Source organism: Parabacteroides sp. CH2-D42-20, assembly GCF_003670185.1.
In the GTDB taxonomy this organism is placed as follows: Bacteria; Bacteroidota; Bacteroidia; order Bacteroidales; family Tannerellaceae; genus Parabacteroides; species Parabacteroides distasonis.
Genome location: NZ_RAYG01000020.1, coordinates 1 through 115,343 on the forward strand (window position 1 = coordinate 1; position 115,343 = coordinate 115,343).

90 protein-coding genes, 1 tRNA gene, 2 rRNA genes and 1 other RNA gene (1 of these 94 running past the window's edge) are annotated in these 115,343 nt (G+C 44.7%); 64 read left to right on the plus strand and 30 right to left on the minus strand.

Translation table 11 applies throughout. The features are described from left to right. From D7V92_RS12350 to ssrA, 5 genes are all read left to right on the plus strand, one after another. Window positions 1-115 (plus strand): 23S ribosomal RNA (locus D7V92_RS12350); the annotation flags it as partial. Between the two features lie 83 nt (window positions 116-198). Beyond that, window positions 199-309, plus strand: a 5S ribosomal RNA gene (gene rrf / locus D7V92_RS12355). 138 nt (window positions 310-447) lie between these two features. Then, complete coding sequence (locus tag D7V92_RS12360; protein WP_005865072.1) at window positions 448-1,329, plus strand: alpha/beta hydrolase; 882 nt, start codon at window positions 448-450, stop codon at window positions 1,327-1,329. A gap of 206 nt (window positions 1,330-1,535) precedes the next feature. Beyond that, on the plus strand, window positions 1,536-3,848 hold the full coding sequence (gene bglX, locus D7V92_RS12365) for a beta-glucosidase BglX (protein ID WP_121772987.1): 2,313 nt from the start codon (window positions 1,536-1,538) through the stop codon (window positions 3,846-3,848). 84 nt (window positions 3,849-3,932) lie between these two features. Further along, window positions 3,933-4,332, plus strand: a transfer-messenger RNA (tmRNA) gene (gene ssrA / locus D7V92_RS12370). Between the two features lie 40 nt (window positions 4,333-4,372). On the opposite strand, the gene D7V92_RS12375 is transcribed toward ssrA, so the two are convergent. Next, entirely contained in the window at window positions 4,373-5,194 is an 822-nt protein-coding gene (locus tag D7V92_RS12375; protein ID WP_121772988.1) for a M23 family metallopeptidase, read from the minus strand. A gap of 423 nt (window positions 5,195-5,617) precedes the next feature. On the opposite strand from D7V92_RS12375, the gene D7V92_RS12380 reads away from it, so the two are divergent. The 4 genes from D7V92_RS12380 (at window position 5,618) to D7V92_RS12395 (ending at window position 8,930) form a co-directional block, all read left to right on the plus strand. After that, window positions 5,618-5,920, plus strand: a complete 303-nt coding sequence (locus tag D7V92_RS12380) for a helix-turn-helix domain-containing protein (protein WP_005865121.1) — start codon at window positions 5,618-5,620, stop codon at window positions 5,918-5,920. A gap of 249 nt (window positions 5,921-6,169) precedes the next feature. Next, window positions 6,170-7,165 carry a TRAP transporter substrate-binding protein gene (locus D7V92_RS12385; protein WP_005855377.1) on the plus strand — a complete coding sequence of 332 codons (996 nt, stop codon included), beginning with the start codon at window positions 6,170-6,172 and terminating at the stop codon, window positions 7,163-7,165. Further along, window positions 7,149-7,619: a TRAP transporter small permease gene (locus tag D7V92_RS12390; RefSeq protein WP_121772989.1), complete on the plus strand. Its 471-nt coding sequence runs from the start codon at window positions 7,149-7,151 to the stop codon at window positions 7,617-7,619. The genes D7V92_RS12385 and D7V92_RS12390 overlap by 17 nt, the downstream gene beginning before the upstream one ends. A 12-nt stretch (window positions 7,620-7,631) precedes the next feature. Further along, window positions 7,632-8,930, plus strand: a complete 1,299-nt coding sequence (locus D7V92_RS12395; protein WP_121772990.1) for a TRAP transporter large permease — start codon at window positions 7,632-7,634, stop codon at window positions 8,928-8,930. Window positions 8,931-9,108: 178 nt separating this feature from the next. Here the strand turns inward: D7V92_RS12395 and uxuA are convergent, their stop codons facing one another. From uxuA to D7V92_RS12415, 4 genes are all read right to left on the minus strand, one after another. Further along, window positions 9,109-10,287, minus strand: coding sequence for a mannonate dehydratase (uxuA, locus tag D7V92_RS12400; protein ID WP_005865129.1), 1,179 nt, complete (start codon window positions 10,285-10,287; stop codon window positions 9,109-9,111). 74 nt (window positions 10,288-10,361) lie between these two features. Continuing rightward, window positions 10,362-11,174, minus strand: a complete 813-nt coding sequence (locus tag D7V92_RS12405; protein WP_005855387.1) for an SDR family oxidoreductase — start codon at window positions 11,172-11,174, stop codon at window positions 10,362-10,364. Further along, a complete protein-coding gene (locus tag D7V92_RS12410; protein WP_121772991.1) occupies window positions 11,174-12,235 on the minus strand; it encodes a LacI family DNA-binding transcriptional regulator in 1,062 nt (353 codons plus the stop codon). Before D7V92_RS12410 ends, D7V92_RS12405 begins: the two co-directional genes overlap by 1 nt. A 34-nt stretch (window positions 12,236-12,269) precedes the next feature. After that, complete coding sequence (locus D7V92_RS12415) at window positions 12,270-12,896, minus strand: hypothetical protein (protein ID WP_008780866.1); 627 nt, start codon at window positions 12,894-12,896, stop codon at window positions 12,270-12,272. A gap of 301 nt (window positions 12,897-13,197) precedes the next feature. Here D7V92_RS12415 and D7V92_RS12420 point away from each other — a divergent pair, with 301 nt between their 5' ends. From D7V92_RS12420 to D7V92_RS12440, 5 genes are all read left to right on the plus strand, one after another. Next, entirely contained in the window at window positions 13,198-14,409 is a 1,212-nt protein-coding gene (locus D7V92_RS12420) for an efflux RND transporter periplasmic adaptor subunit (protein ID WP_008771622.1), read from the plus strand. Window positions 14,410-14,462: 53 nt separating this feature from the next. Next, the gene (locus D7V92_RS12425) at window positions 14,463-17,684 is read left to right on the plus strand and encodes an efflux RND transporter permease subunit (RefSeq protein WP_005865138.1); all 3,222 of its coding nucleotides are present in this window, start codon (window positions 14,463-14,465) and stop codon (window positions 17,682-17,684) included. Window positions 17,685-17,687: 3 nt separating this feature from the next. Next, the gene (locus tag D7V92_RS12430) at window positions 17,688-19,079 is read left to right on the plus strand and encodes a TolC family protein (protein WP_005865140.1); all 1,392 of its coding nucleotides are present in this window, start codon (window positions 17,688-17,690) and stop codon (window positions 19,077-19,079) included. A gap of 23 nt (window positions 19,080-19,102) precedes the next feature. After that, complete coding sequence (gene lpxA / locus D7V92_RS12435) at window positions 19,103-19,870, plus strand: acyl-ACP--UDP-N-acetylglucosamine O-acyltransferase (protein ID WP_008771625.1); 768 nt, start codon at window positions 19,103-19,105, stop codon at window positions 19,868-19,870. Window positions 19,871-20,054: 184 nt separating this feature from the next. Further along, on the plus strand, window positions 20,055-20,519 hold the full coding sequence (locus D7V92_RS12440; RefSeq protein WP_008771626.1) for a hypothetical protein: 465 nt from the start codon (window positions 20,055-20,057) through the stop codon (window positions 20,517-20,519). Between the two features lie 267 nt (window positions 20,520-20,786). On the opposite strand, the gene mdh is transcribed toward D7V92_RS12440, so the two are convergent. Next, entirely contained in the window at window positions 20,787-21,728 is a 942-nt protein-coding gene (mdh, locus tag D7V92_RS12445) for a malate dehydrogenase (protein WP_005855409.1), read from the minus strand. Window positions 21,729-22,000: 272 nt separating this feature from the next. On the opposite strand from mdh, the gene D7V92_RS12450 reads away from it, so the two are divergent. Beyond that, on the plus strand, window positions 22,001-24,778 hold the full coding sequence (locus D7V92_RS12450) for a SusC/RagA family TonB-linked outer membrane protein (RefSeq protein WP_121772992.1): 2,778 nt from the start codon (window positions 22,001-22,003) through the stop codon (window positions 24,776-24,778). A 12-nt stretch (window positions 24,779-24,790) separates the two neighbouring features. Continuing rightward, window positions 24,791-26,416 (plus strand): RagB/SusD family nutrient uptake outer membrane protein, encoded by a 1,626-nt coding sequence (locus D7V92_RS12455; RefSeq protein ID WP_121772993.1) that lies wholly within the window; start codon window positions 24,791-24,793, stop codon window positions 26,414-26,416. 51 nt (window positions 26,417-26,467) lie between these two features. Here D7V92_RS12455 and D7V92_RS12460 read toward each other — a convergent pair whose 3' ends face one another. Genes D7V92_RS12460 through D7V92_RS12470 form a run of 3 tightly spaced genes read right to left on the minus strand, consistent with a single transcriptional unit; the run spans window position 26,468 to window position 28,779 of the window. Further along, a complete protein-coding gene (locus D7V92_RS12460; RefSeq protein WP_036651518.1) occupies window positions 26,468-27,652 on the minus strand; it encodes a class I SAM-dependent rRNA methyltransferase in 1,185 nt (394 codons plus the stop codon). Continuing rightward, the gene (locus D7V92_RS12465) at window positions 27,653-28,234 is read right to left on the minus strand and encodes a 3'-5' exonuclease (protein WP_005855416.1); all 582 of its coding nucleotides are present in this window, start codon (window positions 28,232-28,234) and stop codon (window positions 27,653-27,655) included. It lies immediately after the preceding gene. Then, window positions 28,231-28,779: a DUF5063 domain-containing protein gene (locus tag D7V92_RS12470; protein ID WP_005865156.1), complete on the minus strand. Its 549-nt coding sequence runs from the start codon at window positions 28,777-28,779 to the stop codon at window positions 28,231-28,233. The genes D7V92_RS12465 and D7V92_RS12470 overlap by 4 nt, the downstream gene beginning before the upstream one ends. A 211-nt stretch (window positions 28,780-28,990) precedes the next feature. Between D7V92_RS12470 and D7V92_RS12475 the strand changes: the two genes are divergently transcribed. The 19 genes from D7V92_RS12475 (at window position 28,991) to metH (ending at window position 52,159) form a co-directional block, all read left to right on the plus strand. Then, a complete protein-coding gene (locus D7V92_RS12475) occupies window positions 28,991-30,376 on the plus strand; it encodes an aldo/keto reductase (protein ID WP_005865158.1) in 1,386 nt (461 codons plus the stop codon). Window positions 30,377-30,397: 21 nt separating this feature from the next. Then, entirely contained in the window at window positions 30,398-31,918 is a 1,521-nt protein-coding gene (locus D7V92_RS12480) for a 4Fe-4S binding protein (RefSeq protein WP_121772994.1), read from the plus strand. 156 nt (window positions 31,919-32,074) lie between these two features. Beyond that, complete coding sequence (locus D7V92_RS12485; RefSeq protein WP_008771632.1) at window positions 32,075-34,594, plus strand: DNA translocase FtsK; 2,520 nt, start codon at window positions 32,075-32,077, stop codon at window positions 34,592-34,594. Window positions 34,595-34,596: 2 nt separating this feature from the next. Then, the gene (locus D7V92_RS12490; protein WP_121772995.1) at window positions 34,597-35,271 is read left to right on the plus strand and encodes a LolA-like putative outer membrane lipoprotein chaperone; all 675 of its coding nucleotides are present in this window, start codon (window positions 34,597-34,599) and stop codon (window positions 35,269-35,271) included. A gap of 37 nt (window positions 35,272-35,308) precedes the next feature. Further along, window positions 35,309-36,262 carry a thioredoxin-disulfide reductase gene (gene trxB / locus D7V92_RS12495; RefSeq protein WP_005865171.1) on the plus strand — a complete coding sequence of 318 codons (954 nt, stop codon included), beginning with the start codon at window positions 35,309-35,311 and terminating at the stop codon, window positions 36,260-36,262. 111 nt (window positions 36,263-36,373) lie between these two features. Next, window positions 36,374-37,150: a glycerophosphodiester phosphodiesterase family protein gene (locus tag D7V92_RS12505; protein WP_121772996.1), complete on the plus strand. Its 777-nt coding sequence runs from the start codon at window positions 36,374-36,376 to the stop codon at window positions 37,148-37,150. Window positions 37,151-37,162: 12 nt separating this feature from the next. Next, on the plus strand, window positions 37,163-38,650 hold the full coding sequence (locus tag D7V92_RS12510; RefSeq protein ID WP_057329385.1) for a glycoside hydrolase family 10 protein: 1,488 nt from the start codon (window positions 37,163-37,165) through the stop codon (window positions 38,648-38,650). A 45-nt stretch (window positions 38,651-38,695) separates the two neighbouring features. After that, window positions 38,696-39,124 carry a hypothetical protein gene (locus D7V92_RS12515; protein ID WP_009276262.1) on the plus strand — a complete coding sequence of 143 codons (429 nt, stop codon included), beginning with the start codon at window positions 38,696-38,698 and terminating at the stop codon, window positions 39,122-39,124. Between the two features lie 112 nt (window positions 39,125-39,236). After that, on the plus strand, window positions 39,237-41,474 hold the full coding sequence (locus tag D7V92_RS12520; protein ID WP_057329386.1) for a TonB-dependent siderophore receptor: 2,238 nt from the start codon (window positions 39,237-39,239) through the stop codon (window positions 41,472-41,474). A gap of 162 nt (window positions 41,475-41,636) precedes the next feature. After that, a complete protein-coding gene (locus D7V92_RS12525; RefSeq protein ID WP_121772997.1) occupies window positions 41,637-41,987 on the plus strand; it encodes a cation transporter in 351 nt (116 codons plus the stop codon). Window positions 41,988-42,155: 168 nt separating this feature from the next. Then, window positions 42,156-42,683, plus strand: a complete 528-nt coding sequence (locus D7V92_RS12530) for an RNA polymerase sigma factor (protein WP_005865183.1) — start codon at window positions 42,156-42,158, stop codon at window positions 42,681-42,683. Between the two features lie 6 nt (window positions 42,684-42,689). Beyond that, a complete protein-coding gene (locus D7V92_RS12535; RefSeq protein ID WP_121772998.1) occupies window positions 42,690-43,958 on the plus strand; it encodes a porin family protein in 1,269 nt (422 codons plus the stop codon). Between the two features lie 55 nt (window positions 43,959-44,013). Further along, entirely contained in the window at window positions 44,014-44,787 is a 774-nt protein-coding gene (locus D7V92_RS12540) for a hypothetical protein (RefSeq protein ID WP_005865187.1), read from the plus strand. 128 nt (window positions 44,788-44,915) lie between these two features. Then, window positions 44,916-45,677 carry a hypothetical protein gene (locus tag D7V92_RS12545; protein ID WP_005865189.1) on the plus strand — a complete coding sequence of 254 codons (762 nt, stop codon included), beginning with the start codon at window positions 44,916-44,918 and terminating at the stop codon, window positions 45,675-45,677. A gap of 5 nt (window positions 45,678-45,682) precedes the next feature. Then, window positions 45,683-46,432 (plus strand): hypothetical protein, encoded by a 750-nt coding sequence (locus D7V92_RS12550; RefSeq protein WP_087346674.1) that lies wholly within the window; start codon window positions 45,683-45,685, stop codon window positions 46,430-46,432. A gap of 33 nt (window positions 46,433-46,465) precedes the next feature. Continuing rightward, complete coding sequence (locus tag D7V92_RS12555; protein WP_087346671.1) at window positions 46,466-47,032, plus strand: YIP1 family protein; 567 nt, start codon at window positions 46,466-46,468, stop codon at window positions 47,030-47,032. 14 nt (window positions 47,033-47,046) lie between these two features. Continuing rightward, window positions 47,047-47,508, plus strand: a complete 462-nt coding sequence (gene smpB / locus D7V92_RS12560; protein ID WP_005855460.1) for an SsrA-binding protein SmpB — start codon at window positions 47,047-47,049, stop codon at window positions 47,506-47,508. 6 nt (window positions 47,509-47,514) lie between these two features. After that, window positions 47,515-48,474, plus strand: coding sequence for a nucleoside recognition domain-containing protein (locus tag D7V92_RS12565; RefSeq protein WP_011965997.1), 960 nt, complete (start codon window positions 47,515-47,517; stop codon window positions 48,472-48,474). After that, a complete protein-coding gene (metH, locus tag D7V92_RS12570) occupies window positions 48,467-52,159 on the plus strand; it encodes a methionine synthase (RefSeq protein WP_121772999.1) in 3,693 nt (1,230 codons plus the stop codon). The genes D7V92_RS12565 and metH overlap by 8 nt, the downstream gene beginning before the upstream one ends. Before the next feature lie 118 nt (window positions 52,160-52,277). Here the strand turns inward: metH and D7V92_RS12575 are convergent, their stop codons facing one another. Genes D7V92_RS12575 through D7V92_RS12585 form a run of 3 tightly spaced genes read right to left on the minus strand, consistent with a single transcriptional unit; the run spans window position 52,278 to window position 58,588 of the window. Further along, a complete protein-coding gene (locus D7V92_RS12575) occupies window positions 52,278-53,834 on the minus strand; it encodes a M81 family metallopeptidase (RefSeq protein ID WP_011965998.1) in 1,557 nt (518 codons plus the stop codon). Between the two features lie 34 nt (window positions 53,835-53,868). Continuing rightward, window positions 53,869-55,380 carry a RagB/SusD family nutrient uptake outer membrane protein gene (locus D7V92_RS12580; protein WP_008771643.1) on the minus strand — a complete coding sequence of 504 codons (1,512 nt, stop codon included), beginning with the start codon at window positions 55,378-55,380 and terminating at the stop codon, window positions 53,869-53,871. 13 nt (window positions 55,381-55,393) lie between these two features. After that, entirely contained in the window at window positions 55,394-58,588 is a 3,195-nt protein-coding gene (locus D7V92_RS12585) for a TonB-dependent receptor (RefSeq protein WP_199718908.1), read from the minus strand. A gap of 906 nt (window positions 58,589-59,494) precedes the next feature. On the opposite strand from D7V92_RS12585, the gene D7V92_RS12595 reads away from it, so the two are divergent. From D7V92_RS12595 to D7V92_RS12675, 16 genes are all read left to right on the plus strand, one after another. Further along, complete coding sequence (locus D7V92_RS12595) at window positions 59,495-60,427, plus strand: site-specific integrase (RefSeq protein WP_005855471.1); 933 nt, start codon at window positions 59,495-59,497, stop codon at window positions 60,425-60,427. A 419-nt stretch (window positions 60,428-60,846) separates the two neighbouring features. Beyond that, the gene (locus D7V92_RS12605) at window positions 60,847-61,509 is read left to right on the plus strand and encodes a transcription termination/antitermination NusG family protein (protein ID WP_005865210.1); all 663 of its coding nucleotides are present in this window, start codon (window positions 60,847-60,849) and stop codon (window positions 61,507-61,509) included. Between the two features lie 9 nt (window positions 61,510-61,518). Continuing rightward, window positions 61,519-61,956, plus strand: a complete 438-nt coding sequence (locus tag D7V92_RS12610; protein ID WP_008771646.1) for a hypothetical protein — start codon at window positions 61,519-61,521, stop codon at window positions 61,954-61,956. Window positions 61,957-62,194: 238 nt separating this feature from the next. Beyond that, window positions 62,195-64,144 carry a nucleoside-diphosphate sugar epimerase/dehydratase gene (locus D7V92_RS12615; protein WP_121773000.1) on the plus strand — a complete coding sequence of 650 codons (1,950 nt, stop codon included), beginning with the start codon at window positions 62,195-62,197 and terminating at the stop codon, window positions 64,142-64,144. A gap of 34 nt (window positions 64,145-64,178) precedes the next feature. Then, window positions 64,179-64,607, plus strand: a complete 429-nt coding sequence (locus D7V92_RS12620; protein ID WP_005865215.1) for a BT0820 family HAD-type phosphatase — start codon at window positions 64,179-64,181, stop codon at window positions 64,605-64,607. A gap of 49 nt (window positions 64,608-64,656) precedes the next feature. Next, a complete protein-coding gene (locus D7V92_RS12625) occupies window positions 64,657-65,454 on the plus strand; it encodes a polysaccharide biosynthesis/export family protein (protein ID WP_005855491.1) in 798 nt (265 codons plus the stop codon). A 30-nt stretch (window positions 65,455-65,484) separates the two neighbouring features. Continuing rightward, entirely contained in the window at window positions 65,485-67,932 is a 2,448-nt protein-coding gene (locus D7V92_RS12630) for a polysaccharide biosynthesis tyrosine autokinase (RefSeq protein WP_121773001.1), read from the plus strand. 51 nt (window positions 67,933-67,983) lie between these two features. Further along, window positions 67,984-68,961 (plus strand): glycosyltransferase family 2 protein, encoded by a 978-nt coding sequence (locus D7V92_RS12635; protein ID WP_009276273.1) that lies wholly within the window; start codon window positions 67,984-67,986, stop codon window positions 68,959-68,961. A 47-nt stretch (window positions 68,962-69,008) separates the two neighbouring features. Further along, a complete protein-coding gene (locus D7V92_RS12640; RefSeq protein WP_121773002.1) occupies window positions 69,009-70,442 on the plus strand; it encodes an O-antigen polysaccharide polymerase Wzy family protein in 1,434 nt (477 codons plus the stop codon). 29 nt (window positions 70,443-70,471) lie between these two features. After that, a complete protein-coding gene (locus D7V92_RS12645; RefSeq protein ID WP_121773003.1) occupies window positions 70,472-71,986 on the plus strand; it encodes an oligosaccharide flippase family protein in 1,515 nt (504 codons plus the stop codon). A gap of 67 nt (window positions 71,987-72,053) precedes the next feature. Continuing rightward, entirely contained in the window at window positions 72,054-73,301 is a 1,248-nt protein-coding gene (locus D7V92_RS12650) for a glycosyltransferase (RefSeq protein ID WP_009276276.1), read from the plus strand. An 86-nt stretch (window positions 73,302-73,387) separates the two neighbouring features. Continuing rightward, complete coding sequence (locus D7V92_RS12655) at window positions 73,388-74,581, plus strand: ATP-grasp domain-containing protein (RefSeq protein WP_226766751.1); 1,194 nt, start codon at window positions 73,388-73,390, stop codon at window positions 74,579-74,581. A gap of 3 nt (window positions 74,582-74,584) precedes the next feature. Continuing rightward, on the plus strand, window positions 74,585-75,184 hold the full coding sequence (locus tag D7V92_RS12660; RefSeq protein ID WP_009276278.1) for a sugar transferase: 600 nt from the start codon (window positions 74,585-74,587) through the stop codon (window positions 75,182-75,184). Further along, entirely contained in the window at window positions 75,184-76,389 is a 1,206-nt protein-coding gene (locus tag D7V92_RS12665) for an acetyl-CoA carboxylase biotin carboxylase subunit family protein (protein ID WP_009276279.1), read from the plus strand. Before D7V92_RS12660 ends, D7V92_RS12665 begins: the two co-directional genes overlap by 1 nt. A gap of 48 nt (window positions 76,390-76,437) precedes the next feature. Beyond that, window positions 76,438-77,637: a DegT/DnrJ/EryC1/StrS aminotransferase family protein gene (locus D7V92_RS12670; protein WP_121773004.1), complete on the plus strand. Its 1,200-nt coding sequence runs from the start codon at window positions 76,438-76,440 to the stop codon at window positions 77,635-77,637. A 587-nt stretch (window positions 77,638-78,224) separates the two neighbouring features. Then, window positions 78,225-79,274, plus strand: a complete 1,050-nt coding sequence (locus tag D7V92_RS12675; RefSeq protein WP_121773005.1) for a DUF3810 domain-containing protein — start codon at window positions 78,225-78,227, stop codon at window positions 79,272-79,274. An 8-nt stretch (window positions 79,275-79,282) separates the two neighbouring features. Here D7V92_RS12675 and D7V92_RS12680 read toward each other — a convergent pair whose 3' ends face one another. Continuing rightward, on the minus strand, window positions 79,283-81,490 hold the full coding sequence (locus D7V92_RS12680) for an alpha-galactosidase (RefSeq protein WP_121773006.1): 2,208 nt from the start codon (window positions 81,488-81,490) through the stop codon (window positions 79,283-79,285). A 225-nt stretch (window positions 81,491-81,715) separates the two neighbouring features. Here D7V92_RS12680 and ileS point away from each other — a divergent pair, with 225 nt between their 5' ends. The 5 genes from ileS (at window position 81,716) to D7V92_RS12705 (ending at window position 87,444) form a co-directional block, all read left to right on the plus strand. After that, window positions 81,716-85,138 (plus strand): isoleucine--tRNA ligase, encoded by a 3,423-nt coding sequence (gene ileS, locus D7V92_RS12685; RefSeq protein ID WP_121773007.1) that lies wholly within the window; start codon window positions 81,716-81,718, stop codon window positions 85,136-85,138. Between the two features lie 167 nt (window positions 85,139-85,305). Then, window positions 85,306-85,686, plus strand: a complete 381-nt coding sequence (locus D7V92_RS12690) for a TraR/DksA C4-type zinc finger protein (RefSeq protein ID WP_005855535.1) — start codon at window positions 85,306-85,308, stop codon at window positions 85,684-85,686. Then, window positions 85,687-86,304: a lipoprotein signal peptidase gene (locus D7V92_RS12695; protein WP_005865261.1), complete on the plus strand. Its 618-nt coding sequence runs from the start codon at window positions 85,687-85,689 to the stop codon at window positions 86,302-86,304. It abuts the gene before it with no gap. Further along, the gene (locus D7V92_RS12700; protein WP_008771662.1) at window positions 86,305-87,090 is read left to right on the plus strand and encodes a DUF4296 domain-containing protein; all 786 of its coding nucleotides are present in this window, start codon (window positions 86,305-86,307) and stop codon (window positions 87,088-87,090) included. Between the two features lie 24 nt (window positions 87,091-87,114). Beyond that, complete coding sequence (locus D7V92_RS12705; protein WP_229033074.1) at window positions 87,115-87,444, plus strand: hypothetical protein; 330 nt, start codon at window positions 87,115-87,117, stop codon at window positions 87,442-87,444. Here D7V92_RS12705 and D7V92_RS12710 read toward each other — a convergent pair. Further along, window positions 87,367-88,134 carry an RNA methyltransferase gene (locus D7V92_RS12710; protein ID WP_005855539.1) on the minus strand — a complete coding sequence of 256 codons (768 nt, stop codon included), beginning with the start codon at window positions 88,132-88,134 and terminating at the stop codon, window positions 87,367-87,369. The genes D7V92_RS12705 and D7V92_RS12710 overlap by 78 nt on opposite strands. 76 nt (window positions 88,135-88,210) lie before the next feature. Between D7V92_RS12710 and D7V92_RS12715 the strand changes: the two genes are divergently transcribed. The 3 genes from D7V92_RS12715 to trxA all read left to right on the plus strand — a co-directional run bounded on the left by D7V92_RS12715 (window position 88,211) and on the right by trxA (window position 91,266). Beyond that, on the plus strand, window positions 88,211-90,571 hold the full coding sequence (locus tag D7V92_RS12715) for a BamA/TamA family outer membrane protein (RefSeq protein WP_081032016.1): 2,361 nt from the start codon (window positions 88,211-88,213) through the stop codon (window positions 90,569-90,571). Window positions 90,572-90,649: 78 nt separating this feature from the next. After that, a tRNA-Arg gene (locus D7V92_RS12720) sits at window positions 90,650-90,723 on the plus strand. Window positions 90,724-90,966: 243 nt separating this feature from the next. Next, the gene (gene trxA / locus D7V92_RS12725; protein WP_008771664.1) at window positions 90,967-91,266 is read left to right on the plus strand and encodes a thioredoxin; all 300 of its coding nucleotides are present in this window, start codon (window positions 90,967-90,969) and stop codon (window positions 91,264-91,266) included. On the opposite strand, the gene D7V92_RS12730 is transcribed toward trxA, so the two are convergent. Beyond that, window positions 91,263-92,846 carry a YfcC family protein gene (locus tag D7V92_RS12730; protein ID WP_036613427.1) on the minus strand — a complete coding sequence of 528 codons (1,584 nt, stop codon included), beginning with the start codon at window positions 92,844-92,846 and terminating at the stop codon, window positions 91,263-91,265. The two genes, trxA and D7V92_RS12730, sit on opposite strands and share 4 nt — an antisense overlap. Beyond that, complete coding sequence (locus D7V92_RS12735) at window positions 92,843-94,114, minus strand: DNA recombination protein RmuC (RefSeq protein ID WP_057319752.1); 1,272 nt, start codon at window positions 94,112-94,114, stop codon at window positions 92,843-92,845. The genes D7V92_RS12730 and D7V92_RS12735 overlap by 4 nt, the downstream gene beginning before the upstream one ends. A gap of 164 nt (window positions 94,115-94,278) precedes the next feature. On the opposite strand from D7V92_RS12735, the gene tpx reads away from it, so the two are divergent. Then, window positions 94,279-94,779 (plus strand): thiol peroxidase, encoded by a 501-nt coding sequence (gene tpx, locus D7V92_RS12740; RefSeq protein ID WP_005865275.1) that lies wholly within the window; start codon window positions 94,279-94,281, stop codon window positions 94,777-94,779. Window positions 94,780-94,876: 97 nt separating this feature from the next. Here tpx and D7V92_RS12745 read toward each other — a convergent pair whose 3' ends face one another. Continuing rightward, window positions 94,877-95,557, minus strand: a complete 681-nt coding sequence (locus D7V92_RS12745) for an ABC transporter ATP-binding protein (protein ID WP_005865277.1) — start codon at window positions 95,555-95,557, stop codon at window positions 94,877-94,879. 49 nt (window positions 95,558-95,606) lie between these two features. Next, window positions 95,607-97,949: an FtsX-like permease family protein gene (locus D7V92_RS12750; protein ID WP_121773009.1), complete on the minus strand. Its 2,343-nt coding sequence runs from the start codon at window positions 97,947-97,949 to the stop codon at window positions 95,607-95,609. A 176-nt stretch (window positions 97,950-98,125) separates the two neighbouring features. Here D7V92_RS12750 and D7V92_RS12755 point away from each other — a divergent pair, with 176 nt between their 5' ends. From D7V92_RS12755 to D7V92_RS12765, 3 genes are read left to right on the plus strand one after another with little or no spacing between them, the layout of a single operon-like run. Continuing rightward, window positions 98,126-98,650: a response regulator gene (locus D7V92_RS12755; protein WP_008771669.1), complete on the plus strand. Its 525-nt coding sequence runs from the start codon at window positions 98,126-98,128 to the stop codon at window positions 98,648-98,650. Then, window positions 98,647-99,489, plus strand: coding sequence for a PAS domain-containing sensor histidine kinase (locus D7V92_RS12760; RefSeq protein WP_087346089.1), 843 nt, complete (start codon window positions 98,647-98,649; stop codon window positions 99,487-99,489). The genes D7V92_RS12755 and D7V92_RS12760 overlap by 4 nt, the downstream gene beginning before the upstream one ends. A gap of 14 nt (window positions 99,490-99,503) precedes the next feature. Further along, complete coding sequence (locus tag D7V92_RS12765) at window positions 99,504-100,811, plus strand: MATE family efflux transporter (protein WP_121773010.1); 1,308 nt, start codon at window positions 99,504-99,506, stop codon at window positions 100,809-100,811. Window positions 100,812-100,947: 136 nt separating this feature from the next. On the opposite strand, the gene D7V92_RS12770 is transcribed toward D7V92_RS12765, so the two are convergent. The 12 genes from D7V92_RS12770 to D7V92_RS12825 all read right to left on the minus strand — a co-directional run bounded on the left by D7V92_RS12770 (window position 100,948) and on the right by D7V92_RS12825 (window position 114,770). Then, window positions 100,948-102,657, minus strand: coding sequence for an acyl-CoA dehydrogenase family protein (locus D7V92_RS12770; RefSeq protein WP_005865287.1), 1,710 nt, complete (start codon window positions 102,655-102,657; stop codon window positions 100,948-100,950). A gap of 2 nt (window positions 102,658-102,659) precedes the next feature. Further along, window positions 102,660-103,679: an electron transfer flavoprotein subunit alpha/FixB family protein gene (locus tag D7V92_RS12775; RefSeq protein WP_008771673.1), complete on the minus strand. Its 1,020-nt coding sequence runs from the start codon at window positions 103,677-103,679 to the stop codon at window positions 102,660-102,662. Window positions 103,680-103,683: 4 nt separating this feature from the next. Continuing rightward, the gene (locus D7V92_RS12780) at window positions 103,684-104,589 is read right to left on the minus strand and encodes an electron transfer flavoprotein subunit beta/FixA family protein (RefSeq protein ID WP_121773011.1); all 906 of its coding nucleotides are present in this window, start codon (window positions 104,587-104,589) and stop codon (window positions 103,684-103,686) included. A gap of 155 nt (window positions 104,590-104,744) precedes the next feature. After that, window positions 104,745-106,130 (minus strand): MFS transporter, encoded by a 1,386-nt coding sequence (locus D7V92_RS12785; RefSeq protein ID WP_008771675.1) that lies wholly within the window; start codon window positions 106,128-106,130, stop codon window positions 104,745-104,747. Window positions 106,131-106,242: 112 nt separating this feature from the next. Next, entirely contained in the window at window positions 106,243-107,352 is a 1,110-nt protein-coding gene (locus tag D7V92_RS12790) for a hypothetical protein (RefSeq protein WP_121773012.1), read from the minus strand. Window positions 107,353-107,548: 196 nt separating this feature from the next. Further along, window positions 107,549-107,731: a DUF6722 family protein gene (locus D7V92_RS12795; RefSeq protein WP_057329199.1), complete on the minus strand. Its 183-nt coding sequence runs from the start codon at window positions 107,729-107,731 to the stop codon at window positions 107,549-107,551. 24 nt (window positions 107,732-107,755) lie between these two features. Beyond that, complete coding sequence (gene gcvP, locus D7V92_RS12800; RefSeq protein WP_057319757.1) at window positions 107,756-110,608, minus strand: aminomethyl-transferring glycine dehydrogenase; 2,853 nt, start codon at window positions 110,606-110,608, stop codon at window positions 107,756-107,758. A 12-nt stretch (window positions 110,609-110,620) separates the two neighbouring features. Then, window positions 110,621-111,259, minus strand: a complete 639-nt coding sequence (locus D7V92_RS12805; RefSeq protein ID WP_044545423.1) for an MBL fold metallo-hydrolase — start codon at window positions 111,257-111,259, stop codon at window positions 110,621-110,623. Further along, window positions 111,256-111,948 carry a 16S rRNA (guanine(527)-N(7))-methyltransferase RsmG gene (rsmG, locus tag D7V92_RS12810; RefSeq protein ID WP_011966023.1) on the minus strand — a complete coding sequence of 231 codons (693 nt, stop codon included), beginning with the start codon at window positions 111,946-111,948 and terminating at the stop codon, window positions 111,256-111,258. The genes D7V92_RS12805 and rsmG overlap by 4 nt, the downstream gene beginning before the upstream one ends. 20 nt (window positions 111,949-111,968) lie before the next feature. Next, window positions 111,969-112,820, minus strand: coding sequence for a DUF3298 and DUF4163 domain-containing protein (locus D7V92_RS12815; protein ID WP_121773013.1), 852 nt, complete (start codon window positions 112,818-112,820; stop codon window positions 111,969-111,971). A gap of 73 nt (window positions 112,821-112,893) precedes the next feature. Then, the gene (locus tag D7V92_RS12820) at window positions 112,894-113,646 is read right to left on the minus strand and encodes a LytTR family DNA-binding domain-containing protein (RefSeq protein WP_005855569.1); all 753 of its coding nucleotides are present in this window, start codon (window positions 113,644-113,646) and stop codon (window positions 112,894-112,896) included. Between the two features lie 17 nt (window positions 113,647-113,663). Continuing rightward, on the minus strand, window positions 113,664-114,770 hold the full coding sequence (locus tag D7V92_RS12825; protein ID WP_121773014.1) for a sensor histidine kinase: 1,107 nt from the start codon (window positions 114,768-114,770) through the stop codon (window positions 113,664-113,666). A 177-nt stretch (window positions 114,771-114,947) separates the two neighbouring features. Between D7V92_RS12825 and D7V92_RS12830 the strand changes: the two genes are divergently transcribed. Next, window positions 114,948-115,343 carry the beginning of an outer membrane beta-barrel family protein gene (locus D7V92_RS12830; protein ID WP_121773015.1) on the plus strand. Its footprint extends 2,073 nt past the window's final position, so 396 of the gene's 2,469 nt are visible here — the first part of the coding sequence; it begins with the start codon at window positions 114,948-114,950; the stop codon falls past the right edge of the window.

Consider the following 115,343-nt stretch of genomic DNA (forward strand, 5'->3'; position numbering starts at 1 on the left):
CCTCAAGATTAGATCTCCCTGAAGGGTGGTTATAGACGATGACCTTGATAGGCCACAGGTGTAAGGGCGGCGACGTCGAAGCCGAGTGGTACTAATTGCCCGGGACTTTCCTCACAGTGAAGGTTGATATATTTTAAGACGATAAGGCGAAGCTGGTCTCTTCGGATTGATGTCTGGTCAAAATCTTGATAATGAAATTAAGGTGGCTATAGCACGAGGGATCCACCTCTTCCCATTCCGAACAGAGAAGTTAAGCCTCGTCACGCCGATGGTACTGCGTAACAGTGGAAGAGTAGGTAGCCGCCGTCTTGAAGCAAGGCGATAGCCGATGGAGAGGAGTCAGTCCGTAAGGGGTGACTCCTTTTTCTGTTTTTATTTATTCGATTCTGATTGGATAAATAAAATAAGATGTATATATTCGCTCCCTATAACTTAATAATGTGTTGTATGGTTAAGAAGTGGATATTCCCTTTATTGATTGGGGTTTGTTTAATCAATACGTCTATGGCACAAGAAAATCCGATTTTATTATTCCCAAAAGGGGCGCCGGGAGAAACTATTAAATTAATAGAGAAAGCTGATACGGATGGTGGAAAAACCGGTGGTGAGAGTGTTTTGCGTATTACGAATGTGAGTGAGCCAACGATTACTATATATCATGCTCCGGATGAAGTGGCCTCGGGTGCCGCTATGATTGTCTGTCCCGGTGGTGGTTACAATATTTTAGCTTATGATTTGGAAGGTGATGAAGTCTGTGAATGGCTTAATAATCTTGGAATAACTGCGGTCTTACTTAAATACCGGGTTCCAAGACGGGAAGGACTGGAAAAACACGAAGCTCCTTTGCAAGATGTACAGCGTGCGATTGGTTATGTTCGAGCGAACGCTGAGAACTTGAATATAGATCCAAAGCGAATCGGTGTGATGGGATTCTCGGCTGGTGGCCATTTAGCTGCCATGGTTAGCAATAATTTTTTGAAACGTACTTATCCGGCTATTGATGCTACGGATAAAGTAAGTTGTCGTCCGGACTATTGTTTATTGGTTTATCCTGCTTATTTAGATGGAGAGAATTTCCAATTGGCACCAGAGTTAAAGGTTTCATCTGCCACACCTCCAACCATGTTAATTCAAGCGGAAGATGATAAATCTTATATCAACAGTAGTATTTTCTATTATTATGCCTTAAAGGAAGCTGGTGTTCCGGCATGGATGCATTTATATAGTCAAGGTGGCCATGGATATGGGTTACGAGATACGGGAGCGTCTGTAAATGAATGGCCGGATCGGGCTGAAGATTGGTTTCGTGAGATCGGTCTGATCGAATAGAACTCCAGATATCTTTTCTGGAGACTTGCGGAGTAGATTCTTAAATCGATTGCGCAATTTATTTATTACTAGTTTATTATTGATGGTAAACGTAGTAAAAGCGTAGTCCGGGAAAGCGTGTTCTATAGCATATCGTATCTTTGAAGTAGTGAGTTTATTGCTGTTCTCTGTTATTCGGGCTTTTTTTGAAGTAAAAAAGCTAAGTTATGAAATTCCTTAAAAGTTCAGTTTTATTTATTTCAATGGCATGTATAGTGCCTGTTTGTTCGATAGCGCGAGAAAAAAGTGAGAGAATCACAAGAGCTGAGATTGAACAGAAAAGTGCGGATGAATTTATAAATGGTCTAATGAGTCGAATGACCGTTGATGAGAAAATCGGCCAATTGAATCTTCCTAGTTATGGAAACGTAATGCCAAATCCTAAAAAGAGTGAGATAGCCAGTCGTATTGTACGAGGAGAGGTTGGTGGTATATTTAATATATTCGGTGTCGATGCGATCCGGCAGTTACAAGAAGTCGCAGTTAAAGAAAGTCGATTGGGGATTCCTATAATTGTTGGCGCTGATATTTGTAATGGTTATAAAACCGTTTTTCCCATTCCTCTAGGTCTTTCGTGTAGTTGGAAACCGGAGAATATAGAAGAGGTCGCTCGAATTTCCGCAAAGGAAGTTGGTGCTGATGGTATCTGTTGGACATATAGCCCGATGGTCGATATATCTCATGATGCCCGGTGGGGACGAGTAAAGGAAGGAGCGGGCGAGGATCCGTTTCTTGGAGGTATAATGGCTCAAGCATGGGTGCGTGGTTATCAAGGCAATGATTTATCGGCTGATACGACTCTTATGGCATGTGTAAAGCATTATGCGCTTTATGGAGCGGCCGAGGCTGGTCGGGATTATAATACGGTAGATATGAGCCGTGTGACTGCCATGAATTATTACATGCGTCCTTATCAGGCTGCTGTAGAAGCAGGAGTAGGAAGTATCATGACTTCATTCAACGAATTTGAAAGTATCCCTGCGACCGGAAATACTTGGCTTCTTAATGACGTGTTGCGTAAACAATGGGGATTTAACGGCTTTGTCGTGTCTGATTTTACGGCAATAGCGGAGATGGTAAACCATGGAATAGGTAATAGTCAGGAAGTCGGAGTCAAGGCGCTAAAGGCGGGTGTCGATATGGATATGATAGCGGACTGTTATCATGCCGTATTAAAGAAATCATTGGAAGATGGGAAAATAACAGAGGCTGAGATTGACTCTGCTTGCCGGAGAATACTAATCGCAAAATACCAATTGGGATTGTTCCATGATCCATATAAATATTGTAATCCGAAAAGAGCCGCCAAAGAGTTCTTGTCGGTAAATAATGTATCTGCGGCCCGTCGTATTGCGGCGGAGTCTTTCGTGTTACTTAAAAATGATAATAATTTGCTTCCACTTAAAGGATGTCGTAAGGTCGCTGTAGTCGGTCCTTTAGCGGATAGCAAGGCGAATATGGCTGGATCGTGGAAATATGATGAGCAGACTAAATCTTATCATGGATTGGTAGAGGATTTACAGGAATCTTTGGGAAATGGAGTAGAGGTTGTTTTTGCAAAAGGCAGCAATCTAGTCGATGATCCCGTTTATGAAGCGAACTTTACGGATCAAAATCGTTCAACCCGGGATGATAGAAGCGATGAACAATTAATCGCCGAGGCCCTAAAAGTGGTGGAAGGCGCTGATGTGATTATCGCTGCTTTGGGTGAATCGATAGATATGAGTGGAGAAGGCGCTAGTAGAGCCATCCTTGAAATGCCGCAAACGCAGAAAAAATTACTGGATGCTATCCAGAAGACAGGAAAGCCGATCGTAATGGTACTTTTTACCGGAAGACCTTTGGCATTACAATCCGAGGAAAAGCAGGTGAATGCGATCTTGAACGTATGGTTCGGTGGTACGGAAGCAGGAGCGGCTATTGCCGATGTCTTGACCGGAAAGGTTTCTCCGACAGGGAAGTTAACCATGTCTTTTCCTCGTGTAACAGGCCAATGTCCGATCTATTATAATCATAAGATGACAGGACGCCCTATGTCTCCCGATGCTTGGTACACTCGTTATGTCTCCAATTATATAGATGTGTTGAATGAGCCTCTTTATCCATTTGGTTACGGCTTGAGTTATACGACTTATACGTATGGCGATGTATCTTTGAATATGAATTCTATGGATGCAAATGGAAAAATTCAAGCATCCGTGATTGTTACCAATACTGGGGCTCAGGATGGAGAGGAAATCGTACAGCTTTATTTACGTGATATCGTACGCAGCATAACCCCTCCGGTCCAAGAATTGAAAGGATTCAAGCGAGTTGCGTTAAAAGCGGGAGAAAGCAAGAAAGTAACCTTTGATATTGATGTGGATATGTTGAAATTCTACGATTCAACCTTAGATTATGTCGCTGAGCCGGGTGAGTTTCAGGTAATGATCGGTGGAAATAGTAAAGAGGTGAAAACTGCTTCGTTTACATTAAAATAATCCTAATCGGAAGGAATCAGTTATGGGGCTTTGCTAAATTCGAAATTATATGTATCTTTGCCAAAAGAAATATTACAAAACCATGGGGATGACCGGTTTTGACAGCGGGTAGAAGTGGTTTGTAAGCATGTAGTGCGTGGTTGGCTTGCACTTAAATCTCAGACAACGAACAATTAACTGGCGAAAATAATTACGCTCTCGCTGCTTAATCGAAGTATAGTAGATTCAAGCTTAATCCCTGCAAAAGTTGCGGGGACGTGACATCACCCGGATGCTGTGGCTCCGAAGCGTTCCGATCAGGTGGTGCAGCAATATCGGAGATAGTTTGAGATAAGCCTCGGGTCTCAGGCGAAACTTTAGAGGATAAGGGATGAGTGGGTGGCTTCGGTCTTGCTCTTCCCCGACAATGAAGGCGAAGATAAACATGTAGAAAGCAAATTAATTCCTCGTTTGGACGAGAGTTCGAATCTCTCCATCTCCACGGAATGAAAAAAGGTCTTACGGATTGCCCGTAAGGCCTTTTTTCATTCATTGTAAACCCATTTATAAGGAGGTGGCGGTACGTATGGACCAGCCTTTTGATGGGGTAATATATCAACCGATTTGACGATTACGTTATTACCTTTCTGGGTACAAACCAGACATTTTGAACGTAATTTCCTTTTAGCCATGTTGAAGACGATATTCGGATTGAAATGAACTCCGTTTATACGAGTCTCAAAATGTAAATGCTCGGTAGTAGCCCTGCCGGTACGTCCGGTTAAGGCGATCGGTTGTCCGGCGAGAACACGATCTCCGGGTTTAACCAAGTTCTTGGAGTTGTGGCTATAGATCGTTTCCAGTCCATTATAATGGCGAACAACGATAACGTTGCCATAGGCGGCGAATGGTTTCGCCATCCTGACAATACCATCGAAAGCAGACACGATCGTATCGTTGGCACAAGTTTTGATATCTACTCCGGAATGATGTCTTCTCCTTCCCCCGTAAGGAGAGATCACGTTTCCATTAGGAAGGGGAAATGCGTATTCCCCGGCGGGGATCAAGGATAAATCAATAATTTCCGTGTTATTCTCATCGAATAGCTTGGGGTCCTTGATCGCTATCTGGCTTTTATCACGGGGCGTAAAGGCTTCCGTGATATCTTTTCTAGGAGAATGACAAACCGCTAGCTCCGGAGCTTCCGGCAACATGAAATTGAAATCCACGACGGGAAGAGGAATATTTGCCGTAGGGAAATCCACAGTCTCGGGAGGGGCCGGGCGTGGAGCAGGCCTTTGCGTACGGCAAGACGCAAATAAAATTAGCGTAAGAATGAGTATTCCGTTGTGTATTTTAGATGCCATTAGATATTGTTTTACCACAAAAGTATAAAAAAGCCTCTTTCAATGGCCTATATTTCCGATATGTTTATACTTCTTTTTATTCTTTGTGTTTTTTCTGATAGTTGAATTTGCCTACCTTTGTAAAGGTAAAATGGAGATATTATACGATGATTGAGGGGACTAGTTTGTCTCTTTGGTCAGGGAGGATGACGATATTGTATTTGCTGGCATTTCTCTAAACTGAAAACGACCAATTTAAAGTACACAGAGAAATAGACAATGCGAATACACCTGTATTTGGTGTGTTCCTTTGCCTTATTTCTGTTGTGTACAAGGCATTTGGTCGTGCCGCAGTTTGACGGGTTTAAGGTAAAGTGTAACACACCTTTTCTCAGATGTGGGTTTATTTATGAGATAGGATTACCTTAAAAACGGCTTTTGTATATGAAAGAACAAAAGGAGATACATATCGGTTCGTTAATAAAAGAGAAAATGGAAGAGCGGGGACTTTCGGTTTCCGATTTTGCCCATGCGTTGCATTATGAACGTACCAATATTTATAAGATATTTAAGCGAAGCAGTATTGATGTTGATTTGTTACTGCGTATATCGGAAGTCTTAGCCTATGATTTCTTGCGGGAGGTGTATTTAGCGGACGAACCCCGGCGATATTCAATCACTATAGAAGCGGACAAGGAAGATATAGAGGAGATCCGTAAATGGCTGTTAGAGAAAAGGCGTGAATAAGTTTCACGCTTTCGTGAAATAAGATCACGGTCGGTATAAGACCGGTCGCTTTGATTGTTTCTACATTTGACCGTCTCAATGTTTCATCATAACATTAGAGAAATAGGTTAAATCAAGGCCGTACTCTTCTTGTTCCGTATGTGAATATAGGCAGGAAGAAAGCGGCCACTTTTTTCTTCTGTGTACGTGCACAATTCGATTATTTCCTTTATATTTGTCGATAAACAACGAATTGTTAACATTTCTAATATGAAAGTTCTAAAGACTGCCCTGCTATTCCTGATGTGCGTATCTTTCTCCTTCTCCTGTAAGGAAGGGGTAAAGGAAGTAAGGGTGCTGAAACTGGCACACGGATTGCCCCCCAGCCATTCCGTCCATTTAGGATTGCTCTATATGAACGAGCGTCTGAAAGAGTTGTCCGGAGGAAAGATGAGCATGGATATTTATTCTTCCGCTCAATTGGGGTCTGAAAATCAATGTATAGAGTTGCTTCAAATAGGAAGTCTCGATATCACGAAAGTTTCCTCCGCCGCATTGGAAGGATTTGCCGATCCGTTTAAGGTATTTGGCATACCTTATCTATTCCGTTCCCGTGAGCAGTTTTTCGAGGTGTTGGATGGTTCGGTAGGTAAACAGATATTGGGATCAACGGAACCTTATTGGTTTAGGGGACTCGCTTATTTTGACTCGGGGGCCCGTAGCTTTTATACGGTAAACAAGCAGATTCGTACTCCCGAGGATCTGAAAGGACTGAAGATCCGTGTGCAAAAGAGCCCGATAGCCGTGGAGATGATGAAGACATTCGGTGGTTCGGCTACTCCCGTGGATTGGGGTGAATTGTATACGGCCTTACAAAGTAATGTCGTGGATGGAGCCGAGAATAATACGCCTTCCGTGACGACGGCGTTCCATCATGAGGTGGTAAAATACTATTCTGTCAATGAGCACACGATGTGTCCGGACGTGATCATCATTAGCTTGGCTACTTGGCAGAAGCTGACGGAACAAGAACGTAATTGGCTGCGACAGGCCGCTGACGCAGCCGCTATTTATCAACGGAAACTTTGGGCGGAGCAAGAGAAGCAATCGCTAGAGGAGATGGAAGCACACGGAGTGGAAATTATTTACCCGGATAAGCAGCCGTTTATGGATGCCGCCGCCCCGATGATCGAGCGGTTTAAGAATGATCCGGTTTTTCATGATTTAATAGATCAAATACAGAATACCCATGAGAAAGATAATTGATAAAGGATTGGAGCTATCGTTGATTTTCTTGATGGCTTTCTTGGTCGTGGATGTGCTATGGCAGGTATTAAGCCGGTATATTCTGGTTTCCCCGAGTTCCGTGACGGATGAATTGGCCGGATATTTATTGATCTGGGTGGGATTGCTGGGGGCCGCTTATGTATCCGGTAAAAATGAGCATCTCGCGATCGATTTATTACTTCAACATATACGTCCTTCCCGCAGGAAGCTCTTGCGATTGTTTATCTTCTTGATCGTATTTTTATTCGCTGTATTTGTATTGATCGTAGGAGGGGCTTGGCTGGTATACACTCGTTTTCATTTGGGAGTTACTTCGGCTTCCTTAGAGATTAATTTAGGATATGTGTATTTGGCATTGCCGCTAGGGGGATTGCTTACCGCTTATTATGCGATAGATAACGCGATCACCTTATTTCGTTCCTCTAATTCTTAAAAGACTGATGATATGGATATTATAGGTATACTCGTATTAGTGATAAGTTTCTTTTTCCTGCTGGTGGTCGGGGTTCCGGTAGCGTATAGCATCGGTGTGGCGGGTATATTGACGATGCTCGTGAATATAGACTCGCTTCCCGCCCTTACGACTTATGCGATGCGTATGGCTTCGGGTCTGGACAGTTTCGCTCTGCTGGCGATCCCGTTTTTTATATTGGCGGGGAATATCATGAATAGCGGAGGTATCGCTTTGCGCTTGATCGATTTCGCTAAAGTGCTGGTCGGACGGTTACCCGGAGGACTGGCGGTGGTCAATGTCGTGGCGAATATGTTATTCGGGGCGATCAGTGGCTCTGCCGCCGCCGCTGCCTCTGCTATCGGGAGTATTATGACACCGGAGATGAAAAAGGCCGGTTACGATCCGAATTTCAGTGCCGCCGTAAATATCTCTTCCGCCACTACCGGCATGACGATACCTCCGAGTAATGTCTTGATCGTTTACTCCTTGGCGAGTGGTGGAGTCTCTGTATCCGCCTTGTTTATGGCTGGTTATCTACCGGGAATTCTTACGGGAGTGGCGATCATGATCGTAGCCGCTATGTTTGCCGCACGAAAGGGGTATCCGGTTGGCGTACGTGTTCCGTTCTCGGAGGCGACAAAGGTATTTTTCAGGGCGATCCCTAGTTTGATGCTATTGGTGATCGTGATCGGAGGAATCTTGGCGGGACTGTTTACGGCTACCGAGGCTTCGGCGATCGCTGTACTGTATGCGTTAATCCTCTCTTTTATCTATAAAGAACTTACTTGGGCTAAATTGCCGCAAGTGTTATTGCGATCGGCCAAGACTACGGCTATCGTCCTTCTTTTGGTGGCGACTTGTACGGGCTTATCTTGGATCATGAGCTATGAGAATATTCCTCAAACGGTAAGTGCCGCTCTGCTGAGCATAAGCGACAATCCGGTGGTCATCTTGATACTTATCAACGTGATTCTATTGATTGTCGGGATCTTTATGGACATGACGCCCGCTGTCTTGATCTTTACCCCAATCTTCCTGCCGATAGCGACGGGGCAATTGGGGATGGACCCGGTACATTTCGGGATCATGATGGTATTGAACCTTTGTGTGGGATTATGTACGCCACCGGTGGGTTCGGTATTGTTTATCGGATGTAGCGTGGCGGGGACAAAGATCGATCAGGTGATCCGTCCGTTGCTGCCGATGTTCGCGGCGATGGTTATTGTCTTGTTCTTGGTGGCCTTCTTGCCGGATTTAAGTTTATTGATTCCCCGGTTGTTCGGTTTGTGATGTTCCCCCATAGAGTCGAGGTAGCCTTGTGCTATAAATAGGGCAGTACTCTGTACGAAGTATTCCAGTACTTACGTACTGAGTACCGCAATACTTCGTACAGAGTACTGTAATACTTTAGCCACAGTACTGCGGTACTTCGTACACAGTACTGTGCTAACTGTAAGACGCTGTCTTTTTAATGTCCTTTGAACAGGGATAAGGCGATACCCATCTCCAATCCCCGTAGCTCGGCCAGACCCCGTAAACGTCCGATGCAGGAGTAGCCCGGGTTGGTTTTCTTCTTTAGGTCGTCTATCATTTGATGTCCATGATCCGGTCGCATGGCGATGGAGCATTGGCGGCGTTGCTGTAGTTCAAGGAAGGCTTTCATGACACCGTACATATCCACATCGCCTTCCAGATGGTTCGCCTCGAAGAAATTACCCTCGGAATCTCGTTGCGTGCTGCGGAAATGAACAAAATCGATCCGATCCCCGTAACGTTCCATGATCCCGGCCAAGTCGTTATCACTTCTAACACCGAAAGAACCTGTGCATAGGCAAAGCCCGTTGCTTGGATTCGGCACGGCCTCTATTAACTTCCGGAAATCGTCTTCCGTGCTCAAGATGCGGGGAAGCCCGAGAATGGAATAGGGGGGATCATCCGGATGGATAACGAGCTTGACACCGGCCTCGTCCGCCACGGGAGCTATTTCCCGTAAGAAATAGATCAGGTTCGAGCGAAGTCTCTCCGCGTCGATATCTTTATAACGGTCTAACGCTTCCCTAAACTGCTCGATCGTAAAAGTCTCTTCCGAGCCGGGTAGTCCGGCGATCATATTGCGAACCAACAGCTGGCGGTCTTCCTCGCTCATAGCGTCATAGCGTGCCTTGGCTTTCGCCTTGTCCGCCTCCGTATATTCGGCTTCCGCCGCCGGTCGTTTCAATATAAATAAGTCGAACGCCATAAAAGCCGCGCGTTCAAAGCGCAAGGCTTTGGAACCATCCGGCATCGTATAAGCCAAATCGGTACGAGTCCAGTCCAATACCGGCATGAAGTTGTAAGTAACTACCCGGATATCGCAAGCTCCCAGATTACGGATACTTTGTTTGTAGTTCTCTATATAGGTTTGAAAATCCCCGGTTTGCGTCTTGATATGCTCGTGTACGGGCACACTCTCAACCACACTCCACCGTAATCCGGCGGATTCGATCAAGGCTTTCCGCTTTTGAATCTCTTCCGTAGTCCAAACTTCCCCATTCGGGATATGGTGCAACGCATTTACGATACCGGTGGCACCCGCCTGACGGATGTCCCAAAGGCTGACAGGATCATTCGGTCCGTACCAACGCCAAGTTTGCTCACATAGATACATAATGAATAATTTTTAAATTTATCAATGTGCCAATATGCCAATGCGGTTTGATGCATGGCTGGTTGGCACATTATTTAGATGGAGAAAGCGTCGAAACCTCCGTCTATGGGGATCACGGTACCGGTTACGAATGCGGAGGCGTCGCTCGCCAGCCATTGTAAAGTACCGAGTAACTCCTCCGGTTTTCCTAAGCGGCGGAACGGCGTGTGTGCGACGATCGTGTTGCAACGATCACTAGGTGATCCATCCGGATTGCTCATCAATGCCCGGTTCTGCTCGGTAAGGAAGAATCCCGGTGCCATGGCGTTCACTCGCAGGCCCTCTCCGAATTTAATCGCCAGCTCCCCGGCCATGTATTGCGTGAAATTGTTGATAGCGGCTTTTGCGCATCCATAGCCAACCACACGAGTCAATGGGCGTAGGGATGATTCGGACGAGATGTTAATAATGCTTCCTTTCCCTTGTCCCACCATGACCTCGGCGAAGACCATTGTCGGCAGTACGGTCCCGAATAAGTTCAGGTCTACGACTGTCCGGAAAGCATCGATATCCAGATCAAAGATCGTCTTGTCGGGAGGAATCGTCGCTCCGGCTTGGTTACCACCCGCCAAATTGACTAAAACATCAATCTTCCCATATGCTTTCAATATCTCTTGTTTGTTTTGCTCCAGCAAGGCTTTATCCAATACGTTTGAAACCAAGAATAAGGCCTCGCCCCCTTCCGCTTTAATCTCATTGACCAAGGCAGATCCTTTTTGCTCGTTTCGTCCGAGGATTACGACGTACGCGCCTTCTCTCGCCAAGTGCTTGGCCATGCAGGCTCCTAATATACCATAGCCTCCGGTCAACAAAATCACTTTCTCTTTTACGCTAAATAAGGAGTTCATCAGATATAATTATTGTAGTATTGTATATTTTCCTTTACCAAGATATCGATCGGCATATAATTGACAGGCTCAATTTTCTCCTTAAGGATCAAATGCCTGAAAAGTGCCTTGATACAATGATATCCTTGTACCTCCGGTCGCTGGGCGATCAAATGCGTGATCAAGCCGTTTTCCAGATAACGGACATTCGGTTCTATCACGTCGTAGCCAAGAAGTTTGAAAGGATAGTCCGGCCGTTCGCTACTTAGATAATCTCCAAGGAAATGGGCCCTCGAATTAAAGATGATACCGATTCTTACTTGAGGATATTTGTCGAAGAAAGTATTCAGTAGTCTCGTATTCTCTTCTCGGTCATCCGCGTGCACATGCAGCAAATGAATCTTTCCCTTGAATGAGGTATTGGCGAGATAATCCCGGAATCCTTCCTCTCGCTTCTGCACTTGCGTAGAACATGAATCCCCCTTACGGGTGAAACGGAAAATCACTAGATCGTCCTCTTCACGGATTTGCTCGAATAAAAGGCGTCCCGCTATATACCCCGAATCATATGAATGCGTTCCGTAGTAAGAGATACAATTCGTGTGGTCGATAAAAGAATCGATTAATATATAAGGAATACCTTTCTGGTCTAGCCGCTGGGTCAAGGTCAAGACACTTTGCTTGAATAATGTAGCGATGATAACCCCTTGACAATCCGCGGTCTCAATCTTCGGGATTAATTCGTCGAAACTGTTGCTATCGTATTGGTCAAAATAGATTTGCTCGACATCTATATTATAGCTAAACAATTCCCGTTCCGCTTTCTCGATCCCTTGGCTTAGTTTCGCCCAGTATTCCCCTTCAAGAAAAGAAGGGATCAAAGCGATGAAATGATATTTTTTCTTCAACGCTAAAGAACGGGCTATCAGATTTGGTTGATAGTCAATTTCTTTTAAGACTTTCTCCACCTTTTTCCGTGCGTCCTCCGATACCTTTCCCCGCTCATGTAAAATGCGGTCTACCGTACCGGTTGATACGCCGGATAATTCGGCGATATCTTTTATCCTGTAATTTTTATTCATGGTATAGATTGTAGTGTGTATTCGTCCTCTCTGTTTATTCGAGTATTTGAAGAGGAGTGTTCAATTTACGGAAAACGTAGCCATACATCATATAGATAAGAGGAACGGCGACGAAAATTCCGATACCGAACAAAATACATCCTAATATCAGGATCCCGATCATAACCAACGCCAGAATGAACAGAGGCAATACTTGTCCTTTCGTTATCTCCCAGCTTTTATGCAAAGACTCGATAATCCCGGCGTTTTCCTCGATAATAAAGGCTTGGAAGAACTGAAGGCGCAATGCCAGATAAATACCGGGGATGATAAAAAATAAGAAACCCGCCAATACGACAAATCCCGTGATAAGACTCGCTAGAAAGTAGGTGATGATATTCTTTGTCTGTTGTCCATATGCGGAAAACTGAGGTTCTTCCCCATCCAACGCCTGAAATATATTTTTCATATATCCTAAGGAGAAAATAATGGAGAATAACGCGCTGATCACGTTTACGATGATTTTACCGATAATAGAACTTTGCATGGGCATAGCGAACGCTGTCAGCGTGAAAGACAAGATACAATATCCGATTAATAATCCGGCTAATATCCATAGCTGCGACTTCGTTCCCTTCCATGCGGTACTGAATACTTCTGATATTATAAATTTAGGCTCCATAATATATAATATTTGTTTATTGTGTGTGGACACAAATGTAAAATATATTGTTGAAAAAAACAATTTTATTTTCGTTTGAAACCAAAAGAGATGTATTTCAACAGGCGCTTCCTTTTAAGTGCTATTAATTTAGGTGAAAAAGATAAGTAGGAAACAGAAAATCGTGTAAAAAGTTTCTACATTTGTAGGATGAAACAGCGAGTAAAGACCCTATTGTGTGAATAGATGTAAAAGATCTCCACTTGGGTTAGAAAGAGAAGGTAACTGAAAAACAGCCTTGAATATATAATTATATACAAATATGGATAAACGAATGCTGAAAATTACGATTACTCAGTTAAGGCAGATCGCATTGTTTGCGGTTGGTATGTCTTTATTAACTGCCTGTGGAAACAGTCAGAGTGGTATGAAATTAGGGGATGCTGAGTTCGCTGTGATGGCGGTCAATTCAACGACTAGCGACCAAACAACATCCTATCCGGCTACCATCAAAGGTACGCAGGATATCGAAGTCCGTCCTCAAGTTTCTGGATTTATCGTGAAATTATGTGTGGATGAGGGAGCTACGGTTCGTAAAGGACAGGCGTTGTTCCAAATTGATCCTACGCAGTACGCTGCCGCGGTAGGTCAGGCTAAGGCCGCGGTAGAGATGGCGAAGGCAAACGTAAGCACTTTAACATTGACCGAGAAGAATAAGAAAACTTTGTTTGATCAGAAAATCATCAGTGATTTCGAGTATCAGACTGCCGTGAACCAGCTGATGTCGGCAAAAGCGAGCTTGGCGCAGGCGGAGGCTCAATTGGTTAGCGCTAACCAGAACTTGTCTTTCTGTACGGTTACAAGTCCCTCGAACGGTGTTGTCGGTACATTCCCGTATCGTGTAGGTAGCTTGGTAAGCGCTTCGATCGCTCAACCGCTGACTACCGTATCTGAGATCGGTGATATGTATGTGTATTTCTCTATGACGGAAAAGGAGCTATTGGCATTGACGAAAGCCGGTGGTACCTTGAAAGAGCAATTAGAGAAGATGCCGGCCGTAAGACTGCAATTGGCGGATGGCTCTACGTACCATCATGAGGGTAAGATTGATGCCGTGAGCGGTGTTATCGATCAATCTACCGGTTCTGTAAGCATGCGTGCTATTTTCTCTAACGAGGGAAATGTCTTACGAAGCGGTGGTACTGGTAATATCATCTTCCCATATACGATGAACGATATCATTACGATCCCTCAATCGGCTACCGTGGAGATCCAGGATAAGAAATTCGTATTTGTATTGCAGCCTGATAATACCGTGAAGAATACCGAGATCAAGGTTTCCAATTTGAATGATGGCAAAAATTATTTAGTGACGGGAGGCTTGAAGTCCGGTGATAAGATTGTCGTGGAAGGCGTACAGATCTTGAAAGACGGCCAGGAAATCCAGCCGATTACTCGTGAGCAGCAAAAGGCAAAGTACGATCAGGCCTTGAAAGACCAGCATGACGGTAATTTGCAGACTGCTTTTAATTAATAGGTATATAGAATAAGACAAATATTCGCTTTTGTCGAGTAAAAACGAAAGATATGAAATTAGATAGATTTATAAACCGCCCGGTGCTCTCCACGGTGATTTCCATCTTGATTGTCATCTTGGGTTTCCTAGGCTTGATTTCCTTGCCGGTTACCCAATATCCGGATATCGCCCCTCCAACCGTTTCGGTAAGGGCAACTTATACGGGTGCCAATGCGCAAACGGTATTGAATAGTGTGATCGCGCCTTTGGAAGACCAGATCAATGGTGTTGAGAACATGATGTATATGAGTTCCAATGCCTCTAATAATGGTTCTGCGGATATCTCCATTTATTTTAAGCAAGGAACGGATCCGGATATGGCGGCTGTCAATGTGCAGAACCGTGTATCTATGGCACAAGGTTTGTTGCCTGCCGAGGTAACGCAGATTGGTGTGACGACCCAGAAACGTCAGAACTCAATGTTGTTGGTTTTCTCCGTATATGCGGAAGATGATCGTTATGACTCAGAGTTTCTTGAGAATTACGCGAAGATTAACTTGATCCCGGAAGTCCAGCGTGTGCCGGGTGTCGGTGATGCCAACGTGTTGGGTACAGACTACTCCATGCGTATTTGGTTGAAGCCGGATGTGATGGCCCAATATAAATTAAGTCCGAGCGACGTAACCGTTGCCTTGTCTGAACAGAACGTAGAGGCCGCTCCGGGTTCGTTCGGCGAACAAGGAAATCAGTCTTTCCAATATACGATCCGCTATAAAGGACGTTTGCAAGAGGCTAATGAGTTTGAGCAGATTGTTGTAAAGGCTTTGCCGGATGGTGAGGTCTTGCGTTTGAAAGATATCGCCGATATCGAGTTGGGGCGTTTGACTTACAACTTTATCAACCGTGTAAATGGTCACGACGCCGTTACCTGTATCGTTTACCAGATGCCGGGAACCAACGCTACGGAAACAATTAGTAACATTGAAACCTTGCTGGAGGAAACTCAGTTGACAATGCCTCCCGGAATGAAGGTGAATATTTCCATGAATGCCAATGACTTCTTGTTCGCTTCTATTCATGAGGTAATCAAGACTTTGTTGGAGGCGTTCGTATTGGTGTTTATCGTGGTATATGTGTTCTTGCAGGATTTGCGTTCTACGTTGATTCCGGCTATCGCTATCCCGGTTGCCTTGATCGGTACCTTCTTTATGTTATCCTTGATCGGATTTAGTATCAACTTGTTGACTCTTTGTGCTATGGTGCTTGCCATCGCTATTGTGGTCGATGATGCGATCGTCGTCGTCGAGGGTGTCCATGCCAAGTTGGACCAAGGATACAAGTCGGCGAAACTAGCTTCTATCGATGCCATGAGCGAGTTGGGTGGCGCTATTGTTTCCATTACGTTGGTCATGATGTCCGTGTTTATTCCCGTAAGTTTCATGGGAGGTACGGCCGGTACGTTCTATCGCCAGTTCGGTCTGACGATGGCGATCGCTATCGGTTTGTCCGCTTTGAACGCCTTGACATTGAGTCCCGCCTTGTGTGCGATATTCCTGAAACCGCATGATGAGGAGCATAAAGAAAAGAAAACGACATTTATTTCCCGTTTCCATACCTCATTCAATGCGGCTTACGATTCTTTGCTAGCTAAGTATAAGAAGCAGGTCGTGTTTTTTATCCAGAAGAAATGGCTTTCATTCGGTATTGTCGCCGGTTGTATCGCCGTATTGGTATTCTTGATGCAGGTTACGCCTACCGGTATGGTGCCGAACGAGGATACGGGTACGATCATGGGTGCCGTTACGTTACCACCGGGAACTTCCCAGGAGCGTACCTATGAGGTGATGAATAAGGTCGATAGTTTGATCGCTGCGGATCCGGCGGTAGAGTCGCGTACGGCGGTTGTTGGTTTCAGTTTTATCGGTGGTCAAGGACCTTCTTACGGCTCATTTATCATCAAGTTGAAAGACTGGGAAGACCGTTCTATGATGCAGAACTCGGATATCGTATATGGTAGTTTGTTCATGCGTGCCCAAAAGATCGTGAAAGACGCTCAGGTATTGTTCTTTACGCCGCCTATGATCCCGGGTTACTCTGCGTCCAGTGATATTGAGTTGAATATGCAGGATAAGACCGGAGGTAATTTGGATCGTTTCTTTGATATCTCCAAGGAATATATGGCTGCTTTGACGGCACGTCCGGAGATCAAGTCCGCTCAAACTACGTTTAACCCGAACTTCCCGCAATATGAGATCGATATCGACGCTGCCGCTTGTAAGAAAGCCGGTATCAGTCCGAAGGACATCTTGTCTACCTTGCAGGGATATTATGGTGGTTTATATGCCTCTAACTTCAACCGTTTCGGTAAGATGTACCGTGTAATGGTGCAAGCGGATCCCGATTTGCGTAAGAATATGGAGTCCATGAAGAACATCAAGGTAAAGAGTGGTAACGATATGGCTCCGATTTCCCAGTTCATTACGATGAAGAAGGTATATGGCCCGGATATCATCAGCCGTTTCAATATGTATACCGCCATCAAGGTCATGGTTGCCCCGGCGGATGGTTATACCAGTGGTCAGGCGTTGAAAGCGATTGACGAGGTGGCTAAGACAACGCTTCCGGCAGGTTTCGACTATGAGTTAGGTGGTATGGCACGTGAGGAGGCAAGTACGAGTGGCAGCACGACGGCTTTGATCTTCTTGCTGTGTTTCGTATTCGTTTACTTGCTGTTGAGCGCACAGTATGAGAGTTACATCCTTCCTTTGTCCGTATTGCTCTCCGTGCCGTTCGGTTTGATGGGTAGCTTCTTGTTCGTCCAAGGTTGGGCCGCTTTGGGAAATATCCCGGCGTTGAAGATGATCGTAGGAACCATGTCTAATAATATCTATATGCAGATCGCCTTGATCATGTTGGTAGGTTTGTTGGCGAAGAACGCTATCTTGATCGTAGAGTTCGCTTTGGAACGTCGTCGTATGGGTATGAGTATCACATGGGCTGCCGTATTAGGAGCCGCCGCCCGTTTGCGTCCGATCTTGATGACCTCATTGGCGATGGTGGTCGGATTGTTGCCTATGATGTTCGCATTCGGAGTAGGAGCGCACGGTAACCGTACATTGGGTACAGCGGCTATCGGCGGTATGTTCATCGGTATGATCTTTCAGATCTTTATTGTTCCGGTTTTGTTCGTGGTATTCCAGTACTTACAGGAGAAATTCAAGCCGATCGAATGGGAAGATTTGGATAACAGCGATATGAGTACGGAAATAGAACAGTACGCTAAAATAAAATAAGAGATGACAATGAAGAAACAAATTATATATATGGTATGTGCGACTGCTTTGTTAAGCAGTTGCCATATCTATAAGGCATACGAGCGTCCGGATTCCATCGATGCGACGGGAATTTATCGTGATCCGGTTTCCGAGACTGATACATTAGCCTCCGCGGATACGACCAATATGGGAAACCTTCCTTGGAAGGAAGTTTTTCGTGATCCGAAGTTACAGGCGTTAATTGAGGAGGGATTAGCCAATAATGTAGATATGCAGGCAGCCGTTCTTCGGGTAGAGGAAGCGAAAGTATTGTTGACTTCCGCCCGTCTGTCTTTCTTGCCTTCTATTAATTTCGCTCCCCAAGGGACGATTACATCGATTGGAAATAGCGAATACGTAAAGGCTTACTCAACGCCTTTGGCCGCTAGCTGGGAGGTTGACCTATTCGGAAAGCTCTTGAATGCGAGCCGTGGCCAAAAAGCCTCCTACTTACAGAGCCAGTATTCAAGACAGGCCGTGCGCTCTCAATTGATCGGTGGTATAGCGAATACGTATTATACCTTGTTGATGCTTGATCGGCAGGTAGAAATTACCGCTAAGACGGTTGATATCTATAAAGAGAATGTTCGTGTCATGGAGGCTATGAAGATAGCGGGTATGGCTACCGAGGCTGCCGTGACGCAAATGCGTGCCGCTTACCATCAGGTTTCCGGCTCGTTGATCGAGTTGGAAAGTCAGGTGCGTAGCGTGGAAAACTCATTGTCCGTGTTATTGGCTAAGGCTCCTCAACAGATTGATCGGGGTACTTTGGAGGAACAAGTAATGCCGGAGGATATCATGGTGGGTGTGCCTTTGCAATTGTTGGAGAATCGTCCGGACGTGAAGATCGCGGAGATGACACTTGCCAGTGCCTATTATACGACGAACAAAGCCCGTGCCGCTTTTTATCCGGGATTGAATATCACGGCGACAGCAGGTTGGACGAATGGTTCAGGTATCTCTGTCGCCAATCCGGGTCAATTTATGTTTCAAGCTTTGGCTTCGTTGGCCCAACCGATCTTCAACAATGGTAAGTTGGTCGCTAACTTGAAGGTATCGAAGGCAGAAGAGAAGATCGCTCAAATGAATTATCAGCAGACAATTCTGGAAGCTGGTAAAGAGGTGAGTGATGCTTTACATCAGTATGATGCCACGAGCAAGAAGCTTGTCCAAGATAGAGCGCAGATCGAGCAGCTAGAGAAAGCGGTGGCTTATACCAGCGCCTTGTTCCAGTCGGCTCAATCTACTTATTTGGAAATCCTTTCCGCACAGCAGAGCCTTTTGAGTGCTCAGTTGACGGAAGTGTCCGACAATGTGCAACGTATGCAAGCGGTTGTCAGTTTATACAGTGCCATCGGTGGTGGTAGAGAATAATAACCTTTAAATGTAGTAAAGTTATGATTAGTCCATTAGCATATGTAGATTCAAGCGCAAAGATCGGGAAGAACGTTACGATTCATCCTTTTGCGTACATTGATAAGAACGTGGAGATCGGGGATGATTGCGAGATCATGCCTCATGCCAGCTTGATGAGCGGTACACGCATGGGAAATCGCAACCGTGTATTTAACGGGGCTGTTATCGCTGCTGAGCCTCAGGATTTCTTTTATAAGGGAGGTGATACGATCGCCGTAATCGGAGATGACAACGTGATCCGTGAGAATGTGGTGATTAACCGTTCCTCGACAGCGGAAGGACGTACTAGTATCGGTAATGGTAATTTCTTGCATGAGGGGGTACATGTTTCTCATGATACGCAGATCGGAAACCGTAGTGTATTCGGCTATGGTAGTAAGATTTCCGGAAATTGTATCTTGGAAGATTATGTGATTTTCGGAGGCAATGTATTGATGAGCCAAGGATCCCGGGTTGGGGCTTGGGCGATGATTCAAACCGGCTGTCGTTTCCGTAAGGATATACCTCCTTTTATCGTAGCGGCTCAAGAGCCTACCACGTATTATGGCGTGAACTCTTTCATCATGTCTCATGAGGGATTCAGTGAAAAGGTTATCAAGCACATCAGTCATGCGTACCGGATCATCTTCCAAGGAAACAGCAGCCTTACGGATGCCTTGTTAATGATCAAGGATCAGGTTCCGATGAGTAAGGAGATCCAACATATTATAGATTTCGTTGGTGAGTCTAAATTAGGTATTGTCAAATAAATACCAATAACAAACGATAGGTAAAAGCCGAAGGAAATCATTTCCTCCGGCTTTTTTTATATAATGGAAGGACGGTTTGGTTAATAATGTTTGTTAAATAATGGTAAACGTGCAGCATTTGTCTCTTTTTAAGTGTCTTACTAATAAGACAACACGCAATGAAATCCAATAAAGGAGGTTTAATATGAAAAAGTCATTTTTATTATATCTTATCATGTCTGTATTTCTCATCGGTTATTGCGCTTGCGATAATGATGAGGAAAATTTTGATACGGCTACTACCGGACAAGTGATCAAAGTCCCGGATGATATCAAATCTTTTAATTCAGTTACAAAAGAAATCGTTTTCGAGAAGAATATTTCTATCAAGCAAGACGTGCTAGGCAATGAGAAGGTTGAATTCCGGATAGCTGGAAACGGTCACTTCACGGTAGGCAGTATCTCTTCGATAAGTTCCGTTATCTATAATGCCCCAGTCTTATTAGGGGATTATCAGAGATATTATTTATATGATGGATATCCTGTTGTAGATGTTCTACAAAATGAGGTAAGGAACCAAGAGGAAAGGGACGAAAACATGCAAAAGATAGAGAAAGCTTGGAGCAACTTCCTGAAAGTATTGAATGAGGCTGGAAAGTTGAAGCAGTAATTACCGGTTTGGGATGAAACGAATAAATTTAGTGAAGCTCGTATTGAACTAGTGAAGGCTTTTCATATTCAAACAAAAACTGTACTTTTGTCATAAATGCTTTACCGTGATCTTTTGAAATAAATCAATGGAGATACGTATGTATCTTCAGAGATTGAAAAACACGAATATTATCTTCGTTCCGTCGTAACTGTCCGTATCCACATAAAAAGAAAGAGGCCAACCCCGAAGGACCAGCCTCTTTTATCGCTTTAATAGAAATTCAAATTAAAGTGCACCCACTTCTTTCAAAGCCTCGTTAGTCTTATGAACAGCGGCAGCGCTCTTAGCGAACAACTCTTTCTCCTCAGCTGTCAATTCCAACTCAACGATCTTCTCGATACCGTTCTTGCCAAGGATAACAGGAACACCGATGCAAAGATCAGATTCACCGTACTCACCTTCCAAGTAAACAGAGCAAGGAACCATCTTACCTTGGTTGTGAATGATAGACTCAACAACAAATGCTCCAGCAGCACCCGGTGCATACCAAGCAGAAGTACCTAACAATTTAGTTAATGTAGCGCCACCAACCATTGTGGAAGCAACAACCTCTTGCAATTTCTCTGCGCTTAACAATTTGCTAACAGGGATACCTTTGTAAGTAGCCAAGCGAGCCAACGGAATCATTGTAGTGTCACCGTGACCACCGATTACCATACCCTCAACCTCGTTAGCGTTACAGCCTAGAGCCTGAGATAAGAAATATTTGAAACGAGAGCTATCCAAAGCACCACCCATACCGATGATACGGTTCTTCGGCAAGCCTAAAGACTTCAATGACAAATAAGTCATTGTATCCATCGGGTTAGAGATAACTACCAAGATTGCGTTCGGAGAGTATTTCAAGATGTTTTGAGCTACGCTCTTAACGATACCAGCGTTAACACCGATCAGTTCTTCGCGAGTCATACCCGGTTTACGAGGAATACCAGAAGTGATAACTACAACGTCAGAGTTAGCTGTCTTCTCATAATCGTTTGTGCAACCTACAACCTTAGTATCGAAACCTAGCAATTGAGCGGTCTGCATCATATCCATCGCTTTACCTTCGGATACGCCTTCCTTTACGTCTAGCATTACAACTTCGTCTGCCACTTCATTGAAGGCAAGAACATTTGCGCAAGTAGCGCCTACATTTCCGGCACCAACAACTGTTACTTTTGACATAATAAATAAGTTTTAGTATGTTATTACTTAATAATACGCTATGTTTTTTAACGATGGCAAAGGTACAATCTATTACGGAATAAAGAAATATTTCCGTATATATTTTTGAGGGACATTATTAAATATCGCTAAAGCCTTGTCGAGGCTTCTTGACAACTTGGTACGCTTTTATTTTTAAGATCTTGAGGAAATGTTGTATCTTGGGTGCGAACAAAACTTAACCGAGGGAAGTTTTATTTATATGGGTTATTAATCTTAAATCCAACGTACTTATGAAAGTTTTTATATATATCCGAAAAGTCCTGTTTTTGTTTCTCTGCGGGGCCTTGTCTTTCTTTTACGGCTACGGTCAGGAGCTGCCGCTTCTGCCGGATACGATCAAGCCTCTCTTGTCGGATTCCAATTTGATAGATGAGTTGATCACTGTCGGATATGCTACGGGCAATCGTAGTACTTTATCCGGTTCCGTAAACCGGGTGAATGAAGGGGGGATGAATGAGGGACTGATCTCTACACCCTTGGACGCTCTTCGGGGAAGGGTGTCCGGCGTTAGTATCCCGGTTGGAGGAAATAGCGCCGCTGCCTTGGCTGCCGTCCAGGTCCGGGGTACAACTTCCTTAACGGGAGGTAATGATCCGTTGGTGATTATTGATGGGGTTTTTGCCTATCTTAATTTGCTTAGCTCGATCTATCCGGCAGATATCGAGAACTTCACGATCTTGAAAGATGCCTCTGAGACTGCTCAATATGGTTCTCGTGGCGCTTCCGGTGTTATCGAGGTAACGACAAAGAAAGGGCGGCAGGGAGCTTTTAGTATCAGTTATGATGGGAGTTTCGGTGTGGAGGCGGCTTATAAAAGTTTGGATATGTTATCGGCGAATGGTTTCCGGAAACTGGCGGAGGAACGTAATATCGGTATTTTAGATTTAGGGAATAATACGGACTTTCAGGATGAGATTACCCGGTTGGGGTTGGTGCAGAATCATCATATCGCTTTTGGGGGTGGTTCGGAGACTTCCAGTTATCGTGCCTCCTTGGGATTTGTGGAAAGGGAAGGGGTTATCCGAAATACGAACTCACGTAATTTTACGACCAAGTTGAATATTACGCAGCATGCGTTCAATGATCTTCTGGTCTTTGATTTAGGCATATTTGGTTCCTTGCTAAAAAATGCTTATTTAAATGATGTACAGAAGATGTTCTATTCCGCCGCTACTTTCAACCCGACATTTCCGAATCATAAGAATATGGAGACGGGTAGCTGGGATCAAATAACTAACGCTAGCCAGATCACGAATCCTTTGGCTTGGTGGGAGGTGAAGGATGATGATTCGAATGCTCATATAAATACGCACTTAAAACTGGTTTTTAACTTGAGTAAGCATTTAATGTTTACGGCTTTCGGTTCGTATACCTATAATGTAATAGATAACGCCCAATACCTCCCTACTTCGGTTTGGGCACATGGGCAGGCTTATCGGGGGGAGCGGAAAACAGAATCTTTATTGGGAGATTTCATGTTGGCCTATAGAAAAGACTTTGGTTTGCATCAGCTAAATGTATTGGGATTGGCGGAAGCTCAGAAAATGATAACGAGAGGTTTTTATACGACTGCGACGAATTTCAGTAGCGATCGTTTTGGTTATGATAATTTACAGGCAGGTGCGGTACGTTTATGGGAGGGGACCGGTTCTTACTATGAGGCTCCTCATCTGGCTTCTTTCCTTGGACGTGTGAATTATATTTATGATGGAAAGTATATCGCTACCGTGAATGCCCGAGCGGATGCCTCTTCGAAAGTGGGGGCAAATAATAAATGGGGATTTTTCCCTTCGGCTTCTGTCGCTTGGGTGTTGACCGAAGAGGAGTTTATGGAAGGTATCTCGTGGGTAAGGAATTTAAAGATTCGTTCGGGATATGGCCTTTCCGGTAATCAAGACGCGATCGATTCTTACAATTCTTTGCGATTGATGAAGCCTAATGGGGTTGTTTCCGTAAATGGTGCGCCCACCGTTACCTTGGGTACGATCCGTAATGCGAATCCGGACTTGAAATGGGAGGTAAAACGTACGTTCAATGCCGGTATCGATGCCGGGTTTTTCGACAATCGTTTTATTCTTGCCGTAGATTATTATAATTCCAAGACGGATGATATGTTGTATTTATACGATGTAAGCGTTCCGCCTTTCGCTTATAATAAAATGTTGGCGAATCTGGGGTCGATGCGGAATAGTGGCGTGGAATTGGGTATTGGCGTCACGCCCTTGCGTACGAAAGATATGGAATTGAATATAAACGTAAACGTAACTTTCCAACGGAATAAATTGCTCTCCTTGAGCGGTTACTATAAAGGGGAATATATGTCCGCCCCGGAATATACTAGCATCTCGGATTTAAATGGGGCTGGTTTCCATGGAGGGTATAATCATATCGTTTATCAAATGGTCGGACAGCCTTTGGGTGTTTTTTATTTACCGAAATGTACAGGTTTGGTTTCCGATGGGAACGGCGGCTATAAGTATGAGATTGAGGACTTGAATGGAAACGGGGTGAGTTTGGAGGATGGTGAGGATCGTTATATTGCGGGACAAGCTATGCCGAAAACACTTTTAGGCTCTAATATCAGTTTCCGGTATAAACAATTCGATCTATCAGTACAGATTAACGGAGCCTTTGGGCATAAGATTTATAATGGAACATCGCTAACTTATATGAATATGGATATATTCCCGGATTATAACGTGTTGCGAGAAGCCCCATCCCGGAATATCCAAGATCAGACGGCTACGGATTATTGGTTGGAGAAAGGGGATTATATCAATTTTGATTATTTGACGTTGGGTTGGAACGTGTCTCTTGGTAATTTAAGGAAATATGTAAGAAACGTACGGCTTTCGGTTTCCGTAAATAATTTGGCGACAATTACAGGTTATTCGGGATTGACTCCGATGATAAATAGCTCTATCGTAAATAATACCTTAGGTATAGACGATAAGCGATCTTATCCGGTGGTTCGTTCCTATACGATGGGGTTGAGTTTTAATTTTTAAAAAGGTGTTCGTATGAGAAAGCTTTCTATTTTATCCTATATATTTGCGGGTTTGATGTTATCGTCGTGCGATGGCTATCTGAAAGAGGACCCTCGTGATCAGCTTTATCCGGAGGATGCGTACGATACCCCTCAGAATGTCTATCTGAATACGGTTGCTTCCTTATATAATTATATCGGAGGTTATAGCGATAGCCAAGGATTGCAGGGAACGTACCGGGGTGTCTACGACTTGAATACCTTTACGACTGACGAGGCCATGCTCCCGACTCGTGGCGGCGACTGGTATGACGGCGGTTTCTGGCAAGGTCTCTTCTTGCATAAGTGGGGAACGAATAGTGACGCTATCCAAGCTACTTGGGAATATCTGTATAAAGTAATCGTATTAAGCAATCAATCTTTAGAGATATTAGGCGAGTTGCGGCAAAAAACGGATTATAACGATTTAGATCGGTATGAGGCGGAGGTTCGTGCTTTTCGTGCGATGTATTATTATTATTTAGTCGATATGTTTGGCCGTGTCCCTCTTATCGTTTCTTCTTCCATTCCGGTGAAAGACGTGCGGCAGAGTGACCGGAAAGAGGTCTTTGATTTTGTTGTAAAAGAATTACAAGAATCCCTTTTGTTATTGAGTACGGCGCATAGTAATTCGCCCGGCGATTATTATGGAAGAATTACGAGACCGGTTGTTTATTTCTTATTGGCGAAGTTGGCCTTAAACGCAGAAGTGTTTACGGATAACGACTGGACGGATGGTCTGCGTCCGAATGGACGGGAAATCTATTTTAGGGTAGGCGAGAGGAAGTTGAACGCTTGGCAAACGGTTGTGGCGTACTGTGATTCAATAACGGACTTAAACTATAGCTTATCTCCCAACTATGCGGATAATTTTTCTGTATTTAATGAATCGTCCGGAGAGAATATTTTCACGATTCCGATGGATAAGAACTTATATACGAACCAAATGCAATATCTTTTCCGCTCCCGTCACTATAATCATGCCAAAGCATATGGATTGGGGGGAGAGAACGGCTCTTGCGCTACGATAGAGGCCCTTCGGGTATTTGCGTATGGGACGGACTCGGTCGATACCCGGTTTTATGAGAATTATTACGCCGATACGATGTTTGACCTCAATGGTGATACGATTCGGTTAGATAATGGGACTCCTTTGGTGTATTTACCTCTAGAAGTTAGGTTGGATTTGTCTAGGTTGCCTGCCGAGAAAACGGCGGGTGCCCGCATGAAGAAATACGAGATCGATAAGATGGGGACGAAAGATGGAAAGCTATCGGATAATGATATCGTATTATTCCGTTATGCGGATGTCTTGTTAATGAGATCGGAAGCGAAAGTGCGTAATGGAGAGAATGGGGATGAAGAGTTGAATGCCGTTCGTTTCCGTGTGGGAATGTTACCTCGTAAGGCGACATTAGAAAATATTTTGGCTGAGCGTCAACTGGAATTGGCTTGGGAAGGCTGGAGGAGGCAGGATTTGGTACGTTTTGGAAAGTTTACCCGCCCTTATACGGATCGCCCTCAATTGCCCCATGAATCGAATGGCTATACCACTGTTTTCCCCATTCCCGATAAAGTCCGTTCCTTGAATCCGAACTTGACACAGAATCCGGGGTATTAACTTGGATTTTGGGTGAAAACTAATTCTTTGTTTTCACCCAAAGAGCATATCTTATTCTACATACAATACTAAACCTTTCAGATATTCCCCTTCCGGATGGTAGATATTCACCGGATGGTCTGCGGGTTGGGTTAATTGATGTAAGATTCGGACACTACGGCCGGATTGGGCGGCAGCGCTAAATACGGCTAAACGGAAATTCTCTTTACTAACTACTTGAGAACAAGAGAAAGTAAACAAGATTCCTCCCGGCTTGATCTTCTCGAAAGCGATCGCGTTTAATTTGCGATACCCTTGTAAGGCGTTACGTAGTACATTCTTATGTTTAGCAAACGCAGGAGGGTCCAATATGATTAAATCATAATTACTTCCCATTTTTTCCAAATACTTAAACGCGTCTTCCGCATATGCCTCATGACGGGGATCTCCCGGGAAATTCAACTCGACATTCTTTTTCGTCAAAGAAATCGCTTTCGCCGAACTATCTACGGAATGAACCACCTTAGCGCCTCCTCTCATCGCATAGAAAGAGAAACCGCCCGTATAACAGAACATATTCAATACGGAGCGATCTTTTGCGTAATGCTCCAACAAAGAGCGATTCTCCCGTTGATCCACGAAGAAACCTGTCTTTTGGCCTTTCTGCCAGTCTACACAGAATTTCAGTCCGTTTTCTATAGCGATATCTTCCACTTCGCCTCCGAATAAGTAACCATCTTCGCTACCTAAATTCGCTTTATAAGGTAAAGTCGCTTCCGATTTATAGTAGATGTTTTGTAAAGTATCGCCCAATACCGCTTTCAAAGCCTCCGCGATCTGATGACGGGCATAATGCATTCCTACCGAATGTGCTTGCATAACCGCCGTATGCGCATACATATCGATCACCAATCCCGGTAAGTTATCGCCTTCGCCGTGAATCAGGCGGAACGTATTATTATTTTCTACCCCAGCCAGCCGCAAGGTCTTTCTGAGTTCGTAAGCGATACGGATACGTTCAACCCAAAAAGCATCGTCGATGGCGATTGGGGTGAAAGATAACACACGTACGGCGATACTGCCGATTTGGTAATGGCCGATCGCCAAAAAACGCTGGTTCGCTCCGTATACCTCTACCAAGTCACCCTCTTCCGGGTCGCCTTCAACAGATTGGATCGCTCCGGAAAATACCCATGGATGGAAACGCAATAGCGATTCTTCTTTCTTAGGCTTGAGAAAAACTTTACAATACTCCATTTATGCTTGATTCAATAAATTATATATTCTTAGGCAAGCCCAAGCATCGAGGGCCGCATATTTCTTTTGTGAGTCTGTCAATACATCCGCCTCCCAATTCGTGAGGCGTTGTCCTTTTGATATCTTTTTTTGGAAAAGTATCGCATATATCTTTTGCAGGCTGGCATCCTCGATGCCGAACTGGCCTACGTAATTCTGTAAATCAAGGAAATTGGCGGGTTCTATATCCGAACGCTTCCGTATCGCCCCGAAATCATCCCGTAAAGATAACCCGATCTTTAAGGTCGAACTGCTTTTCAGGAATTTCTCCAGAGATTCCGGTATACCGATATGATTCAAGCGGAACAAGAAACAAGTATCATCCGTTGATATCTGCATCAATGAGATCTTGTAACGCTGTCCCTTCTTAAAGCTGGGACGGGTCTCCGTGTCAAAACCGACGATCGGAAAACGCAGCAAGTACTCTACGGCCTTGTCTGCCTCCTCTTTACTAAGGATCGTAATGATACGTCCCTTGAATTCCTCTACGGTAAGTTTCGCTATTTCCTCTTTAGCAATTGTATGTATAAATTGTTGTATCATTCTTCCTCTTCATTCTTTTCCAAATCCTCATCACCACTGTAACGCACAGCGTGCAACGCTTTCAAGGCATTCAATAATTGCTGTCCCCAGTATTCTTGGAAGTTCGTGCGGCACAAAGCGATAGCCTCTTGCATAACTTCCTCGTTTCCTTGACGGAATAAAGATACGAAATTTCCTGTATCTTGATAGACATCAGCCAAGTTCTCGGAAATAAATGCTGCGATAGGAGTATCGCTATACCGCATATCCGCATGAAATGTTTCCAGATAGGAATCTCGTTCGCCAAGCAAACCGGCTATCCGTGAACGAACCGACTCGTACATGTCTTCTGAAACGGAAAGCTCGAGTTCGGTTTCCTCTTCAGATTCCACTTCGGGCAACAGGCTGGCCTTTAAGTATAATAGAGGCAGGAGTTTTGTCGCCTTATCTACGAAGTCGAAAAGCCCGGTATTTCCGGCGGTCTCAACAAAGGTACAATATTCCAGTGCTACCGTAACAAATTCTAGCGTGTTGCGCTCGTATATCGGATTTTCTTCTTTTTCCATGTGCCTGTTCGTCTAATCATTCTTGATAACAATTCGCAAAAATACAACAAAAATCCGTTTTTTTCGTGATAAAGTCCCGAATATTCTTTTTAGTCGGGGATTGCTCTCCTATATATTTCCTGTTTTATTATTTTTGTGCAATTAATAGAAGGAATGTTAATGATAGACTAATGTTGGATATACTAATTAGGATAAAAAAACCGATCGAGTTATGAGTTCATGTGGAAAGAATGAGAACCCTCAAGAGATGAATCGCCGTAAATTCTTGAAGGTATTTGGGGGTGGGGCTGTCGCCTCTTCGGCGGCGCTTTACGGTTGCGCTCCCAAGAATGAGCCGGGGGCGGCTGTGGCGTTAGGTGAGGTTCCTACCGATAAAATGACCTATCGCCAACATCCTACGAATGGCGATAAGGTTTCTATTTTAGGATATGGTTGTATGCGTTGGCCCTTGAAACAAGGATCGGACGGTAAAGACCAGATTGATCAAGAAGCCGTGAATCGTTTAGTGGATTATGCGATAGAACATGGGGTGAATTACTTTGATACTTCTCCTGTTTATGTACAAGGTATGTCCGAGAAAGCGACCGGTATCGCATTGGCACGCCATCCTAGGAACTCCTATTATTTGGCCACTAAACTGTCAAACTTCCAGAACTATACGAGAGAAAACTCGTTGGCGATGTATCGGCAGTCGTTCCGTGATTTGCAAACCGATTATCTGGATTATTATTTGCTTCACTCTATCGGTGGGGGGAATGGTATCGAGCTTTTCAATGACCGCTATATAAATAATGGAATGCTTGATTTCTTGGTGAAAGAACGGGAAGCGGGACGTATCCGTAACCTAGGTTGGTCTTTTCATGGGGATGTAAAAGTGTTTGATTATGTGTTGGATATGGGCGTGAAATGGGATTTCGTTCAGATCCAGCTGAATTATCTGGACTGGAAACATGCCTCGGGACGTAACGTAAACGCTGATTATCTGTATGGCGAATTAGAGAAGCGAGGTATTCCGGCGGTTATCATGGAACCGCTATTAGGAGGTCGCTTATCGAATGTTCCGGATCATATCGTTGCTCGTTTGAAGCAGCAACGGCCTGAGAATAGCGTGGCTTCATGGGCTTTTCGTTTCGCCGGCTCTCCGGATGGGGTCTTGACGGTGTTAAGCGGCATGACGTATATGGAGCATTTGCAAGATAATATCCGTACCTATTCCCCGCTTATTCCGGTAACGGACGAGGAGAAAGACTTTTTGGAAGAGACGGCCCAGCTTATGATGAAATATCCGACAATACCTTGCAATGATTGCAAATATTGTATGCCTTGTCCATATGCGTTGGATATTCCGGGCATTCTTTTACATTATAATAAATGTGTAAACGAAGGAAATGTTCCGAAAAGCGCGCAAGACGAAAATTACGCGAAAGCTCGTCGTGCCTTCTTAGTCGGTTATGACCGGAGTGTCCCAAAGTTGCGTCAAGCGAACCATTGTACAGGGTGTGAGCAATGTAATCCTCATTGTCCGCAGGGTATCGATATCCCCAAAGAGATGCAGCGTATCGATAAATTCGTGGAAGAGTTGAAAGTGAATGGTTAACCTTTAAACAAACGGAAAATTATGTTACGAAAAATAAGAATATTCGCCGCCACCTTTTGCTTTGTGCTGATAACCCTGTTATTTCTTGATTTCACGGGTACGATTCACGCTTGGTTCGGATGGTTGGCAAAGATACAGTTTTGGCCTGCGTTGTTGGCTTTGAATGTCGGTGTTGTGGTAGGGTTGATAATCTTGACTCTTTTATTGGGGCGTGTATATTGCTCCGTTATCTGCCCTTTAGGGGTATTGCAAGATATCATTTCGTGGTTTGCTAGTAAACGGAAGAAATACCGCTTTTCCTATTCTCCCGCATTGAAGTGGGTGCGTTATGGAACCTTGGTTATTTTTATATTGGCTTGTATCGCTGGTATCGGTTCCTTGGTAGCGTTGATTTCGCCTTATAGCGCTTATGGGCGTATCGCTTCTAATTTATTTGCGCCAATCTATCAAGAGGGCAACAATCTATTGGCCTATTTCGCAGAACGTATGGATAGTTACGCATTCTATTCGGTGGACGTATGGGTGCGTAGTCTGGCTACGATGGGAATCGCTATTCTGAGCTTTATCATATTAGCGATTTTAGCTTGGAGAAATGGACGTACGTATTGTAATACGATCTGTCCGGTAGGTACGGTTCTCGGTTTTTTGTCGAAGTATGCTTTACTTAAACCTCGCATTGATACAGATAAATGTAATGGTTGCGGATTATGCGCACGTAAATGCAAGGCTTCCTGTATCGATTCTAAGAATCATGCGATCGATTATAGCCGTTGCGTGACTTGTATGGACTGTTTGGATAATTGCCGTCAAGGTGCGATTTCGTATACGAGGGCACGCAAGGCTGATAAAGCTACTTCGGTAAAAGAATCCTTAACGAAGGACACTACGGATGTTTCCCGCCGTCGAGCCTTGTCAGCTACGGCATTGGTAGCCATGTCTTCTGTTTTGCATGCTCAGCAGAAAAAGCTGGAGGATTATGTGGAGATGAAGAAAGACGGAGGCTTTGCGCCGATTAAAGAACGTAAAGAGCCGAATCGTTTGGCGTCATTGGTTCCTCCCGGAGCCTTGAGTATTGGGAATCTGGCCCAACATTGCACGGGGTGTCAGCTTTGTGTATCTGTCTGCGAGAATCATGTCCTGCGTCCGTCTACGGATCTGATGAAACTGATGCAGCCGGAGATGGCATTCGATAGAGGGTATTGCCGTCCGGAATGTGTGAAATGTTCGGAGGTTTGCCCGACGGGAGCGATCAAACCGATTACGAAAGAAGACAAATCTGCTATACAGATCGGTCATGCCGTATGGGTAAAAGATCTTTGTATTGTCAATACGGACGGTATGAGTTGTGGTAATTGTGAACGCCATTGCCCGACAAAATCGATCCAGATGGTGGCGAAAGATCCTGCAGATCCGAAGTCGTTAAAGATCCCGGTGATCAATACGGAAACTTGTATTGGTTGTGGTGCTTGCGAGTACCTTTGTCCATCTCGTCCTTATAGTGCGATCTATGTGGAAGGGCATGAGATGCACAGATCTATTTAATGCCGTTAAAATCTATCCCTAAAAACATGTACGTGTTTCCGAGAAAACATGTACATGTTTTTTAGAAAACACGTACGTCTTTTTTTCAAAGGTTCGTCAGACTCGATTTTTCTATGTACATTTGCGTGTTATAAAAGAATTATTGAGAAACTATTTATGGCAAAGAAGACAACAACAACGAAGCAAAATCATACAGAACCGAGCTGGTTCGCTGCCTTGAAGACTTTTTTTACAAATGAACGGACCCGTTTCATTACAGGTTTGATTATCTCTATACTAACCATTTATGTAGGGCTTGCCTTGATTTCGTTTTTCTTTACAGGAGCTGCCGATCAAAGCAAAATAGAGAATGTTCCTTTAGGTGATTTATTGATCAATCGAGGATCGGTAGAGAATTGGACGGGTGTACGCGGGGCGTATTTGTCTGATCTGTTGATGAATCGTTGGTTCGGTATCTCTTCTTTTATGATCCTCTTTTTCTTGGGATCGGTTGGGGCGAAACTCATGAACTTAAATAAAGTATCCTTGTTGAGGCGTTTTTTGTTTAGCGCTTCGGCGTTGATCTGGGGATCTGTGTTTTTTGCTTTTATATTTATCAAGGGATATGAGGATACGTTTATTTATCTAGGCGGTCAACACGGATATTACATCTCGGAGATGTTTATTACCAATATCGGAATCCCCGGTACGATCTTGCTTTTATTAGGCTCATTCTTAATCATCGCTATTTTTACCAGTAAGAAGACAATCCCGTTCTTACAGCGCGTATTTTCTTTAGGTTGGGTGAAAGATCGTTTGAAACGTGAAGGCGAGGTAGATGTCGATCAGACGGAAAAGGAGGATAATGTAATTCCTCGCTCTAAGCCTGTCGTAGAGCAACCGGATGAACAACCGGAAATGGATGAGTATGAGGAGTTCGATACGGAGGCTGAATTGTTGAAAGCCGAAGGGAAAGAAAACCGTAAAACAGTACCGGAATATAAGAACGAAGAGGTCGCTGTTGCTGATGATTTAGTAGTTACGATCGCTCAAGGTGACGACGATCCGATAAACGAAAAAACAGATGAGATAAATACCCCGGAGTCAGAGGATGAGGAGGATGCCGGATTTACGGTGGAAGTTGCCGCCGGTAATGATGAGACCTACGATGCCTCGGCCTTGGGTACGTATGATCCCCGTTTGGATCTTTCCCGTTATGTATTCCCTACCTTGGACTTGCTGAAAGCGTATGATAGTGGGAGCATGGAGATCAATCGGGACGAATTGGCGGAAAACCAACGCTTGATCAAGCAAGCCTTGGAAGATTTCAATATAAAGATCGCTTCGATCAAAGCGACAGTCGGACCTACGGTTACGCTTTATGAGATTGTACCCGAGGCGGGTGTCCGTATTTCTAAGATCAAGAACTTGGAGGATGATATCGCCTTGAGTTTATCCGCTTTGCAGATCCGTATTATCGCCCCGATGCCCGGAAAGGGAACGATCGGTATCGAGGTGCCGAATAAGAATCCTCAGACGGTATCGATGCAATCTGTTATCGCTTCACGCCGATTCATTGAGGGTAAGTATGAGTTGCCTGTGGCGATGGGTAAGACGATTACGAACGAGGTGTTCATGTTCGATCTTTGTAAGACACCGCATCTATTGGTAGCCGGTGCTACGGGACAAGGTAAGTCTGTCGGTCTAAATGCGATCATCACTTCCTTATTATATAAGAAGCATCCATCGGAGTTGAAATTCGTGATGGTAGACCCGAAAATGGTTGAGTTTAGTATCTATTCCAAGATAGAACGTCATTATCTGGCGAAACTTCCGAATGCGGAGAAGCCGATCGTTACGGAGCCAGCTGACGCTGTCGCTACATTGAACTCGTTGGTGATCGAGATGGAAGACCGGTACCGTTTACTGGTGAACGCGAATGTTCGTAATATAAAGGAATACAACGCTAAGTTTATCGAACGGCGGTTGAACCCGCAGAAGGGACATCGCTTCTTACCCTATATCGTGGCGGTAGTGGATGAGTTTGCCGACTTGATCGCAGTGGCCGGACGTGAGATCGAGTTGCCTATCTCTCGTATTGCGGCGAAGGCCCGTGCGGTAGGTATCCATATGATCTTGGCTACGCAACGCCCGGATACAAAGGTGATTACCGGTACGATCAAGAGTAACTTTCCGAGCCGTATTGCCTTTAAGGTTGCTTCTATGATCGATTCACGTACGATTCTGGATGCTCCGGGCGCTAACCGTTTGATCGGACGGGGCGATATGTTGATTGTCGTGGCGGGACAAGAGCCGGTTCGTGTGCAGTGCGCTTTCGTAGATACGCCCGAGGTGGAGGATATCGTGGATTATATCGGTGAGCAGACTGGTTTCCAAACCGCTTATTTGCTTCCGGACTATGTGCCGGAAGGTGGGGAGGCATCAACTTCGGGAGCAGTCGATTTATCAGATCGAGATCCCTTATTTGACGAGGCGGCTCGTTTGATCGTGATTCAGCAACAAGGTTCTACTTCTTTGATCCAGCGTAAATTCGCTATCGGTTATAATCGTGCCGGACGTTTGATGGATCAATTGGAGGCTGCCGGTATTGTTGGCCCGTTTGAGGGAAGTAAGGCCCGTCAAGTATTGGTGCAAGATGAGTATTCGTTGGAGCAAGTATTAAATGCTTTGAAATAAATATGAGAAGAGAACATAAAATAAGAGTGTGGCGGTGTATCGCGTTTGTCGGATTATTCTTGTGTTTCCTGTTGGGACTAGGAGTGGGGGCGCATGCCCAGAATGCGAATGATATCTTGGGGAAGGCGGCCGCTGCTTATGAGAATTCGAACGGGATAAGCGCTTCTTTTACGATGTTTACCCGTTCTGCCGGTCAGAATGCGGGAGAGAGTTTTGAGGGAACCATCCAGATGAAAGGTGATAAGTTTACATTAGTCACGCCGGATGCGCTTACTTGGTTTAATGGTACGACGCAATGGACGTATGTGGAACGGAACGAAGAGGTGAACGTGACGAATCCTACGGGAGAGGAGTTACAATTCACGAATCCTGCTCTTTTATTAAATAGTTATAAGAAAGGATTCACGGCAACATATAAAGGCGAGAGTACGGCACCGAACGGAAAAGCCGCTTACGATGTGGAATTGACACCGAAGAAAAAAGGGGATATCGTGAAAGTGGAGTTGCAAATCGAGAAATATTCAAATTTCCCGGCTCGTATCACGGTTACTTCTAAAAACGGCGTTAGCAGTACGATCCAGATCAGCCAATTGAAAACAGGTATAAACCAACCGGATCGTTTTTTTGTTTTTAACGAAGGGGATTATCCGGACGTAGAGGTGATAGACCTTCGATAATAGAGAATTGAAAATTGATAATTAATACTTAGATACTATGAGCGATTCAGTGAATGAGAAAGTACGTTGCCTTATTATAGGCTCGGGTCCAGCAGGTTATACGGCAGCGATTTATGCTTCCCGTGCAAATTTATCTCCGGTGCTTTATGAAGGAATACAGCCGGGGGGACAATTAACAACAACTACGGAGGTGGAGAATTTCCCGGGATATCCGGACGGTATAACCGGTCCTGAGTTAATGGAAGATTTAAAAAAACAAGCCGTCCGTTTTGGTGCGGATATCCGTTTCGGCATCGCTACAGCCGCTGATTTGGGCGAGGCCCCTTATAAAATTACGATTGATGGTGAGAAAGTGATCGAGACGGAGACTTTGATTATCGCTACGGGTGCTTCCGCGAAGTATCTGGGTCTTCCGGATGAGCATAAATATGCGGGTATGGGTGTATCCGCTTGCGCTACTTGCGATGGTTTTTTCTATCGTAAAAAGACGGTAGCGGTAGTAGGTGGTGGGGATACGGCCTGTGAGGAAGCGATTTACTTGGCAGGTTTGGCGAAGCAGGTTTACTTGATCGTGCGTAAACCCTATTTGCGTGCTTCAAAAGTAATGCAAGAACGTGTCTTCAAGACTCCGAATATCACGGTGCTTTTCGAACATAACACCCTGGGTTTATTTGGAGAGAATGGCGTGGAAGGTGCTCATTTGGTAAAACGTATGGGAGAGCCGGATGAGGAGAAAGTGGATATCGCTATCGATGGTTTCTTCTTGGCGATTGGCCATAAACCTAATTCGGATATCTTCAAGCCATGGATAGATACGGACGAGATCGGTTATATCGAGACAGTTCCGGGAACTCCCCGAACGAAAGTTCCGGGTGTGTTTGCTGCTGGAGATGTCGCTGATCCCCATTATCGTCAAGCTATTACCGCTGCGGGAAGTGGTTGTAAGGCTGCTATCGAGGCTGAACGTTATTTATCAGAGATCGGAAAATAGTTGGCAGTTGACAATTGATAGTTGACAGTTGCGACAAGCGGTATTTAACTGTCAACTGTCACTTGTCAACTATCAACTGTCACTTGTCATTTGTCAACTAATTTAATTTCCATGAATTTAAAATCTACTCTTCTTTTGCTACTTTGCCTGATGATGGCAGGAATGGTAGCGGCAAAGGATAACACGAAAGTGATCGCCCATCGGGGGTATTGGAAAACGGAGGGCTCTGCTCAGAACTCTATCCGTTCTTTGGAACGTGCCAGCGAGATTGGTGCCTATGGCTCGGAATTCGACGTACATCTTACGGCGGACAATGTGCTGGTAATATTCCATGATAATGATATCCAAGGAAAACATATTCAATCCTGTACTTATGATGAATTGAAAGATTTGCAATTGAGCAACGGCGAAAAGCTCCCTACTTTAGAGCAATATTTGAAACGTGCGAAGAAATTGAAGAATGTCCGGTTAATTTTAGAACTGAAAGCTCATGAGACCCCGGAACGCAACCGTGAGGCTGTTAAAGCTGTTGTAGATATGGTGAAGCGTATGAAATTAGCGAAACGTACGGATTATATATCTTTTAATATGGATGCTTGTAAAGAATTCATCCGTCTATGTCCGAAATCTGAGGTTTCTTATCTGAATGGAGAATTATCCCCGATGGAATTGAAAGAGCTTGGTTTTACAGGATTAGACTACCATTATAAAGTCTTGCAATCTCATCCGGATTGGGTGAAGGATTGTAAAGTCCTAGGCATGACTTCGAATGTCTGGACCGTAGATGACCCTAAATTAATGGAAGAGATGATCGATCTGGGAGTCGATTTTATTACGACTGATTTACCGGAAGAGACTCAAAAAATACTACATTCGAGGGCTCAATAAGGCATTATAAAGATGAGAAAGTTTTGTCTGTTGCTTATCCTGTCGCTGGCTTTACCCGTTTTTTGTCTGTTACAAGCGGTAGAGCCTCCCAAAAAGGAAATTCGTGCGGTTTGGTTGACTACGGTTTATGGTCTGGATTGGCCTCATAAACCGGCTACTACCGAGGCGGGACGAAAAGCCCAGCAACAGGCATTGCTTGATATCTTGGACCGGCTTCAAGAAGCGAATTTTAATATGGTCTTCATTCAGGCTCGCTTGAGGGGAGACGTGATGTATCGTTCGGCTATCGAACCAGTCAGTAAGACATTCTCCGGTAAGTATGGAGAATTACCGGGATATGATCCGCTCGCTTTTGTCGTTGATGAATGCCATAAACGGGGAATGGAATGTCATGCGTGGTTCGTGACTTTCCCGTTAGGAACGGAAAAAAGCGTGAAGGAGCAAGGAAAGCTTTCCGTGGTTAAAAAGAAACCAAAACTTTGCAAACGGCATAATGGAGAGTGGTATTTGGACCCCGGCGTACCGGAGACCGCTGATTATATCTTATCCTTAGTCAAGGAGATCGTGAATGGCTACGATATAGATGGCATCCATTTTGATTATATCCGCTATCCCGAAGAGGCGAAAACATTCCCGGATAAAGCGCTGTATAATAGATCCGGTAAAAAAAAGTCTCTGGCAGACTGGCGTAGGGAGAATATCAACCGGATGGTTTACCGTATTTACGATTGGGTAAAGCAAACGAAACCTTGGGTACAGGTGAGCAGTTCGCCACTCGGGAAATATAATCGTATTGAACGGGTACCTAATGCGGGTTGGACCGCTTACGAAAGTGTCTTCCAAGACCCGAAGATATGGATGCAACAAGGTAAACAAGATATGATTGTTCCGATGATGTATTACCTGCATAAGAATTTCTTTCCTTTCGTGGATAATTGGGTGGATAATTGTAACGGGCGTTTGGTCGTACCCGGCTTGGGAGCTTATCGGATGGACAAGAGTGAGGCGGACTGGGCCGTGAATGATATAACGGACCAGATCGATTATAGCCGTTATTACGGAGGAGCCGGCTGTGCGTTCTTTCGTTGTGGAAATGTCCTGTATAATGACAAGGGACTTTATAAAGAGTTGAGAGACAATTACTATAAATATCCGGCCCAATTGCCTCCATTGACTTGGCTGAATGATTCGGTACCTGCCGCACCGGAGGGGATCAAAGTGGAACGTTTGGACGATGAGTTGCACTTAACTTGGGAGAAACCTGTGTCGGAAAAGCAGGACTTAACTTATACCGTTTATTATTCATTGACGGATTCGATCGACACGGCTTCGGCAAAATCCATATTAGCTACAAATATTTATGGCAACGAGCTTTTTCTTCCTATCGATGTAGAGTCTGAACGTGGGTATACATTTTCTGTAACGGCTTCCACCCGTTACCGGATAGAGAGTGAACCTTCTCCGGATACCTATTATTACCTGTCTAAATTTATCAAGTAAAGGGGGCATTTTGATTTCGAGTTTTTTTGCTTATTTTTGCGGCATATGAGACGATTTGCCACATCCTTGTTTCTTGTAATTCTTGCTTCCTTGATCTTTTATGGGGGAGCGGGGGTTAATTTCGTATCTTATTGTTGTGGCGTTTGCGAGAAAGAGGGAGTGGAGGCTTTATTGGAAGCTAAGTGCTGTGAGATTCATGGACATGATCATAGTCGTGATAAGCTTGCGAATAATACGGTGGAGTGTTGTGGCATGAACGGCTGTGGCATTGAACGGGTTGATTTTGATTGGAATTCTGTAAATATACAAGTACCGGATCTGCAACCAGTCGTACATGATTTGCTCTTCTCCTCTATTTTCGAGAGTTTACAAATCGCTTCCTTATTTGCTGATTCTTATGAGATTAGGGTGACGGGTCCTCCCGTAGCCTGTCCTCGTGTGTACCTTTCTTTATTGACTACGCTTTTGATTTGATTGTATTCGTGAGGGTGGAAGCTGCTCGCTGAATACCCTTTGGTTTTTAAGGTAGGGGATGCTCTATCCCTGCGGAAACTGTATTTAACGATTCAATCAAATAACAACTATCATGTTAAGACAATTATATCTGATATTTTTACTGTCCTGTTTGACTTTTACTTTGACTTGGGCCGAGGATTCCGGCAAGAAAGTGAAAGGACGTGTATGTGATGAAAACAAACAACCTATTATCGGGGCAAATGTATATTGGGAAGGAACCCAAAATGGAACCACGTCCGATGTGGATGGAAATTTCGAGTTAGAACGAAAAGGTGACTCCAAGAATCTGGTGGTTAGCTATATCGGTTATATGACTGAGGTCACCCCTGTGGATGAGAAGGACGATGCTATGCAGATTATCTTAAAAGGTGAGATCGCCTTGGATGAGGTCGTGGTTAGTGAGCGCAAGATGGGAACCATCGCTTCCCGTACGAGCGTATTGCAAACTCAGAAAATTACGTACGATGAGATTTGCCGTGCGGCCTGCTGTAATCTGGCGGAGAGCTTTGAGACAAATCCGTCTGTCGATGTATCGTACTCGGACGCGGCTACAGGTGCCCGGCAAATTAAGCTGTTGGGATTGGCGGGAACCTACGTACAAATGTTGACCGAGAATTACCCGAATTTCCGGGGGGCCGCTTCCTTATATGGGCTGGATTATGTTCCGGGAGCTTGGATGGAAAGTATTCAGGTGTCTAAAGGAACCTCTTCGGTTAAGAATGGGTATGAGGCGTTGGCCGGACAAATCAACGTGGAATTCAAGAAGCCCCCTACGGCGGATATTTTCTCTGCTAATGTGTTCGCTAGTGATGCCGGACGTTATGAAGGGAATGCGGATGCTTCTTGGCATATCAACGACAAGCTCTCTACTGGTTTATTGGTACACTACTCGAATGATAAAATGCAACATGACGGTAATGACGATGGTTTTCTCGATACGCCGCTAAGGGAACAGGTGAACGTAATGAACCGTTGGTATCATAAATTGGATAAATACGTGGCTCAATACGGAGTTCGCTATCTGCATGAGAGCCGTACCGGTGGGCAGGATACGAAACACCATGATTTCACCGACCCGTATCGGATTCATTTAAATACGAACCGGGCCGAATTATTTACGAAGCAGGCCTATATTATCGATAAGGAAAAGGTAGAGAGCGTGGCATTGATACTTTCCGGTTCTTACCATGAGCAAAAATCAAGATATGACCGTACGCCCTATAATGTATATCAGAATAATGTATATGCCAGTTTGCTGTATGAAAAGGAGTTTACGCCGATGCATAGCTTGAGTACCGGATTAAGTATGAACTATGATGGTTTCGACGAGAATCTGGTTCAATATGCGGGAGGAGAGTCGGTCCGTCATGCCTATGACCGTACGGAAGTCGTGCCGGGAGCTTATGCCCAATATACGTTCAATCTGAATGATAAACTGATCTTATTGGCGGGTGTACGTGCGGATTATAGTACGTTGTATGATTTCTTTGTAACCCCTCGTGTACATATTAAATATAATCCTTTTGACTGGTTCCATATCCGGGCTTCGGCAGGTAAAGGATTCCGGACAGCGAATGTGCTGGCAGAGAACAACTTTTTGTTATCCAGTAGTCGAAAAATGTATATCGCCGACAATCTGGATCAAGAAGAAGCGTGGAATACCGGTCTGAATCTGTCATTTTATATACCTTTGTTCGGGAAGGAACTGAGTTTGAGCGGGGAATGGTATTATACCGATTTCTTGAAGCAAATCGTGGTGGATATGGATAGTGATCCTCATGCGGTTCGTTTCTACAATCTGGATGGGCGTTCCTATTCGAATAGTTTCCAAGTGGAGGCTTCCTATCCTTTTTTCCGGGGATTTACGTTAACGGCCGCTTATCGTTATACGGATGCGAAGACCGATTACCGGAATGAGGAGGGTGTAGCGCATCGATTGAAAAAGCCGTTGGTTAGTGATTATAAAGGTTTATTGACCGCTTCTTATCAAACCCCGTTGAAAAAATGGCAGTTTGATTTGACCGGCCAGTTTAATGGAGGCGGTCGTATGCCGACACCGGATGCGTCTAATCCGTTATGGGAGCCGAATTTTAAGGCTTATACGGTTGTGAATGCGCAGATTACGAAATATTTCCGTCAATGGTCTATTTACGTGGGAGCGGAGAACCTGTTTAATTACAAACAACCGAATCCGATTATCGATGCCAGCAATCCCAGAGGGGATAACTTCGATGGATCTATGGTGTGGGGACCGGTGCATGGACGGAAAATTTATGCGGGTATCCGCTTTAATATAAGCAGGGATTGACACGTATATACGTATAAGCCCGCACGTATATACGTGTAGGCCTATGCGTATACTGGTGTGGCCCTACGCCTATATACGTGTAGCCCGATGCCTATAGTGGTGCTTTTCTTTTGGTAGATATGAATGGATAATTAGAATTGTTAATATTAAAAATGATTGATTATGAAACGATTAATTATGTTGCTGTTTTGTGCTGTATGTATGGTATCGATGACATTCGCCCAAGACGCGAAAAAGAAGAAGGACTCTGTGACATTCTTTATCGAGGCGATGGATTGTGATCACTGTATCAAGAAGATCGAGAAAAATATCGCTTTCGAGAAAGGAGTGACCGACTTGAAATGTGATCTGAGCACCCGTACGGCCATTGTGACTTACAAGACGGATAAGACTTCGAAGACCCGCTTGGCCGCGGCCTTCAAAAAGATCGGTATGGAAGCGGTTCCGGTAGATAATGGCGCCGGCTGTCCGGTACCTCCGGCGAAAAAAAGTGAGCATACTCACGCTCATTAACATGGAAATTCATAAGAACATCTTATCTTTGCAGATGTTCCGTGAGGGCGGGCCGGAGTGTCCGCCCTGTTTATGAAATAATTTTTCTACGGAATGCAGCGTTTGTTTAATTATTTACATCCTAATATTGTACAGTCTCCAGAAGGGAGACGTTCAAGGCACGACTGAATGAATGAGCTACAACTGATAGAGGGTTGTCGGAAGGGGGAGAGACGAGCTCAAAAAGAGCTTTATGATGCGTATTCCCGAAAAATGATGGGAGTTTGCCTTCGTTATGTGAACGACAGGGAAACGGCTCGTGATTTGTTGCAGGATGGCTTCGTGAAAATCTTTACCAGTATGGATTCCTATACAGGGAGTGGTTCATTTGAGGGGTGGATGCGGAAGATCTTTGTTAATTGTGCGTTGGAATATCTGCGAAAGTCGGATGTGTTGCGTGAAGCGACCGATCTTGACAATACGGCGGAACTGATTCAACCCGATAGTTCGGCTATCTCGGACATGTCGGCGGCTGAGTTGATGAATCTAGTGAAGGAGTTGCCGGTTGGCTTCCGTACCGTATTCAATATGTTCGCAATAGAGGGATATTCTCATAAGGAGATCAGTGAGATGTTGAACATAACAGAGAGTACTTCCCGTTCCCAATATACCCGTGCCAAGCAGTTATTACAACGTAGAATTAACGCATTGTATTGAGATAAGATGAGTAAAAAGGAAAGAGATATATGGGATGACGCGATCCGATCGAAGCTAGAGGATTTCGAGATGGATACGCTACCCGGCGACTGGGAGGCTATAGCCGATCGATTGCCCGGAAAGGCTCCGGTTCCTTTGCGTCGTACGCTTCGCTACTGGGTTGCCGCCGCCGTGATCTCCTTATTGGTCGTATCGGGTGGTATCTATTTATATGACAGGGAGATGGGAGATCTACCTATAGCCCAAGAAATACAGTCTTCACAAGAGTCGACATCCGTGGATACCCCGGTTGTTCCGATAGAGAAAACGATGGAGCAAGCGCCCGTATTAGCGACTATTCCTGCTGCTGCGGTCGTGAAGGCAAAAGCGGCATCTGGAGCGGTTAAAGTGGGAGCTAAGGCTAGGATGGCAGCGTTCCGGCAAAATGTAGAGAGCGCAGAGGATCGGCCTATTTCTGAGTCGGAGGTAATGTCTGCTGATAGATCGGCGAATGAGAAAGATACCGTTGAACCGGAGGTTGAGAGGAATAATGATGAGATAGTTGTTCTCAAGAATGATGTACTTGTCGCGGATGCTACTCCTGTTGCTAAAAAGAAGCCGGAGAAGACCGCGTCCCGGAAATGGGGGGTTGGTATGGGAGGTGGAGGTCTTTCCATGGGCGCTGATAATCTGGTCCCTCAGTATGTGACGAATAGCAGCGTGCTTAAGAGCGAGAATCTGATGAGTTTAAATTCGTTCGATGCGGAGAAGAAAGATCCTGCTAAGACGGATATTCATCATAAGACGCCTATTGGGGTGGGGATCTCAATTAGTCGTTATTTGAATAATCGTTTTTCTTTGCAGACTGGATTAACTTATTCTTACTTAAGATCGGAGTGGAGTACGAATAATACGTATCATATAGAGAATGATCAGCGATTGCATTTTATAGGAATTCCATTATCATTGACTTATAAGATCGCGGAATGGAATCGTTTTATGTTTTACGCCTCAGCCGGAGGTATGGCGGAAGTGAATGTCGCTGGCAAACGTAGAATGAAATTATTCTCGGATGAGGTAGAGATCGCAAAGCAAAGCGAACATATTCGAATGAAAGAATGGCTATGGTCTGTAAATGCCCGTGCGGGTGTAAGTTATCCGATTATCCGTTTTGTAAGCGCTTTCGCTGAGGTGGGAGCCAGCTATTATTTTGATAATGGTAGCGAGATCGAAACCATCCATTCGGAGAAGCCGTTTAACATGAGCCTTCAGCTCGGATTTCGTTTTGGTTTTTAATACTCGATAGATTAACAGTGTAAATACAAATACTTAAAAATAGAAAAATTGAATTATGAAAGCATTTAAATTAATTGGAGCGGCTGCGGCTGCGTCACTATTGTTGTTGACCTCTTGTCTTGGAGAATCGAATAATACGGTGACTCGTGCCGGCTTTGGTGTCGCAGGTCTTTCTGAAAAGACATATAAAACGGTACTGAATACAAATATGGGAGCATTATACTCTCCGTCTTTATCGGCACAAGTAGTTGACGGAGCTTGTTACTTGATCAACTATGAATTAGACCTAAATTCTCCGGAGAATGCGAATGCGGCGACAAATGGTTATTTAACAGCGACAATCTCTGTGGCAGATGAGATAACAAAAGGACAGCCAGTCTTTTATAATGTGCCAGATTCGGCCAGCTTACTTCAGAATGAGATACCTGTAAAAAACCTATTTAGCAATGGCGACTATGGGGTGTATGTAGACGGTTATTTATTCTTCTTTATAACAATGGATATGTTTAAGGATCAGAAAAATTCTTATACTTTATATTGGGATCGTTCAAAGGAGCCTACTATGGTGGATAATGTCCCGACATATGACTTGTTCTTGCGTGTCGCTAAAGTAGCGGACGGAACAGGTTCTGCTGCATCATCCATAGGAGAAGTCCGTGCGTTTAATGTTAAGTCTGTATTGGAGTCTGTGAATAGCGCTGAGGCTAATAAAGATTCAAAGTCTTTTAATCTTAAGGTCAATTATCTAAATACGATTAATGAAAAAGATAGTACGGATTTGAAATGGGCTTCTTATACCGTTCTATTCCAAGTCGTGAAAAACTCATAAAGAAATTAGTATAGAAGTTGAGGGCGTACCGATAAGAAGATTATCGATACGCCCTATTTTTTTGCCGTTTTTTTTATGTATATGGGTAAAGATCGTATCTTTGCGTACTTTAAGAGGAGTATTGTGAAATGAGATACAAGAATTTAATAGGTTTTGTCTGGGTGGCGGTTATCATGGGTCTGTTTACCTCTTGCCTAAAAGACATAAATAACGTCTATAATCCGGGAACGACCGCCGCTGTGGTTCGTCAACATGGAGATAGCGCGTTGATGATGGCTAATACCCGGTTCGGTTGGATCTATTCGACGAAGCTGAGCTCATACTCAGAGGGTAAATGCTTGTTGGTGAGTTTTGATTATGATCCTAGCTTGCCGGAAAATACGGGTGCGGAACAAAAAGGGTATTATACGGTGACGATACAAGGGGAAACCGCCGTTAACCAGCAAAACGCTGAGAGTCCTCTTACGGATACGCATAAACTATTGACAAATGAGCAACCGATACTTGCGGTTAATCCGAACGACTCTGTTCTGTACGTCAAATTGGAAGATTATTTGTTTTTGCCTTCCGCCTGTTGGACAACAAAAGACCGGGCTTTAAATTGGCAACTGACTTATGATCCGACTCAACAACCAGTTGTTGAAAATCGGAAATCAATTTATTCCTTATATTTACGGGCTGCCGCTACGACCGGAAAGCCGGAGGACAAGGCAGAGGAGGCTATCGCGGTTATCAATGCCTTTAATCTGGGGAACTTTATCAAAGATATGCGAGAACAAGGTGGACGTGATGCGGATATGTATGTTCGGATTCATTATATCGATCAAATTAATCCGAAAGATAGTACCCAGTTTACATGGGGAGTAACGGATCCTTTACTTATAAACTAAAGAAGATGAGAAAGCGAATTTTATACGGCTTATTTTTATCCTTGTTTTTCTTAATGACCTCTTGTATGGGGGATGGAAGTAATTCCATCAATTATCATCGAGTAGGAGTGATACGTGAGAATCCTATGCGATGTATCTATACGGCAGATGATCAAGGGGAGATCTTTATCGTCTCTTCCTCTGTGTTTGAGAATCGGACGGATTTGAAAGAGGGTGACTGTTGCGTGGTTGATTTCAAGACGAATTTTAGCGAGGAATTGGGCAATGGTGTTTACAACGCTGAGATTTATAAGTATGATTCGGTCGCTGTATGGCCTTTGCATGAGACATTGACTGATACTACGGTTGTATTGGACAAGGAGCGTCTGGTTACGCTGGACTTTAAGAAAAGTATTTATTTGGAAGGACGTTTCTTTTTGCAAACCCAACATGTAAATCATCAGGTAGACCAAAAGGATATTTTCAATTTATCCTATAACCCTGATCAGGAGGTGGAAAAAGATGATGACGGACAACGGATCTATAACCTATATCTCCGGGTAACCCAAGAGGGGGGTACCGGCGATTCCACTAAATGGATCAATACGACCGCTTTTACAATCGATAAGTTTTTGGACCAAGCCAAAGCGATAGAGAGTAGTGAGGGGCAAAATGTGATAAATTTTAAAATAAATTATGCCGAACGCTATAATGCGGATACAACCGCATGTGTTTGGGGGGCTACCGACGTATTTACGTTGCGTTTTACGAATTAAATATATACTTTTGCTATTTAAAAGTAAACAGAGATGTATAAGGAGATATTTAGGTGGGTAATCGCTATCATCTCACAGCCGGCGAAGGCGTGGGTCTTGTTAGCGAAAAAAGGAGAGAAGCAGGAGGAGTTCTTATCCCGATTCGTGTATCCTTTGATCGGCTTCGTTACTGTCGCGGCTTTTCTGGGCGTATTGTTTACGCGGAAGGAGTTTGATTTAGAGCTGGCCTTGAAGTCGTCTATCCGGACATTGGTGTCCTCGTTCGGTGGTTTTTACCTCGGGGCTTATCTGATGAACGAGATATGGCAAGGTATATTTAAACGGGAGAAGGATTTGAAACTGTGGTTGCGCTTCGTCGGGTATTCCTCGTCGTTGATGTTCGCTTTGAATATCGTATTGATGTTGCTTCCCGAGTTTTTCTTCTTGCGGATATTTATCCTTTATACATTCTATATTGTTTGGGAAGGCGCTGGTCCGTATATGGGAGTCGAGGAGAAGATCCGCTTGAAGTTCGTAGGATTTACAACCGCCATAATATTACTGACTCCGGTAGTTATCGAGATTTTGTTATCGATGCTGATGCCCGGTTTGAGTTTTTGACAGAATAACACAAGATGAAAGAGAAGATTAGTAATAACATACAGATAAAGAATAAGCGGGCGACATTCGATTACGAGTTGCTTGATACATTTACGGCCGGGATCGTACTGACCGGAACGGAGATTAAATCGATCCGTTTAGGGAAGGCGAGTTTGGTAGATACGTTTTGTATCGTGGAAAAAGGGGAACTGTGGGTGAAGAATATGTACATCGCCGAATATTTTTACGGTACGTACAATAATCACAACGCACGGCGGGACCGGAAATTACTTCTTACCAAAAAGGAATTACGAAAGATCGAGGGCGCGGTTCGTGCCAGTGGTTTTACGATCGTTCCCACTCGTTTGTTTATCAATGAGAAAGGATTGGCGAAAGTAGTCGTCGCGATCGCACGAGGTAAAAAGGAATATGATAAGCGAGACTCCATCCGGGAACGTGACGACCGACGGGAGATGGATCGGGCTTTCAAACGATAAGTCGAGATGGAAACAGGGCAAGGCGTGATCGGTAGGGTTTGGGGATGTATCCTGAAAGCTCTGCCTAAAGCAGGCAAGACGTGTTTATGGCTGCTAAAGATTATTTTGCCTATTTCTTTATTGGTCCGTATATTGCAATATTCCGGAATATTAGGTCAGATCTCGGATTGGTTAGTGCCCGTGTTCTCGTTGGTGGGTCTGCCGGGGGAGACAGCCATTGTTTTTATAACCAGTATATTCTCCCCATTATATGCTCCGATCGCTTTGATCACCTCGATGTCTTTAGGAGTCCGTGAAGCTACGATATTGGCATTGATGTGCCTTACTTCCCATAATCTAATGGTAGAATCCTCCGTACAGGCAAAGACCGGGTCTTCTTTCTGGGAGATGACGCTGCTCCGTTTGATCATGAGTTTCGTGATCGCCTTTTTTTTGAATTGGGTAATGCCCCATGAAGGATGGGGACAGGTCGGGATCGCTCAAAGCGCAGCTGTATGCGATAATTGGTTGGAAGTATTCGTACTTTGGTTTACCAGCTCGATGAAGGTGGTGATTTCTATTTTGATAATTGTTACGGCTTTAATGATCCTTCATTATATATTGGAAGAGTTTAATCTAATGAAAGGATTGTCCTCGGTCTTTTCTCCGCTGATGCGATTATTTGGCTTGCCTCAAGATGCCGCTTTTTTGTGGTTGGTAGGTAATGTGGTCGGACTGGCTTATGGCGGGGCTATTATGGTAGAGCAAATGGAGCAGAGGAAGTTGTCTTACGGTGACGGCAACTTGCTAAACCATCATTTGGCCGTGTGCCATTCCCTGTTGGAAGATACGATCATCTTTGCCGCGATAGGGGTACCCGTTCTTTGGGTGGTGCCTACCCGTCTGTTTTTCGCCATCGCTGTGGTATGGATCCTCCGGGGATATAGTTATATGTACGCAAGAAAGGTAAAACATATTTATGAATAAGGAACGATTTCTGCGACTCTTGAATGAGCGCATTTTGATCTTGGATGGTGGTATGGGTACCATGATCCAAAGTTTCAAACTAAACGAACAAGATTACCGAGGCGAACGTTTCGCCGATTTTCCGGGACAGTTGAAGGGGAACAATGATTTATTGTGTATCACCCGCCCGGATGTAATCCAGTCTATTCATCGTCAGTATTTGGATGCGGGAGCAGATATCTTCGCTACGAATACGTTTAACGCGAATGCTATTTCCATGGCAGATTATGCGATGGAGGCCTATGTACGTGAGATAAATCTGGCCGCCGGACGATTGTCGAGGGAAGTGGCGGATACCTATATGGCAGAGCATCCGGATCGTACGATCTTCGTGGCCGGATCGATCGGTCCTACCAATAAGACAGCTTCCATGAGTCCGGATGTAAGCGATCCCGCTTATCGTGCCGTAACTTATAAAGATTTGTATAATGCCTACAAGGAGCAAGTCGAGGGACTTGTTGACGGCGGGGTGGATATCATCCTTTTCGAGACTACTTTCGATACGTTGAACGTAAAAGCGGGATTGGAAGCGGCTGAGGTCGTGTTGAAAGAGAAAGAAAAAGACCTGCCGATTATGTTGTCTTTGACTTTATCCGCGCAAGGTGGACGAACATTTTCCGGACAGACTTTATTGGCCTTCTTAGCTTCCATACAGCATACACATATTGTTTCGGTTGGCTTAAACTGCTCTTTCGGAGCGGCGGATATGAAGCCCTATTTACAAGAGTTGGCGAAGTATGCCCCCTATTATATCAGCGCTTATCCGAACGCCGGATTGCCGAATAGTTTTGGTACCTATGACGAGACGCCGGATAAAATGGCCCAACATGTGAAGCCTTTTGTGGAAGAGGGATTAGTGAACATTATCGGAGGCTGTTGCGGAACGACTCCAGCGCATATCTCCCGGTATCCGGAGTTGGTGAAAGGAGCTAAACCGCATATCCCGGCTTTGAAACCGGATTGCCTGTGGCTGTCGGGCTTGGAACTGCTGGAGGTGAAACCGGAGAATAATTTCGTGAACGTGGGAGAGCGTTGTAATGTGGCCGGTTCTCGGAAATTCTTACGCTTGATAAAAGAAGGCAGTTATGAGGAAGCGTTGACGATCGCTCGTAAGCAAGTGGAGGATGGCGCCCAAGTGATCGATATCAATATGGACGATGGTATGTTGGATGCCGTGAAAGAAATGAAGACATTCTTAAACTTGATCGCCTCCGAACCGGATATTGCCCGTGTACCCGTCATGATCGATTCTTCTAAATGGGAAGTGATCGAGGAAGGCTTGATGTGCGTGCAAGGAAAGAGCATCGTGAATTCCATCTCCTTGAAAGAAGGAGAGGAGGTCTTCCTTAAACATGCCGCCCGTATTAAGCAACTGGGTGCGGCTGCGGTCGTGATGGCTTTCGACGAGAAGGGGCAGGCGGATACCTATGAAAGAAAGATTGAGATTTGTGAACGGGCCTATCGCCTATTGATCGAGAAGATCGATTTCAATCCCCAAGATATTATTTTTGACCCGAACGTATTGGCGATCGCTACCGGTATGGAGGAACATAATGGCTATGGTCTGGCGTTTATCCGTGCCGTTGAATGGATCAAGAAGAACTTGCCGGGTGCGAAGGTGAGTGGTGGTGTAAGTAATTTATCTTTCTCTTTCCGGGGGAACAATCATGTACGCGAGGCTATGCATTCCGTATTTCTATATCATGCGATCGGGAAGGGGATGGATATGGGTATCGTGAATCCGTCTACCTCCGTACTTTATGAGGATATAGAGCCGGAGTTCCGTACCTTGTTGGAAGACGTGATCTTGGCACGCCGTCCGGAAGCTGCCGAGGAATTAATTACTTATGCTCAAAATTTACATGTTCAAGCTTCCGGAGAAACTCCGGAGAAGCATGAGGCTTGGCGTGAGCTTTCATTGAAGGAGCGTTTGGAGCATGCCTTAATCAAAGGGATCGGAGACTATTTGGAGGATGATTTACAAGAAGCCTTGCGGACTTATTCGCATGCCGTGGATATAATTGACGGTCCGTTAATGAGCGGAATGAATAAGGTCGGCGAGTTATTCGGTGCCGGAAAGATGTTTCTCCCTCAAGTCGTGAAGACCGCACGTACGATGAAAAAGGCCGTGGCTATTTTACAACCGGCCATTGAATCTGAAAAGAAAGCTTCCGGCTCCGCGAAGGCCGGTAAAGTGATTTTCGCTACGGTAAAAGGGGATGTACATGATATCGGTAAGAATATCGTCTCTATCGTATTGTCTTGTAATAACTACGAGGTGATTGATTTAGGGGTAATGGTTCCCGCAGATGTGATCATAAAGAAAGCGATCGAGGAGAAACCGGATCTGGTTTGCTTATCCGGCCTGATAACCCCTTCTTTAGAAGAGATGGCGCATGTTGCGGACGAGATGCAGAAAGCGGGACTTACGATTCCTATGATGGTGGGTGGCGCTACGACCTCCAAATTGCATACGGCGGTGAAGATCGCTCCGCATTATGATTATCCGGTGATTCATGTGCTGGATGCCTCACAGAATCCGTTGATCGCCGCCAAACTATTGAATCCAGATACCCGTGACGCTTATATCAGGGAGTTGGAACAAGAACAAGAAGCCTTGCGTGCCTCTTTAGGGCAGAAGAAAGAGACCTTGGCTTCTCTTTCAGAGGCTCGTAAGCATCCGATAGAAATAGATTGGACCGGGTATACACCGGTTGTTCCGGCCCGGATGGGGGTACATGTTATCCCTTATATCCCCTTGGAAGAAGTGATTCCTTATATCCACTGGACCTTCTTTTTTAGCGCATGGAAATTGAATGGCCGTTTCTCGGAAATCTCCCAGATACATGGTTGCGATTCTTGTCGTGCCTCTTGGTTGGCCGGATTCCCGGAAAAAGATCGTGCGAAGGCTACCGAGGCGATGCAATTATACAAGGATGCTGTTAGGTTATTGGATCGGCTGGTCAATATGAAGGTTGAATATTGTAAAGCGATTTACGGATTTTTCTCAGCGAATAGTGAAGGGGATACGATCCGAATGGGTGATATAGCGCTGCCTTTATTACGTCAGCAAGTAAAAAAAGAGGAAAATATTTATAAATGTCTTTCCGATTATGTAATACCGGTTTCCGAGGAGCGAACTGATTATGTAGGGGCGTTTGTCGTTACCGCTGGAGCTGGCGCTGATTGTTTGAAGGATAAATTTGAGGAAGAAGGCGATACCTATAATTCAATGTTGCTGCAAACCTTGACCGATCGCCTAGCGGAAGCTACAGCCGAATATCTTCATGAGAAAGTACGTAAAGAATATTGGGGATATGCTAAAGACGAATCCTTGTCTATCCCGGATCTTTACAAGGTGAAATACCAAGGAATCCGTCCGGCTATCGGTTACCCTTCTCTACCGGATCAATTATTGAATTTCACATTGGATGGATTGCTCGATATGTCGCAAATTGGTGTTTCGTTAACCGAGAATGGTGCCATGTATCCTACGGCTTCGGTTAGTGGGATTTATATTGCCCATCCCTCTTCTCAATATTTCATGATCGGTTCTATCGATGAGGAGCAGATGAGAGATTATGCGAGCCGCCGGAATTTAACGGAGGAACAAGCCCGAAAGTTGTTGAGTAAGAATATAGGATAATTTATTAACATCACTGCAACCCGGGTTGCAGTGATGCTGCAATGCCTGTGCAGTAATACTGCAACACCTATTGCAGTAACACTGCATAGGTATTGCAGTAAAAAACAATCAATACGATCTATCTGCCATAGTAATGCTTGGCGGAAGGAACCATGATAACGTTCAATTCCGGATCAGCCATGTCTGGATCGATCGGGAACATCGGTCTCACGATATTCTTATAGGGAAGTTTCTTGAAGTCCTGATCCACGCCTCCCCTTGTAAAAGCCATCACCCAATCCGCTTGTATATTGTACCATTGGGTTACAAGGTAACCTTGTTTAACCATTACGATATCCATTTCCTTCGGATCGATACCTGAACCCTCTAGGTTTGGAGTGGGAGACGATGTGCCTACTACCACATAAACGCTTCCGGTCTTTACGATAGCGATATCCCTTTTCCGTCTCCATGATTCCGCGTTCTTGTCTTCTTCCGGGCTGACATAAACCACGGTACCCGACAATTTCACGGGACCTTCGTAGGAATTATCGACCATGGCACCTACCATGCCTTCTACGTGTCCGCCTACGCCGACCTTACGTGCCTGCTTAACCACTTCTTCTCCCGGGATGGAGCAATAAAGAACGCTCTTTCCCTTATCGGTCTGGAATTCCGGGCGTTTCAAGAGCCTCGCCAAAGTCCAAGTGACCTCACCTGAACCACCTCCACCGGGATTATCTCCCATATCACTGATAAAGAAAGGCTTCTTTTTACTTGCTACTGCCAGATCGATACATTTCTCGAGCGAATATCCCGGAGCTTCCAGCGAGAACTGCTTACGGACATCCCAGAATTTCTGGGCGAGTTTCTTCGCACCGGCTTTAACCTGCTCCTCATCGTCACCGTAAACCATCACGGTTCCTTGGTTCCGTGGGTTGTCTCCCCAAACATAACCGATCCAGATCCCTGCGTCTATCACTCCGGGCATGGCTTCAACCTCGGGAACCAATGCGTACAGCGATTTCGCAGGCTCGACGCGAGTACTCGACCATTCGCCGGATACTAGGACAGGAACAGCAACCCATGCCTTGTATGCCGGACGTCCTTTCCCCGACTCAAGACGTTCCAACAAATTGACGACCCCTCGCCGATGCGATTCGCGAGAATCCGCATGCGGTGCTTGACGATAAGTCGTAATCAAATCGGAGTTGAGAGCTACCAACCAAGACGTATTTCCGTGAAGGTCCATCGTGGTGGTAGTCAAGACATCGTTTCCGATCAAGCTACGCACCTTCTCCATGAATTCACCCTCGGGATCGGCTACGCCTTCCACGCTACAAGCTCCGTGGTTATAAAACCAGAAGGCGTCATATGGCATATTGGCCTTGATCATCTCCAATGTTTTTTCCACAAACGCATCGTACGATTCTTTTGTCACGGGGCCTCTTCCACCGCCATAGCCAATCTGCGTGGGAAGCCAAGTGGCCGCCTGTCCCATTGCGGAGTCTGGGCTGAGATAGTCCGGCATTCTTACGGGGTGTCCTACGAGCGGTTGCCTATTCGGGACGAACACGCTGTTTTCTATCTGTATACCGGCAATACCGATACGAGGTTTTTTCTTCTGTCCAAAGGTCTCTCCAACGAACGATACGGCCAAGAGACAGATTCCGAGCAATACTAAATTCCTATTCATACTATTATGATTTTTGCGAATTGTTATTTCCTTATTAATTAGTTATTAAACCGTCACTAATATCAATCTCGGTTTGAGGTATAGGCAATACTTCCGCACCGGCGCTGAAAGGAGTCTTAGCTCCAAATTCCGCCTTCTTGGTTCCGTTAAATACTTTCTCGCCCCATCCTACACGTACCACGTCAAAGAACCGGAAACCTTCCATTCCGAACTCCAGATGACGCTCATTCATGATGTCTTCAAACAATTGGCTTCCTGTATGGTTCTTAGGAGCCAAGTTGACATGACTTCTTACCTCATTCAGATACTTTTGCGCATTAGCGATATCGCCGCTGAAATAACAAGCCTCGGCATAGTTCAAATATACCTCCGCGAGGCGGATAAGCCTGAGGTTCGTGGGTTGATTATTTCCCCGATTCTCCTCTCTTTGCCCGGGCGCGAGATATAGTTTGCGATTGTACCAACCGGTTCGGTCGTCCGTAACGGGTGCCACATCGCCTTTGGCTGCGGTCTCGATCTCTATGGCCTCTTCCGTGGAAAGGAGAGTGGTCTTCTTTCGTATGACATCCCCCTCAGCATCATAAGCGTCCGCCAAGGCCTGTGTAGGTTGCGCGCAACCGAAGCCGATCGTCATGTTTCGGGGCATAGACATCAGCACGTGACGGTTACCGTTATTTACATTATACGAACTTTGGGTGGAAGAGACATACATATTCACTTCTAGAATAGAAGAGGAGCAGTGCTCGCCGTCCAGTGAGAACTGCCAAGCGTAATCCTCCGGAGCGACCAAGCTATACTCACCCCCGCACTCATTCTGGAATTTCTCGAATGCCTTTTTTACCTCATCGTATTTTTTCTCATACAGATAAATACGTGTTTGCATGGCGATGGCCGCGCCTTTGGTAATCCTTCCCGCATAGCTTGACTCGTAGTTAGCCACCTCACTTTTCTTAGGTAATACGCTAACCGCATCGTTTAGGTCTTGCTCGATAACCGAGTATATCTCTTCGACAGACGCACGTCCGAGTCTCTCATGATCGAGATCCAAGACTCCCGTATAGCAAGGAACACCACCAAAGGTTTTCACAAGCTCGAAATAAGTATAGGCGCGAATAAACTTGGCCTCACCGATCATCTGTTCCCTGTTATATTTCGAGAATAGGGCATCGTCTGCCATTTCCATATCCCGTATAAACAAATTGGCCTTATTAATACATTGGTAAGAATACCGATATTTGTTCAAGATCTCGGTATGATCCGCTTGATACTGATAATTCTCCAGCAACGTGAAGGTTTGTGCGTCGTTCGAAGAACCGCTGTAGGTCGCGTCATTCGACAACACGTCGCCGAAACATTGCATTGACCATGTGTAACGGAAGTCCTTCATGACGGAATAGACAGCGGTCAGACGCAAGAAAGCTTGTCTTTCCTCTGATATCTCTCCAGCCTCCGGACTTCCTAACGGAGCTAAATCCAAATCTGCACAACTGCTGAATCCTGTTAAAATCGCTAGTACGATTCCTATGATATATTTGTTTTTAAACATGACATTATAAATTTTAAAAAGTAACATTAATACCTCCGGTGAATGAAATGTTCTGAGGATAGATACCGTAATCTATGCCTCTAGACAAAGAGCTGGACTGACCCACTTCCGGATCCATACCCGAGTAACTGGATATCGTAAACAAGTTCTGGCCGCTTACATAAAAACGTACTTTTTGTAGTTTTATCCTCTGCGTGAGAGAAGCGGGCAGGGTATAACCTAGCAGGGCGTTTCTCAAGCGGAAATAAGTCCCGTTTTCTACGTACATGTCCGAGAAGCGGTCATTGTCGTTTACGTCCGTAGCCGTCAGGCGAGGGATGTCCGTATTTGTATTATTTGGCGTCCAATAGTTCATTAACGCTCTATCCTTGTTCGTTATATCGTTCGGGAAGTAGGTGTAATAACGCATCGCGTTGAATATCTGATTACCGATTGTTCCACCAAACTGCAAATTGAGGTCGAAGCCTTTCCACGCCATACCCATGTTGATACCGTATATGATATCCGGAATAGGATTACCGATCATGCATCTATCACTTGAGTCTAACTTGCCATCGCCATTCGTATCTACGAACAATACATCGCCCAATTCGGCATTAGGTTGGAAATCCGCCCGCTTAACGGCATTCAACTGTTCCTGTGTTTGGATAAGCCCGTCTGTCTTATAGCCCCAGAACGCGCCGATAGGCATACCTTCATTCGTATAGGTGAGGTACATGCTTCCGTTTCGGAATGGTCCATCGGAGATTGGTGTGCCACCATTCAATTTCGTCATGCGGTTACGGATGGTCGACATATTTACTCCCACGTTGTATTCGAAACCGCTTTCGGTCTTGTCTCTCCACTCGAGATTCATCTCGATACCGCGGTTGTTCGCCTCGCCGATATTAGTGTAGGTGTTGCTGGCATATCCCATATAGATAGGCATAGGAGCGGCCAGCAGCATGTCCTTCGTTGTCTTGTAATAATACTCGAAGCTGAAGACCATGCGGGTGTTAAAGAAGCTTGCGTCAAGACCGATATTCAGAGATTCCGTGGTCTCCCATTTAATATCCGGATTGCCCAATCTGCTCACGGCAATACCTTGATACAAGGTCTCATTCTCTCTCGCTCCGAATAAAGCGCCGTATTGCGTACTCAATGACAGCAAACTACGATCCACATAATTGGTGATATTCTGATTTCCGATCTGTCCCCAGCCCCCGCGGAGTTTCAAGGAGGAAACCCATTCGGCGTTCAATTTCTGGAAGAACGGTTCGTTGTCGATTCTCCAACCTAGAGCGAACGAGGGGAAGTTACCCCAGCGATTCTTGGAAGAGAATTTAGAGGAGCCGTCTCGCCGGAAAGTGGCCGTAATAAGGTATTTGTTATTGTAATCGTAGTGTAGGCGGCCCAGATAAGACATCAAACCATATTCCGTAGCGCTATTGCTGGCCGTGGTCTTGTTCTTGTCCAGCGTAGCGTCTATATAATGCAGGTTATCCGACTCTCCGATAAGATCTCTCGCATTTACGCTCAAGGTTTCCTGCTTACCCCATTCGTTGGTATAACCTACGAGAGCGGATATGGAGTGCTTCTCGGCAAACGTTTTCTCATACGAAAGGGTATTCTCGAACGTATAGTAGTGCCCTTTGGTCTGCGACTTCGATAAACTACTCTCTAAATTTCTTTGGCTTGAGGATACCTCATAGACAGGCGAGAAGGTTTTATTGTCTACCCTTCTGATTTCCGCTCCGAAGCTACTCTTGAACTTCAATCCTTTTATAATCTGCCATTCCCCATACATATTGCCGATGAAAGCAAGTTTCTCCCGTTGATTATCCCGATACATGATACTTGCCAATGGGTTATAGTAGTCAATATAAGGAGAGTAACCATATGAACCGTCTGCGTTTTGGGCGGGAGTTACCGGATCCAAACGGATCGCGTTACTTACGACACCATAGTCGGAGTCGTACACATTACTACTGTTGCGCTCACTAATACTTGCGTCGGTAGATCTTGCGATCGATGCGTTGGTACCCACTACCAAATGATCTTTGAGCACCGTTTTTTCCGTGCTTTGACGGACACTGAACCGTTCGTAGTTGGATTTCTTGATCGTTCCATCTTGGTTTATATAGTTCAAGCCCAGATTGAATTTATAGTCGTTCTCTTTACCACCGCTTATGCCGACACTGTAATTATGCATAAAGGCCGTATGCGTAATCTCGTCCATCCAATTGGTGGAAACATTACGATTAACAAGGGCCAAATTGATGGGAACGCTCCTCACTGTGTTCAACTGCTCCTGATAGTCGTACCATTCCGGACCTGACATCAAATCGAGATTATTCAATATTTTGTTCATACCCCAATATGCGTCGAGCGTAACGGTGGTTTTTCCAGCGGCGCCTTTTTTCGTAGTGATAAGGATTACGCCGTTCGCACCACGGGAACCGTAGATAGCGGAAGCGGAAGCGTCTTTAAGCACCTCCATAGACTGTATATCCGATGTGTTCAGGTAGTTTATATCCGTCACGGGCATCCCATCCACGACGAATAATGGTTCCGCGTCGTTTACCGTACCGACACCTCTGATACGGATCGTGGCGGCGGAACCCGGAGATCCGGAACTGGAAGTGACGGATACACCGGTAGCCAAGCCTTGCAATGCGGTAGAAACATTGGCCACTGCTTGGCGAGCGATTTTCTCCTCGCTCACGGACGAGATAGCCCCCGTGATATCACTTTTCTTCATCGTACCGTAGCCAATCACTACCACCTCATCCAACTTTTGTGTGTCCTCTTGCAAGGAGATGCTTAAAACCGATTTATTGCCTACCGAAATCTCCTGGTTCATATAACCGATATAGGACACTTGCAAAATAGCGTCTTTGGCTACTTCCAACGTGAATTTTCCATCTATATCCGTTATTGTCCCGTTTGTTGTCCCTTTTACCATCACATTGGCGCCAATTATCGGCATACCGGCAGCATCAATCACGGTTCCGGTGATCTGACGGATGTTTTGTTGCGGGGTGGATACGATTGATGGTTTCTCTATAATCTTGATGTCGCTTTTAATGCGCATGTTTGGGGAGTGTACGGAAGCGTATACACCTGTGGTAAAAATAAATAGCGGGATTGAGGTTAACTTCATGACTCTGCCCAATTTAGTTTTTGTGTTTAATCGGGGGTTAGGATTCCCCTTACAAATTTCATTCATACATTTGTAATGTTTTAGTGTTAGTATTAATTGATTTAAAGGCGTTTAGAAACTTGTTTGGCTGAATTATGTTGCCATATCTTCCAGCCAGTTTCCCTGCTAGATATGGTTCATGATGGTTCCTGTTTCATAGGCTCTCCTTTCTTTAAGATTAACTTTAGTAAACTGAATATGTTTATTTGGTTGTTTGATTTGCAATATTCGTGAAAAAAAACGACACCTGCAAGCAAGTCTCTGCTAATTTAATATTGTGTATTCAATCGATAGAAGTCATTAATACGGCTTAATTATGTCAATTTGTCATTTCTCTCTCCTTCTGCTTCTCGTATTTGAGATAGGATAGTGTGTGTGTTTATTATATGCGATTCTCCGGTTGTTAAGCTCTGACGAATAGAGTGTGTATGAAGGAAAATACTTGCAGTTTGCTTTCTTTTTATCAATATCCGCCGAATTATTATATCTCTTGTTTCTGAAAACTAATAAATGCCTCCTGAATGATATTTGAAAATCAGTCGACTTTTTTGCCGTTCTAGAGCGCAAAGGCTCTATATAGTCTCGTTTTTCAGTGTACAAAAGATTGAGATTAGGAGTAGACCCCAGCTAAATTAGAGCAAGTGCCGGATAATCCGAACTAGATGCCGGGTAGATGTCGGTTATCTGCCGGGAAATAGAAATTATAAGCCGACTAAATACATACAAGTTCAGGATATATCCTAAAAAATGTGCTATTTTGGGTACTAAAGTTCCATAATATTGGTTTAAACATAACTGTTTTGAAAAAGTATGTGTTTAAAATATGTTTAGAAAGTAAACATTATGATAGTGTTTCGGTAATTCTTTTTGCATTCAGATAGTATGAGTTACATTTGTCAATTCATTTCAAATATTATTTAAAAACAGAGAGATATGGATGAGAAAGGATTCGTGGAAGGGGTGAGAAGGTATATGTCCCAGTTACGAGAGGAAAAGCGTTATTCCTCCGCCAAAAGTTATCAGGATGCGTTGAACTCCTTTATAAAGTATAGTGGAACAGAGAACATTTCCTATTCGGATATCAATAAGGCCAATCTTCACCGATATGAGGCTTATTTGCTGGAGAAAGGCTGCATGTGCAACACGGTTTCCACTTATATGCGTCGTATCCGTTGCGTCTATAACAAGGCGATCGAAGATGGTGATGCGGAATATATCCCTGGTTTGTTCCAAGGAGTTTTTACGGGAGTGGAGAGTAAGCGCAAGAAATCCCTATCCTTAGAGAACCAACATAAGTTGATGACGGTGAAGGTAGAGAGTGAGGTGCTAAGGGAGACACAACTGGTCGTTTGTCTGTTGTTTCAGTATGCAGGAATGTCGTTCGTGGACTTCGCCCACCTAAAAGAAAGGAATATCAAAAACGGGATATTGGACTATAATCGGCAGAAGACAGGCACACCGATGAGACTGGAAATTTTGGATACGGCAGAATTGATGCGCAAGGAATTAATGGGTGACAAGAGGCCGGCCTCAGGCTATTTATTCCCTTTTTTGAGTGGAACGAAGACGGGCTATGAGGCATATCTCGAATACAATGCGGCCCTATCCCGGTTCAATCGAAATTTGAAGGCGTTGAAAAAGGCCGCTGGAATAGCATCGGATGTTACCTCTTATACGATCCGCCATTCCTTCGCCATGGCATTGAAAGAGCAAAATGTCCCTATAGAAATGATCAGTGAATTATTGGGGCATAAGTCCATCAAGACCACCCAGATTTATCTGAGAAGTTTCTCTTTGGAAAAAATGACAGAGGTGAATAGCACTTGCTTTGGTTGTGTCTATAATTATGTGTCGAAAGTGGGATGAGGCTACTTAGTGAGTAGCGTTTGTTTCACGCCGCAAATGTAGTAAAAAATAACAAAAAACAAGCAATCATTAGGGTTTGTTTGTGTTTCCAGTTGGATTCTCGTTAAATATTCGTTCTTATTTCTGATGTATAGACATGGCAATAGAGACGAAATGGCCTCGTATTTCCGAAATCATCACGTCCCCCCCTAAAATCGAACATACATTCTTGTAGAGATGGGTATACCCCGTCTCATCCCCTCTAAAAGATGTTTTAGATTACTGTCAGACGGTGGGAGATGGAGCATGCTCCGTCTCTACAACTGGGTAATAACCATTCTCCCACCTTTTGCGCTACTCACTAAGTAGCCTAATTTCTCACATGGCGAAAAAGGGTTATGGTGTATATATCAAACTATCTCTTTTAAGCAATCAACGAGATGCGAGCGAATGTTGTAAAAACGGTTGTAAATTCGGTACCTCATGAGGGTATCGACGCCGTAGGCGTTGAAAGAACCATTCCTGAAAACCCGTTACGGCGAAAATCTGATCAGAAACATTGGTACATCGCTATCGTCAACAACAAGTCCGAGAAACTATGCCGTGACAAGCTGGAAAAGCGCATAGCCAGTCAGCCGGAAGGCGAGAAGGACTATGAGGTTTATATAGCCTCCCAAAAAGAGATGTGTCTTCTGCCAAGCGGCAAGCGTAAGCAAGTAGACCGGATCGTCTTCCGTTCCATTGTATTCATCCGTTGCACCGATGTCTTGCGTAGGAAGGAGATCGTGCATCTTCCTTATATCAAACGTTTCATGGTAAACATAGCTGGCGAACGGTCTGGAGGCATACGCCCCGTAGCCTTCATTCCGGATGAGCAGATGGTGAAACTCCGTAGGATGCTGGACGATTCCGAAGAGCCTGTCATTATCGATCCCCGTCCGCTGCCTCTTGGAGCGAGGGTACGCATTAACGGCGGTAAGTTGCATGGTCTAGAAGGTAACGTGCTGGAAGTGGAGGATGGCAATCTTAACTTTGTGATCCGTGTAGATCTACTGGGATGTGCCAAAGTAAATATCACCCGTGACCTGCTAGAGCTATTATGATACACATAGATGGATACGCACTACGGTAAAAAAGAGGATAGATCCGGAGTACGCCTTATCTCGTTGTTAGGAAACCATTTGAAAGAGATTCTTAAGCGAGAGTCGGATAATCGTGCCTTCATCCATCTTTACTGTACGGGTCCGTATTGGGTGGCGTTCGAGAAATCAGCTTACCTGTTACGCCAAATATCTTCCCGTACCTTAGTGACCCCGTTAAGCCTCACCACGTACCCGTTTCCAATCGTGATGGTCTCTTGGACAGATGGCGAGTTACGTTCCTATACACGTAACCATCTTTTCCATCGCGAAGGCAATGACTACGGTCGGTTATCCGTCCCTACTCGTACGCTTGACGGTTACAAGGAGTGGCATAAGGAAGAGGTGAGGTATTTTCCGATGCAGGAAGTAAAAAACACGTCCATGGATCGTGACATGGAGATTGATTAAAGATACTTCTGAGGTTCAAGAGAGCCTCCAATCAAGAATATATTATCGCTAGGTCGCAATTAGAAAATGAGAATTAGGCGGCCGATATCGATCAAGAGGTCAGCTATCTCTAGTAGCGAGGAGAGTCCCTTTTTCTTTAACCGATAGACTAGACTCTTGCTTTAGCTTATACCACTCCAACCACTTGAGAGGTTCGGTCGCTTATTATTATAGTTAGATAGATATGAATAAAACAAATATGGAAAAGGTGAAATATCGTTATAATCGCTGGCGTTTAGCGCTGGGGCGTCTGGTAAATTTGCGGTATATCAACCGCTGGATCATTTTTTGTGCGGATCTTTTCATTTCCCTATGTGTATCTTTGATAGGAGTGCTGGGATTATTGTCCATCATGCATGTATACATAAGCGGGATCAGTGTATTAAAGGTAGGAATAGCTTCCTTTGTGGCCAGTATCCTTTCTTTTCTTACGTTCAAGGTTTATCACGGGGTGATCCGTCATTCCACGCTACGTGGACTATGGAGGATTGGTGGTGTCGCCATCACAAAATCCATCCTCATGTTCATACTGCTTCATCTTTTGAGGGCGGATTTCAATTCCTCTATATATTGGGTGGGAGGGATAACCGATTGTATGTTGACGATTGTTCTGCTGATCACCTTACGTGTATTCGTGATTAATGTATATAATAGCGTGTTGTCCCAACTTGGAAAAAAGCGCAAGCGTGTACTGGTGTTCGGTATGGATGAGGATAGCGTGATGATAGCCACATCACCCAACCGGCAAGTATTCATGCAAAATTATAGCATCATCGGCTTCTTGACGTTTGGTAGCGCTAAAAAGAACCTTCGCATAGCGGAACTTCCCGTTTACCAGATCGAGGACATTGATGACTTGTTGCGTCTGATCCCCAGAAATAACTTGGATGGTATCCTTTTCCCGAATATAAAGACCGTCCGACGAGAACGTGATCGTTTGATTCATTATTGCGAGCAGGCCTCCTTGAAGCCTCTCGTGGTTCCTGATATGGAGGAGGTCCATGAGGGCGGAATGAAGCGTTCAGTCCGTGAGATCCGTATTGAGGACTTGCTGGGTCGTGAGGAGATCAGTATAAATCTGGGCGAAATCGGTCTCTTATTGAAAGATAAGATGATCCTTGTTACGGGAGCGGCCGGTAGCATTGGTAGCGAGATCTGCCGCCAGCTGGCGCATTTCCCGATCAAGAAACTGATCTGCCTTGATGCCGCCGAGACTCCGATGCATGACTTACGCCTGGAATTGGAGGAGAAGTATAAGGAACTGGATTTTGTACCTATCATAGGCGATGTCCGGAATCCGGACCGTGTAGATTACGTATTCCGCAATTGGCATCCCCAGGTAGTATTCCATGCGGCAGCTTATAAGCACGTCCCCTTGATGGAAGAGAACCCTTGCGAGGCTGTTCGTACCAACGTGTTTGGTACCCGAGTGATAGCGGATGCCGCCGTAAGCTATGGTGTAGAGAAATTCGTGATGATCAGTACGGATAAGGCCGTTAATCCAACGAATATCATGGGATGTAGCAAGCGCCTCGCTGAGATATATGTGCAGAGCTTGAGTGTGGCGATCAGTAAGGGGGCTCTAGCGGGAAACACTAAGTTTATCACGACCCGTTTCGGTAATGTATTAGGAAGTAATGGCTCCGTGATACCTCGTTTTCGCGATCAGATCGCCAAAGGAGGCCCAGTTACGGTAACCCATCCCGATATCATCCGCTACTTCATGACAATCCCCGAAGCCTGCCGTTTGGTGTTGGAAGCCGGTACGATGGGCAAGGGCGGCGAGATATTCATCTTTGATATGGGTGAGCCGGTCAAGATCGCTGACTTAGCGAAGCGTATGATCGAGCTTTCTGGTTTGCAGGTGGATAAAGACATAGAGATTAAATACACAGGTCTTCGTCCCGGTGAGAAATTATATGAGGAACTATTGAGCAACAAGGAGAATACGAAGGAAACCCCTCATGAGAAGATTCGTGTGGCAGCAGTCCGGGAGTATGCCTACAAGGATGTGGTAGAGCACATTGATCTATTAGCTGAATTATCCCTTCATGTACATATTCTTCCTATGGTGAGAGAGATGAAATCCTTCGTCCCCGAGTTCAAGAGCCAAAACTCTCAATTCACGAGATTGGACGGAGTGAATTAGCAATTTAGTTGGTAGTTATAAATCTGAATTATAAATGATTATCGCAGTAGATTTTGACGGAACAATCGTTGAGCATAAATATCCGGCGATAGGGAAGGAGATCCCTTTCGCTTTCGAGACATTGAGAAAGTTACAAATAGAACACCACAAGCTGATCTTATGGAGTGTGCGAGAGGGTAAGCTTTTGGATGAGGCTGTCACCTTTTGCCGAGAGCGGGGCTTGGAGTTTTACGCCGTGAACCGAGATTACCCGGAGGAAGAGAAAAGCCTGAATAACCATTTCTCCCGTAAGCTGAAGGCCGACATTTTTATTGATGACCGTAATCTTGGTGGTCTCCCGGACTGGGGTATGATTTATGAGATGGTGAGTAAAAGACTTTCCTATGAGGATTTAATGCGGAAATACGAGTCGGAATACGAACCGGAGAAACCGAAAGGCCTTTTCTCTCGTTTGTTTCGCTAAATCCATATCATTCTGTGTTCAATGAAATAAAAAAAGATAACAAAATAATATGAAAATCAAAAGATTACTACTTTTATTAGCTTTACCTCTATTGGTAGCGAGTTGTACTTCTTACAAGAACGTACCATACCTCCAAAACCCAGAGGCAGTGAACGATTTTGAGGAGACCCTTCCATTGTATGACGCAAAGATCATGCCAAAAGACTTGTTGAGCATCACGGTCAATACGACAGACCCGAAGGCTGCGACCCCATTCAACTTGACGGTACAGACTCCAATCAATGCGGCTTTGACAAATATCAGTACGACCACGCAACCGACCATGCAGCAATACTTGGTGAATAATAAAGGAGAGATCGATTTCCCTGTTATCGGTCGCTTGGAAGTGGGTGGTCTCACCAAGAACGAGGCGGAGGACTTGATTCGTGAGCGTTTGAAACCTTATTTGAAGGAATCCCCGATCGTTACGGTCCGTATGGCTAATTACAAGATCTCCGTGTTGGGTGAGGTGGCCCGTCCGGGTAGCTTCACGATCGGCAACGAGAAGGTGAACGTTCTGGAGGCTTTGGCGATGGCAGGTGATATGACGATTTACGGTGTCCGTGATAACGTCAAGCTGATCCGTGAGGACGTGAACGGTAAGCGTGAGATCATTAACTTGAATTTGAATAATGCCGAAGTCGTGACTTCCCCGTATTATTACCTGAAGCAAAACGATATTATTTACGTGACCCCGAACAAGACGAAGGCTAAGAACTCCGATATCGGTAACAGCACGACCCTTTGGGTAAGCTCACTCTCGATTCTGGTATCTATTGCCGGCCTGTTGGTAAACATACTTAAGTAATTGAAAATTGAGAATTGAAAATTAAGAGAGATGATAGACGAACGGATAAATAATAACACTGGGATAGAGAACGAGGAACAAGAGATTGATTTGGTCGCTCTTTTATTTAAATACCTTTTTTATTGGCGTTGGTTTGTGGCTAGTATATTGATATGTTGCATCGCCACTTACCTGTTTCTTCGTTATCAAACGCCTGTATATAACATTTCCAGTTCCGTGTTGATAAAGGAGGAGGATAAGCGAAGCGGTTCGGGCAACAATCCGTTGGCGGCCATTCAAGACTTGGGAATGTTTTCCATGACAAATAATTTTGATAACGAGGTGGAGATATTGAAATCCCGTACATTGATAAAAAAAGTCGTGAACGACCTGAATTTATATGTTCGTGTAGCGGAAAAGCGAGCGTTCGGTTATGCGATGCCTCTTTATAAGAATAGTCCGGTGCGGATTTATATGACACCAGAAGAGGCCGATAAATTGGAGGAGCCGATTAAGCTGGATCTTACATTTACAAAAACAGGAAAATTGTCTGTTAAGGCTGAATATGTGCAAGATAAGGAAGAGCAAGAGATAGAACAGGCATTTGATCAATTGCCGGCGGTGTTACCAACACCTGTGGGTGTTTTAAGCTTTACGCGAGGCGATACCTTGTATATGGAAGAAGAGGAAATCGCTTTACGTGTTACCATAAATACGCCGACGGAGACCGCCGAGGATTATATGAAAGACTTGAGCGTGACCGCCTCTTCCCAGACCACGACGATAGCGAAGATCAGCGTGAACAATACAGTAAAGGAGCGAGGCGTGGATTTCGTGAATCGTTTGGTTGCGTTCTATAATCAAGACGCGAACGATGAGAAGAATGAGGTAGCTCAGAAAACCGCCGAGTTCATAGAGGAGCGTATCGGTATAATTAACCATGAGTTGGGTACGGCGGAGAGCGAGTTGGCGGATTTCAAGCAACGATCCGGTCTGACGGATTTGACAAGTGATGCCCGTCTAGCCTTACAAGAGAGTTCCAAGTATGAGCAGCAACGTACGGAGAACGCTACACAGATCAGCTTGGTTCAATTTCTGCGTACCTATATCAACGATCCGGTCAACAAGGAAGAGGTAATTCCTGCAAACGTAGGGTTACAGGATCAAAACCTCACTAGGGTGATTGAACAATATAACACGATGATCATCGAGCGTAAACGTTTATTACGTACCTCTTCGGAAAATAACCCGGCGGTGATAAACATGAACACCGGCGTTGAGGCGATGAGACGCAATGTCGAGACAACCGTGAATAGTGTCTTGCGAGGACTACAAATCGCCCAGAAAGATATTGAGCGTCAGGCTAGTAAATTTGAGAGCCGGATTAGTGATGCTCCAAAGCAAGAGAAAGAGTTCATGACTATTTCTCGCCAGCAAGAAATCAAGGCGACTTTATATATCATGCTGTTGCAGAAGCGGGAGGAAAATGCGATCACATTGGCAGCCACGGCTAATAATGGTCGTATTGTAGAGGAACCATTACCCGGGAAGGATCCTGTGGCTCCCAAGAAGCTCGTGTTTTTATTGGCTGCGTTTGTGGTGGGCCTGTTTATTCCGGTGGGAATCATCTTTGTCGTGGAATTATTGAAATATAAGATCGAGAATCGTGGCGATGTGGAGCAATTGACGAATGTTCCGATTTTGGGCGAATTGCCCTTGTGTGGTCATAAATCCTCCGATAAGGGAGCGATCGTGGTGCGTGAGAATAAGAACGACATGATGGAGGAGACCTTCCGAGGTTTGCGGACCAATCTGCTCTTTATGCTCCGGAAAGATCAAAAGGTCATACTTTTTTCTTCTACGCAGCCCGGAGAAGGTAAGTCTTTCGTGACCGGAAATCTCGCTGTCAGCTTGGCTTATTTGGGAAAGAAGGTGGTAGTGGTTGGTATGGATATCCGTAAGCTGGGCTTGAATAAGGTCTTCGATTTATCGAAAAGGCAGGAAGGAATATCTAATTATCTGATGGATCCGGAGGATAAGGATCTTTTTGATCTTGTGCAGCCTTCCGGCATCAGTCCGAACCTGGATATCCTTTTAGGAGGAACGATTCCCCCGAACCCGACGGAACTGGTAGCCCGTGATACCTTGGAGAAGGCGATAGAGCAATTGAAATCCCGTTATGACTACGTGTTGCTGGATACAGCCCCGATCGGTATGGTAACTGATACGGCCATAATAAGCCGTGTGGCCGACATGTGTGTTTATGTCTGCCGTGCGGACGTGACCCCGAAAGCCGCTTTCTGCTACATTAATGTTCTTAGGGACGAGCATAAATTTGACAAGTTGGCGGTAGTGATCAATGGAATCGACCTGAGCAAACGTAAGAACACCTATGGTTACGGTTATGGTAAGAAATACGGTTATGGCTATGGTAAACATTATGGTTATGGATACGGCTATGGGTATGGTTTTGAGGCAGAGAATAAGAAAAAGGGGTGAGTCTCTATCGAATTATTAAATTATAATCTTTTTTAATCGCAATTAAATAATATGAATATACCCAAAATCGATATAATTGTACCAGTGTATAAGGTCGAGCCATATTTGAGAAAATGTGTTGATTCTTTATTGAATCAAACTTATGATGATTATATAATCTCTTTGGTAGATGATGGTTCTCCAGATGAGTGTCCTGCCATCTGTGATGAATATGCAATCAACTATCCGGAAAAAATCAGGGTTTATCATAAGCAGAATGGGGGATTATCAGATGCGAGGAATTATGCGGTAGAAAGATCAAAATCAGAGTTTGTGATTTTTGTGGATTCCGATGATTGGGTATCGGAGCATTTTATTCAGAATCTAGTTGAAGGACTCGCCTCTAGTGAAATTGATATGGTGGTTTCTCCGTATTACAGGGCAACAGAAACATCGGAAGGAGTTTCTATACGATTGAGTATGCCAACAAAGGCTCCTTGTTGTATGGGAGTGGAAGAAGCTCTAATAGAGTTATGTAGAGAGGAATATTATGGGAATCATGCTTGTTCTAAACTTATCAAACGAAGCTTGATCCTAGCTTATTTATATCCGATAGGTAAATATTTTGAGGATTCTTATACTACATATAAGCATATTGCTCATTCAAGAAAGGTGTCATATATACCTAATCCCGGGTATTATTATCTCCAACGTGAAGGTAGTATCGTACGCTCTGAATTTCAGAGAAGGCATTTAGATCTCATTTATGCAACTCAAGAAATGGTTGAGTATATGATTGACAATGATTTTTCTCGAAGAACTATATCGTTTGGGGTATATAAATTATTCAGAAGTGCTCATGCGACATTTATCCATGCTAGGAAAGAGTCAGATTTTAATGTAATCTATGATGAGGTGCTTATGATTTTAAATCGATATAAGGAATATTTTTCTGTTATTGATCAATCATTAAAGGAGACGATAATTCATAACATAATGATCTTGAATCGTCCATTGTATCATTTTATGATTCTTGGTAAGAAAAAATGAGTAGTTTTTATTATGATATATATTGATAATGTTTTATATATGATTACATGATAATGGTAAGACGATATATAGGGTTTTGGTTGTTTTTGATCTTAAATGTGATTTTTGTGTTGTTTTTCTTGGTTAATCAGTCTGAATTTATAATAAGTGCTCTTTTTTTAGTGTGGGTAAATATGACTATATATTCTGTAAGAGACTTGAAATCAAAAGGTATGCTATTTGCTTTTTGTGTGGCTTTTTTTTCATTTCTTATGGGTAGGCATTTACTATCTTATTATTTTGATTATGAGGTGGAAGCCTTTTCAGAAGACGTTAATACACATGCGGAATTGTGTATGTTGCTGAGTTTGGTGACCGTTTTTTTTTCTTATATGTTCTTTTATGTGCGTAATAAGAGGAAAAATAAACAGAGTCATGGTGGATATGTTTTACCTGATAAATATATAAAATTTATACGCAAATATTCTCTTGGAATATTTTGGTTCGCTTTAGTCTTCTCTGTAATCTATGCAATATTCATTGTAGTTCTGGTACATACGATAGGCTATTTGGCCAGCTATACGATCGAAGGAAAGGAGATGATGAGAGGCAATTATTTATTGTTGACACTCAACAGAATAGAGCAGGCTCTTCCTGTTGCTCTCTGTTGTTATCTAGCAACATTGCCAGATCGGAAGTCTTGTAACAAAATCTGTGGGTCTTATTTTCTATACTTGATTTTTACACTGCTAGGAGGGCAAAGAGGACCGTTTATCCTAGGGGCTTTATTTTTGATGATATATTATTTCTATCGAAATAAAAGAGATGGTGAAGTATGGGTAAAGAAAAGCTGGGTAAGAATAGGACTGATATCTTTTCCTTTTTTACTTGTCGGGTTGGGGCTTTTTTCTAAAATACGAACTGGAGATCAGATAGAATTTAAAAATATAGGTGACTCTCTTGTGAAATTTGTATATAATAATGGAGTAAGTGTTAATGTGATAAAAAGATCTTATGAGTTAGACTATAAATTAAGATCTGATCGATTTTATTCGATGCATTTTCTTCATGATGGTATCTTTGGATTAGTTTTTGGTTCTGATGGTACAGGTAATAATGCTGATAAGGCTACCGAAGGTTATCATCTAGCTCATGCGCTTCCATATTTAATGTTCCGTGATAAATATCTTGAAGGAGCAGGGACAGGTACAAGTTATATAGCTGAATTGTATCATGATTTTGGTTATATTGGAATAGTATTTGGAAATATAATTTATGGATTTATGTTGGCGTTATTAGCTAAATTTGATAAAAATAAACCATTTAACACATCGATGAAGCTTTTGATTATAACTCGACTTCTTTGGGCGCCACGTGGAGGATTTACTGAATTTATTACAATGTTATCGCTTCCTGCTACAATCTTTATATATGTTGTTGTTTTTGTTAGTGTATTTTTTGTGTTTGGTGTTCCACGGAAACGCTGTGCTAAATTAGTATAGACTAAAAATAATTTTTAATTTTAATAGTTGTGAGTGTTTCTGAAAACAATAGGCGTATTGCTCGTAATACGTTACTGCTTTATGGAAGGAAAGCTGTAACCATGTTGATTGCGCTATATTCATCAAGAGTATTACTGCAATATTTGGGAATTGATGATTTTGGATTATATGGACTTGTTGGTAGTATAATTCTTGTTTTTACGTCACTTAAATCAACATTTGCTGCATCTGTTCAGAGATTTCTAAATGTAAATAAGGAAGAGAGTATTGCAAGGGAAAATGAAATTTTCTGCATGGGGATGATAATTCATGTGCTGATTGCTGTTGTCTTTATTCTATTAGCAGAGATTGGAGGTGCGATATTACTCCCAAATCTTAATTTGAATTCTGAAAAACTAATTGTTGCAGGATGTATACTTCATTTTACTATATTTTCGGCAGCAGTCTCTATAATTACAGTTCCTTTTGATGCTCTTGCTATGGCGAATGAGAAATTTGATGCGTTGGCTGTTATTTCTATTATAGATTCTGTTTTACGACTTTGTGTAATATTTATTCTGTCATTTAGTCCGATTCAAAGAGTTGTATTTTATGCGATATTACTTTTGTGTGTAACTATTGTACATATTCTTATGATAGGAGGGTATTGTTATAAAACTTTTAAAACTACAGTGAAATTTCATTTTGTAAAAGATAAAGTTTTATTTAAACGTATGACAGCTTTTGCAGGATGGAATTTCTTTGGTAATTTGGGGTACTATCTCACGAGTGAAGGTGTGAATTTTATTCTTAATATATTTGGTGGAATAGTAGCTAATGCTTCACGTGCAATCTCTTATCAAGTGAAAAATGCGTTACAGACTTTAGTGAATGATATAACTGTTGCTTTTCAACCTCAGAGCATGATGGTTTTTTCAACAGATAAACAACGTTTTTATAATCTTCAATTTTTAGCGACTAAAGCGAGATTTGCTATATGCGTAGTTTTGGGCTTCCCTCTATTTTTATTCATTCCTGAGATTTTGCAAGTTTGGTTGGGAAAACAACCGGAAGGAGCTGCGACCTTTATAAGATGTATTCTATTGTTTGTGGCCATACGTTGTTGGCATGATGCTATTGACACGACTTTTAAATCGGCTGCATGCATGCGAAATTATCAAATATGTGAAATGTTTATTATGCTATTTAACTTACCTGTATCTTGGCTTATGCTTCATTTGAAATTACCTCTGTATAGTGTGTTTATAGTAATGTCTGTTATTGAATTTGTGAATCTGATAGCAATAATGATGTTAGCATATAAGGAGTTAGATTTTATAATAGGGGATTATATTAAGGAAGTAATTATACCTTCGGTATTTATAATTTGTATCATGGGTATAATATATCTAAGTTGTTCTTTTTTTGATATACGTCCTTTTGGATGGATTGAAATGTTCTTTTTCTTAATAGGTGCATTTAGTATTGCGATTGGATTGATTTTTATGGTCTTGTTCTCTCGGATTGAAAGAGAAAAATTAGTGTCCATGATGAAATATAAATAATATTATTGTTGAATAATACTGTTTTATTGATAGATGGTAAATGTTTTTTTGATATAATAATTTGAAAATGAGAAATCTAATCCTTCTTGCAAACTTTTTTCCTTATGGTAATGGTGAACCATATTTGGAAACTGAGGTGAAATATTATGAACAGTATTTTGATCGTATTTATATTTGTTCATTGCAGTTAAGAAAAAGAGATCTACAATCTCGACGAGAATTACCTTCAGATAAATTTGAAGTATTCCCAGTTGAAAAAGCACCTAACTATGTTTATCTATTTAACTCACTTAGAGTTTTAGGAAATGCTAATCTTTATAAGGAATTGTGGAAGCTAGGTAAAGAGAAAAGAATGTCTTTTCAGCGTGTGGTGCGTCTGTTTGTTTATCTTAGTCGTTCGTATTATGAGGCTGGAAAAATAAAGAAATGGTTCAAAAGAAAAGTGACTTTTGATAATCTTGATTGTGGGGTTTTGTATTCATACCGTTTTGAATATCAACCTTATGTTGGATTACTGATTAAACAGGTATTACCCAATTTTAAAATTGTAGCTAGAGGGCATGGATTCGATTTGTATGAAGAAAGACATCAGGAACATTATATTCCTTTGCGTGAGTATTTATTGGAAAATCTTGATAAAACGATTATGATTGCACAAGATGGGGTTAATTATCTTGTGGAAAAATATCCTGTCTATAAGGAAAAAGTAATACTTTCTCGTCTTGGAACTATGGATCAAGGTCTGGCAATTCTTCCACAATCAATGGATGAATTTCGACTTGTCAGTTGTTCTACGGTCTCTCCTATAAAACGAATACATCTTATTGTGGAGGCATTAGCCCAAATTAAGAATATTCGAGTTCGATGGGATCATTATGGTGATGGCCTTTTATTGTCTGATATTAAGTGTCTTGCCGTAAAATTGTTGCATGGAAATATTCACTGGCATTTTCATGGGTATGTAGATAATCAAACTTTGATGTCTATTTATCAAAAGAAACCATACCATTTGTTTCTCAACGTTAGTTCATCAGAAGGAGTTCCTGTTTCTATCATGGAAGCCATGTCTTTTGGAATTCCTTGCGTAGCAACAGATGTTGGAGGAACTAAAGAGGTTATTGAAAATTATAAAAATGGGATCTTATTGTCTTCGGATTTTAAGCCCAAAGAACTTGCAGGTTGGATTATGCTTTTTTTTAAAATGGATGAAAAAGAATATCTGCTGTATAGAAATAACGCTCGGACAGGTTGGGAAGAATTTTATAATGCGGATAAAAATTATCGTATATTTTTGAACTTTCTGAATAATATGTGATTAGATGTGATTTGCTGTAATAAGAAAAATACATATACCCTAAAAATCTTCATATAAGTTTAATACTATATTTATTACTCTAATAGATGAAAAGAATAATGATTTTGGGAGCAAGTCTCCTCCAGCTTCCTGCTATAAAGAAGGCTAAAGAAATGGGTCTGGATGTAATTGCTGTAGACATGGATCCGGATGCTGTAGGGTTTAAAGAAGAGGGGATAACGAAATTGCAGATTAGCACGATAGATACACCCCGAATCGTAGAGGCTGCTCGTACTTATCAAATAGATGGGATAATGACGCTTGCTTCCGATATGCCTATGCAAGCGGTCGCTGCGGTGTGTGAAGAGTTGGGATTAATAGGTATTACCCCTCAAACGGCTCTTAATGCGACAAATAAGGCCGAAATGCGTAGATGTTTTAAGGCGCATGATGTTCCTATTCCTGAGTTTTATATAGTTAGTGAGCTTGATGAATTTATGGAGGCGACCAAACATTTTACGACTAAATTTATAATAAAGCCTGCTGATAATTCGGGGAATCGTGGGGTGAAACTTATAACAGATATAGCGGAAGAACAGGTTTTGATCCAAGCTTTTGATTATAGCAAAAAGTACAGTAGGGATGGGCGAGTTCTACTTGAAGAGTATATGGAAGGCGATGAGTTTAGTGTAGAGACAATGAGTGTTGATGGAGTATGCCATGTGATTCAAGTTACGGATAAACTAACTTCTGGTGCGCCCTATTTTGTAGAAATGGGACATACGCAGCCTTCCATGTTTGCGGAAGATATTAAAATGAGGATATCGGAAGTTGCAAAAGCAGGGATTAAAGCATTAGGTATCAATCATGGTCCTTCGCATACGGAAATAAAACTTACGTCTACTGGGCCTAAAATAGTGGAGATAGGCGCAAGATTGGGTGGAGGATGTATTACAACACATCTTGTTCCGCTATCAACAGGGGTAAATATGGTAGAGGCCAATATACGTATAGCTTTAGGAGAAACTCCTGATCTATGTAAGAAATATGATAAAGGTGCGGCTATTCGCTTCCTGCAACCTCTTCCAGGTATTTTTAAGTCGGTAGAAGGTGTAGATGAAGCCAGAGGTATCTCAGGCGTTATTGAGGTTGGATTTATGAAGAAAATAGGTGAAGTTATTCCGGAGCTATCTAATGGACTTGATCGAGTAGGCTATGTTATAACGCAAGGTAATACCCGTGAAGAAGCTGTAAGATTATGTGGGCAAGCTGTCAAAAAGATTAAATTTGAAATGGTGTAAATTATGTATAAAAGTTTTTTTAAGCGTTTATTTGATATTTGTGGTTCACTTTTAGCTATTCCTTTTGTTGTTATTATCGGCTTATTTGTAGGTTTGGCAATTTATTGGGAGGATAAAGGGGATGTATTCTATCTTGCTTCTCGACGTGGTCGTTATGGAAAGATATTTAAGATGTTTAAATTTCGTTCGATGAAAATGAATGCTCCAGATATTCGTAATTCGGATAATTCAACTTATAATTCTCCGGATGATCCAAGAGTTACTAAAGTGGGTAAGTTTATACGTAGAACTTCTATTGATGAATTACCTCAATTTTTCAATGTGTTGATTGGGGATATGAGTTTTATCGGGCCGAGACCTGTAACAATAGATCGCTCTTTTGAGGAATATGATGAAAAACGTAAGATACGTTTGGATGTACGTCCTGGAATTACTGGATATTCACAAGCTTATTTTCGAAATTCTATTTCAAATGAAAAGAAATTAGAGAAGGATGCTTTCTATGCTCGGAATGTCTCTTTTTGGGGTGATCTAAAAATTATTTTAGCAACAATTAATACAGTTATATTTCGCAGAAATATCTATAATAAAAAGAATCAATAATGAATGCTCAAAGGAAACGTTTACTCATATTAGGGGCCGGGCGTGGTCAAATAGGTTTGTATAAAGCAGCTCGTGAGATGGGAGTGATAAGCATTGCAGGGACAATGCCTAACAATAACCCTCCTTGTATACCATTGGCTGATGAGGTATGTTATATGGATATTCTTGATCCGGATGAGGTAGAGAGTAAGACTGCCGATTTACGATTTGATGGTGTGGCAACTTGCTGTCTAGATCGTGGGTTGAAAGCTCTTGGACGATTATGTGATAAACGCTCATTGCCGGGATATTCAGAGGAAGTCGCAGAGCTTTGTAATGATAAGTCAAAAATGAAACTTCGATTTAGTAAATATGGTGTAAATACGGCTGCATTTAAGCAAATATCTTCGGATGAAGATTTATTAGATGCTATAGATAAAATAGGAGGGTATCCTGTGATTATCAAAGCTACAGATCTAGCTGGTAGCCGAGGTATTTATAAAGCTAATAATGAGGAAGAAGCTTTTGAGGGATTTTATAAAGCAAAGAATGTCACTAAGGTTGATTATGTGCTTATAGAGAAATTCTTACAAGGGCGTGAATTTGGGGCACAGGCTTTTATCTCTAATGGTGAAATTCTTTTCGTCATGCCCCATGGTGATATACTTTACCAAGCAGATACGGCTGTTCCTGTAGGACATTATGTTCCTTATGAATGTTCAGATGTTCTTCGAGAAAAAATGACAGAAGAGGCTCGAAAAGCCATAAAGGCTATAGGGCTTGATGATTGCGCTGTTAATATTGATTTTATCGAAGAAGATGGTGTAATATATGTATTAGAGTTAACAGGACGAATCGGTGCTAATTGCTTACCTGAACTTGTAAGTATTAATTATGGACTAAATTATTACAAGATGGTGATTGCGGCAGCTTTAGGTATTGATCCGGTAGAAATATGGAATCAACGTCAAGTTGGTCAAGCTGGTTTGTCGAAAATGATAATTTCGCCAGAGCAGGAAGGAGTCTTGGAAGACATACGATATGTAGGTGAAAGAGACTCCTATATTTATGATTTGACATTCTTTGTACGTCCAGGTTCAGAGGTGAAGAGATTTGCCAATTCAAGTCATTGCTTGGCCCAAATAGTAGTAGAGGGGCAAAATCTTGAAGAGTGTGAGAGAAAAGTTGATTTAGTCACATCTAAAATAGAGATGAGACTAAAATGAGAATTATAAAGAAACGGGATATTTGATCGAGAAATAATTTTAATAAAGATGAAAAAAATACCTTTTTCACCTCCTGATATAACAGTGAGTGAGGTTGATTTAGTATCGGGTGCCCTTTATTCCGGTTGGATTACAATTGGTCCGAAAACAAAAGAGTTTGAGCGTAAGATCGCTGAATACTGCCATACTGATAAAGCTGTATGTTTAAATTCCGCTACAGCTTGTATGGAGTCTATATTGAGAGTATTAGGTGTTGGTCCCGGTGATGAGGTGATTACCAGTGCTTATACGTATACCGCTACCGCTAGTGTGACTTGTCATGTAGGTGCTAAGGTGGTTATGGTGGATACGGCTCCTGATTCTTTCGAGATGGATTATGATAAATTGGTGGAAGCTATAACCCCTAATACAAAAGTGGTGATCCCTGTGGATCTAGGAGGGGTTATATGCGACTATGATCGGATATATGCGTCGCTGGAAAGTAAACGACATTTATTCAATCCTGCGAATGAGATTCAGAAATTGTTTGGCCGAGTAATTGTTTTGGCAGATGCGGCACATGCTTTTGGTGCTCAATGGCATGGGAGGATGTGTGGCGAGGTGGCTGACTTTACATCTTTCTCTTTTCATGCGGTAAAGAATTTAACGACTGCTGAGGGAGGAGCGTTGACGTGGCGTACTATCCCGGGTTTGGATAATGAGGCTTTATATAAGCAATTCCAGCTTCTTTCGTTGCATGGGCAGAATAAAGACGCTCTTGCAAAAACACAGCTAGGGACTTGGGAGTATGATATCGTGGCACCTTATTATAAATGTAATATGACTGATATCATGGCTGCTATCGGTTTGGCTCAATTTGAACGTTATGACGGGATGCTTGCTAGACGCCAAGAGATTATCCGTCGTTATAACGAGTCTCTGAGATCTTATCATGTGCAAACTCTTAATCATTTAGATGGTGATCATATCTCCAGCGGACATTTATATTTGGTAAGATTGTTGGATAAATCCTTGGAACAACGAAATGATATTGTTATCAAAATGGCTGAACGTGGGATAGCGTGCAATGTACATTATAAACCTTTACCTATGATGACGGCCTATAAGAACTTAGGCTTTGATATCGCGGATTATCCAAATGCTTACAATCAATACCATAACGAGATTACTCTTCCTTTACATACCTTACTTTCTGATGAGGATATTGAGTATGTGATCTCTAATTTTATCGATATAATCTCCCAATAAACACATATAATAGCCCGGGATGATAAATGAGAGCAGTCCGTCGGAAAGATCTGGGAATCGACGACAACAAGCTGCGGTAGTTTTTCATAATTTATTTGGACGTAATAAGGTACTTAAGTATTTTGGCTGAGAAACAATTGTAGAGTAAACTTGTTTCATCAATAAAAAACAAAAGGGACAACCTTTTTTATTACTAAGTACAAACCGGGTCATATTAGACTGAAAGTAGTCAACAAAATTCATTAAACTTTTGTTTTCTCTAAGAGAAACTCTTATTCGCTTCGCTTCCTACATCTATTACCTGCGGAATCGACATGCGCTAGATGCACGACACCAGCGAACCATAATTATGATTCTTTTTTTTGAGATTCTCCTTAAAATATGGTAGATGCATACTGATAATTGTAGATGCTTTTTATCTACAACCAATATGCAATCTGTTTATTTATAGAGTTTTGATAGGGAGTGGTAGATGTTGTAGATGTTTTTATAAAATCAATTCCTTACGTAAACTTAGGGAATATCGGATAATTTATTTTATCCTAAAACAATGTGGGCTAAAAAGTATATGATATCTTTGCCTTCCTATGGTAAAGCTTGAATATCTAAAAAAGATATGTGTTCGTTGGATTATATTGGCGATTTTTCTTGTCGCTATATGGATCGTGATGGGAAATCCCAGATTAGGCGAATGGTATTCCCGTTCGATTTATCCATGGGTATCGGGTATGCTATCTCGTTTCTCCTGCTTGTTCCCTTTTTCCGTAGGGGATTGTTTTATTTATGGTAGCATTGCCGGGTTATTAGGGTATCTGTCGTATGCGATTATAAGGAGGCGGAGGATCGGGAGGACAATAAGGCATGTCGTGGAATATCTGGCATGGGTGTATGTCTGGTTCTATATCGCTTGGGGATTGAATTATTTCCGGGAAGATTTTTTCACTCGTACGCGAACCACTTATGTGCCTTTTTCCTCGGAACATTTCCAATCCTTCTTGGATGCCTACACGGATTCCCTGAACGCCTCATGGGTTCCGATAGAGACGATCGATCGGGAGGTCGTGAAAGAGGCGGTGCAGGAAGGGTATCGGGAATTGCCTACTCGTTTCGGGCTTACCACTCCCGGAACCTATCTTCATCCTAAAACGATGCTGTTCTCCCGGTTGATGAGTGGAGTAGGGGTGATGGGATATATGGGACCGTTTTTCACGGAGTTCAATTTGAACGGCCAGCTCTTGCCCGTGCAATATCCCGCCACTTACGCCCATGAGATGGCTCATGTGCTTAGTATATCCAACGAGGCCGAGGCTAATCTATACAGTTATTTAATATGCACGGGTTCTTCCGTGCCGGAAATCCGGTTCTCAGGCTACTTCTCTTTGCTGCCTTATGTGCTGAGCAACGCATATGTGGCTTTGGATAAGGACGCTTTTGAGGCATGGAAGAAAAGATTACGCCCCGAGATCAAGGACTTGTATAATGAGAAAGTCGCCTATTGGCAATCCCTATACAGCCCGTTGATCGGCGAGGCGCAAGACGTGGCCTATAATCTTTTCCTGAAAGGCAATAAGATACCTACTGGAACTGCTAATTATTCGGAGGTGATCGCCTTATTGATCGCTTTGGAAGTTAAATGATTTATTCATCATTTAACTTCCTCCAAATAAAGCACCCGGCTCGAGTAATCATTCTGTTTGTGATAATCGACAATGTGATTATAAGGGATTTCCAGTCCGTTCGCCATGAGATATTTCCCGGTGAAAGCTTTACCCTCGAAGGCCAGAGGCTCGTTGTCGATCCGGTTCAGCTCGCGGACTCTGTATTTCTTGTCTGGGGATAATCCGTTCATCTTTACACGGGGTAAATGCTGGTTGACAAAATGCTCGGTCTTCCACCAGTAAAATACGGCTTTGTCTTTCTCCGGTGAAGTGTACATCAAGGAGGCTACTCCCAAACCATCATAAGGAGAAACCAGACGGTAGATATCGCCGAATTGCACGATGGGGCGGATCGTCTTATAATCGACGATCGCCTTGCGGCAAAGCGTTTTCTCTTCTTCCGTCATATTCTTGGGTTGGATCTCCATGCCCAAACGGCCGCTCATCGCTACGTCGATCCGATATTTCAAGGGAATAACCCGGAATGTTTGATGGTTGGGGGCGGCGCTGATGTGTGAGGCCATGGCGATAGCCGGGAAAAAATAAGAAGTACCCCATTGCATATAGATACGCTGTAGGGCATCGGTATTGTCGCTTACCCAAAACTCATCGAAGTAAGGCATGACCCCGTAATTTGCCCGGCCTCCACCGCTGGCGCAAGCCTGTAGGGTTAAATCCGGGTATTTGGCTCGGATACGCTCACAGACTTTCTTGAATCCTTCGTGATATTCGATATACATATGGCTTTGCTGATCCGAAGGCAGATATTGGGAGCCATGGTTCAGGATGCTCATATTGGCGTCCCATTTGATATAATCGATCTCCGGGTATGTTGTCATCAAGTTGTCGACGATACCGAATATGAAGTCTTGCACCTCGGGATTGGAGAGATCAAGAACGACCTGTGTACCGCCACGCCCCAAGACGATTTCCCTGTTTGGAGCTTTCAATACCCATTCCGGATGCTTCTCGTACAATTCGCTTGTCGTGTTGGCCATTTCCGGCTCGATCCAGATACCGAATTTAATACCATGCTTGTTGGCGTCGGCGATCAGGCCCTCGATGCCTCTTGGTAGTTTTCGGGCATCAACCATCCAATCCCCTAAGGACGAGTTATCTTTATTACGAGGATATTTATCGCCAAACCAGCCGTCGTCCATGACGAACAACTCGCCGCCCATAGACTGGATATCACTCATCATTTGGTCCATACCTTCTTGATTGATATCGAAATATACACCTTCCCAACTGTTTAGTAAGATTTTCCGGGCGGTCGCTCCATTCGCTATCTTATGTTTGCGTGCCCATGCGTGGAAATTCCGGCTGCTTCCGCTTAAGCCGTCCTTGCTATAAGTCAGCGCCAATTCCGGCGTCCGGAAACTTTCTTTGGCTTTGAGGGTGTAAGCCGAGTTCTCCTCGTTTATTCCCGCGAAGAAATGGTGATGGTCGCTATCATCCGTATCGAAGAATAATTTGTAGTTACCGCTATAGCATAGGGCGACGCCAATAACGGAACCGGTGTTTTCCTTTGGTTTTCCGTCTAGGGAGATCATCACTTCGGCGTGGGCGGTATGGGAGTTGCGGATACCATCCTTGTTTTTTATCATCTTGATGCCCGGTCGTAACGGTTCTTGTGCCAATTGAGCCTCGTTTGCCCATGAGCCGTATAAGTGGGAAACCCATAAGTCTCCTTTCCGGATCGGCAGATAAGCGGAAGCGAAACGATTGAGGGTGATCGCTTTTTTCTCCTCATGCGTGATCTCTGTCCAAGTCTCGATGATATCGGCGTCCGGATAGGTTCTGTAACAGAGATTCATATAAAAAGGATACACTTTATCTTTTAATCGGATCGTTGTGATATCTGCTGTTTGCTCTTTTCGTGTATCTACTTTTATGACTTCCAGTTGAAGGGTCATATTCCCGTCGCCATGGGTAACGGACAATGCGCTTTCGGAGGGGCAATTCAAGCCGTAGACCGGATAAGCGGAAAATGTTTTCTGCTCGGTCTTGAGCAAGGTAGCCGCGTCGGAAGTGGATAACTTGTCTCCATAGTAGATGAATCTTACCTCTCCGCCGACAGGTGCGTCTAGCAATAATGAGGTATTCCTCGTGGAAATCAATACGTCTTGTGCCCATAAACTAGTGGTCAATAGGAAGGCGCAACATAAATAACCGAATTTACTCTTAATGTTCATTTTATTAGTAGGTGTTAGATTTAAATTCAGGGGCAAAAGTAGGAGAGAGCCGGTAGGTTTCCTAATAGGATTTTATCAGATACTGTTACTTTTCTGCTTTAACTAAAATTTGTTTCACGCAGAAGAAACCTGTGCTTTCATTAATGAAAATTCCATATTGTCTAATTCGAAAGAAATCACTAACTTTGCGGCAATTTTTTAGAAGCAAGATAAATACATCGCGATATGAGTAAGAAATTTACCGAATATTCTAAGTTTGACTTGTCGAACGTAAATAAAGAGGTGCTGAAGAAATGGAAGGATGGAGACATCTTCCATAAGAGTCTTGAAACAAGAGAGGGACATCCTACATTCGTATTCTACGAGGGTCCTCCATCCGCAAACGGTATGCCGGGTATTCACCATGTTATCGCCCGTTCGATTAAGGATATTTTCTGCCGCTATAAAACCATGAAGGGATTCTTGGTGAATCGTAAGGCGGGTTGGGATACACACGGTCTGCCTGTCGAGTTGGGCGTGGAGAAGGCTTTGGGCATCACGAAGGAAGATATCGGTAAGAAGATTTCTGTCGCTGAGTATAACGCCGCTTGCCGTAAGGACGTGATGAAGTTCACGAAAGAGTGGGAGGATCTGACGCAGAAGATGGGTTATTGGGTGGATATGGAGAATCCGTATATCACGTATGATAACCGCTATATCGAGACCTTGTGGTATCTATTGAAAGAGCTTTATAAGAAAGGTCTTTTATATAAAGGCTATACGATCCAACCGTATTCTCCCGCCGCGGGTACGGGCTTGAGCACGCACGAGTTGAACCAACCAGGCTGTTATCGTGACGTGAAGGATACGACTTGTACGGCACAGTTCCATATATTGGACCCGAAACCGGAGATGGCACAATTCGGCGATCCTTATTTCTTGGCATGGACAACGACTCCTTGGACGTTGCCTTCCAATACGGCGCTTTGCGTAGGCCCGAATATTACTTATCTGGCTGTACAGACTTATAATCCTTACACGGGTATCCCGATGACTGCTGTTATAGCGAAAGATTTATTGTCTGCTTATTTCAATCCGAAAGCCGCTGAGCTTTCTTTGTCTGATTACAAACCGGGTGACAAGCTGGTTCCTTTCAGCGTAGTAGGTGAGTGGAAGGGTTCCGAGTTGGCCGGTATGAAATATGAGCAATTGATCCCATGGGTAAATCCGGGTGAAGGTGCATTCCGTGTGATCACGGGTGATTTCGTTACGACAGAGGATGGTACGGGTATCGTACATATCGCACCGACGTTTGGTGCGGACGATAACCGTGTGGCGAAAACATTCGGGGTTCCTCCTTTGATGATGCAGGATAAGGATGGAAATATGCGCCCTATGGTGGATATGACCGGTAAGTTCTATAAGCTGGAAGACTTGGCTCCGGAGTTTGTACAAAATTGTATGAACGCTTCTGATTATGATCCATGGCAAGGAAAATTCGTGAAGAACGCTTACGATGATACGAAGACGGATAAAGATGAGACGTTAGATATAGAGATCTGCATGATGCTGAAGGCCCAGAACCGGGTGTTCAAGATCGAGAAGCATGTCCACAATTACCCGCATTGTTGGCGTACTGATAAGCCGGTATTGTATTATCCGTTGGATAGCTGGTTTATCCGCACGACCGCTTGCCGTGAGCGCATGATCGAGTTGAACAATACGATCAACTGGAAACCGCAGAGCACGGGTACGGGACGTTTCGGCAAATGGCTGGAGAACTTGCAAGACTGGAACTTGAGCCGCAGCCGTTATTGGGGTACTCCGTTACCGATCTGGCGTACGGAAGATGGTAGCGAGGAGAAGTGTATCGGTTCCGTGGTAGAGCTGTTCGGCGAGATCGAGAAATCGGTGAAGGCCGGCTTTATGGAGTCTAACCCTTATAAGGACTTCGCTCCGGGAGATTATACGAAGGAAAACTACGAGAAGATCGATTTGCACCGTCCGTATGTGGATGATATTATCTTGGTTTCCGCTTCCGGCAAGCCGATGAAGCGTGAGACAGACTTGATCGACGTATGGTTCGATTCCGGCGCTATGCCTTATGCCCAGATCCACTATCCGTTCGAGAACTTGAAGGAGTTCGATAATCGTCAGATCTATCCGGCTGACTTTATCGCTGAGGGTGTTGACCAGACACGCGGTTGGTTCTTTACCCTGCATGCTCTGGGCACCATGATCTTTGATAGCGTGGCTTACAAGGCTGTCGTGTCTAACGGTCTGGTATTGGATAAGAACGGAAACAAGATGTCTAAACGCTTGGGCAACGCTGTTGATCCATTCTCTACGATCGAGAAGTATGGTTCGGACCCGTTGCGTTGGTACATGATCACGAACGCTTCACCATGGGATAATATTAAGTTTGATATCGATGGTATCGAGGAAGTTCGCCGTAAGTTCTTTGGTACATTATATAATACGTATTCATTCTTTGCTTTGTACGCGAACGTGGATGGCTTCGACTACTCCGATCCGGATGTGGAATGGAGCAAGCGTCCGGAGATTGACCGTTGGATCCTTTCTCTGTTGAACAGCTTGGTGAAGGATGTGGATGGCTACTTGGAGGCTTACGAGCCGACTCGTGGCGGACGTGCTATCTCTGATTTCGTAAATGATAACTTGAGTAACTGGTATGTGCGTTTGAACCGCCGCCGTTTCTGGGGTGGTGGTATGACGGAGGATAAGTTGTCCGCTTACCAGACTTTATATACTTGCTTGGAGACAGTGGCTAAGTTGATGGCTCCGATCGCTCCGTTCTATGCCGATCAGTTATTCTTAGACTTGGTCGCTGTTACGGGACGTGAGAACGTTGAGTCCGTACACTTGTCCGATTTCCCGGTTTACGACGAGTCTAAGATCGACAAGAATTTGGAAGAGCGTATGCAAATGGCTCAAGATGTTTCTTCTATGGTATTGGCTCTTCGCCGCAAGGTGAATATCAAGGTTCGCCAGCCGTTGCATACGGTAATGATTCCGGTTGTAGACGCTCATCAACAAGAGAGTATCGAGGCCGTGAAGAACCTGATCTTGAACGAGGTGAACGTGAAGGAGCTGAAGTTCGTGGATAATACGGCAGGTATCTTGGTGAAGAAGATCAAACCGGACTTTAAGAAGTTGGGCCCGCGCTACGGAAAGATCATGAAGGCGTTGGCCGCCACGATTCAATCGATGAGCCAAGAAGATATCAACGCTTTCGAGAAAGCCGGAACGTTTACCTTGATGGTAGATGGACAGGAGGCCGTTTTGGAGCGTACGGATGTAGAGATCATCTCTGAGGATATCCCGGGTTGGTTGGTCGCTAATGAAGGTCGCTTGACAGTCGCTTTGGATATTACCGTAACCGAGGATTTGCGTAAGGAGGGGCTGGCCCGTGAGTTGGTGAATCGTATCCAGAACTTGCGTAAGAGCAGCGGTTTCGATATAACGGATAAGATCCATGTATCCATTCTTTCTTGCGAGGAGATGGATGAGGCGATCCATGATTATAAGGATTATATCGCTAACCAAGTATTGGCGGAATCTATCGAAATCATGGATAATGCGATCAGCGACGCTACGGAACTCGATTTCGAGGACTTTAAATTGTCCGTAAAGATCGAGAAAGCTTAAAAATAGAATAGCATTTCTTGCGGAAGAATTAGGAATGAAATATAGGAAAATCGATAATTATATTATCTTTGCATGCAAAGAAGAAATAATATGATTTTATATTCATTCTTAATTCTTCTTTTTGATTGATATTTGAACGATTGTTGAACCTAAATTTTTTTAGAACCATGGCAGAGAAGACAAGATATTCAGACGCTGAGCTCGAGGAGTTCCGCGCTATTATATTAGAGAAACTGGAAATCGCGAAGAGGGATTACGAGCTTTTGCGATCAGGGGTTACGAATTCCGACGGTAACGACGTGGCTGATACGTCTCCTACATTCAAGGTGCTGGAGGAAGGCGCTTCTACGTTATCGAAGGAAGAGGCGGGCCGTTTGGCGCAACGCCAGATGAAATTCATCCAGAATTTGCAGGCCGCTTTGATCCGTATCGAGAATAAGACCTACGGTATTTGCCGGGAGACTGGTAAATTGATCCCGAAAGAAAGGCTACGTGCCGTGCCTCATGCGACTTTAAGTATCGAAGCAAAACAAGGAGGTGCAAAGTAAATGAGATATTCTAAAGGTTGGGGAGCAGTGTTAATCATAATACTGCTCCTTCTTCTTGACCAAGCGCTGAAAATATGGATTAAGACCCACATGCAGTTGCATGAGAGTATAGAGATAACTCCGTGGTTTTATCTCTATTTTACCGAGAATCCGGGTATGGCATTCGGTATAGAGGTGATTGGGAAATTATTCCTTTCCGTATTCCGTATCGTGGCTGTATTGTTTATCGGATATTATTTGTATAAGCTGGTTAAAGAAAATTATAAATTCGGTTTTATTGCCTGTATATCTTTGGTTTTCGCGGGGGCGGTGGGAAATATAATCGACTCGATATTCTATGGCGTGATCTTCGACCATAGTTTCGGGCAACTCGCTACTTTTATGCCGGAGGGAGGTGGTTATGCCTCTTGGCTGCACGGTAAGGTGGTGGATATGTTCTATTTTCCATTGATAGAGACCGTATTCCCGGATTGGGTTCCGATCTGGGGTGGACAGGAGTTCGTTTTCTTCCGTCCGATCTTTAATTTGGCGGACTCGGCGATTTGCGTGGGAGTTTTCCTTTTGTTAATATTTTATCGGCATACTTTGTCGGCTAGCCTTTCGAAAGAAGAGAAATAAATGCGGAGAAAATTACGGATATATGGTATGGCTTTATTAGCCACGACGTTGCTGGCGGCATGTAGTAAGGTTCCGGATGGTATTCTGTCGGAGAAAAAGATGCAGGGTGTCTTGACGGATATGTTGCTGGCTGAGGCCATGGTAAATGTGGATTATAATACTTATAAATCCGATACCATGAAGCTTGCCTTGTATGAGTCTGTATTCCGTAAGCATGATATTACACAAGCGGTGTATGATAGCTCGTTGGTGTGGTACGGCCGTAACTTGGATATTTATATGGAGGTCTACAACCGGGTCTTGGCCGATCTTAATAAACGGATCAATAACTTAGGGGATGTGCAGGCGGACGCTGCGCCCGTATCTAACCGGGATTCCGTGGATATTTGGCCTCGCCGTTCTTATCTGGTCTTGTCTCCTACCTCTGTATTTAATGGGGTGACTTTCGATATACGTCCGGAAACGAATTATTCCTCGGGCAGTAGTTTCGTGCTGGGCATGCGTGTCTGGGGATTGAATAACAAAATGGCTTATAAGCCGGAGGTACGTTTAAGCGCGGACCAAGGTGATACGACCTTGACTGTGAATAGTAAGATCACGAAAGATGGATATCACGAGACGATCTTGAAGACTATACCAACTAAGAAAGTAAAGCGTGTGTTTGGATATATCCGTATGGATAATATGGATACGACTTATTATAAGGTGTATATAGATAGCTTAAGTTTGATGAAATATAACTATGGTAAGGAGCTTGCCGAATTACCTAAGGATTCTATTAAGTAATCTCTCTATTTGTTTATTGTACTTATGAGAAGAATTGCCGCTCATTACGTTTGGTGTAAGCAGGTTTATCGTATGCATTATATCGAACTGGATGATAATGGTGCGTTTCATGGTGTTTACCCGTTGAATGAGGAGATCGCTGGAACCGCTTTTTATGATGGAGTGCTGGTGCCGGTTCTTTCCTCGGAACCGGCGATTGGTTTTAAGCAGGTGATGGGATCTTGGCCGGCGTTAACCGAAAAGATTACGCCGGGTTGTTCAGTCCATATATATCGTTTAAGCGGGATTCCCTTGGCGTCTGCGAAACTCGGCACAGACCACGGCTGTAGCGATGGCCACATTGAGAGACTCTGAGGTGTCTCTTCCTTCCGGATAGTTCGGGATATACAATTTTTCGTTTACAAAAGCCTCGATGGCGGGACGTATTCCATTTCCTTCATTACCCATTATCAAGATACCGTTTCCGGATAAGGTTTTCTCATATAAGTTTTCTCCGCCAAGGAAGGTGCCGTATAAAGGTATGGCTTGGGCTGATTGGGCCTGTAAGAACGTTTCCAGATCGGTGTAATGTATTTTTACGTGGGCGAGCGCACCCATAGTGGCTTGTACGGTTTTTGGACTGAAAACATCGGCGGTATCTTTGCTGCATACGATATGGGAAATACCGAACCAGTCCGCTAACCGGATGATCGTACCTAAGTTGCCCGGATCTTGGATTCCGTCTAATGCGAGAACAAGCTCCTTTTCCGGCGTTATTTCCGTTATATCCCAATTGGGGCGTTTAAAGATCGCGAGTACATCTTGGGGATTTTTCAGGAAGCTGGCTTTACGAATATCATCTTCTTCCGCTACCAATAACTCCTTGGCCGGAATATCGCCTTGTGTAGCCATCCAAGATGGCTTGGCTATTAATAACTCACATTCAAAGGCGGGTAACATATCGGCTACCAATTTATTTCCTTCGGCTACAAAAACATTATTTTCATTCCGGAATTTCTTTAATTCCAGAGAACGGATGTATTTGACTTTGGTCTTGCTTAGCATCTTAGTTCTTTTTACAAAACAAAAGTACGGTAAATTCTTTAAATTCCAGTACATTCGCGATCGTAAAAAGCTTGGAATGATGAATCGATCTCTACGTATATGCTATTTTATCTGTATCGTACTACTGCTAGCCTCTTGTAGTACGACCAAGTTTGTGCCGGATGGGGAATATTTGCTGGATAAGGTGGAGATCGTGTCGGATAACAAGGATTATAAGTCTGCGGATTTAAAATCTTATCTTAGGCAGCAACCAAACTTCAAGGTGTTTGGTCTGATGAAGTGGCAGTTGTTTGTCTATGATTGGTCTGGTAAGAATGAGAAGAAATGGATCAATAAACAGTTACGTAGGATTGGTGAGCCTCCCGTGGTGCTGGATACGATGTTGGTGGAACAGTCCGCCATGGAACTAGAGCGTTTTTACATTAATAAAGGGTATGTCCATGCGGATGTATCAACGACGATCGATACGGCACGCCATAAGAAAGCGGTTGTAACTTACCATATAAAGGCGAACGATCCGTATAGGATACGCAATTACACGATGAAGTTCCCCGATCCGAAAATTGATAGTTTGGCACATCTGAAAGCGCCTCGCCGCTCTCCCTTAGCTTCTGCGTTCCGGTCCTCACAGGAAGAGTATAACCAATTAGTTAAGGAAGGAACTTTATTTGACCGGGATATATTGGACAAGGAGCGGGAGCGTATTACGACCTTACTTCGCTGGAACGGGTATTATGGTTTTAATCGGGATTATTTAGGATATATCGCTGATAGTTCTTTTAACCAAAATGTCGTGGATCTTGATATGTCCATGAAACCTTATCGGAAGGTGTTGCCCAATGGGTCGGTAGAGGATCAGCCGCATCGTCAGTATTATATTAAGGATGTGACGGTCTTAACCGATTATAATCCGATGGGGGTAGGAGAGGACGCTAGTTTCATGGCTACAGATACGATGCTCAGCGCAGGGGTGAATATCGTATATGGCCGGAACGGGAAGAGTATCCGTCCGAGCGTGCTCCGGAGGAGTACTTATATTCGTCCGGGGCAATTATTTAGTGAGAAGAATATAGAGCAGACCTATTCAGCGTTCGCTTCTCTAAGGGCTTTGAGGAATGTAAATATACGTTTTACGGAAGTAGAGGAGCGGGATACGATGAAATTGGATTGTTACATTCTCACTTCTCCCGCGAAGATAAATACGGTGGGAGTGGATTTGGAAGGTACTAACTCGGCGGGTGATTATGGGTTTGCCTCCAGCTTGAATTATCAGCATAGGAATATCTTCCGAGGATCGGAGCTGTTCTCGGCGAGGGTGAGAGGGGCTTACGAGGCGTTATCCGGAAATAAGGCGAATGGCTTTGGTAATTACTGGGAGTTAGGTGCGGAAGGGTCCTTGCTGTTTCCTCGTTTCTTGTTCCCGTTCTTGAGTTCGGATTTTCGTAGGCGGCTACGTGCGTCAACTGAAGCGAAAATAAGTTACAACCTGCAAAAACGTCCGGAGTATACGAGGGCGATTCTATCTGGTGGTTGGAGTTATATTTGGCAAGATCGGGGCAATACACAGGCACGCCATACCTTTAAGCTTGTAGACTTGAATTATGTGTATTTGCCGGATAAGAATATGGACTTTATCAATAGCTTGCCGGATTATATGGTGTTGTATAACTATACGAACCATTTTATCATGAGTTCGGGATATACTTATTCCTTCAGTAATTATTCTCCCCAGAATCGTTTGAGAAACACGCATTCCCTACGTGCGTCGGTCGAGGTCGCAGGGAATTTGTTGAGTGCATTTTCGCATCTTACGGGGGCGAAGAAAAATGATGACGGTTATTATGAGTTGTTTGGTACGGAATATGCGCAATATGTGAAATTGGATTTCGATTTTAGTAAAGGAATCGTGCTTGACAGTCGTAACAAGTTAGCTTTCCATATAGGAGTGGGAGTGGGGATGGCTTATGGTAACTCAAACTATTTACCTTTTGAGCGTGCTTATTTCTCGGGGGGAGCGAATAGTGTCCGGGGATGGTCTGTACGAGAGTTAGGTCCGGGTAGTATGGAAGTTGACAGCACGACTTCTTTCGCTCTTCAATCGGGGGATATCCGCTTGGATTTGAACTTGGAATATCGAACGAAACTTTTTTGGAAGTTTGAATTGGCGGCTTACATAGATGCCGGAAACATATGGACCCGGAATGTATCAGATGAACGCTATAAGGCTGGAAACTTTGATTTCTCTCGTTTTTATAAGGAGATCGCTGTTTCCTATGGTTTGGGACTTCGTTTGGACTTTGATTTCTTTCTACTACGTTTAGATACAGGCTTCAAGGCTTATAATCCTCAGGAGAAAAAGTCTAGGCGTTGGGCGATAACCCGTCCTAATTTCAAGGATAATTTCGCCTTGCATTTTGCCGTTGGTTATCCATTCTAAATTCAATATGTAAAAAAGTGTACTAAAAGTTTGCAAGGAAAAGAAAAATCCTTACCTTTGCACCACGAAAATAAGGATGGTCAGGTAGCTCAGCTGGATAGAGCAACAGCCTTCTAAGCTGTGGGTCCTGGGTTCGAATCCCAGCCCGATCACGAGGGAGATTCTAAAAGAGTCTCCCTTTTTTGTTATAATCAGATGCCAGTTTTTTTCTTTTGCTTGTTTTGATCGTTGTTTATTGATCTTTTATGGAAAACTTTGAGTGTTATCTATCGGTTATTATATAGAAGATTTCGAGATAGAATTTCATAATTTTGTTTTTGATGGGATAAGGGCTATTAAGCAGGATTCCTGTATTTGAGATTAAACAGATTGTAAATATTTAAAAAGTAGATAAGATGGAAACATTTGACGATATCATTAAAGGGGATAAACCTGTATTGGTGGATTTTTTTGCGACATGGTGCGGCCCGTGTAAGGTGTTGAGTCCGACGGTCGAGGCATTGGGGAAGGAGTTGGCGGGACAAGTGCGTGTCCTTAAAATTGATGTAGATAAGAACGAGGCACTTGCCAGACAGTTGAGGATTCAATCTGTACCCACTTTGATCATCTTCAAGAAAGGTGAGATCGTATGGCGCTCTTCCGGCGTGATGGACTACGGAAGCCTTTTACAGAAGGTGCAAAGCTATATTGATTAAAAGCCGTTCATCGGGATCAATACCGTCGGGATCAATAAAAGGAATCCAAGGATCACTAGGACAAGGATGAACTTCCATGCCCATTTGAACCATTTATCATACGGGATACGGCTTACTCCTAGAACCGCTATCAGGACACCTGATGTGGGAGTTATCAGGTTCGTGAAGCCATCGCCAAACTGAAAGGCCATGACGGTGGCTTGCTTGGATAAACCGATCAACTCCGAGAATGGGGCCATGATAGGCATGGTAAGGGCCGCTTTGGCGCTTCCGGAAGGAATCACTAGATTGATAAGCGTTTGGATAACGTACATCATCCCGACCGTAGCTACTTGTCCCAGGCCTTCCATCCCTTTCGCTAGGTTAAAGAGAATCGTATCGATCACTTTGCCTTCTTGTAGGATTACGATGATACCTCCTGCCAAACCGACAACCAAGGCGGCGCTCATAATATCCTTGCAGCCCTCTAAGAATAGTTTCACAAGCTCATTCGGATTGCGTCCATTGGCAATTCCCGCCGCTATGCCCAAGGCGAAGAACAAGGTCGCTATTTCCATAATATACCAACCGTAGCCCATTACGCCTGTTATCAAGAAAAAGATCGTGAAGAATAAAAGGTTCAATATATATAAGTGCACGGTTTTCCGTAGGGTAAATATCGAGCAGATCACGAACGCTACGCTAAGAATCGGAATTAAGGGTAGTCCCTTGATTACGCTATTTCCTATTTTTAAGGATGTCTGGGGATAATAGATCGAAAAGATAACGAGTACGATAGTCAATAGGACGAAACTGATCCATGCGGCTTTCGGGGTTCTGTATACGATTTCCAAGGAATTGGTACTATGCAAATCTCTCCAATATTGATCATCCTCATAGACTGGAGACAATTGAGGGTTCTTTTTTACCTTGGCGGCATAACGCAATATCCATGTGAAGCCTACCGCATTGATAATACACCAGCAAACGATGCGATACTCGATACCGGAGAAAAGAGGAATCCCCGCCAAGCCTTGCGCTATACCGATCGTGAAAGGGTTTAAAATCGCTCCGGCGAAACCTAATCCCGCCGCTATAAAAACCATACATACGCCAGTTATGGAATCGTACCCCATAGATATCGCCATCGGGACCAAGACCAGACAAAAAGCGATGGTTTCCTCACTCATCCCGAATACAGCCCCGAATATACTGAAAAGTAACATGATGGCGGTCAATAAGAAATTATCTATGCCTATTTTACGAAGGATAGGGTTGTTCTCCATTTTGCGTGCTTTCCGCAGGAAACTGACTGTTCCGATATCAAATGCCTTACTGTCGTTCACGATCCAGAATGCACCACCGATGATAAGGATAAAGACAATGATATCCGCCTTGTCTACAAATCCTTTATAAAAGGCGGAGAGTACTTCCCAAGTCTGAGGTACGCTTTCCACGGATTCATATACAACGGTTCGCTCTCCGTCCGGGCTGATACTTTCCGTATATTGCCCACCGGGAATAACCCATGTCAATATGGCGCAAAATAAGATGATGTAAAAGATAATTACGTATGTGTGGGGTATTTGTCTCTTTTTCATGATTCTGTTTTTTCGTCTTCTTCTGTTAATATTCCGATCTCGGGAAGGATAGCCCGGGCCTCACGGTCACTAAGCGTATCTACGTCTTTGAGTTTACGTTGGATGGCACGGGTACGGGTACCTAAAACCTCTTCTATTTGCCCGCTGGCGGTTTGCAAGTTCTTTTGGGCTTTCTCGAGCATACCGCCTACTTTCTCGAATTCTTTTTTCACGGCCCCTAAGATCGTCCATACCTCCCCTGAGTGCTTTTGGATCGCCAATGTACGGAAGCCCATTTGTAAACTGTTTAGTATGGCCGCTAGGGTAGTGGGACCTGTTACGACTACCTTGTAGTTTCGTTGCAAGTCCTCCAATAAAGCGGAACGGCGTACGACCTCGGCGTAAATGCCCTCGAACGGCAGGAACATAATGCCGAAATCGGTCGTGGCGGGAGGCGCCAGATATTTGTCCGAAATATCTTTAGCCATCTTCTTGATCGTTGTCTCCAATAATTTTCCGGCTGTCTCGATCGCTTGGGAATCTGCGGCATCGTAAGCGTCTAGGAGCTGTTCGTATACATCTTTCGGGAATTTAGCGTCTATGGGAAGGTATACGAATTCTCGGGCATCATCCCGCCCGGGGAGCTTGACAGCGAATTCAACGACAGCGTCCGAACCTTTCCGGGTATGTACATTCGCCTCGTATTGCTCTGGTGCCAATAACTGCTCCAATAACATACTGAGTTGGATCTCCCCGATATTTCCCCGGGTCTTGACATTACTAAGTACCCGTTTTAACCCGCCTACATCCTGCGCTAAGGTTTGCATCTCGCCCAGTCCTTTTTGTACACTTTCTAATTGTTCGGTGACTAAACGGAAAGATTGCCCGATACGGTCGTTCAATGTCTTTTGAAGTTTCTCATCTACGGTGACTCGGATTTCTTCCAGTCTTTTTTCCGTGTTATCCACTAATCTCTGCTGGCGTTCGTCCAAGGCGGCGAATTTCTCTTTCTGCAACCTGTTAAAAGAATCGATACCACGTTCGAAAGCTTCCCTGAACTCGTTCATGGAATGAGCCAGTTCTTCTCGGTTATCTTTCGCTACCAAACGGCTTTCTTCCCGGTTCAGGCGGAAGTCTTCCCTAAAGTTTTTCTCGATACGGTCGAACGAGCGTTGTATCTCGTTTAGCAACTTTTCCAGGTCTTCTTTGTTATTATTTAGCTGTTTAGGACGCAAAAGGATTTGCATCACGATGATTATAAGAAGTCCGCCGATAATAATCCAATCCATCTGTTTTTGATTTTGACGTCAAAGATAGATAATCTATATTTTGTAACAGCAGTTAAATAGAGTTAAATAAAAGAACATTGTTTATTTTCGTTTGTTTTATCGACAGAAAGCTGCTTATATTTGTGCAGCCAACTTAAGTAAGACTATTAAATTTACATACAAAGATGGCAAAAGTAACATTAAAAGGTAACGAGATTCATACGAACGGCGAGTTGCCGAAAGTTGGGACAGAGGCTCCGGACTTCAAGGGTGTAAAAAGTGATTTATCCGAATTGTCGTTAAGCGACTTGAAAGGAAAGAAAGTGGTGATAAATGTTTTCCCGAGCTTGGATACAAGTGTATGTGCGGCCTCGGTAAGACGCTTCAATAAAGAAGCCGCTTCGCATCCGGATACGGTAGTATTAGCTGTTTCTAAAGATTTACCTTTTGCGCATGGACGTTTCTGTACTACGGAAGGTATTGATAAGGTGATTACATTGTCTGTGTTCCGGTGTTCATGTTTTGAGGATAAGTACGGGATGCTTCTGGTAGACGGTCCGCTGAAAGGGTTATTAGCCCGTGGCGTGATAGTGGTCGATGGAGCTGGTAAGGTGGTTTATGAGGAACTTGTTCCCGAGATTACTACCGAGCCGAATTACGATGCGGCTTTAGCTGCATTGAAATAAATGTAGTAGATTATTGTTTTTCATTGGTTAAAGTTAAGGGTTAGTGTAGGAGGCCGTCGGATGTGAATCCCGCGGCCTTCGTTTTTGTGTGAAGAGGCTAAAGTTTTCCTTCCAGCTCGTCGACGATTTGCCCATCGAAGAGATTGATGATACGGTCGGCGTAGGTTGCGTCATGTTGCGAGTGTGTCACCATGACGATCGTAGTCCCTTCGGCATTCAGTTGACTGAGTAATTTCATAATTTCAAGACTGTTTTTAGAGTCGAGGTTTCCAGTCGGTTCGTCCGCCAATATCAGCATCGGTTTACCTACGACGGCGCGAGCGATGGCGACACGTTGCTGCTGGCCGCCGGAGAGTTGCTGCGGATAATGTTTGGCACGTTGGCTGAGGCGTACTTTGCGCAGGATGTCGAGTACTTGTTGTTTGCGCTCAGCCTTGGGGATGCCGAGGTATTTCAATTGGAGGTCTACGTTTTCCTCGACTGTAAGCTCGTCAATGAGATTGAAGCTTTGGAAGACGAAACCAATGCGTCCCTTGCGATAGCGTGTACGGTCTTTCTCCTTTAGGTGTCCCACCTCTTCGCCTTCTAATAGATAGCTGCCCTCGTCTGGGTTATCTAGCAGGCCGAGAATATGCAGCAGGGTTGATTTGCCGCATCCGCTGGGTCCCATGATGGCGATGAACTCGCCCTTTTTCACTTCCATGCTTATGCCATTGAGCGCGATGGTTTCTACTTCTTCCGTCCGGAAGTTTTTGCTGAGGTTCTTTATTTGAATCATGACTTGTCTTGTTTTTGTGAGAATGTATACCTATTATAGAATGTTGCTTTTATTCGGTCCGGATACTTTTGATGGGGTTACGGCGGGCGACTTTTAGGGTTTGCCCGATGATTGACACGAAAGCGATGGCTATGGTTGCCAAAACTGCCGCGGTTATGAGATACCACGGGAAGGCGATGCGGTTATAGAATGACTCTAAACTGATTTGAACCGCTTTCACGCTGATGGGCAGGGCGAAACAGGCGGCAAGCAACGAGAGTGCCATGAATCGTTTGGAAAGTTCCCATACCGCGCCACTTGTCTCGGCTCCCATCACCTTGCACAAGGCGATCCGTTTGCTTTGCTGTTCGGTGTAGCTTATCGACATGGCCAGCAGTCCCAAGGCAGAGATGAGAATGGAGATGGTCATGAAGCAAAGGACAAGCATCATCATGTTCTTCTCATGGGTTAAATCCTTGTCCATATAATCGTCGATATAATCGGCTTCCAAGTCTTTCGGCATCCCGATCACTTCTTTGGACACTTCCCGGCAAGTACGGCGGATGGCGGCTAAGGCTTCTGCCCGATCGCCTTGTATCTTGACGATTTGACGGATGATGTAGCCTTGTGGATCTAGTATCATAACGGCTCCATGCGAATCGGATAGGGGAGTAGCTAATGCGCTTAGCGAACGATAGTCGCGGATGACACCGCAGACGTTATATCGGTAGCCGCCCTTGTCATCCTTTTTTCCAAAATGGGGTCTGTTGGATGAAAGTTGGTAACGACGGCAAGTCTCTTCCATTACCCAAACCATGCCGGGCAGTGGGTCAGACCAACGTTCTACCACTTCGAAGCCCAACAGCCGGAATGCGGTACTGTCCATATCCGAAAGGTGGAGCCACGAGTATCCCTCTTCTTCCGGTTGTTGTACACCATCGTGACCGGTGATGAAAGGCAGTTTTCGTGCTAACGCTACTTCTGTCACTTGGGGTAATGCCTGTAAGCGTTTCTGGAGGATGACTTGCTTGTCGTAGGTATGTCCTAATTCCCATGTCTTGACAAATACAAGGTCTGTATTATAACCGGTCGGCAGGGTGGCAAGGTGGTATATTTGGAAGGCCATGGTGAGTCCCAAGGTGATGAGTACCGTGCTGATGACATTCTGCACGATGATGAACAAACGGCTGAACAGTTGCTTGTTGTGCATTCGGAAATTTCCTTTTACGATATCTATCGGACTGTATTTGTAGGTGATAATGGCTGGTAACAATCCCGATATGCCAGCGATTCCTACCCATAGCAACAGTGAATAGGCTACTATCGCCGGTGAAGAGACCAAAGTGATCCGGGTGGAGAGCAAGTACTCGAAATAGGGTTTTGCGATGATGGCAACTAAGCAACCGCCGATGAAACAACCGGTTGTGAAGATGGCGGACTCTGCGAGGTAGCGCAATACGATTTGCCCCGCCGAGTCACCCATCAACCGGCGGGTTGCCATTTCATGGGCTCGTTTGCTGGTTTGCGATACAGTTAGGTTGATGTAATTGAAGATAGCCGAGAGGAGCAACACGAATGCTAACGAGAACAAGACTTGTACCTGTTTTCGTGTTCCATTGCGGAAAGGGCCATATTGGTTCAGGGGAGAAAAATAAATCTCGTCCATGCGTGTCACCGAAGAACCCCAAAGGAGCCCGTTCGTACTGTTGTCCTCTTGCCAGTATTCCCAATAGTCTTTATACTGATCGAGTAGTTTACGGGTAACGACATCGGGAGTTGCCCCTTCTTCCAGCGTGATGAATATTTGTGTTGAGCCGAAATTGTCCATTCTAGGATAATTCTTTTCTGCCAATTGGAAAGGAACCAAGATGTCTATCGGTTTCAACAGCTCTGTCGAGCTGAAAGCCGGGAGAACCCCAATGACCCGTAGCGGTGTCTGGTTCAAGTACATCACGGTACGGCCGATCGGATTTTCATTCCCGAATACTTTGTGGGCGAATGGCTCGGAGAGGATGACCTCGTCTGTCCCGATCAGTGCTTTGTTGCGGTCGCATCCGATGAGCGTATAGTTGAGCATCTGGAAAAAATTAGGATCTGCCGCGATGCCGTTTACTTGATAATATTGGTTGTCTACCATGAAGTCGGCCGCTTCAATATGGATCAGGCGTGTCCACTCTTTTATTTCCGGAATGGAAGGGAACAATTCCGGGGCAGTCCCGGTTGTCATACCGATCCCATCTCCATAGCCGACAGCATATAATTGGTGAGAGTACGATTGATTGTTACCGATATTAAATTCGGTGTCGGCATACGAGGTCAGAAGGATGACAACTCCCAGTGCGATAGCTAATCCGAAGAACTGGATGGCTGTGTAGAGTTTGTTGCGGCCGAGAAAGGTAAAGTACGATTTCATATTTTACTTGTTTTTGATACAAAGGTATAGAGCGGTTGGCATCTGGCAAGGGCTTGGATGCCCGGTTGCGGTAGTTTGTATGAAAATCATACACCCGCTTGTATGATATTCATACAGCCTTTTTCCGTACCTTTACCCCAGATAAAAGAGATAAAGAAAAAACAAACGAATCGGATATGGCGAATTACGGGACAATATTGGTGGTAGATGACAATCCGGCGATTCTTACGGCGGTCAAGATCTGCTTGGCCGGTGAGTTTGACAGGGTATTGACACTCGCTTCTCCCGACACGCTTCTTACGGTATTGGCACAAGAGGTGGTGGACGGGATTTTGCTCGACATGAACTTCACGCAAGGGGGAAACTCCGGACAAGACGGCTTGCTTTGGCTTCGGGCGATCCACAAGAAGCATCCGGCTATCCCGGTGGTACTGGTGACGGCATACGCTGATATCAAGTTGGCGGTGCGTGGTTTGAAGATGGGGGCGGCAGACTTTGTTGCCAAGCCGTGGGATAATCAAGAGCTGATCCGTGTCTTAAAAGATGCGATTGATGCCGGGCGTAAAGTGGTTCCATTGGAACAGGTCGAGGCGGAGCATGTGAGCAAGGTGGTGGAGCGTTGCCACGGCAATATCAGCCGGGCCGCCGAATTGTTGGGAATTACCCGGCAGACGTTGTATGCTAAAATAAAAAAGCGATGATGTTGATAGGCACTTTGGGAGTCGTTGTCGTTCTCTTTATCGGATGGTTCTACCGCCATCAGGTATTGTTGAGAGACCGGGCGCATCTGATGCGTGAGGCGATTCGTAACCAAGAATTTACGTTTCGTCTTCCTGTGAAAGGCCTGTTCTTCGGGGAGCGGGCGTTGCAAGAGGCCCTTAACGAGACGGGTAGGGATATCGGGCAGTTGCTTGCCCGCAATGAGGTGGAATCGTGGCAACGGCTGACCCGTGTGCTTACGCATGAGATCATGAATGCCACTACGCCTATCGCCAGTATCAGCCAGGCCTATCTGGAGCATCCCGCGATTGCCGGAACGGTTTACGAGGAGGGGATCCGTGCCATTCACGATACCAGCCGGGGACTTGCCCTGTTCGTGGACAGTTACCGGAAACTGGCGGAACTGCAAGAACCTGTTATCGGAGAGGTCTATTTGAATGATTTTATGGAGGGGATCCGGGCTCTTTATCCCGATTTAGAGTGGCATCTTTCCATTCCTTTGTCTGCTATGATGCGTACGGATCAGAATATGTTGCGGCAAGTGCTGATTAACCTGATCCGGAATGCTTGCGAGGCAGGGGCTACGACCGTGGATGTGCGTTGGAAGAAGGGGTTGTGGGTCAGCAACAATGGTGCGCCTATTCCGGTGGCTATCGAACGGGAGATTTTTATTCCTTTCTTCACGACTAAAAGGACGGGTTCCGGTATCGGCTTGTCGCTTTCCCGGCAGATGATGGTGCGGCAAGGCGGGGATCTTTGTTTGGCGCAGCGCTCTGTGCCGGGTTATCAAGTGACGTTTATAATTTCTTGCGTAGGATAAATTTAGGATAGGATATGAATCGGAAAATACTTCAGCTGGCCATACCTTCTATCGTCTCCAATATAACCGTGCCTTTGTTGGGCCTGGTGGATGTGGCGATCGTAGGGCATCTGGGATCGGCATCGTACATTGGGGCGATCGCCGTGGGCGGGATGCTGTTTAACATGATCTATTGGATATTCGGCTTTCTCCGGATGGGGACAAGTGGGATGACCGCCCAAGCCTATGGGAAACGGGACTTGACGGAGGTAGTCCGGACCTTGCTGCGGGCTGTCGGGGTAGGGCTTTTGATCTCCCTCGGGCTTTTGATCCTTCAATCCCCGATCCTGAGGGGTGCGTTTGTTTTGATCGACGCAACGGAGGAGGTGAAGCGATGGGCCTCTCTCTATTTTAATATCTGTATCTGGGGAGCGCCGGCCATATTGGGTTTATATGGCTTTGCCGGTTGGTTCATCGGTATGCAGAATTCTCGTTTCCCGATGTTTATCGCTATCACGCAGAATATCGTGAATATTGTGGCCAGCCTATGTTTCGTGTTTGTGCTGGGTATGAAGGTGGAAGGTGTAGCGCTGGGAACACTGATCGCCCAATATGCGGGCCTCTTCATGGCGTTTGCTCTTTGGTTGAAATATTATGGGCGTCTGAAAGCGTATATCGATTGGGACGGTCTTTGGGGTGGGGAGGCGATGCGTCGCTTCTTCTCGGTCAATAGTGATATATTTTTCCGGACCTTGTGTTTGGTCGCTGTTACTACCTTCTTTACTTCTACAGGTGCTAGACAAGGGGATGTGATATTGGCCGTAAATACCTTGTTGATGCAGTTGTTTACCTTGTTCTCTTATATAATGGATGGTTTCGCTTATGCGGGAGAGGCATTAGCCGGCCGGTTTATTGGGGCTAAAAACGATGTGGGGTTACGTAGATGCATTCGTTTATTGTTTCTATGGGGAATCGGCCTCTCTTTATCATTCACGATTCTTTATGCGTTTTTAGGGAGGGATTTTCTGGGACTGTTGACGAACGATACCTCGGTCATTGAGGCTTCCGGGGATTATTTCTATTGGGTATTGGCGATCCCTTTATGTGGATTCTCCGCTTTCCTTTGGGACGGTATCTTTATCGGGGCCACGGCTACACGCCAGATGCTTTACTCGATGCTTGTGGCCTCGGCTACTTTCTTTATTATTTATTACCTGTTTTATCGATCGATGGGAAATCATGCGTTATGGATGGCTTTCCTTGGATATCTCTCCTTGCGAGGTGGTATGCAATGGATACTTTGGCGATATAGGAAGATTACAATGCCCATTATAAGCAACTGACAATGCCCATCGTAAGCGGCTTATAATGCCCAGTATAAGGAGCTTATAATGCCCATTGTAATAAATAAAGAAAGCGAGACTTCTATCTGGTTGATAATCAAGTCTCGCCTTCTTTGTTATGTGGAATGATAGTTGTTTATCGTTGTCTGTATGAGATCAATTCTTCTGGGTTGAATCGTCCGATATAACCCTGATGTTTCTCTATCTCAGCCTCTACGTAATTGGTGTAAACAACCGCGGACTTAGCGAACAGCTCCGGCGCTTTCGTCGCGTCTTGGATCAATAGATGAGCCATGATGATATCAGCGGCCATCTCCATCAAGCGGCGAGCCACGAAATCGAGTAATTCCTGATCTTGAGACTCTTTTACTTTCGCCATGCTAGCCTCGAACTTATTAGCCATCTCTACTAAACGAGCCTTCAGCGGTTCCATCTCGGCAGAGCAAGGGATCGCCTCGAATTCACGGATGGTAGCCAGGTAAGACCCGTTTGTCACGTAACGTATGGCCGCTACGGTCTGCAATTGCGTCGTGCCTTCATAGATGGAGGTGATACGGGCATCGCGGTAGATACGTTGGCAAGCATACTCCATCATAAAACCGGAACCTCCGTGTATTTGGATGCAATCATAGGCATTCTGGTTGGCGTATTCGGAATTCATACCTTTTGCCAACGGGGTGAAAGAATCCGCCAATTTGGCGTATTGTTTCTGTTCCTTACGCTCTTCCGGAGTCAGTTTACGCTCACGGGCGATGTCGTCCAGTGCCTTGTAAATATCAACGTAACGAGCGGTTTGGTATAACAACGCACGTCCGGCATCCAGCTTCGCTTTCATGATGGCGAGCATGTCGTAAACAGCAGGGAAGTCGATGATTGCCTTACCGAACTGCTTGCGGTCTTTGGCGTAGGCTAATCCTTCGTTGTAAGCGGCTTGGCTGAGGCCTACCGATTGTGCGGCGATACCTAGGCGCGCGCCGTTCATCAAGGCCATCACGTATTTGATCAAGCCCAGTTTGCGATCGCCACAAAGCTCTGCTTTCGCGTTCTTGTAAACTAATTCGCAAGTAGGAGAGCCGTGGATTCCCAATTTATTCTCGATACGGCGTACGTTTACGCCCCCTTCCTGTTTGTCGTAGATAAACATGGACAAACCACGTCCATCCTTGGTACCTTCCTCGGAACGGGCCAATACGAGGTGAAGATCCGCGTCGCCATTCGTGATGAATCGTTTTACGCCGTTCAACCGCCAGCAATTCTCTTTCTCGTCGAAGGTAGCCTTTAGCATCACGGATTGCAGGTCGGAGCCGGCGTCCGGCTCGGTCAGGTCCATAGACATGGTTTCTCCCGCGCAGATACGTGGGATGAAACGGCTGTGCTGATCCTCGTTGCCGAACTCATATAAGGTTTCGATACAATCCTGTAATGACCAGATATTACCGAAGCCGGCGTCAGCCGCCGCTACGATCTCCGCGCACATGGTGTACGGCGTGATCGGGAAGTTCAAGCCACCGAAACGGCGAGGCATCGTCATACCGTTCAAACCGGCTTTTACCATCGCGTCGAGGTTCTGCTTCGTGCCGGAAGCATATTCCACACGGCCATTCGCGCAGTGAGGACCTTCGGCATCTACGCCTTCCGCGTTAGGGGCGATAATCTCTCCGGTGATCTCTCCGGTAATCTCCAGCACCTTATCGTACGAGTCTATCGCGTCGGCATAATCTTGCGGCGCGTAGTCGAACTCTTCCTTGTCTCTGTACTCGCGTTCCTTCAGCTCGCAAATACGTTCCATCATCGGATTGTTCAAGTGATACTTGAGTTCCGGTATGTCTGTATAATAATTAGCCATCTTTACTTACTGTTCTTTTTGTAATACTTAATCATCTTAGGAATCACCTCTTCTACCGTACCATTGATTACGTAATCGGCGATCGTGTTGATCGGGGCGTTCTCATCATTATTGATCGAAATGATGATACCGGCGTCTTGCATGCCGGCGATATGTTGGATCTGCCCGGAGATACCGCAAGCGATATACAATTTCGGACGCACCGTGACACCGGTCTGACCGATCTGACGGTCGTGGTCGCAGAAACCGGCATCGACAGCCGCACGGCTGGCGCCTACCTCGGCGTGAAGCTCTTTCGCCAAATCGAACAATAAATTAAAGTTCTCCTTGGAACCTACGCCATAACCTCCGGCCACTACGATCGGAGCGCCTTTCAGGTTGTGCTTCGCTTTCTCTACATGACGGTCGATCACCTTCACCACATAGTCTGTCTCGGGGACATACTTCGCTACGTCGTGGCGGATCACTTCACCTTTATAGTTCTCGTCAAGGACTTCTTTTTTCATCACGCCCTCACGAACGGTCGCCATTTGCGGGCGGTGTTCCGGGTTGATGATCGTGGCTACGATGTTACCACCGAACGCCGGACGGATCTGATATAATAAGTTCTCATAGGTAATACCCGCTTTTTTATCCTCGTGCGAGCCGATCTCCAAAGAGGTACAATCGGCCGTCAAGCCGCTTGTCAAGGCTGAGGATACACGAGGACCCAAGTCGCGACCGATCACCGTAGCGCCCATTAAGCAGATCTGCGGTTTCTCCTCCTTGAACAAATTAATCAAGATGGAAGAATGAGGAAGTGATGTATACGGGAATAAACCCGGAGCGTCGAACACATGAACCTTGTCGACGCCAAAAGGCAATACTTGTTTCTCTACACCCTCAAGGCCGGAGCCGGCAACAATCGCTTCCAGTTGGCAGCCTAATTGATTGGCTAGCTTACGACCTTTGGTCAGAAGCTCAAGACTTACATCGGCAACGCTCGTGCCTTCTGTCTCACAATATACAAATACGTTGTTCATAATCTTATCCGATGGTGTGGTTAGCTAATAGTTCGACAATCAAATCCTCTACATCTTGGTCGGAACCGTAGATCGTCTTGCTTTCCTTGGCCTGGAAGACGATGTTCTGGATCGCTTTTACCTTTGTCGGCGAACCGCTAAGGCCGCATTGAACCAAGTCTCCATTCACGTCGGCTACGCTCCATTCCTGGATATCCAGATACGGGCGGGTCTCGTACAATTCCGGGTAGCGAACGGTTGGTTCTCCATCTTGGTGACAGGCGGGTTGTGCGTTCCGTTCCTGTTTACCCATGGCGTATTTGTACTTCTGTACCAGCTTCGCGTTACGAGGACGGCAGGGAGCGGCGGAACCATTCACGGTGATTACGATCGGAAGCGGACCTTCCACAGTCTCGACACCTCCGTCGATATGACGTTTTACGGTGATACGTCCGGCCTCTTTATCTACGTTCAGGATTTCCTCGGCATACGTGATCTGGGTCAGTCCCAATTTCTCGGCGACTTGCGGACCTACCTGTGCCGTATCGCCGTCGATCGCTTGGCGACCACCGATGATAATATCATAATCGTTGATTTTCTTGATAGCCGTGGCAAGCGCATAGGATGTGGCTAGCGTGTCGGCTCCGGCAAACGCACGGTCGGTCAACAAAAAACCGCCGTCAGCACCACGATACAAACCCTCGCGGATGATTTCGGCGGCACGTCCCGGGCCCATCGTCAGCAGCGTAACTGTTGTCCCGGGGTAAGCGTCTTTCAAGCGTAACGCTTGTTCCAACGCATTCAGGTCTTCCGGGTTAAAGATCGCAGGCAAGGCGGCGCGATTGATCGTACCGTCCGCTTTCATGGCGTCCTTTCCCACGTTTCGTGTATCCGGGACCTGTTTCGCTAAAACAATAATTCTTAAACTCATATTATATTAGGAATATTAGATTTTTATGTTGATATAATACTTCTACATTCTTGTTAATCTCGAGGTGCAAAAGTAATCAAACATTCTTTATAACAAAGAACTTTAGTCGGGAAATTGCACACTTCGTATCTGTTTGAGCATGTATTGCCTGTTGATTACTCGTAGCGATGATTGGTTCTCGATCTCTTTACGACTTGTCCGTACACGATCAACGCTATAGCGGAGACCAAGGCTATCGCACCGAAGTAATACCAGATGTAATGAGCGTTTGCGCTTGCCGCGAGCCATTCCTCGTGAGAGGCGAACAGCGTGGGTTCCGGACAGTATTTACTTAAAAGGAATCCAGATAATCCGAATCCGAAGATAGAGGATAAGAAAGAGTGCAAATGGCTGAATCCAAGATAGAGACCTTCTTCTCCTTTGGGTGCTTGCAAGGAGAAATACTCGAGAAAGCGAGGAGAGATGAACGTCTCCGCCAGCCCTTGGAAGACGATACCCACCACCATCATGAAGGCTACGGGATGCATCCCTAAGATCAAGGAATTAGTATCCAGCATATTGCCGGATGCCATGCAGAGGGCGGATACCGGCATGATAAACATCCCTACCGTCATGGAGGTAAGCGCTGTCCGTTTCCGCATCATCCGCGTGACCAGATTGACTGTCAGAACTACGACTAATGGATTTACGTTGGCGTACCAAGAAGGAGAGGCCCCCTCGCCGGCCAAACGAAGCACGTATTTAGGCATCGTGGCATACAGCTGGTGCTGAACCATCCAAAAGCCTGTAATGATGAGGATCAAGATCAATAACCGTCCGTTACTACAAACCTTGATCAGGGCGTTCCAGATTTGCCCGAACGTCTTGCCCTCGCCCGAATGCTGAGCGCTTTTGTAGAAGAACCAGATGGCTAGCAAGGCAAGGAAGGTCATGCTCGCCGAGAAATAGTTCAAGGTAATCAAACCTTCGTTGCCCAACGCCTCACGAAGCGGCTTCACGATGGTCTTCCCGGAGAAGGCCCCGATATTTACCATCGCGTAGAAGATAGAGAAGCCCTTCGCACGGGTTTCCGGCGTAGTCTCTTTAGCGACCGTGCCGGAGATAACGCTCTTGATAAAAGCCCCGCCGCATACGATCAAGGCCATGATAGGGATAATGCCGTACTGAAGATTGCTCTCCAGCAATCCCGTAAAGGTAGTCGTCGTGCTGTATTCAACCAGTCCGGCGGATTGAAGCCAAGTAGGGTAAACAGCCAGTCCTAGATAGCCACAAGTTAACAAAGTGAAAGCCAGTAGCATCGAGTTGCGGAAACCGATCTTATCGGCCAACGCTCCGGCGAATGTGGGCAGCAGATACAGACAAGCGGAAAAGATACCGGCGATGCTGGCGGCCTGAATGTCGTTAAAGCCTAAGATGCGGCTAAGATAAAGGGTTATAACGATAAATACGCCATAATAAGCGGCTCGCTCGAACAACTCGACGGTGTTCGCTACCCAGAATGCTTTACTGAATTTGATTTTCTCTTGTTTCTTAGTTGTCATGATATTATTTATTAGTAAGATAGATTAGATGGATAAGTCAAAGAGGAGGCGCAGGCGAGAAAATGAAGAGCTGCGCCTCCTCGTCTTTGTTTTATCGTATAGTAATTACGAATTAGGGCTTTACGGTATACGGTTGGTGGATCGCCTTATCGAAAGCTTTCCAATGCTCATCCGTCATGTTGCCCGGCGTAAACAACGCCACGCCGGCCGCTCCGTTCTCCATGGAGCCTCTTACGGCCTCCTCGATCTCGGACGGGATCAGTCCATGGCCTTCCGGGTCCTTGATATTCGCCTTGTTCTGCCAATCCTCGCAGATGAACAGACCGCTATAAACCGGCTTCTTGCCTTGCACGGCGGCTACTTCCTCTTTCACGATCGGAGCCAGCCAAGAAGCGTCCTCCAGATAGAAATCGTTATAATTCATCGGGAAGAAAGCGTCGATATTCCATTTATTCCATTCTTGGCGAACCATCCACTTGGCGTGAGAGTCCGGCCCCGGGAATACGGCGGCGCTCACTTTCTTGCCTTTGCCGTGAACCTCGTCAGCGATGCGATTTACCAATTTCGTGATCAGGTCGCAACGGAACTGCGCCCATTCCGCGCATTTGGAAGGATCCTCTACGGATTTGATATCGATACCGGTAGCAGCCTTGAAATCGGCCACGCATTTGTCACAGTAGCAATAGTCCGCCGTAGGATATTCCTCGTCCATCACCAAGCCGTATTTTTCCCAAAGTCCGCGGGCCAGGATGACATCCACGTAACGGATATAATCCAGATGGATATAATCCACCTCCGGGATATCGGCTACCTTGCCATATAGATTCAGCAAGAACTCAGCCGTGCCTTCTTGGTTCGGGCACAGGCATTTGTAATAAGGGACATAGGCCTGTACGGAATAGGCCGACTCGCCTTTCCGGTTTACGGCGTAGAGGGTGGAGTCCAGTCCATGTTGCAACATGGCAGGAATCCACGCGTGGTATTCCATGCCATTGGCATGGGCCGCTTTGGCGGCACGCTGGATTTTCTCCGTGTCGTGGCCGGCGTTGTAGCACATCCCGTCTACACCGTGGGCATGCCATTTACTAAAGTCCGCTTGTAAGGTTTGCTCGGTGGTATTCCCGCCTTCGCCTTGCCATGCGTAGACTTTGACTGTTTTCTCGGGAGCCTTGACGCAAGCCGTCAGAGCGACGGCCGCCAAAGCGATAAAGAGCTTCTTCATAGATATTGAGTTATAAAAGTGAATAAAGAAAAAAGGCTATCTAAAAAGACTGGTTTCTAGATAGCCTTTGATATTAGCTAGATATTACTTATTCATGCTCATCCAACCATTTCTTCCCTTTTGGAGTGATGGAGAATATGAATGCGCTAATAGCGATTGCTATTAGCAAGCCGCACATAAGAACAAATCCCGTCATTTAAACCTCCTTTCTTTCTTTAATAAGGAATAGACCTATAGCTAAACAACTAATAACAGTTAATATGCCAATTGTATAAACAATCCATTTCTCTTGAATCTCTCCTAAGAACGATGTTATCAATACTGCAGTAGCTACATATTTAGCCACGTCCATTAACCATTTACCTATTTCTTTTCTCATTATGTGCAAATATAAAGATTTTTATCAAATCTCGCAAGCGCATAAAGTCGGGATCAAGTTACGATCGCCATAAGCGTTATCTACACGGGCTACGTTAATCCAAAACTTGCTGTCGTGCAACCATTCCAGCGGGAAGGCAGCCTTCGTGCGGGGATACGCGTGTTTCCACTCGTCGGCGGTCACCTCGTATTCCGGATGCGGGGCGTTCTTCAAGACGTTGTCCTCCTTGGATGCCTTGCCTTCCTCCACCTCCTTGATCTCGCTCCAGATACATTCCATTACCTCTACGAAACGATCCAGCTCGGCCTTGCTCTCGCTCTCGGTCGGCTCTACCATCAAGGTGCCGTGTACCGGGAAAGATAGGGTAGGAGCGTGGTAGCCGAAGTCCATCAAACGTTTGGCGATATCGCCCTCGTCGATGCCCGAACGCTCTTTTACCGTGCGGCATTCCAAGATCAACTCATGACCTACACGGCCTGTCGCTCCGGTATAAACGATGCCGTACGTATCCTTGAACTTAGCGGCCAAGTAATTGGCGTTCAAGATGGCCGTCTTCGTCACTGTCTCAAGACCTTCCGTACCCAGCAAGCGGATGTAAGCGTACGTGATCGGCAGGATACCGGCGCTACCATAAGGAGCTGCGGATACCGTATTCAAGTCGCTGCCCCAAAGCACCGGATGCTGCGGCAAGAACGGAACCAGATGCTCGGCCACGCAGATCGGGCCTACGCCGGGACCACCACCTCCGTGAGGAGAAGAGAAGGTCTTATGCAGGTTCAAGTGACATACATCGGCGCCGATCGTACCCGGATTTGTCAATCCTACCTGTGCGTTCATGTTGGCGCCATCCATATAAAGCTGTCCACCGCAAGCGTGAACGATCTCGCACATCTCCTTGATGTCCACCTCGAAGATACCATGCGTAGACGGATAGGTAATCATGCTGGCAGCCAGACGCTCCTTGTTCTCCTCGGCTTTCGCGCGGAAATCTTCCAGATCGATATTACCATTCTCGTCGCATTTAACGGTTACGGTCTTATATCCGCATTGGATAGCGCTGGCCGGGTTGGTTCCGTGGGCGGAAGCCGGAAGCAAAACGATATCACGATGGCCTTGGCCGATGCTTTCCTGATAAGCACGGATCACACGAAGACCCGTGTACTCGCCGGCGGCGCCGGAGTTCGGTTGCAACGTACAGCCCTTGAAGCCTGTGATCGTGCATAAGTAAGAAGACAGGTTCTCGATCAGCTCCGTATAGCCCTCCACTTGCTCCTCCGGAGCGTACGGGTGGATATTCATGAATTCCGCACGGCTAAGCGGCAACATCGTAGAAGCCGGGTTCAGCTTCATCGTGCAAGACCCCAGCGAGATCATGGATTGAGCCAAGGAAACATCCTTTCGTCCCAAACGGGTGATGTAACGCATCAACTCGGTTTCCGTATGATATTTCTTGAATACGTCTTGCTGCAAGAAATCGGAGGTACGGGCGAATTTAGCGTCGAAATAAGTCTGGGCGGGGATAGACTCGTCCAGCATATAGTCTTTACCTGCGGCTCCGGCGAAGATGTATAGTAATACGCCTATGTCCGTAGGCAATGTCGTCTCGTCTATGCTGACGCCCACTTGTCCGGCCTCGAAGTAACGCAAGTTCACCTTGCACTCCAAGGCGATCTCACGCAGCGCGTTCACCGACACGTGTGAAGGAAGCTGTATCTTCAAGGTATCGAAATAATCCTTGTTTAATTGCGTATATCCCAGTTTCTCCAACTCCTTGGCCAAGAATCCGGCCGTGGAATGAATCCGTCCGGCGATGTTACGCAACCCCTCCGCTCCATGATATACGGCATAGAAGCCGGCCATGGTAGCCAACAACGCCTGAGCCGTACAGATATTGGACGTAGCCTTCTCACGTTTGATATGTTGCTCGCGGGTCTGCAAGGCCAAGCGATAAGCCGGATGGCCGTAAGCGTCCTTGGAGATACCGATGATACGTCCCGGGATCGTACGTTTATAATCGTCCTTCGTAGCGAAGAAAGCGGCGGAAGGACCCCCGTAGAACATCGGGATACCGAAGCGCTGGCTGCTACCGAATACGACATCCGCTCCCCATTCTCCCGGAGGAGTCAGCAATACCAAGCTCATCAAGTCGGCGGCTACGCCTACCTTGGCTCCGGCGGCGCCCGCACGGGCTACGAATTCCTTATAGTCCTCGATCGAACCATCCGCGTTCGGGAACTGTACGATGGCGGCGAACACATCCGGCGTGAACTCGAATTTCTTATAATCGCCCACTACCACCTGGATGCCCTGCGGGACCATGCGGGTGTGGATGACGGCCAGCGTAGAGGCGAACACATTCTCGTCGATGAATACCGTATTCGCTTCCGCTTTCACCTGCGCACGGCTACGTGAACCATGGAACATGGTAACCGCCTCGGCTGCCGCGGTCGCCTCGTCGAGTAGCGAGCAGTTTGTCAAAGGCAATCCTGTCAATTCACTGATAACAGTCTGGAAGTTCAGCAACGCCTCCAAGCGTCCTTGGGATACTTCCGCCTGATACGGAGTATAGGAGGTGTACCAAACTGGGTTCTCGAATACGTTACGTTGGATCGGGGCCGGGCAAACCGTGTCGTACCAACCCATACCGATATAAGAGGTGAATACCTCGTTCTTGGAGGCCAGCTCGGCGATATGCTCGGCGAACTCACGTTCCGTCATGGCCTCCGGGAGGTTCAACGGCTCTTTCAAACGGATGTTGGCCGGAATGGTCTGATCGATCAACTCGTCCAAAGACTTCACGCCAATCGTCTCCAACATAGCGGGAATATCTTCCGCTGAGATGCCCACGTGGCGGTTTACAAACTTATTTGTGTCCATAATTCTAGTATTTTATAAATAAGGATTATTTAATTTCTCATCAATGATTCGTGTCTCGGGGCCATGGCCGGGGTATACCACGGTCTCGTCCGGCAACGACAGTAATTTGTCCTTGATAGCGGCAAGCAGTACATCTTGGTTGCCTCCCCATAGATCAGTACGGCCGATGCTTCCGGCGAACAAGGAGTCTCCTACGATCACGAAACCGTTCTTCTTGTTATAGAAAGCCAAGCCTCCGGGCGAATGGCCGGGAACGCTCAATACCGCCAGCTCGGATTTCCCGAACTTTATGATTTCCCCGTTTACCAGATATTTCCCTACCGGGATGCTTTTCGCCTTCATCGGCAGGCCGAATGCCTTGGCTTGCTCCTCGGGAGAGGGAAGACCCTCCACGTCCGCTTTATGGGCTTCCGGGCTCAATCCGTAGGTATCATGGATGAATTCGTTACCGAATATGTGATCCAGATGGAGGTGCGTACAAAGGTAACGTTTCAGTGTCAGCCCGTTCTGGGCGATAAAGTCGCTTACTTCTTTTTGTTCCTCTTTGCGTAGGCAGCCGCAATCGATAAGGACCGCCTCCTTGGTATCATCGTATAGCAAATACGTATTCTCGGAGAAATAGTTTACTTCGAAAGATTTTATCGTAATCATAAGGGTACGTACACTACTTTTTTAGTTTCAAAAAACTCTTCTTTAAAATGGTCTTTCAGATCCATGCTGATCGCTTGGTTCCGGAAAGGCAATATCTCATGTGCCAACTCGCCACCTTTCAGGCAAATCAATCCGTTGGGCAACGCGTTGATCTGTTCTTTCTTTATATTCTTGCGGACGATCTTTACCAGATCCGCCAGAGGCATCACGGCACGGCTTACCACGAAATCGAAAAGCTGCTTTTCCTCCTCGCCCCGGCAATGGCGGAAGGATACGTTCTCCAGCCCGATCGCCTCGGCCACGGCTTGTCCCACCTTGATTTTTTTCCCGATGCTGTCTACCAGATGGAAATGGGTCTCCGGGAATAAGATCGCCAAGGGGATGCCGGGAAAACCGCCTCCCGTACCCAGATCCATCACCGAGGAACCCGGCTTGAAACGCAGCATATCGGTGATACCCAGCGAGTGAAGCACGTGATGCGGATATAGGTTCTCGATATCCTTCCGTGAGATCACGTTGATCTTGGCGTTCCAATCCGTATATAGGTCATATAGGGCGGCGTATTGCTCTTTTTGCCGGTCGGTGAGATCGGGGAAATAAGATGTGAGAATTGAAAATTGAGAATTGGGAATTGAGAATTTCTCTGTATTTTGTTCCATAGGACATCTGTTTATAGGTTTATCTATCATTAATTTTCAATTCTCAATTTTCAATTTTTAATTAACTGACTTATCGGGCTGTCATCCCGCAGCAAATAGCGGATTTCCTTGTAAGGGAGATGGACGTTCGTGACGCCTACCACGTATGCCGCTATCTCATATTCGTTGAAAGAATAGGTGATGCCCGTCTCGTCTACGAGGAAGTTGCCGTTCGGGAAGATCTCGTCCACGCTAAAGAAACCGATATTTTCCAGTTCCTTGGCGTCGGATACGTTGTTTTGCTTGGCGATCTGATCTACCAATATTCGCGCCAGATTGTCTTGATAGTTGTCCACGAATATCTCCTCCTCGGTGATCGGCTTACCGGTCTTGAGGTTCACTACATGGTTATTGTAGGAATGTGCGCCATGCGCTCCGCCCGTATAGTTCTCGAAGCTTACCGTATAGCTGATGATATCGTCTTGGTTGAAGGCGATATCATCCGACGACATCTCATAGTAAGAGAACCAAGAGCCCACCGGTGTCTCGTCGGATTTCGCCACCTCAGCCTTGTAATCCTCTTCCAGATCCTTATAAGCGGCCAGATAGTCGTCGGTATATTTCCGTACCGCCTCCTCGGGGGATAATTGCTCATAATTCTCGCCGAAATAAGAGGAGACAAACTGTCTCTGTAGATTCTTAAGAACCTCTTTATCCGAATATTTCCGGGGATAAACGAACTTGATCTCTAGATTGCAATTGGGATTATCCGGATTATCTAACAAATGGTAAGTCTTTTCCACGCTGATAGAATCAAACGTGATACTGTTTTCGGAAGCCTTCTTCGTTCCGGTATCGCAACCCGTGGCTAAGATACCTATCAAAAGAAGCGCCAACATGCTTTCGCGTAAATGCGTTCTCATCGGACTACAGATTTAATTTATTTGTACGCGAATGTACGTTATTAAATTGTATAATCAAATTGCACGATGAAGTTTAATAAGAGGACAACCATACCTTAAATTCCGCCGCCTTATTTTTAGCCACGAAAATGGGTTCGTCGGTCGGGAGGCTCAGATTTATACGTAATCGGCTATCGAACCAGATGGTGAAGCTATCTATTACTTCCTTGGAAAGGATAAACTGTCGGTTTACCCGGAAGAAGCAAGTTGGGTTTAATTTTATCATTAAGGAGTCTAGAGATTTACCGATGGAATATGATTGTCTCTCGCGGGTCACCACGCTACTTTCGCCGTTCGTGTTATAGAAATAAGCGATCGCCTCGGTTTTGATCGGTATAATCCGATCCTTGAATGGGACGAGAATCCGCTTTAGATATTCCGAGCTACAAACCAATTGGTCGATCCGGCTGATATGCTGCCGTACGGTCACCGGATTAAGTCGGTTGTATTTATCTAGTGCCTTTCGCATGCTCTCTAACGTGATAGGCTTCAATAGATAATCGACGCTGTTTACCTCGAATGCCTTGATCGCATATTGGTCGTATGCGGTAGTGAATATGATGGGAACCTCTATGGTGACGCATTCGAAAATATTGAAAGAGTTTCCGTCCGCCAATTGGATATCCATGAAGATGAGGTCGGGCATGGGATGACTACGGAGCCATGTCACGCTATCTACTACCGTATCGAAATGATCCAAGATCTCGATATGCGGATCTATCTGTAGTAATAAGTTCTTGATGTTCTTGTAGGCTGCGGCCTCGTCTTCGATAATGATGATTTTCATGATTGTTTGGATTTAGATTAACTCTTTAAAGGTAGGGAAACACGGAAAAACTCATCCGTATCCTCTATCCTTATTCTTTTTTTTACGAGTAGGGCAAAGCGGTTATCTAGGTTTTTCAGCCCGATACCCACTTTCTCCACCTCGTCCAGCTTGGGCTGTTTCCGGTTTAGGATCACCAAAGAAGGTTCGTGGGTGCTGTAAATGGATAATCGCATTGGGTTGCGGGCGCTGATCTCATTATGCTTGATCACGTTTTCTATCAATGGTAGCAAGGAAAGAACCGGTAGCTGGCAGGACATATAGGCTGGGTTGATCTGTATGTCGAACGTCAGTTTCTCCTCATATTTGACGGATAGCATGAAGCGGTAGGTTTCCAAAAAAGATAGTTCGTCCTTTAACGCCACTAATTCTTTCTTCTCGCTTTGAAGTATATATCGGAATACATTGGATAGGTTGGAGAGATAAGCCAGTGATTTCTGATTCTGTCCTTCGACTATCAAGGCATGCAAAGAGTTCAACGCATTGAAGAAAAAATGAGGGTTGATCTGGTTGTACAAGGCATCTATCTGGCTTTGCAGGGATTCGTTTTTCAGTTTCTCGTAGTTTCGCTCCACTTCCTCTTTACGTGCGGCGAGGATATAAATCCGGCTGAACGTGTATATTCCAACGAATAGCGTGAAAAGGTTGTTGTACCATGCCTCCTCTGGCTCGTGGAACAAGTAGAAAAGCTTCTTCCCATGGAAACGGTGGTTTTCTTTCGGTTCGTTTCGCTCGTATTTCTCCCGGATATTTTGGTTTGTGCTTCGTATGACGGGTGAGACCCCGAGCCATACGATTAAGGAAAATAATACGGATACCAGCGACGAATAGGCGAATTGCTTGAGATGCCCTTTTCCCTCAGGCTGCCAACATACGTTAATTTGTAGTAGTATCCGAGTGAACAGGATGAAAAACAGGCATTGGAAGATCAACAATAATATACTGTCGATCTCGGGGTCAATCCCTCTGATCCGGGATAGCTCGATACAATCCATGATCTCTTCGGAGGTCACGAAGAAACCCGATAATACGGATACCCATATCAGTATGGATGGTTTCTGAAGGAGATAATGTCTTATTTTCATGGCTTCTCTTTTTATAGGCAAAAGTAAAGTTAAAGCTTGATATACCCTTTCTTTTCCTCCTGTTTTCGGATCATTTAATTTTCGCCCTCAATCCTTTTTCTTTCGCTTTGGACGGAAAAACAAAACTTTTGGCCTCTCCGGGAGTCATATTTGCGTAATAATAAATCACGATTGAATATGAAAACTGCATTGTTTTTTAAGCTTTTGTTCGTTTGTCTAGCGTGCGTTGCGATTCGTCCCGTATCGGCGCAAGTACTGGGAGCTGGTGTCTTTGAGTTGAAAGGACAGGTTGTGGACTCATTGACAAATGAGCCGGTCTCGTTCGCAACCTTGCGTGTGACGAGGGGTGAGGAGATTACAGAGTCTCTCGCTTTATTGGCTTGCGATATTGACGGGTATTTCTCTGTCTCCTTGCCCGAGGCCGGATCTTATTATTTCCATATGAGTTCTATCGGGAAAATACCTGCTCGGAGGAAAGTGAGCGTTTCGGCTCAATCGCCCGTATGGAACGTAGGTAAATTATATATGAAAGATGATGCCCGGACGCTGGGAGAGGTGAGGGTCTCGGCGCAA

Bases quoted from the DNA above. Each gene is read 5' to 3' on its own strand.
- D7V92_RS12360 (WP_005865072.1), top strand. From the start codon at position 448: ATGGTTAAGAAGTGGATATTCCCTTTATTGATTGGGGTTTGTTTAATC.
- bglX (WP_121772987.1), top strand. From the start codon at position 1,536: ATGAAATTCCTTAAAAGTTCAGTTTTATTTATTTCAATGGCATGTATA.
- D7V92_RS12375 (WP_121772988.1), bottom strand. From the start codon at position 5,194: ATGGCATCTAAAATACACAACGGAATACTCATTCTTACGCTAATTTTA.
- D7V92_RS12380 (WP_005865121.1), top strand. From the start codon at position 5,618: ATGAAAGAACAAAAGGAGATACATATCGGTTCGTTAATAAAAGAGAAA.
- D7V92_RS12385 (WP_005855377.1), top strand. From the start codon at position 6,170: ATGAAAGTTCTAAAGACTGCCCTGCTATTCCTGATGTGCGTATCTTTC.
- D7V92_RS12390 (WP_121772989.1), top strand. From the start codon at position 7,149: ATGAGAAAGATAATTGATAAAGGATTGGAGCTATCGTTGATTTTCTTG.
- D7V92_RS12395 (WP_121772990.1), top strand. From the start codon at position 7,632: ATGGATATTATAGGTATACTCGTATTAGTGATAAGTTTCTTTTTCCTG.
- uxuA (WP_005865129.1), bottom strand. From the start codon at position 10,287: ATGTATCTATGTGAGCAAACTTGGCGTTGGTACGGACCGAATGATCCT.
- D7V92_RS12405 (WP_005855387.1), bottom strand. From the start codon at position 11,174: ATGAACTCCTTATTTAGCGTAAAAGAGAAAGTGATTTTGTTGACCGGA.
- D7V92_RS12410 (WP_121772991.1), bottom strand. From the start codon at position 12,235: ATGAATAAAAATTACAGGATAAAAGATATCGCCGAATTATCCGGCGTA.
- D7V92_RS12415 (WP_008780866.1), bottom strand. From the start codon at position 12,896: ATGGAGCCTAAATTTATAATATCAGAAGTATTCAGTACCGCATGGAAG.
- D7V92_RS12420 (WP_008771622.1), top strand. From the start codon at position 13,198: ATGGATAAACGAATGCTGAAAATTACGATTACTCAGTTAAGGCAGATC.
- D7V92_RS12425 (WP_005865138.1), top strand. From the start codon at position 14,463: ATGAAATTAGATAGATTTATAAACCGCCCGGTGCTCTCCACGGTGATT.
- D7V92_RS12430 (WP_005865140.1), top strand. From the start codon at position 17,688: ATGACAATGAAGAAACAAATTATATATATGGTATGTGCGACTGCTTTG.
- lpxA (WP_008771625.1), top strand. From the start codon at position 19,103: ATGATTAGTCCATTAGCATATGTAGATTCAAGCGCAAAGATCGGGAAG.
- D7V92_RS12440 (WP_008771626.1), top strand. From the start codon at position 20,055: ATGAAAAAGTCATTTTTATTATATCTTATCATGTCTGTATTTCTCATC.
- mdh (WP_005855409.1), bottom strand. From the start codon at position 21,728: ATGTCAAAAGTAACAGTTGTTGGTGCCGGAAATGTAGGCGCTACTTGC.
- D7V92_RS12450 (WP_121772992.1), top strand. From the start codon at position 22,001: ATGAAAGTTTTTATATATATCCGAAAAGTCCTGTTTTTGTTTCTCTGC.
- D7V92_RS12455 (WP_121772993.1), top strand. From the start codon at position 24,791: ATGAGAAAGCTTTCTATTTTATCCTATATATTTGCGGGTTTGATGTTA.
- D7V92_RS12460 (WP_036651518.1), bottom strand. From the start codon at position 27,652: ATGGAGTATTGTAAAGTTTTTCTCAAGCCTAAGAAAGAAGAATCGCTA.
- D7V92_RS12465 (WP_005855416.1), bottom strand. From the start codon at position 28,234: ATGATACAACAATTTATACATACAATTGCTAAAGAGGAAATAGCGAAA.
- D7V92_RS12470 (WP_005865156.1), bottom strand. From the start codon at position 28,779: ATGGAAAAAGAAGAAAATCCGATATACGAGCGCAACACGCTAGAATTT.
- D7V92_RS12475 (WP_005865158.1), top strand. From the start codon at position 28,991: ATGAGTTCATGTGGAAAGAATGAGAACCCTCAAGAGATGAATCGCCGT.
- D7V92_RS12480 (WP_121772994.1), top strand. From the start codon at position 30,398: ATGTTACGAAAAATAAGAATATTCGCCGCCACCTTTTGCTTTGTGCTG.
- D7V92_RS12485 (WP_008771632.1), top strand. From the start codon at position 32,075: ATGGCAAAGAAGACAACAACAACGAAGCAAAATCATACAGAACCGAGC.
- D7V92_RS12490 (WP_121772995.1), top strand. From the start codon at position 34,597: ATGAGAAGAGAACATAAAATAAGAGTGTGGCGGTGTATCGCGTTTGTC.
- trxB (WP_005865171.1), top strand. From the start codon at position 35,309: ATGAGCGATTCAGTGAATGAGAAAGTACGTTGCCTTATTATAGGCTCG.
- D7V92_RS12505 (WP_121772996.1), top strand. From the start codon at position 36,374: ATGAATTTAAAATCTACTCTTCTTTTGCTACTTTGCCTGATGATGGCA.
- D7V92_RS12510 (WP_057329385.1), top strand. From the start codon at position 37,163: ATGAGAAAGTTTTGTCTGTTGCTTATCCTGTCGCTGGCTTTACCCGTT.
- D7V92_RS12515 (WP_009276262.1), top strand. From the start codon at position 38,696: ATGAGACGATTTGCCACATCCTTGTTTCTTGTAATTCTTGCTTCCTTG.
- D7V92_RS12520 (WP_057329386.1), top strand. From the start codon at position 39,237: ATGTTAAGACAATTATATCTGATATTTTTACTGTCCTGTTTGACTTTT.
- D7V92_RS12525 (WP_121772997.1), top strand. From the start codon at position 41,637: ATGAAACGATTAATTATGTTGCTGTTTTGTGCTGTATGTATGGTATCG.
- D7V92_RS12530 (WP_005865183.1), top strand. From the start codon at position 42,156: ATGAATGAGCTACAACTGATAGAGGGTTGTCGGAAGGGGGAGAGACGA.
- D7V92_RS12535 (WP_121772998.1), top strand. From the start codon at position 42,690: ATGAGTAAAAAGGAAAGAGATATATGGGATGACGCGATCCGATCGAAG.
- D7V92_RS12540 (WP_005865187.1), top strand. From the start codon at position 44,014: ATGAAAGCATTTAAATTAATTGGAGCGGCTGCGGCTGCGTCACTATTG.
- D7V92_RS12545 (WP_005865189.1), top strand. From the start codon at position 44,916: ATGAGATACAAGAATTTAATAGGTTTTGTCTGGGTGGCGGTTATCATG.
- D7V92_RS12550 (WP_087346674.1), top strand. From the start codon at position 45,683: ATGAGAAAGCGAATTTTATACGGCTTATTTTTATCCTTGTTTTTCTTA.
- D7V92_RS12555 (WP_087346671.1), top strand. From the start codon at position 46,466: ATGTATAAGGAGATATTTAGGTGGGTAATCGCTATCATCTCACAGCCG.
- smpB (WP_005855460.1), top strand. From the start codon at position 47,047: ATGAAAGAGAAGATTAGTAATAACATACAGATAAAGAATAAGCGGGCG.
- D7V92_RS12565 (WP_011965997.1), top strand. From the start codon at position 47,515: ATGGAAACAGGGCAAGGCGTGATCGGTAGGGTTTGGGGATGTATCCTG.
- metH (WP_121772999.1), top strand. From the start codon at position 48,467: ATGAATAAGGAACGATTTCTGCGACTCTTGAATGAGCGCATTTTGATC.
- D7V92_RS12575 (WP_011965998.1), bottom strand. From the start codon at position 53,834: ATGAATAGGAATTTAGTATTGCTCGGAATCTGTCTCTTGGCCGTATCG.
- D7V92_RS12580 (WP_008771643.1), bottom strand. From the start codon at position 55,380: ATGTTTAAAAACAAATATATCATAGGAATCGTACTAGCGATTTTAACA.
- D7V92_RS12585 (WP_199718908.1), bottom strand. From the start codon at position 58,588: ATGAATGAAATTTGTAAGGGGAATCCTAACCCCCGATTAAACACAAAA.
- D7V92_RS12595 (WP_005855471.1), top strand. From the start codon at position 59,495: ATGGATGAGAAAGGATTCGTGGAAGGGGTGAGAAGGTATATGTCCCAG.
- D7V92_RS12605 (WP_005865210.1), top strand. From the start codon at position 60,847: ATGCGAGCGAATGTTGTAAAAACGGTTGTAAATTCGGTACCTCATGAG.
- D7V92_RS12610 (WP_008771646.1), top strand. From the start codon at position 61,519: ATGGATACGCACTACGGTAAAAAAGAGGATAGATCCGGAGTACGCCTT.
- D7V92_RS12615 (WP_121773000.1), top strand. From the start codon at position 62,195: ATGGAAAAGGTGAAATATCGTTATAATCGCTGGCGTTTAGCGCTGGGG.
- D7V92_RS12620 (WP_005865215.1), top strand. From the start codon at position 64,179: ATGATTATCGCAGTAGATTTTGACGGAACAATCGTTGAGCATAAATAT.
- D7V92_RS12625 (WP_005855491.1), top strand. From the start codon at position 64,657: ATGAAAATCAAAAGATTACTACTTTTATTAGCTTTACCTCTATTGGTA.
- D7V92_RS12630 (WP_121773001.1), top strand. From the start codon at position 65,485: ATGATAGACGAACGGATAAATAATAACACTGGGATAGAGAACGAGGAA.
- D7V92_RS12635 (WP_009276273.1), top strand. From the start codon at position 67,984: ATGAATATACCCAAAATCGATATAATTGTACCAGTGTATAAGGTCGAG.
- D7V92_RS12640 (WP_121773002.1), top strand. From the start codon at position 69,009: ATGATAATGGTAAGACGATATATAGGGTTTTGGTTGTTTTTGATCTTA.
- D7V92_RS12650 (WP_009276276.1), top strand. From the start codon at position 72,054: ATGAGAAATCTAATCCTTCTTGCAAACTTTTTTCCTTATGGTAATGGT.
- D7V92_RS12655 (WP_226766751.1), top strand. From the start codon at position 73,388: ATGAAAAGAATAATGATTTTGGGAGCAAGTCTCCTCCAGCTTCCTGCT.
- D7V92_RS12660 (WP_009276278.1), top strand. From the start codon at position 74,585: ATGTATAAAAGTTTTTTTAAGCGTTTATTTGATATTTGTGGTTCACTT.
- D7V92_RS12665 (WP_009276279.1), top strand. From the start codon at position 75,184: ATGAATGCTCAAAGGAAACGTTTACTCATATTAGGGGCCGGGCGTGGT.
- D7V92_RS12670 (WP_121773004.1), top strand. From the start codon at position 76,438: ATGAAAAAAATACCTTTTTCACCTCCTGATATAACAGTGAGTGAGGTT.
- D7V92_RS12675 (WP_121773005.1), top strand. From the start codon at position 78,225: ATGGTAAAGCTTGAATATCTAAAAAAGATATGTGTTCGTTGGATTATA.
- D7V92_RS12680 (WP_121773006.1), bottom strand. From the start codon at position 81,490: ATGAACATTAAGAGTAAATTCGGTTATTTATGTTGCGCCTTCCTATTG.
- ileS (WP_121773007.1), top strand. From the start codon at position 81,716: ATGAGTAAGAAATTTACCGAATATTCTAAGTTTGACTTGTCGAACGTA.
- D7V92_RS12690 (WP_005855535.1), top strand. From the start codon at position 85,306: ATGGCAGAGAAGACAAGATATTCAGACGCTGAGCTCGAGGAGTTCCGC.
- D7V92_RS12695 (WP_005865261.1), top strand. From the start codon at position 85,687: ATGAGATATTCTAAAGGTTGGGGAGCAGTGTTAATCATAATACTGCTC.
- D7V92_RS12700 (WP_008771662.1), top strand. From the start codon at position 86,305: ATGCGGAGAAAATTACGGATATATGGTATGGCTTTATTAGCCACGACG.
- D7V92_RS12705 (WP_229033074.1), top strand. From the start codon at position 87,115: ATGAGAAGAATTGCCGCTCATTACGTTTGGTGTAAGCAGGTTTATCGT.
- D7V92_RS12710 (WP_005855539.1), bottom strand. From the start codon at position 88,134: ATGCTAAGCAAGACCAAAGTCAAATACATCCGTTCTCTGGAATTAAAG.
- D7V92_RS12715 (WP_081032016.1), top strand. From the start codon at position 88,211: ATGATGAATCGATCTCTACGTATATGCTATTTTATCTGTATCGTACTA.
- trxA (WP_008771664.1), top strand. From the start codon at position 90,967: ATGGAAACATTTGACGATATCATTAAAGGGGATAAACCTGTATTGGTG.
- D7V92_RS12730 (WP_036613427.1), bottom strand. From the start codon at position 92,846: ATGAAAAAGAGACAAATACCCCACACATACGTAATTATCTTTTACATC.
- D7V92_RS12735 (WP_057319752.1), bottom strand. From the start codon at position 94,114: ATGGATTGGATTATTATCGGCGGACTTCTTATAATCATCGTGATGCAA.
- tpx (WP_005865275.1), top strand. From the start codon at position 94,279: ATGGCAAAAGTAACATTAAAAGGTAACGAGATTCATACGAACGGCGAG.
- D7V92_RS12745 (WP_005865277.1), bottom strand. From the start codon at position 95,557: ATGATTCAAATAAAGAACCTCAGCAAAAACTTCCGGACGGAAGAAGTA.
- D7V92_RS12750 (WP_121773009.1), bottom strand. From the start codon at position 97,949: ATGAAATCGTACTTTACCTTTCTCGGCCGCAACAAACTCTACACAGCC.
- D7V92_RS12755 (WP_008771669.1), top strand. From the start codon at position 98,126: ATGGCGAATTACGGGACAATATTGGTGGTAGATGACAATCCGGCGATT.
- D7V92_RS12760 (WP_087346089.1), top strand. From the start codon at position 98,647: ATGATGTTGATAGGCACTTTGGGAGTCGTTGTCGTTCTCTTTATCGGA.
- D7V92_RS12765 (WP_121773010.1), top strand. From the start codon at position 99,504: ATGAATCGGAAAATACTTCAGCTGGCCATACCTTCTATCGTCTCCAAT.
- D7V92_RS12770 (WP_005865287.1), bottom strand. From the start codon at position 102,657: ATGGCTAATTATTATACAGACATACCGGAACTCAAGTATCACTTGAAC.
- D7V92_RS12775 (WP_008771673.1), bottom strand. From the start codon at position 103,679: ATGAACAACGTATTTGTATATTGTGAGACAGAAGGCACGAGCGTTGCC.
- D7V92_RS12780 (WP_121773011.1), bottom strand. From the start codon at position 104,589: ATGAGTTTAAGAATTATTGTTTTAGCGAAACAGGTCCCGGATACACGA.
- D7V92_RS12785 (WP_008771675.1), bottom strand. From the start codon at position 106,130: ATGACAACTAAGAAACAAGAGAAAATCAAATTCAGTAAAGCATTCTGG.
- D7V92_RS12790 (WP_121773012.1), bottom strand. From the start codon at position 107,352: ATGAAGAAGCTCTTTATCGCTTTGGCGGCCGTCGCTCTGACGGCTTGC.
- D7V92_RS12795 (WP_057329199.1), bottom strand. From the start codon at position 107,731: ATGAGAAAAGAAATAGGTAAATGGTTAATGGACGTGGCTAAATATGTA.
- gcvP (WP_057319757.1), bottom strand. From the start codon at position 110,608: ATGGACACAAATAAGTTTGTAAACCGCCACGTGGGCATCTCAGCGGAA.
- D7V92_RS12805 (WP_044545423.1), bottom strand. From the start codon at position 111,259: ATGATTACGATAAAATCTTTCGAAGTAAACTATTTCTCCGAGAATACG.
- rsmG (WP_011966023.1), bottom strand. From the start codon at position 111,948: ATGATAGATAAACCTATAAACAGATGTCCTATGGAACAAAATACAGAG.
- D7V92_RS12815 (WP_121773013.1), bottom strand. From the start codon at position 112,820: ATGAGAACGCATTTACGCGAAAGCATGTTGGCGCTTCTTTTGATAGGT.
- D7V92_RS12820 (WP_005855569.1), bottom strand. From the start codon at position 113,646: ATGAAAATCATCATTATCGAAGACGAGGCCGCAGCCTACAAGAACATC.
- D7V92_RS12825 (WP_121773014.1), bottom strand. From the start codon at position 114,770: ATGAAAATAAGACATTATCTCCTTCAGAAACCATCCATACTGATATGG.